The sequence below is a fragment of the Paenibacillus filicis genome, from assembly GCF_038070315.1.
GTDB classification, from domain to species: domain Bacteria; phylum Bacillota; class Bacilli; order Paenibacillales; family NBRC-103111; genus Paenibacillus_G; species Paenibacillus_G filicis.
The window spans coordinates 1-82,891 of the sequence record NZ_JBBPCC010000028.1; the positions used below are offsets into that span (position 1 = coordinate 1).

66 protein-coding genes and 3 riboswitches are annotated in these 82,891 nt (G+C 56.1%); of the genes, 21 read left to right on the forward strand and 45 right to left on the reverse strand.

What is annotated here, in order from left to right:
- Window positions 1–366 precede the first annotated feature (366 nt).
- A complete protein-coding gene (locus WMW72_RS30655) occupies window positions 367–2,202 on the forward strand; it encodes a helix-turn-helix domain-containing protein (protein ID WP_341419399.1) in 1,836 nt (611 codons plus the stop codon).
- Window positions 2,203–2,294: 92 nt separating this feature from the next.
- On the forward strand, window positions 2,295–3,302 hold the full coding sequence (locus tag WMW72_RS30660) for an ABC transporter substrate-binding protein (RefSeq protein WP_341419400.1): 1,008 nt from the start codon (window positions 2,295–2,297) through the stop codon (window positions 3,300–3,302).
- 118 nt (window positions 3,303–3,420) lie between these two features.
- On the opposite strand, the gene WMW72_RS30665 is transcribed toward WMW72_RS30660, so the two are convergent.
- The 4 genes from WMW72_RS30665 to WMW72_RS30680 all read right to left on the reverse strand — a co-directional run bounded on the left by WMW72_RS30665 (window position 3,421) and on the right by WMW72_RS30680 (window position 6,261).
- Window positions 3,421–4,494 carry a nitric oxide synthase oxygenase gene (locus WMW72_RS30665; protein ID WP_341419401.1) on the reverse strand — a complete coding sequence of 358 codons (1,074 nt, stop codon included), beginning with the start codon at window positions 4,492–4,494 and terminating at the stop codon, window positions 3,421–3,423.
- 142 nt (window positions 4,495–4,636) lie between these two features.
- The gene (locus WMW72_RS30670) at window positions 4,637–5,092 is read right to left on the reverse strand and encodes a GNAT family N-acetyltransferase (protein ID WP_423227624.1); all 456 of its coding nucleotides are present in this window, start codon (window positions 5,090–5,092) and stop codon (window positions 4,637–4,639) included.
- 7 nt (window positions 5,093–5,099) lie between these two features.
- On the reverse strand, window positions 5,100–5,792 hold the full coding sequence (locus tag WMW72_RS30675; RefSeq protein WP_341419402.1) for a metal-dependent hydrolase: 693 nt from the start codon (window positions 5,790–5,792) through the stop codon (window positions 5,100–5,102).
- 106 nt (window positions 5,793–5,898) lie between these two features.
- A complete protein-coding gene (locus WMW72_RS30680; protein ID WP_341419403.1) occupies window positions 5,899–6,261 on the reverse strand; it encodes a response regulator in 363 nt (120 codons plus the stop codon).
- Window positions 6,262–6,826: 565 nt separating this feature from the next.
- Between WMW72_RS30680 and WMW72_RS30685 the strand changes: the two genes are divergently transcribed.
- From WMW72_RS30685 to WMW72_RS30695, 3 genes are all read left to right on the forward strand, one after another.
- Entirely contained in the window at window positions 6,827–7,180 is a 354-nt protein-coding gene (locus WMW72_RS30685; protein WP_341419404.1) for a BlaI/MecI/CopY family transcriptional regulator, read from the forward strand.
- Window positions 7,181–7,188: 8 nt separating this feature from the next.
- Window positions 7,189–8,814, forward strand: a complete 1,626-nt coding sequence (locus WMW72_RS30690; RefSeq protein ID WP_341419405.1) for a M56 family metallopeptidase — start codon at window positions 7,189–7,191, stop codon at window positions 8,812–8,814.
- 433 nt (window positions 8,815–9,247) lie between these two features.
- Window positions 9,248–9,781 (forward strand): cupin domain-containing protein, encoded by a 534-nt coding sequence (locus WMW72_RS30695; protein WP_341419406.1) that lies wholly within the window; start codon window positions 9,248–9,250, stop codon window positions 9,779–9,781.
- A 186-nt stretch (window positions 9,782–9,967) separates the two neighbouring features.
- On the opposite strand, the gene WMW72_RS30700 is transcribed toward WMW72_RS30695, so the two are convergent.
- From WMW72_RS30700 to WMW72_RS30710, 3 genes are all read right to left on the reverse strand, one after another.
- Window positions 9,968–11,296 carry a family 43 glycosylhydrolase gene (locus WMW72_RS30700; protein ID WP_341419407.1) on the reverse strand — a complete coding sequence of 443 codons (1,329 nt, stop codon included), beginning with the start codon at window positions 11,294–11,296 and terminating at the stop codon, window positions 9,968–9,970.
- Window positions 11,297–11,434: 138 nt separating this feature from the next.
- Window positions 11,435–12,274, reverse strand: a complete 840-nt coding sequence (locus WMW72_RS30705) for a helix-turn-helix transcriptional regulator (RefSeq protein WP_341419408.1) — start codon at window positions 12,272–12,274, stop codon at window positions 11,435–11,437.
- A 207-nt stretch (window positions 12,275–12,481) separates the two neighbouring features.
- On the reverse strand, window positions 12,482–13,363 hold the full coding sequence (locus WMW72_RS30710; RefSeq protein ID WP_341419409.1) for an SDR family oxidoreductase: 882 nt from the start codon (window positions 13,361–13,363) through the stop codon (window positions 12,482–12,484).
- Window positions 13,364–13,684: 321 nt separating this feature from the next.
- Between WMW72_RS30710 and WMW72_RS30715 the strand changes: the two genes are divergently transcribed.
- Both WMW72_RS30715 and WMW72_RS30720 read left to right on the forward strand, forming a co-directional pair.
- Window positions 13,685–15,007 carry an MFS transporter gene (locus WMW72_RS30715; protein ID WP_341419465.1) on the forward strand — a complete coding sequence of 441 codons (1,323 nt, stop codon included), beginning with the start codon at window positions 13,685–13,687 and terminating at the stop codon, window positions 15,005–15,007.
- 170 nt (window positions 15,008–15,177) lie between these two features.
- Window positions 15,178–16,185, forward strand: a complete 1,008-nt coding sequence (locus tag WMW72_RS30720; protein ID WP_341419410.1) for an acrylyl-CoA reductase family protein — start codon at window positions 15,178–15,180, stop codon at window positions 16,183–16,185.
- 214 nt (window positions 16,186–16,399) lie between these two features.
- Here the strand turns inward: WMW72_RS30720 and WMW72_RS30725 are convergent, their stop codons facing one another.
- Together WMW72_RS30725 and WMW72_RS30730 are read right to left on the reverse strand one after the other, a co-directional pair.
- Window positions 16,400–16,567 (reverse strand): hypothetical protein, encoded by a 168-nt coding sequence (locus tag WMW72_RS30725; RefSeq protein ID WP_341419411.1) that lies wholly within the window; start codon window positions 16,565–16,567, stop codon window positions 16,400–16,402.
- Window positions 16,568–16,677: 110 nt separating this feature from the next.
- Window positions 16,678–16,760, reverse strand: a riboswitch (cyclic di-GMP riboswitch).
- A 53-nt stretch (window positions 16,761–16,813) separates the two neighbouring features.
- Window positions 16,814–17,461 carry a sensor domain-containing protein gene (locus WMW72_RS30730; RefSeq protein ID WP_341419412.1) on the reverse strand — a complete coding sequence of 216 codons (648 nt, stop codon included), beginning with the start codon at window positions 17,459–17,461 and terminating at the stop codon, window positions 16,814–16,816.
- 206 nt (window positions 17,462–17,667) lie between these two features.
- Between WMW72_RS30730 and WMW72_RS30735 the strand changes: the two genes are divergently transcribed.
- Window positions 17,668–17,922, forward strand: a complete 255-nt coding sequence (locus WMW72_RS30735) for a DUF1450 domain-containing protein (RefSeq protein ID WP_341419413.1) — start codon at window positions 17,668–17,670, stop codon at window positions 17,920–17,922.
- 290 nt (window positions 17,923–18,212) lie between these two features.
- Here the strand turns inward: WMW72_RS30735 and WMW72_RS30740 are convergent, their stop codons facing one another.
- Window positions 18,213–19,013 (reverse strand): RDD family protein, encoded by an 801-nt coding sequence (locus WMW72_RS30740; protein WP_341419414.1) that lies wholly within the window; start codon window positions 19,011–19,013, stop codon window positions 18,213–18,215.
- Between the two features lie 75 nt (window positions 19,014–19,088).
- Here WMW72_RS30740 and WMW72_RS30745 point away from each other — a divergent pair, with 75 nt between their 5' ends.
- Entirely contained in the window at window positions 19,089–20,111 is a 1,023-nt protein-coding gene (locus WMW72_RS30745) for a stage II sporulation protein M (protein WP_341419415.1), read from the forward strand.
- Here WMW72_RS30745 and WMW72_RS30750 read toward each other — a convergent pair.
- The 24 genes from WMW72_RS30750 to WMW72_RS30865 all read right to left on the reverse strand — a co-directional run bounded on the left by WMW72_RS30750 (window position 20,071) and on the right by WMW72_RS30865 (window position 57,862).
- On the reverse strand, window positions 20,071–21,453 hold the full coding sequence (locus tag WMW72_RS30750) for a DUF58 domain-containing protein (RefSeq protein ID WP_341419416.1): 1,383 nt from the start codon (window positions 21,451–21,453) through the stop codon (window positions 20,071–20,073). The two genes, WMW72_RS30745 and WMW72_RS30750, sit on opposite strands and share 41 nt — an antisense overlap.
- Window positions 21,404–22,330: an AAA family ATPase gene (locus WMW72_RS30755; RefSeq protein ID WP_341419417.1), complete on the reverse strand. Its 927-nt coding sequence runs from the start codon at window positions 22,328–22,330 to the stop codon at window positions 21,404–21,406. The genes WMW72_RS30750 and WMW72_RS30755 overlap by 50 nt, the downstream gene beginning before the upstream one ends.
- A 5-nt stretch (window positions 22,331–22,335) precedes the next feature.
- Window positions 22,336–23,463 (reverse strand): DUF4350 domain-containing protein, encoded by a 1,128-nt coding sequence (locus WMW72_RS30760; RefSeq protein ID WP_341419418.1) that lies wholly within the window; start codon window positions 23,461–23,463, stop codon window positions 22,336–22,338.
- Window positions 23,447–24,085: a DUF4129 domain-containing protein gene (locus tag WMW72_RS30765; RefSeq protein ID WP_341419419.1), complete on the reverse strand. Its 639-nt coding sequence runs from the start codon at window positions 24,083–24,085 to the stop codon at window positions 23,447–23,449. The genes WMW72_RS30760 and WMW72_RS30765 overlap by 17 nt, the downstream gene beginning before the upstream one ends.
- Window positions 24,078–25,232, reverse strand: a complete 1,155-nt coding sequence (locus WMW72_RS30770) for a hypothetical protein (RefSeq protein ID WP_341419420.1) — start codon at window positions 25,230–25,232, stop codon at window positions 24,078–24,080. Before WMW72_RS30770 ends, WMW72_RS30765 begins: the two co-directional genes overlap by 8 nt.
- A gap of 101 nt (window positions 25,233–25,333) precedes the next feature.
- Entirely contained in the window at window positions 25,334–26,038 is a 705-nt protein-coding gene (locus WMW72_RS30775) for a SanA/YdcF family protein (protein WP_341419421.1), read from the reverse strand.
- A gap of 261 nt (window positions 26,039–26,299) precedes the next feature.
- Entirely contained in the window at window positions 26,300–33,142 is a 6,843-nt protein-coding gene (locus tag WMW72_RS30780) for a discoidin domain-containing protein (protein WP_341419422.1), read from the reverse strand.
- 126 nt (window positions 33,143–33,268) lie between these two features.
- Window positions 33,269–34,147: a carbohydrate ABC transporter permease gene (locus WMW72_RS30785; RefSeq protein ID WP_341419423.1), complete on the reverse strand. Its 879-nt coding sequence runs from the start codon at window positions 34,145–34,147 to the stop codon at window positions 33,269–33,271.
- A gap of 15 nt (window positions 34,148–34,162) precedes the next feature.
- The gene (locus WMW72_RS30790) at window positions 34,163–35,086 is read right to left on the reverse strand and encodes an ABC transporter permease (RefSeq protein ID WP_423227625.1); all 924 of its coding nucleotides are present in this window, start codon (window positions 35,084–35,086) and stop codon (window positions 34,163–34,165) included.
- A gap of 230 nt (window positions 35,087–35,316) precedes the next feature.
- Window positions 35,317–36,975: an extracellular solute-binding protein gene (locus tag WMW72_RS30795; protein WP_341419425.1), complete on the reverse strand. Its 1,659-nt coding sequence runs from the start codon at window positions 36,973–36,975 to the stop codon at window positions 35,317–35,319.
- A 170-nt stretch (window positions 36,976–37,145) separates the two neighbouring features.
- Window positions 37,146–39,383 carry a helix-turn-helix domain-containing protein gene (locus WMW72_RS30800; RefSeq protein ID WP_341419426.1) on the reverse strand — a complete coding sequence of 746 codons (2,238 nt, stop codon included), beginning with the start codon at window positions 39,381–39,383 and terminating at the stop codon, window positions 37,146–37,148.
- 234 nt (window positions 39,384–39,617) lie between these two features.
- Window positions 39,618–40,988, reverse strand: coding sequence for an ABC transporter substrate-binding protein (locus WMW72_RS30805; RefSeq protein ID WP_341419427.1), 1,371 nt, complete (start codon window positions 40,986–40,988; stop codon window positions 39,618–39,620).
- 35 nt (window positions 40,989–41,023) lie between these two features.
- Window positions 41,024–42,817 (reverse strand): histidine kinase, encoded by a 1,794-nt coding sequence (locus tag WMW72_RS30810; protein ID WP_341419428.1) that lies wholly within the window; start codon window positions 42,815–42,817, stop codon window positions 41,024–41,026.
- 163 nt (window positions 42,818–42,980) lie between these two features.
- Entirely contained in the window at window positions 42,981–43,988 is a 1,008-nt protein-coding gene (locus tag WMW72_RS30815) for a glycoside hydrolase family 130 protein (protein WP_341419429.1), read from the reverse strand.
- A 42-nt stretch (window positions 43,989–44,030) separates the two neighbouring features.
- Window positions 44,031–44,861: a carbohydrate ABC transporter permease gene (locus WMW72_RS30820; protein ID WP_341419466.1), complete on the reverse strand. Its 831-nt coding sequence runs from the start codon at window positions 44,859–44,861 to the stop codon at window positions 44,031–44,033.
- Window positions 44,862–44,916: 55 nt separating this feature from the next.
- Window positions 44,917–45,819 carry a carbohydrate ABC transporter permease gene (locus tag WMW72_RS30825; RefSeq protein WP_341419430.1) on the reverse strand — a complete coding sequence of 301 codons (903 nt, stop codon included), beginning with the start codon at window positions 45,817–45,819 and terminating at the stop codon, window positions 44,917–44,919.
- 84 nt (window positions 45,820–45,903) lie between these two features.
- The gene (locus WMW72_RS30830) at window positions 45,904–47,289 is read right to left on the reverse strand and encodes an ABC transporter substrate-binding protein (protein ID WP_341419431.1); all 1,386 of its coding nucleotides are present in this window, start codon (window positions 47,287–47,289) and stop codon (window positions 45,904–45,906) included.
- Window positions 47,290–47,472: 183 nt separating this feature from the next.
- Window positions 47,473–49,101, reverse strand: a complete 1,629-nt coding sequence (locus tag WMW72_RS30835; protein ID WP_341419432.1) for a response regulator transcription factor — start codon at window positions 49,099–49,101, stop codon at window positions 47,473–47,475.
- A 285-nt stretch (window positions 49,102–49,386) separates the two neighbouring features.
- A complete protein-coding gene (gene metE, locus WMW72_RS30840) occupies window positions 49,387–51,690 on the reverse strand; it encodes a 5-methyltetrahydropteroyltriglutamate--homocysteine S-methyltransferase (protein ID WP_341419433.1) in 2,304 nt (767 codons plus the stop codon).
- 203 nt (window positions 51,691–51,893) lie between these two features.
- Window positions 51,894–52,103, reverse strand: a riboswitch (cobalamin riboswitch).
- 84 nt (window positions 52,104–52,187) lie between these two features.
- Window positions 52,188–52,601 (reverse strand): GNAT family N-acetyltransferase, encoded by a 414-nt coding sequence (locus tag WMW72_RS30845; RefSeq protein WP_423227626.1) that lies wholly within the window; start codon window positions 52,599–52,601, stop codon window positions 52,188–52,190.
- 42 nt (window positions 52,602–52,643) lie between these two features.
- Window positions 52,644–54,434 carry an ABC transporter ATP-binding protein gene (locus WMW72_RS30850; RefSeq protein ID WP_341419435.1) on the reverse strand — a complete coding sequence of 597 codons (1,791 nt, stop codon included), beginning with the start codon at window positions 54,432–54,434 and terminating at the stop codon, window positions 52,644–52,646.
- Window positions 54,421–56,172, reverse strand: a complete 1,752-nt coding sequence (locus tag WMW72_RS30855) for an ABC transporter ATP-binding protein (protein WP_341419436.1) — start codon at window positions 56,170–56,172, stop codon at window positions 54,421–54,423. The genes WMW72_RS30850 and WMW72_RS30855 overlap by 14 nt, the downstream gene beginning before the upstream one ends.
- Window positions 56,173–56,340: 168 nt before the next feature.
- The gene (locus WMW72_RS30860) at window positions 56,341–56,874 is read right to left on the reverse strand and encodes a DUF6886 family protein (RefSeq protein WP_341419437.1); all 534 of its coding nucleotides are present in this window, start codon (window positions 56,872–56,874) and stop codon (window positions 56,341–56,343) included.
- Between the two features lie 127 nt (window positions 56,875–57,001).
- Complete coding sequence (locus WMW72_RS30865; RefSeq protein ID WP_341419438.1) at window positions 57,002–57,862, reverse strand: class I SAM-dependent methyltransferase; 861 nt, start codon at window positions 57,860–57,862, stop codon at window positions 57,002–57,004.
- A 301-nt stretch (window positions 57,863–58,163) separates the two neighbouring features.
- Between WMW72_RS30865 and WMW72_RS30870 the strand changes: the two genes are divergently transcribed.
- The 3 genes from WMW72_RS30870 to WMW72_RS30880 are packed head-to-tail and all read left to right on the forward strand — an operon-like array spanning window position 58,164 to window position 60,780.
- Complete coding sequence (locus WMW72_RS30870) at window positions 58,164–58,940, forward strand: ABC transporter permease (RefSeq protein ID WP_341419439.1); 777 nt, start codon at window positions 58,164–58,166, stop codon at window positions 58,938–58,940.
- Window positions 58,937–59,761, forward strand: a complete 825-nt coding sequence (locus tag WMW72_RS30875) for an ABC transporter permease (protein WP_341419440.1) — start codon at window positions 58,937–58,939, stop codon at window positions 59,759–59,761. Before WMW72_RS30870 ends, WMW72_RS30875 begins: the two co-directional genes overlap by 4 nt.
- 38 nt (window positions 59,762–59,799) lie before the next feature.
- On the forward strand, window positions 59,800–60,780 hold the full coding sequence (locus tag WMW72_RS30880) for an ABC transporter ATP-binding protein (protein WP_341419467.1): 981 nt from the start codon (window positions 59,800–59,802) through the stop codon (window positions 60,778–60,780).
- Between the two features lie 127 nt (window positions 60,781–60,907).
- Here the strand turns inward: WMW72_RS30880 and WMW72_RS30885 are convergent, their stop codons facing one another.
- Entirely contained in the window at window positions 60,908–61,066 is a 159-nt protein-coding gene (locus tag WMW72_RS30885; protein WP_341419441.1) for a hypothetical protein, read from the reverse strand.
- 15 nt (window positions 61,067–61,081) lie between these two features.
- Complete coding sequence (locus tag WMW72_RS30890; RefSeq protein ID WP_341419442.1) at window positions 61,082–62,023, reverse strand: phosphotransferase family protein; 942 nt, start codon at window positions 62,021–62,023, stop codon at window positions 61,082–61,084.
- 191 nt (window positions 62,024–62,214) lie between these two features.
- Here WMW72_RS30890 and WMW72_RS30895 point away from each other — a divergent pair, with 191 nt between their 5' ends.
- Both WMW72_RS30895 and WMW72_RS30900 read left to right on the forward strand, forming a co-directional pair.
- Entirely contained in the window at window positions 62,215–67,347 is a 5,133-nt protein-coding gene (locus WMW72_RS30895) for an AAA family ATPase (RefSeq protein WP_341419443.1), read from the forward strand.
- Window positions 67,331–68,008, forward strand: coding sequence for a response regulator (locus tag WMW72_RS30900; protein ID WP_341419444.1), 678 nt, complete (start codon window positions 67,331–67,333; stop codon window positions 68,006–68,008). Before WMW72_RS30895 ends, WMW72_RS30900 begins: the two co-directional genes overlap by 17 nt.
- A gap of 240 nt (window positions 68,009–68,248) precedes the next feature.
- Here the strand turns inward: WMW72_RS30900 and WMW72_RS30905 are convergent, their stop codons facing one another.
- From WMW72_RS30905 to WMW72_RS30945, 9 genes are all read right to left on the reverse strand, one after another.
- Window positions 68,249–69,451, reverse strand: a complete 1,203-nt coding sequence (locus WMW72_RS30905) for an anhydro-N-acetylmuramic acid kinase (RefSeq protein ID WP_341419445.1) — start codon at window positions 69,449–69,451, stop codon at window positions 68,249–68,251.
- Window positions 69,448–70,128: a hypothetical protein gene (locus tag WMW72_RS30910; protein WP_341419446.1), complete on the reverse strand. Its 681-nt coding sequence runs from the start codon at window positions 70,126–70,128 to the stop codon at window positions 69,448–69,450. Before WMW72_RS30910 ends, WMW72_RS30905 begins: the two co-directional genes overlap by 4 nt.
- Before the next feature lie 21 nt (window positions 70,129–70,149).
- Window positions 70,150–71,322, reverse strand: coding sequence for an exo-beta-N-acetylmuramidase NamZ family protein (locus tag WMW72_RS30915; RefSeq protein WP_341419447.1), 1,173 nt, complete (start codon window positions 71,320–71,322; stop codon window positions 70,150–70,152).
- The gene (locus tag WMW72_RS30920; RefSeq protein ID WP_341419448.1) at window positions 71,319–72,008 is read right to left on the reverse strand and encodes a hypothetical protein; all 690 of its coding nucleotides are present in this window, start codon (window positions 72,006–72,008) and stop codon (window positions 71,319–71,321) included. Before WMW72_RS30920 ends, WMW72_RS30915 begins: the two co-directional genes overlap by 4 nt.
- 27 nt (window positions 72,009–72,035) lie before the next feature.
- Window positions 72,036–73,145: an ABC transporter ATP-binding protein gene (locus tag WMW72_RS30925; protein WP_341419449.1), complete on the reverse strand. Its 1,110-nt coding sequence runs from the start codon at window positions 73,143–73,145 to the stop codon at window positions 72,036–72,038.
- Window positions 73,146–73,156: 11 nt separating this feature from the next.
- On the reverse strand, window positions 73,157–73,924 hold the full coding sequence (locus tag WMW72_RS30930) for a carbohydrate ABC transporter permease (protein ID WP_423227627.1): 768 nt from the start codon (window positions 73,922–73,924) through the stop codon (window positions 73,157–73,159).
- 79 nt (window positions 73,925–74,003) lie between these two features.
- Complete coding sequence (locus WMW72_RS30935; RefSeq protein ID WP_341419451.1) at window positions 74,004–74,936, reverse strand: carbohydrate ABC transporter permease; 933 nt, start codon at window positions 74,934–74,936, stop codon at window positions 74,004–74,006.
- Window positions 74,937–75,169: 233 nt separating this feature from the next.
- Window positions 75,170–76,546, reverse strand: coding sequence for an ABC transporter substrate-binding protein (locus tag WMW72_RS30940; protein ID WP_341419452.1), 1,377 nt, complete (start codon window positions 76,544–76,546; stop codon window positions 75,170–75,172).
- Between the two features lie 47 nt (window positions 76,547–76,593).
- Window positions 76,594–77,448 (reverse strand): MurR/RpiR family transcriptional regulator, encoded by an 855-nt coding sequence (locus WMW72_RS30945; protein ID WP_341419453.1) that lies wholly within the window; start codon window positions 77,446–77,448, stop codon window positions 76,594–76,596.
- A 172-nt stretch (window positions 77,449–77,620) separates the two neighbouring features.
- Here WMW72_RS30945 and WMW72_RS30950 point away from each other — a divergent pair, with 172 nt between their 5' ends.
- From WMW72_RS30950 to queF, 7 genes are all read left to right on the forward strand, one after another.
- Window positions 77,621–78,595 carry a BadF/BadG/BcrA/BcrD ATPase family protein gene (locus tag WMW72_RS30950; protein WP_341419454.1) on the forward strand — a complete coding sequence of 325 codons (975 nt, stop codon included), beginning with the start codon at window positions 77,621–77,623 and terminating at the stop codon, window positions 78,593–78,595.
- A 13-nt stretch (window positions 78,596–78,608) separates the two neighbouring features.
- Window positions 78,609–79,553: an N-acetylmuramic acid 6-phosphate etherase gene (murQ, locus tag WMW72_RS30955; RefSeq protein ID WP_341419455.1), complete on the forward strand. Its 945-nt coding sequence runs from the start codon at window positions 78,609–78,611 to the stop codon at window positions 79,551–79,553.
- A gap of 218 nt (window positions 79,554–79,771) precedes the next feature.
- A complete protein-coding gene (locus WMW72_RS30960; RefSeq protein ID WP_341419456.1) occupies window positions 79,772–79,987 on the forward strand; it encodes a YrzA family protein in 216 nt (71 codons plus the stop codon).
- 127 nt (window positions 79,988–80,114) lie between these two features.
- A riboswitch (PreQ1 riboswitch) is annotated at window positions 80,115–80,158 on the forward strand.
- 127 nt (window positions 80,159–80,285) lie between these two features.
- Window positions 80,286–80,972, forward strand: a complete 687-nt coding sequence (gene queC / locus WMW72_RS30965) for a 7-cyano-7-deazaguanine synthase QueC (protein ID WP_341419458.1) — start codon at window positions 80,286–80,288, stop codon at window positions 80,970–80,972.
- Complete coding sequence (locus WMW72_RS30970) at window positions 80,969–81,412, forward strand: 6-pyruvoyl trahydropterin synthase family protein (RefSeq protein ID WP_341419459.1); 444 nt, start codon at window positions 80,969–80,971, stop codon at window positions 81,410–81,412. Before queC ends, WMW72_RS30970 begins: the two co-directional genes overlap by 4 nt.
- The gene (gene queE / locus WMW72_RS30975; RefSeq protein WP_341419460.1) at window positions 81,405–82,157 is read left to right on the forward strand and encodes a 7-carboxy-7-deazaguanine synthase QueE; all 753 of its coding nucleotides are present in this window, start codon (window positions 81,405–81,407) and stop codon (window positions 82,155–82,157) included. Before WMW72_RS30970 ends, queE begins: the two co-directional genes overlap by 8 nt.
- Window positions 82,158–82,242: 85 nt before the next feature.
- Window positions 82,243–82,740, forward strand: a complete 498-nt coding sequence (queF, locus tag WMW72_RS30980; RefSeq protein WP_341419462.1) for a preQ(1) synthase — start codon at window positions 82,243–82,245, stop codon at window positions 82,738–82,740.
- Window positions 82,741–82,891 lie beyond the last annotated feature (151 nt).

An 82,891-nucleotide genomic window follows, 5' to 3' on the forward strand; every position in this document is an offset into this window, starting at 1 on the left:
GGCTAAAACACTACATAATATGAATCGAATCTTGTAATATTAGGTTGAATTAACTATAATAACGAGGAAAGATTTGCAATAATCAAAGAATTCTACAGAAAATGTCGAACAACGTAAATTGTACGAACTATACGTTTTTAGTGGTTTTTCTACTAGTATCATTCCTCAAGCCCGCATAATCATTCTTCCGAGACCTGCTTGTCAGCCCGATATTCCTGCCTCGCTGCAGAACCGGTCTGCTGGCGGGTTTCCGTCTCTTACAAATTCGTCTTATCCGGGACAAACACGATTCCTCCCCTTATAATAGAACGATAGAGCGCACTTGGAAAGTCCCAAAAATAGTCCCCAACTCACAAGGAGCCTGCTATGTTTCTGAAAAAAAGTACGGTTCGAAAAAATGGTAAAGTATATAGCTACTACAAGCTTGTCTCCTCCTACAAGGACAGCGAAGGAAGAAGCAAGCACAAGCTGATCAAGCATCTGGGTATTTTGACCGACGAGGAAGCAGACCGAATGAGAAGTGAGCTCAGAGAGCAAAGCAGAAGAAAAGCGCAGTCCCTGCCTACAGGCGAAGAGGTTATCGCTTATGCCTTCCAGTCATCTGTCTTCATGCTCAGAGAAATTCAGCTTCTGACTTATGCCCCTTACACCCAGAAGGAGTGGAATGTTGCCGAGGGTGATATGCTGCTGGTCGTCCGTGAAGGACAAGGCGAGATGTATGCGAATGGTCATAAATATGAGCTTGGCTCAGACAGCGTCATGTTTTGTCCGGCCGCCTCCGGGATGTTTCTGTTCAACCCTCATCCTCAGAAGCTGGTGATCGACCGGATTGTATTTGAGATCATCGGACCCGACGAGCCTGCTGGACACGGAAGCTACCGCAAGCGTAAGCTGATGTCCGGACGATTCGGCCAAATCCGCCTTCATGCGCCTTACCATATTCTTCAGCTTACCCGAGAATTGATCGATATAGCCGCCACAGAGGCAGAAGGCCCCACGGCTCCGTTCAGGGCACAACTGCTTTTCTATGAGCTGCTGCATGCGGTTTTTCATACTCATCCCGAGCAGCACCGGGAGACAGGCTCCCCCGTCGAACGCGCATCAGCCTACATGCGTGCGCATGTGGGAGATGAGCTGTCCCGCGATCGAATTGCCCGGCTGAGCGGAGTCAGTCCCGAGCATTTGTCCAGGCTATTCAAGAAGGAGAAGGGCGTCAGCTTCAGCGAGTATTTATCCCGGCTTCGGATCAAGAAAGCGCGTGAGCTGCTCCAGCTCTCTTCTTCAAGTGTAGGTGAAGTTGCCCGGGAAGTCGGCATCCCGAGCGAGTACTATTTCAGCCGCAAATTCAAGCAGCTCGTCGGGGTCTCCCCCTCCGTCTATGTGCAGCAGCCCAAGCGTTATATGACGCTCATGCCTGCGCTGACTTCTTTCCTGCTGACGATGGGGATCGTGCCCACACTAGGAGCTATAGAGCCGTGGATGCAGGAACGGTATGCCCGCCACCTGAGTCTCTCCGGTTTTCGGCGTGTCGAAGGATGGAATCCGACAAGCACGGAGAACCTTTCATACGGGACGATGGATGCTGTGGATCTGATTCTCTGTTATACAGAAACGGAAGGAAGCGGCGCGTTGGAGGAGACAACTCCGGTCCTTCGGCTGGATCTGGAGACACTAGGCTGGCGGGAACAGTTTTCTCTGCTCGCTGATTTGCTCGGCAGGCAGACCGAAGCCGAAGCATGGCTAAGAGAACACGCCCGTCGTATAGCCGCGGCCAAGACCCAGCTGGCAGGCATCCTGGCCAGGGGAGACACCGTTGCGATCTTCAAGATCGTGTCGGAGAAAATCTATGTTTATGGCGATAAGCGCGGCATGAGTGGCCCTCTGGTGTATCAAGATCTGCAGTTGAGGCCCCCCGAAGCCGTCAAGCGGGAGATCATCGACCAAGGCAAGCTGAATCTGGAGGTCCCGGTATCCCGGATCGCCGATTATGCCGCCGACTACATCGTTGTAGTTCATTATCCGACGCATTGGCAGGATCAGACGAGTCAGGTCTTGCATTCAGAGGAGTGGAGAACCCTGCCTGCGGTCAGACAAAACCAGGTGTTTCATGCGGATGTCAATCTATTTTACAACTATGATCCGTTATCTCAAGCGCTACAACTGGAAGCCTTGATCGAATGGTTCTCATCACATTCGCGCTGAAGGAAAGTCATGATTGTGTATGGACGGTTGCGTGCGGGGTTGTTACGATGCTGATTGAGAATGATTATTAATTTCGACCTGGAGGAACAGCTATGCATCGCACACAACTAGTTCTGAAACCACTCCTGCCTCTTCTACTGGCAGCCGCCTTAACGGCCTGCGGAGGATCGTCTGGAACAACCACAACACCCGGAACCGGAGAGGCTCAGGCTACACCTCCCGCAGCAGCGTCTGCCGACAGCAAGAAGCCTTCTACACGTATCGTAAAAACCGATAAGGGCGACATTGAAATTCCGGCCAATCCCAAAAAGGTCGTGGCCCCCTACTATCACGGAACCCTGCTGGCACTGGGCATTCAGCCGATAGCTGCCAACAAGGAATGGTGGATGGGCAGTCCGTTTCTGGCCGAGCAGGAAAAGACGATTCAGGATATCGGCGCTCCCACCTCACTGGAGAAGGTAACGTCGCTGGAGCCGGATCTGATCGTGATCAATGACTTTGATGTGAAGACTTATGATCAGCTCAGTAAAATCGCACCGACCCTTCATGTGCCCTATACCGCCTATCACAATCCGAAGGAGGAAGTGAAGCTGTTCGGCGAGCTGCTCGATCGAGGCAAGGAAGCGGAGCAATGGCTGAAGCAGTATGAGGAAAAGGCTGCCGCCGGCCGGGCCAAAATCAAGTCGTTCGTCGGGGCGGACGAGACGGCGGTCATCGTGAACGTACGCGGCAAGAAGGTCTCCATTCTCGGAGACAACTACGGCCGAGGCGGCTTCCCGATTTATGACGCGCTGAAGCTGAAGGCTCCGGACATCGTCAAGAAGGAAGTCATCGACAGCGGAGCGCAGATCAAGGAGATCTCCCTGGAGCTGCTGCCGCAGTACGCCAGCGCGGATCATATCTTCATCTGCTTCAATGCCGGGTCTACGGAGGAGGACATCAACAACGTCTTGAACAACTCCGTCTGGAACAGCCTACCTGCTGTGAAAAACAATAAGGTACACAAGCTCGATTACAACACCTTCCTGCACTATGATCCGATCTCGATCACCGGACAGATCGATCTGATCGCCACCATGCTGGCTGAGAAGAAATCCTAGTCGAGCGTCCTGGTCGCGCCTAGTGTGCCGGGCCCAAACACCAAAAACCCTGACGAACGTATGTCGTCAGGGTTTTTGGTGCGAGTGGCGGCTGTCTCATCAGCCGTCATGCCGCTCATCAGGCATAGAAGAAGTTCGGAGTCACCGTCCGGTTGTCATAGTGACGATGGAACACATGGGTCGTCGCCGGTGATAACGGCGGGATCAGCCAGCTCCAGTCCCCGGTGACTGCCCTCCCCTGCTTCTCTTCGTTGTCCTCGAAGCGCTTGAACTGCAGGGCGGCGGTATGATGGTCAACGATCGCTACCCCGCTCTGCTTAAAGGCGTGCAGCACCGCGACATTCAGCTCCACCAGCGCCTTATCGCGCCATAGCGACGAGTGTCGGGAGGTATCCAGCCCCAGGATCTCGGCCATCGCGGGCAGCAGATTGTAGCGGTCCGTATCCGCAAGATTGCGCGCACCGATCTCAGTCCCCATGTACCAGCCGTTGAACGGAGCGGCCGGATACGACAGCCCTCCGATCTCGAGACGCATGTCCGAGACGAACGGTACCGCGTACCACTTGATGGCCAGCTCTGCCACTTGCGGGTAATCGGGATGCTCGATCGGCACCTCCAGCACCAGCTCAGGCGGAATATCGTACAGCTTAGGGGTCTCTCCCTGCATACGGATCACCAGCGGCAGCACGTCGAAGGGCTTGCCCGCTCCCTGCCAGCCTAGCGACTGGCAGAAGGCCGTGAACTCGGCTGAGATCGGGTCGCCGATGACGCCCTCCTCGGTCTGGTAACCGGCGTACCGGACCAGCTGGCGGTTCCAGATCCGCGCATCGGCACGTGAAGCGTCCGACGCCCGGAATACCGTGATGGCCGGCCGCACCCGGCCGCCGTTGGTCGCAAAGGAGATGTGGCGGAATATTGCTTCCGCCATCTCATCCTCTGTAGCCGCCGCCCGGGCGTCGAACACCTCGAGCGTCTCCCAGAACAGCCGGCCGATGCAGCGGTTGCTGTTGCGCCAAGCCATCTTGGCGCCGTGCGCCAGCTCCTCGGCGGTATGCTCGTACGTTCCCGCATCATCGATCGCCTGCCGGATTTCTTCGAGGCGGGCCGCCTTGTCTTCCTCAGATTTATCCAATTCGGCGTAGCACGTCTCGATGAAGTGCTGCGCCTGCTGCCATAGCTCTTGTCGTTCCAACTCCGGTTGCTCCTCGCTGTATGAAGTCCTCTCTTCAGTGTAAACCATAGCGAGCCAGGTTCCAAACGAACAAGCTGTGACAAATCCGAAGCGGGGGCGGTGACCGGCCCGGAGCCGCATGCATACACCTCTGGAGTTAGCTTTAGATCAGCGTTTTCTTCATCCGTACATGCCAGATGCCCGCATCGAGGAAGGGCTCTTCCGATATGGTGACATAGCCGAGCTTGGCGTAAAACGGCTCCGCTTGGGTCTGGGCGTCCAGAATCACCGCCCCGATCCCGCGCTGGCGGATATCAGCCTCCATCGCCTCGATGATCGTCCGGCCCAGACCGAGCCCGCGGTGGGAAGCCAGCACGGCGATCCGCTGCAGCTTGGCCGTCTCCTCGTCATACATCCGGTAGCGTGCAGCCGCCACCGCCCGGCCGTCATCCACCAGCAGATAGTGCCGGCAAGCGTCCCAGGAGGCATCGAATTCATCCAGCTCCAGATCCGCAGGCACCTGCTGCTCCTTGACGAATACTTCCATTCTAATCTGTAATCCCTGCTTCAACTGCTCGTCCGATGTGACGGCAATCGCTTCGATGGTCAATGCAATCATGCCCCTTCTACTCGATGATGTGACGATCTCCCGGCTTCAGGGCAATCCCCTTAATTCCCTTGCTCTCCAGCTTCGCTGCAAACGCGTCCACGTCCTGGCGGATCGGCGGGAACGTGTCGAAGTGCAGCGGCACCACCGACTTGGCCCGCAGCCACTCGGCAGCCAGCACCGCATCGTCCGGCCCCATCGTGAACAGGTCGCCGATCGGCAGAAACGCTACATCGATGTCAAACAGCTCGCCGAACATCTTCAGATCGGAGAACAATCCCGTATCTCCGCTATGGTATAAGGTCAGGCCATTCCAGCGGATCAGGAAGCCCGCGGGCATGCCTCCGTAGATGATCTGCCCCTGCTCGGACAGCACGATGCCGGAGCTGTGAAACGCCTGGGTCATCTGCACCTCAGCGAAGCCCAGGTTCACTTTGCCCCCGATATTCATCGGCTGCGTCTTAGCCCCTTGAAATTCCATATACGCCGCCAGTTCGAACGTGGCGACGATCGTGGCGTCGTTGGCCTTGGCTACCGGATAAGCATCCAGGATATGGTCTTGGTGCGCATGGGTCAGCAGCACATAGTCGACCTTGATATCGTCCGGCGTCGTCTTGGCAAGCGGATTGCCCGAAATAAAAGGATCGATGACCAGAGAGTTTCCCCCGGCCGACAGCTGGATGCAGGAGTGACCGTGATAAATGATTTCCACTACGAAATGCCCCGCTTTCCCAAGTTAAGTTAGGCCGCTGCGCGTCTGCGGCGTGCCCAAGCTTATTGTATCAAAAGTACCGGGCGGCTTCCAAATCCTCCCCGCTTCACCCGGCGAAGGCTTTCTTCAACGCTTCCCGGACTCGGTCCTTGCTGAACGGCTTGACGATAAAATCACTTGCCCCCATGCTGACCGCCTTGATCAGCAGCGCCTGCTGACCCATCGCGGACACCATGATGACCTTGGCGTCCGGATTCAACTGGATAATTTCCTTGAGCGCCGTGATCCCGTCCATCTCGGGCATCGTGATATCGAGCGTCACGACATCGGGCTGCTCGTCCTCATACTTTGTTAGCGCTTCCAACCCATTGCTTGCTTCCACCACCGTATCATAACCTAATTCATGGATGACATTTTTCAGCAGCAAGCGCATAAAGAGCGAATCGTCGACGATCAATATTTTGCCCACGTCGAAACAGCCTCCTCTTCGCGAAATCTTCGAATCAAGGTATGCTCAAGTGTCGAATAATCAATTTTGTATCCTGTATTATAACACCCCTCCCAGAAATTACAAGTCCGAAAAGCCGCAAAAAACTTGAAGGAACAAGCCGGCTAGGAAAAGAACGATCCCCGCCACCACGTATTTCGTAATCGGTTCATGGTAGAAAAGCAGCGGTCAAAGCACGGAAATAACACCTGACAGTTCCCCATGATGGCAACCGCCGTAAGCGGAACCGTCTTCAAGCCAGTGACAAACCATAGGAAGCTTAATCCGGTGATGACGCCAACCAATATTTAGGGTTTCGTTCAACTGGAGAAAGAAGAACGCATAATAGCATTTAAACGTTGAATACATCGCATTGTAGGCAAAGTGCCTCTTGCAATGTATTTTTTCACTTGAAATCAAAGGTTCGAATTTGTCAGGATATACGTTCGGCGAGTGTAATGTACTTGACAAAGTCATTCTACTTCAATAGAATGAAAACACAATATTCTACTGCAGTAGAACGATAGTGAGGTGCTTATCTATGAGTATGAAGCTCTTTGACAGTGAGCTGAACATTATGGAGATTTTGTGGCGAGAAGGTGATACAACTGCCAAGAGGATTGCAGAAATAACGAAGGAAACAATAGGCTGGAGCAAGACAACAACCTACACCATCATCAAGAAGTGCCTCGATAAGGGAGCGATTGAGCGGCAAGAGCCAAATTTCGTTTGCCGTGCGGTGGTATCGCAAGAGCAGGTTCAACAGTATGAAACAACAGAACTTATCAATAAAATGTATAATGGGGCTCCCGACAGGCTAATTGCTTCTCTTCTTGGGCAGAAACGGCTGACGTCTGAGGAAATTAGCCGCCTGAAGCAGCTCATTGAGAGATTAGAATGAGGTGGGGCATGTCATTGCTTGAGATGAGCGTACCGGCCTCCCTCTTCATTCTTGTGGTTGTATGCGTTCGTGCAATGCTCCTGCATAAGGTCCCGAAAATGACCTTTATCATTCTTTGGGGCGTTGCATTATGGCTACTGCTGGTTCCTGTTTCCGTTCAATCACCATTTAGTATTTTTACGGCGGTTAACGACCTGGACAGGATGTTTACAGTACAAGAGAGCATATCCTTAGCGCAAAGTCTACCCACTTCAAATGGCGGAACGTTTAAGGTGCCACTCCTAACTGATCGTATAACCACACCCGCCTTACCACTGGAGCTGATGGCATCGATATCATCTTTTGTAGTGGTGTGGTTTATTGGTTTTACGTTATGCACTTTGTCTTTTGTCATCCCGCATGTAAGGTATCGTAAAGATTATAGAATGTCGATGCCGATTGAAAATGATTTTATCCAAAAATGGCATAAGTTTAATCCATTATGGCGAAAGGTGCAAATCCGAAAGTCAGATAAAATTTTGACTCCCCTTACCTATGGTATTTTCCGGTCTGTGATACTCTTGCCAAAACATATCGATTATACCGATGAAAAACAACTGGGGCTTATCCTTACCCACGAGTATATTCATATCAAACGATTTGACACGCTAAAAAAATGGTTGCTTGCTGCTAGCCTATGTGTCCATTGGTTCAACCCTTTCGTGTGGATGATGTATATCCTTGCCAATCGTGACATCGAGCTAGCCTGTGATGAAGCAGTCATATGGGCATCTGGGGAAAGCATGAAGCCTGCTTATGCCATGGCGCTTATCCAATTGGAAGAAAAGAAAAGCGGGCTGACCTCGATAGTTAGTCATTTTTCCAAAAACGCCATTGAAGAAAGGATTATATCCATTATGAAAATCAAGAAATTCTCTATAGTGGCGAAGCTGCTTGCTATTGTAATTGTGTCTGGGGCGGTTACGATCTTTGCGACTTCTGCTCTAGACAAAACGGAAGCGGCTCTGGGTGCTGCTAAGGCTTTGACCGAGATATATCAAGGGGATGCTACAAATGCACTTATGCCGATTGATTTAACATTCACCCAAGCGGATGTGCCGCAATTAATGGACCAGCTTAACACTTCAAAGGTGAAGGCCGTTTATGTAGACAATGAGATGGCTCTGCGGGTAACGAAGGATAACGCCATTCTGATTAGCAAGGATCATGGGGCAACGTGGAAGAAAGTTGGCGCTGACAATGTCGATGCAGCAGATTTCGCCGGCTGGCTGCTGAGAAACGACCCTAATCCGGGCTACTCCATGAAACAGCTGCAAAGTCGATTGGCAAACGGAGCGGAAGTCATGCATGTTGCTTTTGAAAATGGCAAGGAGATATACGCGGTTGTAGACAAAAGCGGCGTACAGCTAGAGCTTGTTCAACCTGAAAAACTAGCATCTATCCTCATTGACGGAGAAAGAATGATGATTACTTCCAAGGGCTATCCTTTCCGTATATCCGAAGAAATGTTGAAGTCGTTTTTTGATAGGTTAGTTTCCAGCAGTGTACTGACAATTGCGCAAGCAGAACAAAATTATATGAATAAAGTGCAATATTTTAAAGAAAGAGATACGATCTTTACGCTAACGGACTAAAGGGATGATCGACTTGAGTCCTAAGCCTCCGGAGGCCCCTGCTCGACAATTCGTCCCTCGTCCATGAAGATCACGCGATGGGCCACCTCTCCCTTGTCAACCGATACATCGACGCCGTGAAGCACCTTGTTTGTTCGAAAGACTTATCGATACCTGTCAACGCAATCAGATCATAGATAAATACACACTTTAATCATAGGATTAGTTAATTTTAAACCGTGCACTTAGCTTAGCATCCACATTTTGATCGTCAATACGCCGCCTGATAGAGAAATTAGCAAGTTTTACAAGAGAGTTTTATCAATCTGATCCGATCAAGGCCAGCACGTTAAAAATCCGTTTCCTGTTCCATGGCGGACCCCTGGGTCGCCAAATAAACGAAACAGTGCTATTATGATTAAATTCAAATCATTATAGAAAAGGAAATGATGACATGCCGGCAACTAGTCCCGAATACTGGATTTCTAAACTGAACTTACTCCCTCATCCCGAGGGCGGATATTATAGAAGGACCTATCAGGGAGCGGAAAAGATTTCGGATCGGGAATTATCCGTTCAGTTCAATGGTCAGCGTTTGCTTTACACCAGCATCTATTTTCTATTGCGCTCTCAGGACATATCGCATTTTCACCGGTTAAAATCGGATGAATTATGGTACTATCATGCAGGAAGCCCTTTAACTATCCATGTTATTCACGAAGACGGTACCTATGAGGAAGTCAAACTAGGGAGTAATTTGGAAAACAACGAAACTCTTCAATATGTGGTTCCGAAGAATTCCATCTTCGGCTCTTCGGTTATGAATCCAGACACTTTCTCATTGGTTGGATGTATGGTCGCACCCGGATTTGATTTTCAGGATTTCGAATTATTTACACAGAACGAATTACTAGCCCAATATCCCGAGCATCATGAGGTCATTAAGAAAATAGCCTATGAGCAAATTCCTGTAGAGGTAACGGTTTAGCAGAACCAGCTTTCACGTATAAAGCAGCATTTATTTAGCATATGTTTACAAATAAAAAGACTAAACAAGTCTATTCTTGTTTAGTCTTTTGTCCGTATATTACGGTTCACCTAGCTGTCGGGAGCTCTCCCGCAGTAGGCCTCTTTCCAGCGATTTCCCCAAGGTGCAAGCCGAGAACCGCCCACGTTAATCCTGGAACGGAACCGCCAGAAGCTCTCCCACGGTCACCTCTCCATGTCCCCCGGTCAGCTGGATCGTGTTGCCGTTGCCGGGCTTCAGGTTCACGGTGAAGTGGGCGAAGCCGCTGTAGGACGCGCCGCCGCCTAGTCCGACGGCGTTGATCAGGGAGAGGTCTTCGCCGTTAACCGTCAGATGAAGCTTGGCGAGCTTCTGCTCCGTTGTATACGAGAGATACAGAGCAGTCCGGCCGCCTTCGGCGCCATCAATTCCGGTGAAGCTGCAGAAGGCGCCCGGTATGTCCAGGTTCCGCACTACCTTGCCTCCCGCTGCATCCAGCGATACTTCTGCCCCGCCTCCCGCCTCGTCGGCATGGTAGCGGGCCTGAACCGGATGCGCCTTCACCGCAGGTGCAGGGCCTACAGGAGCAAGTCCCTGCGCCGTCTGAGTCACCGTCTGGATCCTGCCGTCCTCGCAGAAATGCAGCTCGTCGACACATATGCTCCGCAGATTCCCCTCTCCCGAGATCTGCTGGTTATGATAGAACAAGTACCAGTTGCCCTTGTACTCCGCCACCGAGCCATGACTGGTCGAGCACCCCGTCGGTTCCAGGAAGACGCCCCGGTACGTCCACGGACCGAGCGGATGATGGCTGGTCGCATAGCGCATCTGATTGTTCTCATGCAGATTGTCCGCATAAGTCAGATAATAGATGCCGTTTCTCTTGAACACCCAAGTCGCCTCATGGAAGTCCTGTAGCGTGTCCATGTCTTGCATGCCGCCCTGGATGGACATCATGTCCTCATTCAATTCCCCGCCCATACATCTGCCGCCACCGCCATAGTACATATAAGCCCGTCCATCGTCGTCCACGAACACGCACGGGTCAATCATCGCAAAGTCGCCGAGACCGGGGATGTATCCTTGGTCGACAAAGCCCTTCGCAGGATGACGACTAGTGGCAACTCCAATTTTCCAAGAATTGTTCCAGTCCGATTCGCTCGGGTGCGGATAATAAAAGTAGTACGTGCCGTTTTTATAGGCACAATCCGGGGCCCACATGAATCCCCCCTCCGGTCTGCCCCAAGAGACATCCTCGGAGCGCAGAATCTCGCCTTCGTCCAGCCAATTAACCATATCCTCCGACGAATAGACATGGTAGCGATCCATGAGATCGCAGCCTCGTGCCGGGTCCATATCATGGGAGGCATAAATATAAATTTTGCCGTCCTCCCACACGTGAGCCGAAGGGTCGGCCGTAAAGATCGTGGATACGATCGGATTTGTGCCGGTCGTGTTCAAGGCTTGAGCCGGAATAGCAAAGGTCGTGTTCATCATCGAAATCCTCCCGCAGCATGAAGAATGCAGCCGAGCCCGGCGCCTGCCGTAGGCAGCTATCCGGCCGGTAATCGTCGGCCTAGCTTCAGTATAAGGAGGATCCCCGCCTGCCTCTTGTCAGCGTACACCGTGATTCTGTCATAATTTGCTCCGATAAGCGGACGGCGTCGAGCCTGTCGTCTTTTTGAAAACCCGGTTGAAGGTTTCAATGCTGTTGAAGCCGCTGCGGTACGCAATATCCGTGATCGGCTGCTCCACATCCTGGAGAAGCTGGCAAGCAACGCGTATGCGATAGTGGTTGACATAGTCGCCAAAGGAATGGCCTGTCGCTTCTTTGAAAAAACGGGAAAAGTGGTGCACGCTGTACCCATTGTACTCCGCAGCCTGACTGACGGTGATCCCTTGATCGTAGTTCCGCTCAATGTAAGAGATGGCCTGCTCCAGCCTGCTTAGCTTCTCGTACCTGCGGGAACGTTCGTCGTGCAAGCGCTCCACCAGCTCCATGCCGCGAATCAGCTCGGTGATGATCGTATACGCCGACGCCTTGAGCGCCGCTTGATGCCCTGGAAGAGCTTCCGTGATCTCGCGGTGCATCTTCCGCATCTCCAGCTCAAGACCTGCATGCAGCCGATGGCCCGGACGTACCAAGGGACTTGCAAACCGGCGGGAGAAATAGGCCTCCCCACAGGAATCGAACATCGACTCATCCAGCTGAACAATCAGCTTATGGCAGCCCTGGGGACTGGCGAAATACCGGTGCACGTCACAGGAACCGATAACGAGCAGATCGCCTTCGCTCAGTTCAAATATAGCGCTTTCAAGCTCAATCTGCATGCGGCCTTCCAGGATATATACGAGCTCCAGCTCTTTGTGCCAATGCAAGGAGGTGCCGAGCTCCACCGGACTTAGAATCACGGTCAACGGGCTGCCGGTCCGGCTCGTAATCAGCTCATGCCAAGGATGGTTTCGGTATGCCATCGGGTGTTCCGCCTGTTCTTTGGTCTCTGTTTCTTTATAAGTGTAGGACATTCCGCCCCCGGCAACAAGTACCGGGGCAACCCTATATGCACCGCTTCATGCACCGAACCTGCTTCAGACGCCTTGTACGCCAAAAACGGCGGCATGAGCCGCCGTTCATATCGGGCTAACAGCATTCGGGCCGCCGCCTCAGCCTGGATGTACCGGCTAGACAGAGCCGCCCTCCACATGCTCCTTGAAATACCTCCCCCAATGGGGCCGGCTGCCGTCGCTATCGATGAACTCATACTCTTCGGACAGCTGCCACGAGCTCCAGATGCCTCCGCTCTTCTCCATGATTTTCGGATCAGCCGCCAGGCAGGCGATCGCTCGTCCGACGTAGGTCGGGGTCTCCGAAGCGATGAAGTGCGGGTCCTGGGCGGTAGCATCCCGCCAGTTCTCCTCCGTGACGCCGAAGTAATCCAGCATCGCCTCGGACCGCAGAAAGCCTGGTGTTACTGCCAGCGCCGCCACCCCATGAGGGCGCAGCTCCGCTGCCATCGCCTGGGCCAGATGGATAGCCGAGACTTTGGCCAGGCTGTAGTACAGATTCCCGCGGAAGTTATAGTCCGTACCATCCGTAATCTCGATGATTAGCCCCCGTCCCCTTGCGACGAGCAGCGGGGCGCCGTAGTAGCTCGTGATCATATGAGACGCCACAGCTCGCTCCTGCAAGCGAAGACCGTCAGTCAAGCTGTGCTCCCAGAAGGTCTGTCCCCATCCCGTCAGGGAGTCTCCGCCCCATACGTCATTCACGAGAATATCGAGCCGTCCTTTCTGCTCCGACTTTACGCGTTCGAACAGTTCCCGAACCTGCTCCTCCACGGTATGGTCAACCCGTACAGCAATCCCCAAGCCTCCAGCCGCCGTCACCAGCTCCGCCGTCTCCTCGATCGTCTCCGACCGCCCGAGATCCGACGGCTCTCCCTTCACGCTTCGGCCCGTTACATAGACGGTTGCACCGGCTTCACCCAGACATACCGCAATGGCCCGTCCAGCTCCTCTTGTCCCGCCCGCTACGACTGCTACCTGTCCTGTCAGTTTCTTCATAGCACTCTTCCGCCTCTCTTCTTCATCAGGGAGTATCCCCCTGTTCCTTCCTTAGGATACCACCTGATGAGGACAGAATATGTCATAGTTACTTGGAGTTCCCCTTGAGCGAGCCTTGATACAAGTCTTTACCTCTGTTCTTCCAGACTCGTCCATTAAAAATTAGGAGCAATTATCTTCCGATTGTCCTCACCGGAACTTCGCCTGCAGCCTGTAAATTTTATATGAAGCGCAAGGAATTTGACTGCCCGGCACGAATACAAGTGTATAACAGACCGTCTGGTTTTTGGGTCCAGAAGGGAAGGAGGCTCCACGATGTCCATGATGCCGGAATCTGCGAAGCGTTCCGATGTACCCCGCAGCGGCTGGCAGCTGTACTTGTCCCTGCCGGTACTCGTCTGGGCGCTGTATGATTTTGCGAATACGATATTCACCTCGAACATCATCACGATCTTTTTCCCGTTTTATTTGCAGGAAACGCTCGGGGGCAGTGAGAAGCTGGACCAGGTGGCCAGCACCTTCATCACGTATACCAATGCGCTTGCCAGCTTGTTCCTGGTGCTGCTGACTCCGCTGTACGGCGTTCTGATCGACCGGACCGGCCGCAAGAAGCCATTCCTGCTGCCGCTCACGCTGCTCTGCATCGGAAGCACACTGCTGATGGGCGCTGCCTCATACTGGCAGACCGGGCTTACCGTGGCGGGGATTCCTCTACCGCTGGCGATGGTGCTTATTTTGTTTATGTTTTCCAAATTTTTCTATAACTCCAGCCTTGTTTTCTATGATGCGATGATCTCGGACCTCGGCAGCGAGAAGGAACTGCCGCTCATCTCGGGCTATGGCGTTGCGATCGGTTACTTCGGGACGCTGGTCGGCCTCGCCGTTTACCCGTTTATCGGGGATTCGGGCTTCCACCGCTCGTTCATTCCGAGCGCACTGATGTTTCTGATCTTTTCGCTGCCCCTGTTCCTGCTGTATAAGGAAGGACCGGGCAAGCAGGCACCGGCTGGGCCGAAGCCGTCCTTCTTCTCCGGCTACCGGGAGATTTGGCAGACATTCAAGGAAGCACGCTCCTACCGGGCGGTGTTTCTGTTTATGATCGCTTACTTTTTCTTCAATGACGCCGTAGCGACGGCAATCGCCGTCATGGGCGTCTACGCCAAGACCGTTATCGGCTTCTCGACCGGACAATTTATCCTCCTGTATCTGGTATCGACGGTTTCCAGCATCATCGGATCGTTTCTCTTCGGCTATGTGACCCGTTCTGTCGGGTCCAAGCAGGCCGTCGGCGCCGTGGCCGTCATCATGATAGTCTCCATCGCCTTAGCATCGCTGACAGCCAATCAGGGCTTATTCTGGACAGCCGGCAGCCTGTATGGCATCTCGATGGGAGCGATGTGGGTTACCTCTCGCACAATGATCGTCGAGCTAACACCCGAAGCCAAACGAGGACAGTTCTTCGGCTTATTCGCCTTCTCGGGCAAGGTGTCCTCCATCGTCGGGCCATTTCTATACGGTACGATCACCCTGACGATGGCCGATTATGGGAACCTCGCCAGTCGTCTCGCGCTGGGTTCGCTGATCGTCCTCGTCCTGATCGGATTGGCCGTACACCTCCGCGTCCCCTACACGCACAAGAAATAAAGTCTGGCATCATGCAGCCATCGGACTCCGGGTCCGGTGGCTTTCGTGTGTTCAGCCCCCCGATCTGTGCCAGACAGCAGATTGCCGTTCCGGAAGGCGTCTGCTTGTTTTTAGCGATGCCAAGAGTTAGCATGGAAGGAGGAACAGTAGTTTGAAGGGAGAGGACTAGCATGGAATCATTTCAAGCCTTCGTATTGGAGAAATCAGGGGACGCCGCCGCCGGCTCCGTCCGGCAGGTGAGCCCCGCGCAGCTTCCACAGGGCGAGGTGACCATTCGAGTTCATTACTCAAGTGTCAATTATAAGGACGGGCTAGCTGCACTGCCCAACAGCCCGATTGTCAAGTCCTATCCTTTCGTTCCCGGCATCGATCTGGCAGGTGTGATCGAACATTCGGACGCCGAAGCCTTCTCGCCGGGAGACCGGGTGCTTGTCACCGGCTACGGACTAGGGGTCGAGCATGACGGCGGCTACAGCCAGTATGCCCGCGTCCCGGCCAATTGGGTCGTTCCTTTGCCAGAAGGACTGTCTATGGCTGAGGCGATGGCGCTTGGAACGGCGGGCTTCACTGCCGCCTTGTCCTTGTATGAGCTGGAGAGAAACGGACTTCAGCCGGGCGAAGACACGGCTCCGGTTCTCGTGACGGGAGCCACCGGAGGCGTCGGCAGCGTGGCTGTCTCTCTGCTGGCCGCACGCGGGTACCGCGTCACGGCGAGCACGGGCAAGGCAGCCGAGCACGCGTATTTGCAGCAGCTTGGGGCGACGTCCATAATCGGGCGCGAGGAGCTGCGGCCCGCAGACGCGAAGCCGCTGCGCAAGGAGAACTGGGCCGCTGCGGTCGATCCGGTGGGCGGCGAAGCGCTTCCGTTCATATTGGGCTCGATCCGGTACGGAGGCGCCGCCGCCGTCAGCGGCCTAACTGGCGGTGCGGCTTTCCCGGCGACCGTATACCCGTTCATCCTGAGGGGCGTGAAGCTGCTGGGTATCGATTCGGTCTACTGTCCCATGGCAGTAAGGCAAGAGGTATGGAACAAGCTCGGCAGCAGCTGGAAGCCCCTCTCCTACCTGTCGGCCGGATACCGGACGATCGGGCTTGATGAGCTGCCGCAGGCGCTAGAGGATATTATGGCCGGACGATTGATCGGGCGGGTAATCGTTCGACTCAGCGCAGACGTATAGGTGGAGACGGGTCGGGCCCGTCCATCGCGAGGGCTTCCGCCGGAGCCATTCGGCATGGCAGTCCTATGGACTAGGCCTGCCCAAGACTCAGCAACGGCAAAAAAGATCCGGTCAAATGACCGGATCTTTGGGTGATATGTACGTCAAAACTGCTGAGTTGTGCAGACGCTGCTCAGATCAGCCTCCTGTAACGCTTCAGGTGTCATCCTCGGTATTAATTGACCGCAGATTTCATGGACTTCTCATACTCCATCAGCGTTTCGAAGGCTTCTTTCATAGCCATTAGCTCTTCTCTGGAAGCTTGTCGCATCTCTTGAATCAGATGCCCCGCGACCTTCTCACCCAGCAGTTCGTTCAATTCCCATGTTTCCTTCTCGCTCATTACACTCAACCTCCGCTAAATTTTTGCTCAAAGCTCGCAGCGCAAGGGAGCATCAGAAAGCTTCCCCTGCACAGCCAAAAGGGAAGCGTAGTGACCTAGGTCTTCGTTCCTTCGGCAGCTGGCTGACATAGTATACACGTTAGTCCCTGTAGCTTTGCGTCCCTGACTTTCGTCAGATTTGCCATTATCATGTCGGATCTTGTATCCGATGGAACTAGTATACCACGAATATAGTCCCAGATCGAGTTATTTTCCCCAGGCGCCTACGAACCAGATCGAGGCCCGGAACATCCGGTTGACGACATAAATCCCGAGCAAAAACCATACGAAGCCGATGCCCGCTACGACGTAAGAGCGCTGCTGGGGAGTTGCCATCGGCAGCAGCATATCCATCACCATATCCCCGGAGAACAGATCGTAGCCGTACCACTGCGCAGCAGCCATGTACACCAGCGGAGCGAATAGAAGAATGATCCCGACTACCGGAAAAGTGACGGCCAGCACGAATTGGATAATGCTCAGCGGAAGCTTGATAATCCAATACAGGACCGGCAAATACGATTCGAGGGAAAGCAGCACGGCCTTCATGCGGCCCATACCGTCTTGCTGGCCTTGCGCTGTTTCCCCCGACGGGTCGAATTCTCCAGGCTGATCCGGGCGGCCCAACGCCCGGGCATCCAAATCCTGCAGACGCCTGCAGCCGATCAGGGCAAAATACAGAATGGGAATTCCGATCCCAATTGGAGTGAGGGCCACCCCCAGCGTGAAGAAGACTATCGTAAAGGCAAAGCCCAGAATGCCCAAGGGCAAAGTCATGACGAGAAAATATTGCATTTTGATTAAAAACGATTGATTCCAGCCGATAGCGGCCGGTTGAGGTGCTGCATTCATCATAACATAACCCTTCCCTTTTTCCTGACTTATCATAGCTTCATTATAAGCAGGGATCCAAGATGTTCCTACCAACCTGCGAACGGGTTAGAACTGGACCAAGGTCGGGTTGTGACCGCGCATCTTCATTGACATACTGCCTGTACAGGGCCTATAATGATCGAGAATGATTATCATTGGCATGCAGACATGCTCAAGGAGACGGCCGGATGAAAATCAAGTACTGCTGTAAAAACTTCAAAAACAAAAACGGCTCCAAGTCCGTATTTAAATCGATGAAGGATGAGTTTCCCGATATCGAGCATAAGAAGAAAGACTGTCTCGGGTGCTGTAAGCTCTGCTCGAGGCAATGCGTAGCCAAAGTCGGCAAGTCCGGCGTTATCTGTGCTGAGTCCCCGGATCAGTTGTATCTACAGTTGAAGCAGCTGCTCGGAACTTCGGAAGTAGAGACTGCGGCCGTATAAGTCCTGTCAGGAGCTGCATATTTTCCTTAAAAAACTTTCTTCTGCCTCCAAGTTCTCAATCCAAGAATAACGTGAGCCCATGCAAAACACCTCCAGGAGTGAATACGAACCTCGTAAGATGTTCGTAGCTTCCTGGAGGTGTTTTTTCCTATCCCTTCTCACACTCCGCCAGAATGTCGACATAATGACTGCCATGTCCGTTACATCCAACATATGCGTAGTTTCGGACAATCGGGGCCCACTGCCGTTTGCTTCTCAAATGGCCCCCCCTGCATACTATGCGATAACCCCTACAGCGTCCATTCCTCTGATAATTGCTCGTACAGCACGATCAGATAGGCCGTCGCACTGCTGCCATAGAAACCGGGTCCGCTACCCAATTTGTCCGTGAAGCGCTGGGCGATCTTCCAGGCAAGCTCTTCCCGTTTCATCCAGTCTAGCGTCGGCAGCCGTTCTATAAACGAAGAAAGCAGCAGCCAGTCCTCGCGTTCGATCTTCCTCCTGTCGGCTTCGGACAGCTCCAATGCCGGACGCGATTCATTCCATTTGCTCAGCCACTTCCCGGTCCGGCGACGCAGAGCGAGCTGGTCAGCCCGGGTATCGCGGATAACAAGCGTGCCTGCGGCCAGATCGCCCAGCCGCTTATCCCTCGGATGCAGAAACATCCACACTGCGCCCAGGAAATAGAAGGACGGTAGGAAATCGATGAGTCTGAAAAAATTCCGGATTAGCGATGACAGAAAGGTAAGCGGCTGGCCGTTTTCCTGGACGACCCTCAGACCCATCCATTTCTTGCCGAACGATTGACCGGACATATAATACTCCGTCAGGACAAAGTAACATCCGATTAATATAAAATTAAACAAAATCAAAAAGGCCGGAATATAGTCCTTCCCGAAACCGGAAATGCCATCCCCTGTCAACATGATGCCGAGCCCAACCAGCAGGTAGACAACGGTACTCACAGCCCCCAGCAGCAAAACATCCACCAACTGAGCGGCCGTTCGGCTGCCCAAGCCCGCAGTCCGGAGTTGAAGGCGTACATGCTCGGGCGTAATAATATCCGTCTCCCGGTTAAAAACCTCGTTCATAGCAGCCTCACCTTCTCCTGCTTCCAATTTCTGTGGTAATATGAGATAGAGTCGGAAGGAGGATTTCATCATTTCATGGACATACAACGTTTCATCCGAGATCATCGGCCGGTCTGGTCTGAGCTCGAACGGCTGCTTGAGCGGTTCGACCGCCGCAAGCGTGAAGTACAGGCAGAGGAGATCGACCGGCTGACCTCCCTATACAAGCAGGCCTCCTCCCATCTGGCCTACGCGCAGACGTATTACGCAGGAGACGAAGTGGAGACATTCCTGAATCAGCTCGTTACCCGCGCTCATCATACGCTGTATGCTGAGCAGTGGAAATCCGGAACCCGTATCGGTGAATTCTTCAAGCGCCACTTTATCGGATATATGCTGGAGCGCAGATGGTTTATTCTGCTGGCCACGCTGCTGTTCCTCATCGGAGGCGTGTCCGGCTTCGCTGCCGTCTGGCAGGACCCGCTGAACCTGTATGCCGTCCTTCCTGCTTCCATAGCCGATAATGTCGACCCCCAGCGGGTAGGCGAGAATCACGATTCGGTACAGCATGCCATCATGTCGTCCACCATCATGACCAATAACATCCGCGTGGCGGTTCTCGCATTCGTCAGCGGTATCACCTTCGGCATCCTGACGGTGTATTTGATGGCTTACAATGGCTTGATTATCGGAGCGTTAGCCGCCTTGTTCTGGCAGTCTGGACGAAGCTACAGCTTCTGGGCCTACATTCTGCCCCACGGGATCATCGAGCTGACGGCGATCTTCATCGCAGGCGGGGCCGGACTGTATATGGGCTACCGGATGATCGTACCCGGCATTTACACGCGCAAGTATATGTTCCTGCGCTCTGTGAAGGAGTCGGCATTGCTGCTGATCGGCACGATTCCGTTATTCGTGATCGCAGGCATCATCGAGGGATACATCACCCCGTCCGGCCTTTCACTCGAAGTCAAATACGGATTCGCCGGCCTCACCCTGCTGGCGCTGGCGGTCTATGTGATGTATGGCGTTGTCTCCGGACGAAAGCGGCGCCTCCAGGAGCATGAGCGCACACCGGCTACAGCAGATCATCGGCTTTCACATCCAAGTACCGGTTAACCGCCGTCCAGGCCAGCTCCCCGACAGGAACATCGACGACATCGATGCCGCTGGCGGCCATTCGGGCCGCAAAGGCTCGCCGGTCCATCGTAAACTTATGCGCGAGGCTCTTGATATAGGCTTCGCGCCTGGTGGCTGTGGCCGTGTGGGCCCAGCCGTGCAGGACGTCGTCGCGCATGCCGAGCAGCAGCATATGATGCTGTCTGCGTACCCGGAGCAGTAACGGCAGCAGCTGATCCTCAAACATATCCTTGTCGAGATCGGAGAACAGCACCGTCAATCCCCGCTTCTTCTGAACCCGCAGCAGATGCTGCAGCGCCATGGAATAGCTCGCCTCGACGAACTCGGACCTCAGGTCGAATACCGCTTCTGTGATCATCTGAAGATGAGCGAGTCCCGCACCGGGCGGCACATACACCTTCACCTTGCTGGAGAATGCCAGCACGGCCACTTTATCCCCCTGCTTCAGCGCTACCGCTGCCAGAGCCAGTGCGGCCTCGAGCGAAGCATCCAGCTTGGTACGCCCTTCGAGCTCTACCCCCATCATCCGTCCGCAATCCAGCAAAATCGTGACGACCTTGCCCCGTTCCGGTCGGAATACGTTCGTCATGAGCGAGCGCGAGCGGGCCGATGCCCGCCAATTGATCAAGCGCGGATCGTCATCGGGCACGTATTCGCGAATCGCATGAAACTCCGAACCGGACCGCTCCCGCTTGTAGACTCGGCGTCCCTCCAGCATCAGGTCCCGCTGGGCGGACGCCAGAATCCCGCGCACCGCCGACAGATCCGGGTAGATGCTGATGCTTTGCCCCGTTCGGATGGTCATCTGCTTGGACCAGAGCCCCAGCCTGCCGCTGTACCGCAGCCTGATCCGGTCGAAAGCATGAATGCCCCGTTCCAGACCAGCCGCCGTATACCGAAGGCTCGCTTCCCTTCCTTGCCCTATCGTTTTCATGCCCGCTGCACCGGTCACCTGGAAAACCTGCGGCACCTCGTCAACCGCTTCAAGCTTCATCCCCTCAAGGCGGGAAGCTGGCGCGTCCACAGTCAGCATCACTTCGAATGGCATCCCGATATCCGCCTGCCTCGGCAGACTTCGGATCACCTTGAGCGCCTTCCGTCTGGGCAGCAGCGACAGATCGAGCACAGAAGCTCCCAGCAGCAGCGCGTTCACAACAGCGAACGCCGCAGGGCCGAAGCCTGCTGCATACCCTGCTCCCACCACAAGAGCGCTGCCTGCCGCCACCAAGGCTAGCCGGGGTGTAGGCACCACCAGCCGCTCCTCCAGCTTCTCAGCGAGGAACCGGAATCTGGGCCAGCGTTTCCTGGATGAAGTGGTCACTTGTTTCCCCCTCCAATTCGACCTGGGGCGTCAGCAGCAGCCGATGGCGCAAGGTCGGAACCGCCACCGTCTTGATATCATCCGGCGTAACAAAGTTCCGGCCGTCAAGCAGCGCCCATGCCTTGCTCGCCATCATCAGCGCGATACCCGCACGCGGACTGGCCCCCAGCAGAACCCGCTTATCTTCGCGCGTCTGGCGCACCAGCGTCGTGATATAAGCGAGCAGCGTATCCTGCACGACAACTTCGCCAAGGTGCGCCCTAAGCTCCCTGAGGCGGTCAAGCGTCAGAACCGGAGCTGTAGCCGACGTTTGACTAGCACCTGCAAAGGAAGGCGTATGCTCCCGCAAAATGCTCAGCTCCGCTTCCGGCGACGGGTACGAGACGATGAGCTTGAATAGAAAACGGTCGAGCTGAGCCTCAGGCAGCGGGTAGGTGCCCTCGTACTCCACCGGATTTTGCGTAGCAACGACGAAGAACGGATCGGGCAACGGATGCGTCTTGCCCTGGATCGTCACCTGCCGTTCCTCCATAGCCTCCAGCAGCGCCGCTTGCGTCTTGGGCGGAGTCCGGTTAATTTCGTCGGCGAGCAAGATGTGAGTGAAGACCGGACCGCGTATGGTTTCGAATTCATTGCTTTTCATATTCAGCACGACGCTGCCGGTAATATCGCTAGGCATCATGTCCGGTGTAAACTGAACCCGGCTGAATATCCCATCGACCGATTCGGCGAGTGTGCGGACCATCTTTGTTTTCCCCAGACCCGGTACCCCTTCCAGCAGCACATGGCCCCCGGTCAAAAATGCCGTCAACAGCAAGCGAATGTTCTTCTGCTGTCCGATTACGATTCGATCCATCTGCTGCAGCAGTTCCTGCAATCGGATCACTTCCTCTCCAGTTTGCTAATCAGCTCGTCAGCCGCACGGCTGTCGCGTTCCAGCTGTTTGGTTCCATATAAGGCTGCTTCACGGGCTCGTTGAAACCTAACTAGCAGCTCACCCAGCCTATCTACATCCGGCTTGTCCCAGTGCTGCCGTGCCGTCGCTAGCAGCTGGCTGTCGGTCGCATCGATACGGACGCCCCACCCGGCTCGGGCCAGACTGCGTATGTAGGCCTCCTGATGCGCGAGCGCTTCGCGTGCCAGTCCTCTGCGCTCATACCAGCCTGCTGCGGCAATCAGTGTCTCGTCTCCCCGCCGGACTGTCCACGCCCGTGGCGTATACGCCGGACCGAAGCGAACAGCTTTCATCCAGAGCCAGAGCAGCGCCCCGACGGTCAACTGGGCTAGGATGGCCAGCAGCCATCCGGGATAGACGGCCAGAAAGCCCGGTGTCTCCTGCATACCGTGGTGGTAATCGTCGAACCAGACCGCCTTGCGGCCGCGAGGCAGATAGGGCCAGAGCAGCTCGAAATTCGAGTGGGTCAGGATGGCGTCATTGCGCGTCCACTCCGGAACGAGCAGCAGCGTTACCGTCCCCTCTCCCCACGCCAGACGTGCCGCTATGACGCCATGCTCATCCTGCAGCAAGGGCTCGACTTCATCCGTTTCCCCGATACGGCGGCCTGAAGCGATGCTTGCGGTCCAACCTGCCTCTGCTGGCCTCAATCGGTCCTGTACAGAAACAACAGCGGTGTCAATCTGCGGCAGCGTCTTAAACTCGAACGGCTCCCCATCAGGAGGCGAGGCATGAAACAGCAGCAGGTCATTGCCCCTCTCCACCCAGTCCAGCGCATCCTCCAGCTCGCGTGCCGTCAGATTGTTCGGCTGGATCGATACCATCGTGTGCCCTTCGGCTTGGGGAAGCGACTTCCAAGGCTTGCGCCATGGCTTGACCGGTTCCCCGCTCTCTTTCAATAAATCAAACAAACCCTTCGTCCCATCCTGGGCAGGGGAGACGGATACATAACCAGCGTACTTCGGCAAGTCGGGCTTCACCAGCACATAACCGACGATCAGAAAGGCCAGCACGCTGAGCAGCAGCGCGATCCGCTGCTTATTGCGCTTCAGCATAGCGCCCCCCTCCTTCCTGTGCCGCTTCCGCCATGTCCCGCAGGCGGACATAGTCGGAAGAAGACACCTCGCCGCCCCCGTACACGACATGCTCGAAGAGCGCCGCGACGTCGGCGAACGAAGCGGCCAAACCCGGCTTGGAATCCAGCAGCTCTTCGATATATTCACGATTCGTTTTCCACTTCTCAGCCCGGACCCAGCCCTGCTCATCAAGCTGCAGCAGCAGGCCCAAGAACATCCTGCGGACCGCTTCCGCGTAATCTCCTGCGGCTGCTAGCCGCTCGGCCTCCTCCCGGTAGACCGCAGAGGATCTGTCCAGGTCGGCAGCGCTGCCGAATACGCTGCGCATGCGGCTTCGCCGGAGCAGGATAGCGCTGCGGATCAGCCAGAGAATAGCCGCTCCGAGCAGAACCAGTACAATACCAAGCACCGTATAAGCAAGTAATTTGGACGTTCCCGGCGGCAGACCTACATCCGGGAACAACCCAAACAGCTTCTCCCACATCCGCTCCAGCCAGCCCAGCAGCGGACTGGGACGCTCGCGCAAGTAACCGGCAAATTCATCCCGCGACAAAATCTCACTTAGCTTATCTTTATCGGCTTGCAGCTCCGAGTTAGTCATCGTTCGAAGTTGATCCCCCCGGCTTCGGCGGTCCGGACCGATCTGCGGATGCTTCACTTACGCCGCCAAAACCTGAACTTGAGCTTGGGGTCGGTCCTGAGCCATAGCCAGAGTCAAGCCCGTTACCTGCTCCAAGTCCTGTCGTTCCATACGAGAGATCGACTCTCGGCTGTCCCCCCGGTGCCGATGCTTGAAGGTAATTCTCCAGATCCGAGCCTTCGTTGCGGACGCGAAGATCGAAGTAAATCACTGCATAGGGAATGGTGAACAGCGGGGCGATCAGCAGAACCAGCAGCACATTGATTAGCTGGCCGATCAGTGACATTTTGAATACCCCGATCATCAGCGCGTAAGAACCCAGTGCGAAGATGGAATAAAGAACGGAGAGCAGGAGCAATACAGCGAAAATGCGCCAGAAGCTTCCCTTGGTCAAGCGCCAGCTCCGCCCGATCGCCCCTTCTCCGTCTTCCAACGCCACAATCGGCAGGAAGAATCCGAAGCGGATCATGAAAAAGCTCAGCCCCGCCCATATGCCCAGTGCAACTAGTATGTATACGACAACGCCAACAATAATAAGTACGATACTGCCCCCCAACGAACCGCTGCCTATACTAGGAAGACCGGCCGCCAAGCCTGCCGTCAACGCAACCACGATGACGATCACAATCACGAGCGCAATCCATATGCCGATCGATATGCCTGTGATGATAAGGCCATAAAGAAGCGAGTTGCCGATCACTCGGCCATAACGGCCAAATGATTGCCGCAGCACTTCGGAGAAGCGAACCTCTTGACCCTGCAGCGCCGTTTGGACCAGATGAAGCTGCGAGGACATCAGCACAGGCAGCAGCAGCACCGCATATAAAGGCATCAAGAGAAAAGAAAAAAATAGAAGACCCGGATTCAAAGCTTCTGCTTCTAAATTGCTTCTGCTGATAAACAGATCCAGCGAATCCGCGATCGAATCCCCGGCCTGCGGGAGCAGCGGAACGGATGACAAATTATAGAGCAGCAGATTTTGCAGCAAATAAAAAGGTCCCACAAACAACAGCATCAGCAAGAATGCCGTGGCGAAGTGATTCCGGTACAATTGAAAGCTCCGGTCTAAAATGGCGCCGACTCCCATCGGCCTGTTCAAGTACTCCATGCACACATCCTCCAATCACTTAGTCGGAATTATTATACATGAATGGATGATTGAAGGCACCAAAAAAAACCAATTTATCTGGATTTTATATCTATGAAACCTTATTTATCGTTGGTCAGTCTTCCATCGGAGCTAAGCGGGATCTGTTCTCCAAGCTGTGCTGACTTTGGCTTTAGCACATGCACATTGATGTAATCCTTCACGCGGGCGAGCACTTCCCTCGCCTCGTACTTGCGGATATCCCGGTAAGCCTGCTTGTCGGAGGCTGCTCCGACCGCCTCAAGTCCCATAGCTCTGGCCACATAAATGGCCCTCTTCAGATGATAGTCCTGGGTCACAATAATCAGGTTGGAAGCCTGGAATACAGCCTGGGCCCGGTACATGCTGTCATAGGTATTAAACCCCGCATGATCCATGAAGATATGCTTGTCCGGCACGCCCTTTTTCATTAAATAGTTTTTCATGGCATTGACTTCATCATATTCATCGCTCGCATGATCTCCGCTGACAATGATGCGCCTTGCTTTCCCGGACGCGTAGAGATCGTAGGCGGTGTCCAGCCGGTCCCGGAGAATGTCAGATACCTTCCCGTTCGAATACACAGAGGCCCCAAGCACGATAAGCGCTTCAGATGGCGGAAGTTCGTTTTTTTGTAGGATATAGTTTTGTCCTGTACACAGTACATACTCGTTGATGAGCAGCAGGGTCGTACAGGCGATGAAGGCTGCCGTGGCCAGGCAACGGATGAGCTTGCCGGCATTCCGCCGCCGTTTGGGTTTTATGGCCTTCGTTGTAAGTAGCTTCATGTCTGTCTCCTTTGCATGCTTGACGGCCAGGGAATACGCGGATCGTCTTCCCGCCTTTTTCCATTATACCTTAAAAGGGACTATAGTCTCACCCTCAACCGTGCAAACCGTGCAAAAGAAACGGCCCGCCATGCAAATAGAGGTCCCCGCGAATGCGGAGACCTCTGCCCGTATCATCTGTATACGTTACTTCCACAGCAATTATGGAAGCACGCTTCCTGCACCGGACCCGTTCTTAGCGGGGCGTTGAATCTTCAATCCTCAATCTGGCGCATACTCCAGTACGTTCAGCTCATGAATCGACCAGAAATTGCCGACGGCTCCTGTCTGCACAATCTTCACATAACGGGCCGACTGCGAGGGGAAGCGGATGACCAAGCGGGCTGAACCTGCACCCGCTGCGACCGCAGTTCCCCAACTGACCCCATCCGCAGAGACATACACCTCATAGCTACGCGGATAGTCGTACGCGCTTCCCGTCGCATCCAGTTCCAGAGCATTGAATGGCTTGGATGCCCCCATATCAACCTGATACCACTGTCCGTTCGTCTGATGAGCTCCGGTATCCCAACGGGTGGAGGCGATGCCGTCCAGCGCATTCATAGCCTTGCCGGGCTGATGGGATGCCGTGGCTGTCCAGCCGGTCCGGTCCAGCTTGTAGGGGGTTCCCCCAGGCAGGGCATAAGTCGCCACCGTCACAGGCAGCGATTGCGGTGATTCGATCCCTGCCGCCGTTCTGGCCGTAACGGTATACGTGTAAGCCGTAGCCGGGGACAGCCCCGATACCGTATACGTCGTACCCGTCACCGTCTGGCTGTTCACTTTCTGCTGTCCCTGATAGATCTCGTAGCCCGCAATGGCTGCCTGGCCCTCCGGGACGGTCCAGCCGAGACGGACGGACGAAGCCGTTCTCTCCAGTACAGTCAGACCGGCCGGGGCTGCCGGAGGCTGAGGATCGACGACAGGCGAGCTGCCCCGGGCGACGGTATAGACCGGATCACCGGCCGGGCCGTCTCCGGCTCCATTGAAGGCTGTAGTCCGGTACGTATAGAACACGCCGGGACTGAGCCCTTCATCGGTGTAGGCCGTCCCTGTGACGGATGCGGCGACGGTGTGCCAGACGGCGCTTCCCCCGCTGCGCCGTTCTACCCGGTATCCGGTGGCCAGCGGTTCGGATACCCACGATAAGGCTGCCGACGATGTCGTAATCCGTGTTATGCTTGTATGCTTGACGGAGCCGGGTGGCGGTGATGCCAGCGCGGTCAGCTTATCTACCGCTGCCGTCAGACCGGGCAGATCGGCGGCAATGATATTCAGCGCCTGGTATTCCCCAGCGAACGGTGAATTTGCCAGACTGACGGCCGCATGACCCTGCTGCACGCCTGTTCCCTGCTCAGGGAGCAGATAGCCCCGGGCCTGGTCGAGCAGCAGCACGTTGGTCGATGAAGTGCCCAGCAGCACGAGATCGGAATCGATCGTGCTCCACTGGGGATACTTGTTAATCGATTGGTAGGTTTGCAAGCTTTTCACGACGCCACCTGGCTCTGCCAGACCCAGGGAGACCTGCCGGCCCTGCTGGGTGTAGTGCTGCACAAGCCGGTTGGCCTGGGCTAAGATGGCCGGATCGGCCTGCTGCGCCGCCGTCAGCGCGACGGTCAGCGAAGCCTCCTGACGCGACGCGAATGCACGGATGGCATCCTCCCTGTCCAGCTTGACGGAGGAGGCCGCAGGCGCAGGGCCAGCCGGCTGGACGGTCACTTGTGCCGTCGTCTCCAGTCCGCTCAGCAGCTCCTTCGCTTTTACCGTATACACGCCTGGAGCGTCGGATGCGTGCAGCGGTAACCGGGCGGTTAATCCAGTTGCCGTATACACGGTGGCTGTATCTCCGCTGGAGACATGCGTAACCGTCAGCTCTACGGGGATGCCCGCCATAGCCTCGGGATTGCGGATAGTCGTGAACGCTTCGTAATATCCCGAACCGGACGAGGTAACCGTGACCTCCGGTGCCTTCACCTCGGCCGGAGGAAGTGCATACCACTGGAAGCCGTGTGTCTGCAGATTGACCTGTGCAGCCTCAGCAGGCGTAAGCTTGCGGCTTGCCCGGACATCGTAGATCGGCCGGGATGTATTCCACTGCAGCGCCGCCGTCTGGCCGATCAAATGCTGGCTTTGGCCTGAAGCTGTGTCATGCTGCTCATTGAGCACCGTCACATACTCTGTATCTCCTGCCCGGGTCGGAACGGCCCAGACGGTACTGCTGTCCGAGGAAGCAGCAGGCTTCGGCACACTCGCCATCGCTGTCCGCAATTTGGCAATATTCGCCGCATTGCGGGCCAGGAGCAGGCTGGTCTGGTCCGTGTTGCTCTGGATCACGTAGGATGCGACCTGCATCCCCGTCCCCGTCGCATTCACTGGGGAGACCGACTCGTCGTCCTTCAGGATCAGGCCTCCTTGATTAACGAAACTCTGCAGCTCGGGGACGAGACCGTCATACCAGTGCCAGCTTGCATCGAACTCATTCAAGCCGACCAGCAAGATCGTCTTGATCGACGAAGGAAGTCCGCGCTTCAGCTCCTCCGGCGTGATGATTTTGGACGGCCAGCCGGCCGCATGCGTCAGGAACAACGCCTCCGTCACCTTTCCCTCATGAGAGCCCTGGAGCAACTGCGCTTCGGTCGGGTTTTCTCCGCCGACGACGCCTCGGAGAAGCGCCTGATCGTTCACATACAGGATGCCGATAGGCGGCGTCGGCTCGGTCAGTGCGTACGCCCCGCCGTACTTGTGAATCCAGTCGTACAGCTCCTTCTGCTCCGCGATCATCTGCGGCCGGGCCAGCGGACCGCGATCGTTCGGCAGCACGTTGGTGCCGATCGCCTGGACTCCCCGCGTTAGCGTCATCGCGTACGTCTTCTCCCGGTCAGCCTTGCCGTAGAAGAGGGAGAAGTCGTCCTGCAGCGCCCAGGTCGGTTTATTCGGCGCATAGCTGCGCAGCTTATCCACCAGGGACACTTGATGAAGCGGCTTGGAGGAATTCAGCTCATTCCAATCGTATGCGCTCTGCACGGGCAAACGCTCATGCATCTCCTTGCCGGGGATCGTGGCCCATAGCCAGCCCCCGCGCCCGCCTACACCTGGAGAGCTGCCATAGGAGCCGGTCGTCGTCGTATAGGACGGATTGACCTCGGCTGCAGCTTGGGCGAAATAACCGTATTCCTTGAAGGTATCGTTATAACGTGCGATGTAATCCAGGAACGGCTTGGTGCTGCCTGCCCAATACTCATGGGTTTTGAGCGAGTACTGCCCCTGCAGACTCGGAGCGATCGGCGTCGTGAGCGGTTGGCCCGCTGCCGTCTGGAACGGCGCAAAGGCCCGGCCCCAAGGTCGGTTCGGATGCGGCGGTGCCCAGTCCCAATACTGGGCGTATGCAGCATTGTCCGCGCCTAGGCTGATCCCGGCCAGATTAGGATAACGGCTAAGCCGCTGCAGGCCGAGCTGCAGCTCCCGATACAGCGGAGCGTGATAATCCGAGATGTAGGAGCTGTAGAACGGCAGGTTCTGGCTGACGGCATCCACCACATCCCAGTCCGTACGCGGGATAAGCCCTAGCTGGACGCCCCGGCGTGCCAACGCCTGGGCCATATTCTCGTGACTCTTGGCGCTGGAAGCCTCAGAGAACGTGCCGAATTCGTAGACTCGGTCGTAGCCGGTACCGCTCACATACGCGGCATAATCCTCGACCGTCCCTAGGTCCTGATAAGACTGGGCAATCTCCTTGTGCTCCGAGTGGTAGAAGCCGCCGGAGCTCATGCCATGGGACAAATAGACGAAGTTGATCGTCTCCGGAGACCGGGGCACCTCGGTGCCGAGATGCCGGGCAATCGCGCCGGATTCCGGCTGGTACTGCGGCTGCGACGGCTTCGTCCCAGCCAGCGCCTGTACATCGGCATCCCATGCGGCCTGATGAGGGAAGACTTCCGGCCCGTCGACGCTGGTGAGGGTAATAGACGGACCTGAACCCGGCACCGACCGGTTAATCTTGAGCGGGACATCCTTCGGATTCCCTGGAACAACCGGAGCGAGCCCAGCATCGAATTGTACCGGCCCCCGTCCGTCTACCCACAGCTCATACGGCTTGCCTGGTTCATTTTGCGGCAGCTGCAGGGTCAGGGAATTCAGCGTCTGTGTGCCGCTGTTGTAGATTTCCTTGCCGTCGTTTTTCAGGATAACGGATTTCACCGCGCCTGGCGCAGACCCGGAGATTTTGACCGGGAAGGTCCACAGCTCGTAATCCCAGATCCATGAGCGCGCTGACGGATCCGACGCATAGAGATTGGTTTGTCCCCAGCGCCAAGCAACTCCCCGGAACCAGTGATTGCCTGGCGACAGCACATTATCATAGGGGCGCTGCACGATAGACATATTTGCAGGCTGCTGCTGGAGCAGAATTTCCGTCCTATACTCCGCACCCGCTGCGAACGGCTGTACCGTACGGACAGATGAAGCCTGATTATTCTGCGGAATATCCAAGGTGATCTGCGGCCAATCGACCGCGTCCGGTCCTTCCTTCCGCACCGCGTTCTGGTGAATCTTGGCGCTTCCCTTCGTGAACAGCCCCGTCGGGGTGTCGAAGCGTACGAGCCGCAGCGCTACGTACTTGGTCGGGGCGGTAAAGTCACTATCTAGCGCTGGACGCGTGACGATCGTATTGTTCATATCCGCCTGCACCTGGGTCTGGGTCAGCGGGGCTGCATACATCCGGAGCGAATCAATCGCTCCCCGGTAGCCGTGTTTTACCATCATGCGGTTGACGCTGTCGTAATGCCACTCGGTTCCGAGCAGCACCGGCAGCTCGTTGGGCAGCAGATCGGTAAACACGCTGCTTGCCGGCACCTGGCCGACCAGCTTGCCGTTGACGTATAGCCAGACGCCCTCGTACTTCTCAAACACCGCAGCGACATGCGACCATTGTCCGGCTGCCAGCTCGGAGGCCGTGAATGACCAGTTGTACCATTTCTCTCCGTAGTCGGAGCCGAAGTACAGCTTGTTGCCCTGGAGACCGAGATAGAAGGTCGTCCCCTTCCAGTTCGCATCCCGCTTGGAGGCGATCGGCTGGAAGCCGTTCAGATCATCCGGCTTGACCCAGGCGGAGATCGTGAAGGCCGACGAAACCTTGTTCAGCAGTCCCGGCTTCGTAATCTTCGCCTGCTCGCTTCCGTTCAGGACGAGCGCCTGTCCCGCTCCCGGACGGCCCGGGGCATAGGCTGCCGGCGCACTCAGGGAGCCTGCAAGCTCGGGTAGAGCCGGATTGCTCGTATTCCAAATCGCAGCCGGATCGGAAGGCTGCGGCTCCATCTCATACTTCGCGATCAACGGCAGCTCCATGACCGGCAGCGTCGTTACCGCTAAGACGGCGGGCGCGGATTCGTTGCCGTACAGATCCCGGGCCTTGACCTCCAAGGAATAGGCCGTGCCCGGTGTCAAACCTGTGAAGCGGTACGTCCGCACGGCAGCCGAGGTGGAGCCGGTCTTGACCGAGTTCAGGTACAGATTGTAGCCCGCAACCCCGACATCGTCGGTCGAGGCATCCCAGATAACATCGAATTGGGTATCGAGCACCTTCTTCGCCGTCAGGTTCCCCGGAATCGTCGGCGGATTGTCGTCGCGATCCGCCAGCCCGTACAGGTTCAATTCATGAACCGACCAGTAGCTGCCGGTCGCTTTTGTCAGGGTCAGTCGAAGGAAGCGCGCCGTCTGTACCGGGAAGCTCGCACTGACGATCGCCGAATTACCGGTAAACGTCCCGATCGGAGCGCTCCAGTTGTTCCCGTCCTCAGAGACCGTCACCTGGAATTCACGGGGATAATCGCCGTTCGATCCGGTAGCATTCAGCACCAGCTTGCTGTACGACTTGCCTCCCGGCCCGGTATCGATCTGCAGCCACATGCCCGCAGACTGGGCGGCTCCGCTCGTCCACCTCGTCGAAGCATTACCGTCGATAGCTAGTGCTGTACTGCTTTCGCCATGCGAAGCGCTGAGCGTCCACAAAGCCCTCTCCAGCATAGACTGCGTCGTGAAGCTGACCGAAGAACTGAATGCCGACCGATGACCGGCCATATCCACGGCACGTACTTGGTAGGTATAGGCGGTACGGGGAGTAAGCCCCTTCAGCGCCAGACCCGGTTGCCGGGTAAATCCCGCATACTCGGTCCCCGCATAGACCTCATAGCCAAGTACGGCCACATTGTCCGTGCTGGAACTCCAGGCTAGCGAGGCTTCCGTATCCGTCACCGAGACGGCTTCCGGGCCCGCGGGTGTTGTAGGCGCTTCCAAATCTGCCGATGGAGAACCGAACAGCTTCAGGTTCTGAATCGACCAGTAATTGCCTGCGCTCTTGGTTAACGTGATTCTCAGGTAACGGGCCGTTTGCTCGGAAAACTCCACCTGAGTCAGCGCACTGCCGTTGCCGGATGCAATCGGGCTGCTCCAGGTGAGGCCATCCTCGGATACAGATACCGAATACCCCCGCGGATAATCTCCGCTATAGCTGGTCGAGTCCAGAATCAGCTTATGATAAGCTTTGGCCCCCGGCCCGGTATCGACCTGGAACCACATGCCGGATGCCTGAGCTGCTCCGCTGCTCCAACGCGAAGAGGACAGCGCATCAATGGCCAGACGGGGCGCTCCCCCTCCATTATTATGGGAAGCACTGACTGTCCAAAGCGCGCGGTCCAGCTCATCCAGATTGACAATAAGCGGGGTGCTGGCGGCTGACACCTGGCCTGCAGCATCCCTCGCCTTCACCGTAAAAGCATAATCGGTGCCAACGCTCAAGCCCTCCGCCTTATACAGCGGAGCACCGTCCACGCTCCCGAGCAGCGCTCCGTCCCGGTATACCTCGTAGCCAGTCACACCTGTATCAGCCGCCGGGACCGACCAGGTCAGGTTCACCGAGCTATCGGTACGCCAGACAGACTCGACATTGGCCGGAATACCCGGCCCCTGAGTGTCGGCACCCAGCACCGGGACCGCCTGGAGCAGCAGCAGACTAGCAATCAGAGTACCCGCCAGCAACCTTGCCGCTATGCGATTCACGCGTTTCCACATTCCTTCCTCTCTCCTCTCATAGCTTTCCTTGAACAGTTCATGCCGCTTACAGCCTCCGCTCGGAAGCCAGACGGCACCACCTCCTTCTTGGTCCCTGATATTCTCTTGTGGCCAGGGACATGCTAATTACCCCTTCACAGCTCCGATCAGCACGCCTTTTACAAAATACTTCTGCAGGAACGGGTACACCACCAGCAAGGGGATCAGCATGACCATAATCCCGGCGGACCGGATCGACTCCGGCGTCAGCATCTGATCGGCTTCCTGGGGCTGCACGTTGTTCAGGTTTTGCAGCAGGGACTGGTTCGCCACCATATTCTGCACGAGTACAGCGAGGTTGAACTTGGACGAATCATGGATGTTGATCAGCACGCTCTGGAAAGAGTTCCAGTAGCCGACGCCGTAGAATAGCGTCAGCGTCGCCAGCACCGGCATGGAGAGCGGCAGCACAATCTGCCAGAGCAGCCTCCACTCGCTGCAGCCGTCGATCTGGGCGGCTTCATTCATTTCCTCCGGAATCTGCTCGAAGAAGGACTTCAGCACGAGCATGTTGTACGCGCTGACCAGCCCCGGCAGCCAAAGCGCCCAGTACGTATCGACGATGCCCAGCGCCCGGTTGACGAGAAATGCCGGGATCGCCTGGATGCCGAATAGCATCGTGAATACGATCGCCAGTGTGAAAAACTTCCGGGCATAGAAATGTCCCTTGGACAACGGATACGCCGCCAGAATCGTAAACAGCATGCTGAATACCACCCCGAAGCCGGTGATGATCAGGCTGTTGCGGAACGTACGCATAATAGGCGTTCCGTCGATCAGCATTTTGTAAGACTCCAGGGAGAAGCCTACAGGCCAGAGGCCGACCCTCCCCGCTGCGACAGCCTCATATTCACTCAGCGAGATCGCCGCCAGATTGAGCAGAGGGACCAGGCAGCTCATCCCCGCGAGAAACAGTAGTACATGATTGACGGAATAAAACCATTTTTCACCACGTGAAAGTCTCATAACCTTCCCCCTCCCCTACCATAAAGCCTGGTCGAACAGCTTCGCCAGACGATTCGCTCCGATGACCAGCACGAGACCGATCACAGCCTCGAACAACCCCATCGCCGTCGTCATGCTGTACATGCCGCCTTGAATCCCGACCGTGTATATATAGGTGCTGATGACGCTGGACACATCGGACACGACCGCATTCTGCAGGTTGTAGACCTGATCAAACCCGACCTCCATCACATTGCCCATCGCGATGATGAGCATCAGGGTCATGACAGGCATGATCCCGGGCAGCGTCACGTAGCCGATCTGCTTGATCTTGCTCGCTCCGTCGATGCTCGCCGCCTCGTACAGCGACGGGTCGATGGAGCTGATGGCCGCCAGGTAGATAATCGCGGAGAATCCGGCTTCCTTCCAGATGCCCGAGCCGAAGAATATTGCCAGCCAGGAATTGGTCTGGTACAGGAAATTGACCGGTTCACCCCCGAAGTAAGTGATGATCGTATTCACGACGCCTGCCTGTGAGCCGAACATCGTAACCGCGATGCCGCCGACGATGACCCAGGAGAAGAAGTGTGGCAAGTACAGCAAGGTTTGCACGGAGCGCTTGAACCACGCCTTGCGCACCTCGTTCAGCATCACTGCGATCAGAATCGGGAACGGGAAGCCGATCACGATCTTGAGCAGGCTCAGCACCAAGGTATTGCGGATGATGGCCATGGACTGCGGGTTGGAGAACATCATCCGGAAATAGTCCAAGCCCGCCCAAGGACTCCCCCAGATCCCCTGGATCAGGTTGTAATGCTTGAACGCAATGATGTTGCCCAGCATAGGCACATAACGAAACATGATGAAAAACACGATCACCGGTGTAAACATCAGCAGTAGCGGCATATTGCGCCGGAACCGGCTGTAGCTTCGTGTCCGCCGGGCAGTGGCCTCTGCCATTTGTCCCGTCGGCTGGCCAGCCATCGCGCCGTCGCTTCCCATAATCCTTTCCTGCGTTTTCATGATGGGTTTCCTCCTATTCGTTTCCGTTTCCGGTCTTTGTCTGGGGGCCATACCGGGCGTTTCTTGCGCTTCCTGCTTCAGAAGCCCTTGCCCGAGTTCCGGCAGAGATGAGTACGGACGGCAACGGGTCCGCTCGGCAGCCGACCGGACCCGTTCCTTCCCGATTCTTACTTATTGGCGTACAGCTTGATGGCATCATCGCCGAATTGGTACAGGTCCTTCAACAGGAAGGCATTCGCCTTATTGGTTTCATACCACTTGCTGTAGAACTCGTCGACGCGCAATCCACCGGACTTCTCCCAGATGTTCTTGGCGTCCTTCTCCGCCTGATCGGCAGTATAGCTGCTGCCGCTGACGACAGCCTTCATCCACGTATCCTTGATCTGCTGCTCGGTATTTTTGACGATCAGCGCCAGATCCTGCGGCAGCACCGGCAAATATTCCGGCTTAAGCGTCGGGATCGAACGATCCTTGCTGACATAAGCCTGGTTGGCCTGGATCGCCAGCTCACGCAGCGTTTTTTGTGTCTCCGTATCCTGAGCGCGCTGCTCGACAAACGCACACTTGCCCAGCAGCAGCACCGAGGACATCATGCGGAGGTCGGAGATGTAGGAGATTTCCTTCTTGTTCTTCTCGGCATCCAGCGGCTTCGAGCAGCCCACTTCGTTCTTGCTCCAGTGAACGCCCTCTTCGCCGCTCTCCAGCGTACGTGCTGTCTCCGGCTTGATCATGAAGTCGATATACTGCATGACTGCCTTCGGGTCCTTGGCTCCCGCATTGATCGCGCCTACCATCTGAATCGGGCTTCCGATGGCCGGACTGAACTGGCCGAACTCGGATTTGGGCAAGGTCAGAATCGCCAGCTTCGCCCCGGGATTATTTTTCTTGAGTGCATCGTAATCCTTATCGGGGATCTCCTGATGCAGGTACATGCCCAGCTTCCCGGACAGGAAATCCTGCTTGGCCTTCTCTCCATTTTTGTCCGGGAGGAAGTCCTTATCGACCACGCCTGCATCGAACAGCTGCTTCTGGAAGGCGACCGCTGCCTTCAGGCGGTCCCATTCATGAATAAATTTGTCGCCCTCGAAGCGCCACTGCACCTCGCCGAAGCCGAACATATGCTGGATGATGGCTACCCCGTTGCCGCTCAAGTTCAGGCCGAACGTATCCGCCTTGCCATTGCCGTCCGGGTCCTGAGTAGCAAACGCTTTCGCTACTTGTAAAAACTCGTCCGTCGTTTTCGGCATCTGGAGATTCAGCTTCTGCAGCCAGTCCTCGCGGATATAAATCCGGTGTGCGGCCACCAGCGGGTTGACCTTGCCGATCTCGTACAGCTTGCCGTCATCCTTGGTGCCGAGCTTCTTCAATTGCGGGAACTGCTTCATCAGGTCCTTATAATTGGTGCTGTACTTCTCGATGACGTCATCGAGCGGCATCAGCAGCTTCTGCGCATACCACTGGTTCCGGTAGCCGGTATCGTATTCGAGGATCAGGTCAGGCGCACTGTTAGTTGCGAACAGCGCATTGAACTTTTGCAGCGATTCCCACCGGGGCACCGTTACATACTTTACATCGGCTGGGCCATTCTTGTTGACCCACTCCGTCCAGCGGTTCTTGTCCCAATTTCCTTCCTCCGGGGGAATATTGTTGCGCTCGTACATCGATACGGTGATGCTTCCCCGCTTATCGGCAGCCGGAGCTTTCTCGCCCTCTTTGGAAGCTGGCGCCGAAGCTTGCCCTCCGCTGCACCCTGCGACGATCACGCTTGTCAGCGCCATCGTTGTCATACCCGTTCTAACGATACGGCTTTGTCTCTTGTTCTTCATTGGTTTAAGCTCCCCTCGATTATGTGAGTACCATGCGGCTCGTTGTCCTGATTGCACTATACCTCGGCCTCGTAATTTTCAGCAATGTACATGATTCATAGGGCTAACCGATTAGCCAAAATGGCCGAATTAACCGAAATTCAACGATGAACCGAATAGCAAAAAGCCCGTCACGACGGGCTTTTTTCATAGTTCTTACGATAATCGCCCGGCGTGGTGCCCATGACTTTCTTAAAGGCTCGGATATAGGAAATATCATGAAGGTAACCGACCTCGGCAGCGATCTGCTTGAGCGATAGCGATGTCTCCTCCAGCAGACGGCGGCTCTGCGCAATCCGGACGCCGACCAGATAATCGACCAGCTTCTCGCCGAATGTTTCCTTGAACAGCCGGCTAATGTATTTGCCGTTCAGGCCGAACTTCTCGCAGAGCTGATTCAAGGATAGGTCAGGGTTCGCATATTCTCGGTCGATATAGCTCTTGACCTCGCCGATTAGCTTGTAGTGGCTGCGGCTCTCCTGCTGCGTACGCAGCTTGCCACTGAGCTCGTCGAGGATGGCGGCGAACCGTGCCTCCATCTCTCCGCTCCAGTCGAACGTATCCCGCAGCTCGCTCAGCTTCCCGACGGTGTCACTCCTCCATACCTCCTGGATGTCGGCCGGCAGCTCGACCATCTCCCGGTACAAATGATCGATGAACGCGTTGAGCACCTGCACCAGCTCCTCCCTCGGCAGGCGCTGGGCCCGCACCTCGCTGAACACCGTCTGGAACATCTCCCGCCAATCCTCGTCTCCGGTACGGAATGCCCGAGCGAACTGCCGGATCATGGGCAGAAAGCGGTAGGTCTTCCCGTCGTTGAACAGCGCGTCCCGGTAAGAAATCACACGGCTAAGCCCCAGACTGGCTTTGTAGCCGAGCGCCTGCTGCGACTGGGTATACGACTCCGGGATCTGCAGCGTATCGGCTACGGCAGCGCCAAGGCCGACCGTCACCGTAAACTCCAGATTGGCCTTTACCCAGGCCTGCACTTCCGCCGCCACCTGGTGTACGAGATCCTCCGCTTCCATCTCTTCACGGAAGCAGGAGTACAAGGCTGTCAGTTGATGCTGAGCCGTCCATTCCGTCCACACCGTCACCCGATGCGTCTCGGCCAGTTCCCTGACAACGCTGTTCAGCACGAATTTAAGCAGATACATGTCCCGCTGCGAATAATTGGACTGCACCGAGGGATACTTATCGATCTCATAGGTCGCGACAACCAGTGTGCGGAATTCCCCTGGCACACCAAATCTTTCTGTCTCTCTGCGCCACTGCTCGCTGTCAACCGTTCGGCTGCCCTCCAGCAGCTCCACGAAAAAATGCCGGCGGCGGTACACCGAGTCCTCCTCGTGCATTTTCTGATACGTATTGGACTGGTCGATCAGACTGTCCAGTGCCTGCTCGATAAATTTGAACTCATCCTGTCCCTTGCGGGACAGCTTGGAGCTGCGGCTAGCCGAATAGAGCTGAATTCGATCCATAATTTCTTCAAGCGGCTTGTAGTTTCGGCGGGTGACGTACGTCATCCAGACGGTTCCTACGATCACGACCACGAGACTGGCCGCAATCCATATGTAAGAGAACAAAGACACGTAACGCAGCACGTTATCGTCATGGACACCGCCCGTATACGACCAGCCTGTGTAGTCGGAGCTGATCCGGGATAGGGTCGTGCCCGGCAGCTTGCCGCCTGTACCCTCCGGTCCTGCGATGATGGAGCCGCCTGCATCGCGGATTTCCACGAAGCTGCCGGCGCCCGTCAGCTCGGCAAGCCGCTTGCTGATTTTGGCTAGGCTGATGTTGACGACGACCAGCCCTTGTCCGCCCTGCAGCAGCGGATATTTCCGTACCATGGATACGACAGAGGCGGGAAACCGCTCCTGATCCTGGAACTCCATATAGGTGCGCGGATCGGAGAGCTCATAGAGGTTCCCGCGTTCTGCCCGGCTGGATGCAAACTCCCGGTCACCGAACTGACTCAGTGAAATAAAGGTATTGGAGCTAAGCACCATGCGGTCTGCATAACGGTACAGGTAGATGGAGTCGATCAGACTGTCCCCTCCTCCGATCTGATGAATCCGCTTAGATATTTCATAATTGTCAAAGTAAGAAATGGCACCCTCGCCCTGAAAAAAACCGCGCAGCTTCTCATCGGTCTCCAGCTCCTTGATGAGCGCATTATCCGTTTCCTTGAGTGAATAGTCGATCAGCTGAATGAGATGGCGTACAAGCTGTTGATTGCCGTTAGCGGTTTCCCGTTGGGACATCTGGCTCAGCAGCAGGAACGTGACCAGAATGAGAATGGAGGTGAGGCTGAAGAAAATGGGGAAATACGAGAACAGCAGACGGTAAAACCAGGTCTTTTTCATGGTGTCCTCCTTCATGACGGGGAGCGTCTACTTCCAGACTAAGGGGAAATTGCCAATCATGCAAGCAACTCCTATGGCACGAATATTATCACGTGTTATCATGCGCTGTAAAGGATAGCCGGAAAGAAAATCCTCCGGCCTATTCCTGGACGCTCGAAAGTTCAGACGACCCTGTCCCTACCTCCCTTTCACGAACCTCCTTTATTCCTGCACGGACAGCTACCTCCCCCTGGGCTAAGGTCCGTAGTTCCCCGCTAACTTGATCGGATCAAAGTCCGGTATAGGCTGAATCTGGACTCCCCCTTCCGTTCTCGCCTGTTCGAGTCCCTCATTGTACCTGCGGTTCAAATCCTCGATCACCTGACTAAGATCCCCGCCCTCGGCCATGTATAAATAAAATGCATCCTGAAACCGCTGTCCCTTCACGGTAACCGTCGGAGCCACGGGCCAGACGCCATCATACGCATTGGGCAGGAAGCCCTCCGCGCCCTTCAGCTGAGGACTGGAGGCTTGCGCAATAACCGAAGGAACCATGGAGATGCCATAACCCTGCTCATGATAGCCCAGCAGCAAGCTCTCCTGGTACATAAAGCTCAGGAACTTCCAGGCCTGCTCCTTATGCTTGGAGCTGCTCGCTATCGCGAGCCATTGCCCTCCCAAGAAGCCGGAAGCTCCCCGGACTTGTCCGTCGATGGTAGGGACAGGCGCAGCCGCCCAATCCAGGCTGGTCGGAAACTGCGTCCGGTACACGCCCGGCTCAGCCGAGTACGACATGTACATCCCGATCTTCCCGGCCGCGAACTGCGCCCGCAGCGGGTCCATATCCAGCGATTCCACGCCTGGCAGCATGCTGCCCTGATCCTTGATCCGCTTGAAGGCCTCGACGATTTGGCGGTACCCGCCGAAGTCGAAGCGTCCGCTGCGGAAATCAAAGCCGAAGCCACCGTAGCCGCTCATTTCGGCAATCGCCCGTGCCGAGCGGTCGAAGGCGCTTTGTGGCGATTTGAAATTCAGCGCGAACCCGTAGGCCCCTTCCGCCTTCCCTGCGACCGTCAGCTTCCGGGCCGTATCCACCAATTCCTCCAGTGTGGCTGGAGGTCCGGCGATGCCTGCCTTGGCAAACAGCTCCTTGTTATAGATCAGCCGCATGGTCGCCCCGAAGTTGGGCAGACTGTACCGCTGCCCGCCAAAGCGGTTGTAGCCGTCTATAGCCGGAAACCTCGTCTTCATTTCTTCGGACATATAAGCGTCAAGCGGGGCCAGATAGCCTTTTTTGTAATAAAGCTGGATCGAATTCTCCTTCACCCGCAGCACATCGGGCGCCTGACCGGAAGCGAAGCCAATATCGACAGCCTGCGTGTAATCCGATCCGCGGGTTATATAATTGACCTCAATCCGATCGGGATTTGTTTCATTGAACCGCTCGATCAGCGGCTTGATATACTCGGTATCGTGAGTATCCCCGGACCAATACACCAGCTTCGTCTTGGCAGGAGCAGGTTCCCGGACTGGCTCAGGAGGAGACTTGTAGAGAAGACCGCCCTCGCAGGCCGTCAAGCTCAGAATCGCAGATATTAGCAGCAGCCGGATCATATGCTTCCTCATGAAGAGCTTTCCTCCCTGTTCATCCATCGCTGTCACTATGCATCCTTCGTCTGGATCGGAATCCGGATATCAGCCCGCGTGCCCGGGCCCTGCTGCCTGCTGAGGAGCAAGGTCGCTTTATCTCCGAAATACAGCTGCAGCCTGCGGGAAATATTCATGAGGGCAAAGCCTTTATTTCGGCCTGGATGCCGGGAATCCCCCTTCTCCCCCGGGAGACCGGAGCCGTTATCCGTGACGGTGATGTGGATGAACCGGTCGTCTTCCGTCACCGTGATACGGATGCGGCCACCAGCCTTCATATCCTTGAATCCGTGCAGGATACTGTTCTCCACCAGGGGCTGCAGGATGATCTTGGGCACCATCCTCTCCAGCGCTGTCCCTTCCTCTACGTCGATCTCTGCCTCGAATAAATCCTCATAGCTTTTTTGCTGCAGCTTCATGTACTGCTTCGCGTGGTTCAGCTCATCCGCCAGCGGGATCAGCTCCCGTCCTCCGCTGAGTCCGACCATGAATAGCTCGGATAAGGCGAGGATCATCTCGCTGACATCCTCATTCTCACCAAGCACAGCCTTGCAATGGATCGTATTGAGGGTATTATACAGAAAATGCGGCGCGATCTGCGCACTGAGCGCCTTCATCTCGGCCTTGCGCTTCTCCATCTCGCCTTCCGTCACGTCCTGAATCAGCCGGTTGATCTCATCGAGCATATGGTTGAAGCGGAAGCCCATCTGGGAAACTTCATCCTGCTGGAGACTGTGATACCTGACCGTCAGATTATTGTCCTCTACGCGTTTCATCACATTTTGCAGCCGCTGGAGAGGTGTGAGCAGAAACCGGGTCAGCCAGTTGGAGATCAACAGGGAAATCCCAATAAAGCAGGCAATGGCCAGCAGCGTCAGCCGCTGAATCCCGCTCATCTCGCGCAGCAGCTCTTCCTTGGACTGCAGACCGAACAGAAACCAGTCGTCCACGCCCTCCAGCTGCTTGTAATTGACGAGATATTCCTGAACGTTGTAGGTATGGAAGAAAGAGCCCGAATCCGGGTCGGTCATCCCCTGGATCACATCCGCTCCAACAGGAACACCGCCCTGATGGGAATCAGAGCTTGCCATCACAGGCTGCCCGGACTTGTCCAGCAGGGCGAACGAATAGCCGGCCTGCGATAGATTAGCGTTAAGCACCTGGATGAGCTCTTTCTCCTTCACATTGACGACCACGTAAACCTCCAGTGTCTGGAAGGGATCGGTATCGATCACTCCCTTGAGTACGAGGGACAGCACCCGCTGCCCGCCCGTAAAGAGCGTGTCGGAGTGACCCTTGACCCAGAAGCCCCTTCCCGTCTTGCGTATCTCCTGATACATGTCCGTTTTGTAGAAGGCACCCGGTTGAATCCGATAATCATTGGTCGGGTAAAATTCGCCGATCGGGGTGACGATCAGAATACTTTGGATCAAGTCGTCATTGAATTTGACCTGGGAGAAGACCGGCAGCAAAGCGGATAAATCATTGTAATATTTGCTCGAATCATTATTCTGCACATGCTTCATCATCTGTACGAAAGCATCGCTGAACATGAGCGCACGGATGTTTGTGCCTATATTTTTGAGCTTATCGGCAACGACCTGCTCGGCTTTATTCACCGCATCCTGGCTGGAGCTAAACGCGTTGGCCTGGACGACCTTAGCTGCAATCGAATAAGAAATGTATCCGGTTACACTTATAGCCAACGTAATGACGGCGATAAATGAGAACCAGATCCGCTGGTGCAGCGTGCGCTTGCGCATAAAAGCCAGGAAGCCCCTCTTGATCTCCGCCCTCTTGAATTTCATTGCCCCACACTTCCTCTGATAGTCCGGCTTGCTGGCACATGGTGTCCTAGAATATCTTTTATTGTATGCTTGACAGCCCCTTCCCTACAAGAGCCAGTCCCTGCCAGCCGCTACACGCCAAAAGACCGCACCCGCTCAAAGCGGGCCACGGCCAACATGCAGGCTAAGCTTCCTGCGGTTCCAGGCAAGCCTGAACCAGATCATCCACATGAGCGGTGGCGAGGCATTCCACCGTATCCGCCGCTCCGTAATAGATTTTGACTTCCCCTGAATCCTCCAGGATCATCCCGCCGGGGAAAATGACGTCGTTGCGGAACCCTCCGTCCGTCTCATACGAAGCTTCCGGAGCGAGCAGCGGCGTGCGGGACATGCCGACGATCCGGCTAGGATTATCCAGATCGAGCAGCATGATCCCTGCCGTATAGCGCTTCTTCCAGGAAGGCTCCCAGCCGTTCTTGCCGCGCTCCGGATCCAGATCTACGGCATGGAAGGTCGTCAGCCAGCCCTTGTCCGTCTTCACCGGAGGTGCTGCAGGACCGATCTTGTCATTGGCAAACGGAACCTGCTCGACAGCCAGCAGCAGCTCGGAGTCCCCCCAGTAGCGAAGATCCGGCGAACGGGAAATCCACATGTCGAAGCGATCGATCCCCCCGCGGCTGTATACGGTGAATGGACGCTCCAGACGAACGTACTGCCCGCCGACCCGCTCAGGGAAGAGCACCATATTGCGCAGGTCCGGCGTGGACAGGCTGAGGATCTCAAAGTTCTCGAAATCGTCGGTAACAGCAACGCCTCCGCGGATGCCGTGCTTGGTATCCACCGCGAAGCACATATAGCAGCGGCCGTCCAGCACTGTCAGCCGCGGGTCGTACGCACGGATGATCTCGCCGTCATGCAGCCGGAAGCAGGGCCTAGGCTGTACGTTCCAGTGAATGCCGTCATCGCTGTAAGCCAGGCCCAGGTCGGTCGTCTCGTGAGGCTCGATCGTCTGCTCGGCCAGTGAGCCATAATCGTTGCGGAACACCATCACATACTTGCCTTGAAATTTGGTCACGCCTGCGTTGAAGACAAGTGCGGTCGGATACGGCACATGAGAGGCCGCAAGTACCGGATTGCCAGGGTGGCGTGTGACGAGAGGGTAAGACTTAAGTGGTCCGATCTTGGTAATCATCAGATGACTCTCCTTCGTTTTTATAAAGTAATAGGCAGCCGGCTAGCCTTTGATGGAGCCGGCTGTCATTTGCATGAAAGATTTATTGGCCAATACATACACGACCAGCAGCGGCAGAATCGACAGCGATGCGCCGGCCATCATGTAGTGAGTCTGCACCGCAGCCGAAGCGCCGTAACGCAGCATCGCAAGGCCGACCGGCAGCGTCTGCAGATCGGGCTGCGTCAGCGTGAAGACGAACGGCAGCAGGTATTCATTCCACGCCCCGCGGAAGGTGAAGAGTGCCGATACGCCAAGTCCCGGTCCGAGCAGGGGCAGGATGATCCTCGCGTAGGTGCGCGGCATGGAGCAGCCATCGATAAAGGCTGCCTCGTCGAGCTCCTTGGGGATTGCGTTCATGAAGCTGTACAAGATAAAGAAAATATAGGCATGCTGGCTGATCAGAATAATAATGACGCCCCATAGCGATTTGTTCAGATGCAGAAGCATCATCAGATCGAACTGCGGCCGCAGCACCACTGCCCCGATCGTGATGAACATCGTGGCCGCCTGCAGACCGACGTAGAGCCCTTTTCCCCGGAAGGAGAAGCGATCCACTACATAAGCCGACATCGAGGCGACGATCAGCGTGCCGACCGTCGTTACACTGGCGACAAACAGGCTATTCCAGGTGAACTTGGAGAACTTGGCCTGCTTCCACGCCTCCACGTAGTTATCGAAATGCCATTGCCCCGGAAAAAAAGTGGCGCCGGACGTGATTTCCGCATTGGACTTGAAGGAACCGAGCAGCGCAATCAGCACGGGAAATAGGGTGATTCCGGCTATAAGGATCAGGAATGCCCAGAACAGGACTTTGCCTCCCCATCTGCTCAGCGACGGACGGTGACGTTTGGTGAGATTGGACTGTGCTTGCAAATTACGCCCCCCCTTAATAGACCTTGTTCAGCTTGCGGGACGCCAGGCGGTAGGCGATCGTAATGCCACCGACGATGAGCGCCGTAACGAAACCGGCTGCGCTTCCGTAGCCGATCAGCTGATCGGGAACCGAGGTGCCAGACATCATGGTAGGAAACATCTGCTTATACACATAGAGGAACATGACTTCTGTCTTGCCTATGGGTCCGCCCTCCGTTAAGACGAGAATGCTTTCGTATCCCTTGAGTGCATTGATAATCGCCAGCATGATAACCATTTGCAGCACTGGCCCCAGCATCGGGATCGTGATCAGACGGAACTGCTGCACCTTCCCGGCCCCATCGAGGGACGCGCTCTCGTATATATCTTGTGGAATGTTCTGAAGACCTGCGATGAAGAGCAGCATATAGTTGCCGATCGCTCCCCAGACGGCGATCAGAATCGTCGTCAGCATCGCATGATCCGCTCCGAGCCAATCGATGCCGGTGGGAAGGATGTGGTACTTCACCAGAAATTGATTCAAGATCCCGTTGTACGAGTTAAAAATGGTCACAAACACAACCGCAATAACAGCCGAGCTGATAATCGTAGGCATAAAAATAACGGCCCTGAGTAAATTCCGTCCGCGAAACGAACGGTTCAGCAGCACCGCCAGCAGCAGAGACAGCGGAATCGTCAGTACAAGCTTACCACCCGCGTAGATAAACGTATTGACCACACTGTTCCAGAACGTAGAGTCCTGCATGAGCTGTGTCAGATTATCCAATCCGACGAAGCGTGCCGTCCCATATCCTTTGTAATCATAAAACATGTAGCGGACCGCCCAGCCAATCGGGTAAATGCCGAAGACCAGGGTCAACAGCAGGCTGGGAATCAGAAAGCTGTAGGCCAGTATCCGGTTGCGCTTGTTGTTCATAGGCTTCTCGCCGCTCCTCTCCGTACGCTTGAAGCATCCTGCGGGAGGAGAGTATCCGCCCTCTTCTCCCGCCTGCTTCTATCTCTATTTCTTAGCAAATTGGCCGCCAAGCTTGGACGGATCGAAGCTCGGGTTTGGCTTGATCGTGATATCCCCGCTCGAGATTCCCTTGTCCAGCGCGTCGTTATAGCGTTTGTTCAAATCTCCGATTATCGCGTTCAAGTCGCCTCCCTGCATGATGTACTTCAGGAAGCTTTCCTCGAACTTGGCCCCTTGGACGGAAACAGTCGGACTTACCGGCCATACGCCATCATTCGCATTAGGCAGGAAGCCTTCGATGCCGCCGATATTCGGAGCCTTCGCCTTGGCGATCACATCCGGAACCATGGAGATCCCGTAGCCCTGCTCATGGTAGCCCTGCAGCACGGATTGCTCGTACATGTCATTCAGGAATTTCCAGGCTTCGTCCTTATACTTGGACTTCTCGCTAATACCCAGCCACTGCCCGCCGACAAATCCGGACGCGCCCTTCACCGTGCCGTCGATCGTCGGTGCCGGAGCCGCGGCCCACTTGATTTTCGCCGGGAATTGGCTCTTGTACACGCCTGGCTCGGACGAGTAGGAAAGATACATGCCGATCTTGCCTTCGGCAAACTGGGCGCGCAGCGGATCGATATCCAGCTGCTCAAACCCAGGCAGCAGGCTGCCGTTATCCCTCATCTGCTTCATCGCTTCCGTGAAGTCCTTGAAGGCGTTGAAATCGAAACGGCCTGTCTTGAAGTCGAAGCCGAAGCCGCCGTACCCGCTGAGCTCGGCGATCACGCGGCCGGACCGGCCGAAGGCGCTCGCCGGACTTTTAAAGTTCAGCGCAAAGCCGTACGCGCCGTTCGTCTTGCCGACTTCCGTAATCTTCTTGGCCGCATCAACCATTTCCACCAAGGTCTTGGGCGGGCTCTTGATACCGGCTTTCTCGAACAGCTCCACGTTATACACGAGCCGCATCGTGCTGCCATAGTTCGGCAAGCTGTACAATTTCCCGTCAAAGCGGTTCTGATCGTCAATCGCCGGGAACTTTTTCTTCTGATCGTCGGTCAAGTATTTGTCGATCGGGGCCAGATAGCCTTTCTTGTGATACAGGTTGATCGCAGCATCCTTCACCCGCAGAATATCGGGCGCTTGACCGGAGGTAAAAGCCAGATCGACAGCCTGATTGAAATCATCTGTGCGCACGACGTATTCGATCTCGATGCTGTCCTTGTTCTTAGCATTGAAATCCTCGATCAGAGGCTTGATGTACTCGCTGTCGTGACGGTCATTCGTCCAGTAGGAGAGCTTCACTTTCTTGCCTGCGGGAGCTTCTCCGCCTGCCTTATTGCCTGTCGTACTGCCTGCTTCCTCTCCCGCTCCGCAAGCGGCCAGACTGACGGCCATCAACGCGGACATGACCGTTAGCGCACTTTTCTTGATCATCTTTGGTGTTCCTCCCTTTTCATCTCTGTAAAAGTATGATCTTCTTTCCCGGTGATAAGCCCATTATAGGTCAAGCCTTTTCCGCGCATAATGAGCCAAATTCAAGCTTATGGGCAACATTTTCATGATAGTGACCCGCCCCCTTTGTACATGAAAGCTTCCCCTGACAAAAAAAGCCCGCTCTCAGGGAGCGGGCTTGCCGGTATACGATTCTTTGAACTCTGTCGGCGTCTGGCCGGTCTGTTTCTTGAACAATTCGCTGAAGTAACGTCTGTGCTCGTAGCCGAGCGCGGCCGCAATTTCCTGCACCTGATAATCGTCCAGCAGCATTTTCTTGGCCTTTTCGATCTTCTCCTGGGTTACAAACTGCAGGAACGATACCCCGGCCACCTTCTTGAACAAGCTGGAGTAATAGCCCCAGCTCAGATTTACCTTCTTGGCGCAATGCTCTAGGGACAGCTCCTGGTCGAGATGCTCCCGGATATAGGCCATTGAACGGTGAATAATATGCTTCGACTCACTGGTCCGCTCCTGCTGGATCAAGGCGCAGCCTTCCTGGCACAGCCTCAGCAGCATAGCTTTGTAGGCAGCGATGGACGGCGACTCCGCCTGTCTGGCGAGCGGGGCTGACTTCGCTTCCAGCTCAGCTACCTGCTCATAAGCAAATTTCTCGAGAAGCACCCGCCGGGTCTTGGCGGCCAGCTCATTGCAGAGCTGCTCGGCGTAATGCGGATCAGGCAATGGATCGGTCCCCGTCAGATCGGCAAATATATCCTCCAGCAGTTCGATGCTTTTCGCTTCATTTCCTGACCGCAGAGCGAACAGAAACTCCTGCTCCTTGGCCGGAATATTAGCAAGGCTGACCGATCGTTCCGTCTTCATCGGCTCGTAGCGGTAAGCTCCATTGCCCCCTGTGAAGAAATGATAGGACAGGGACTTGAGCGCCTGCTCGTAGGCCGTAGGCCACTCATGGATGTGGCGGACGGTTGCACCGACACCGACAGAGATCGTGAAACGCGTGTATCGCGCGATATTGGCGCAGCAGCGGTCGGCCAGCTCCAGAGAATGCGTCGAGCCGGTGGCGTTGGCAATACACACGAACCGGTTGAACGATTCGCGGAACACCAGACCTTTCGTATATCCGGCTACCGTTTCCTCGATAATATTTTGCAGAGAGAACCGGATCAGCTCAATTTCCTCAACGGGAAAGCTCTGATACTGCTCGGTGAATTTATCGATCTCCAGCAGGAAAATATTGAAGCCTTGCCGATCCAGCGGAACCTGCAGAAACTCCCACCGCTGCATGGCCGCTTCATCCCCTGAGGCATGATGGAGCAGCAAGGTCAAGTATTCCTGTCTCAGCGCCGGCAGGCTTTCCTTCATCCTCCGTTCCATCTCGATCAGCTTGTATTGCTCGCGACGCTCCACCTGCCAGGCTTCCTTGGCCTTCAGCACGATCTGAATCAGCTCCGGGATGGAAACCGGTTTTTTCAAAAAATCAAAAGCCCCCAAGCGCAGCGCTTGCTGGGCGTATTCAAAATCGCTGTAGGCGCTAAGGATGATCACCTTCACGGTCGGGTCCTGCTCCAGTGTCAGCCGCGTCAGCTCCAAACCGTCCAGCTTGGGCATACGGATATCGGTGAGCACCAGATCCGGCTTGGCCCTCTGGATCAGCTCGTAGCCTTCCTCTCCGTCGGAAGCGCTGCCGACCAGCTCCACACCGTACTCCGACCAATTGATCCGGGTTGTAATCATGTCCACCACGCTGCGGATATCGTCGATGACACACATGCGGACTATGGAATTATTCATGGGCTGCGCTCCTCCCTGATGTCGTAATGCTTGTCGGTTCTTGTGCAGTCAGCTCCTGCGCACTCGCTATTCTGCGTGTATCTTTCATCATAAACGGTCGCACCTCCGAATGTAAGGTGGTAAATTCATGATAGAGGGCAGCTTTTTAAAGCGAATAGTCAAGCTTTCTACGGTCCGTCTGCGCCCGATCGTGATAAAAACCATGACTTGTTCCGTCCATGATGAAAAACCCGGTTGCAACGCATCGTTCGCGTTGCAGCCGGGTTTTCACAGGTTTACTGGTTCTTACTTTGCAGGAGCCGTTTGAAGCCGCTCGCGGGCAGCGAGTGCAGCCTCCACCATGTTGCGCAGCGACTGCTCGGTCTCGGACCAGCCGCGCGTCTTGAGTCCGCAGTCCGGATTGATCCAGAAAAGACGGGCATCCAGCGCATGCAGCGCACGGTCGATCATATCCGTCATCTCACCCACGCCAGGGACCCGCGGGCTGTGAATGTCGTAGACGCCCAGGCCGATGCCGTGGTCATAGCCCTGCAGCTCAAAGTGGGAGATCAGCTCGCCGTGGCTGCGCGACGTTTCGATCGAGATGACGTCGGCATCCATATCGCGGATCGATTCGATCATGTCGTGGAACTCGCAATAGCACATATGCGTGTGGATCTGCGTCGTGTCGCGAACCGTAGAGGTCGCGATGCGAAAGGAGCGGACAGCCCAGTTCAGGTACGCCTCATGATCGCGTCCCTTCAGCGGCAAGCCTTCGCGGACAGCAGGCTCATCCACCTGGATCATCTCGATGCCTGCGCTCTCCAGTGCCTCCACCTCATGCCGCAGCGCCAGCGCGATCTGATTGGTCACCTGCTCGCGGCTCATATCGTCGCGGACGAAGGACCAGTTCAAGATCGTAACCGGACCCGTCAGCATGCCCTTCACCGGACGGGAAGACAGCGACTGTGCATACGCGCTTTCCTTGACTGTCATCGGATCCACGAAAGCCACATCCGCATAGATCACTGGAGGCTTCACGCAGCGGGAACCGTAGGACTGCACCCAGCCGTTCGCCGTGAAGAAAAATCCGGCCAGCTTCTCACCGAAAAACTCAACCATATCCGTACGCTCGAACTCGCCGTGTACGAGCACATCGATGCCGATCTCCTCTTGCAGACGGATGCAGCTCTCGATCTCTTTGTTGACAAACGCCTCATAGGCGGCATCGTCCAGCGAGCCTTTGCGCCACTGCTGGCGGGCCTGGCGCACCTCCTTCGTCTGTGGGAAGCTGCCGATCGTCGTCGTCGGCAAGAGTGGCAGCTGCCACTTCTGCTGCTGCACCTCGAAGCGCTCAGCGAATGGCAGATTGCGCGTATCCCCGACCTGGTCGATGCCTGCGAGGCGCTCCGCTACATCCGTACGGTTACGTTCAGGCAACAGGCGGAAGCTCTCCAGTGCTTCACGGGAAGCCGCCAGCTCCGATGCAACCGCATCCTGACCTTCGCGGATCGCGCGTGCCAGCAGGGCCAGTTCGTCCAGCTTCTGGTCAGCGAACGCCAGTGCGTTCTTGATCTCAGGCCCCAGCTTATCCTCGCGGTCCACGGTGACCGGGACGTGCAGCAGGCTGGAGGAAGGCTGCAGAATCAGCTGCCCGGCAGGAACGTAGGCGGACAAACGGCCGGCCAGCTCCAGCTTGGCATCCAGATCCGAGCGCCATACATTGCGTCCGTCAATGATTCCCGCAGCAAGTAGCTTATCCTGCGGCCAGCCATGACGCTCCAAAGCCTCCAGGTGCTGCCCGCGGTCATGCACGAAATCCAGGCCGATGGCATCGACCGGCAGAGCTGCGACACGCTCGAAGTGCTCGACCGCTTCGAAATACGTTTGCACCAGAATGCGCAGACCCGGCACCTGGCGGCGCAGCTCGGCGTAGATCCGCTCAACCAGCGCAAGCTGCTCGGGCGTCGTGTCTTGTACGAGCGCAGGCTCGTCGATCTGCACCCACTGCACGCCCTCTTGCTTCAATTCCTGCAGCACTTGCCCGTAGACCGGCAGGAACTGCTCGACCTTCTCGGCGAAAGCCGACGATGCGAAGCCCTTGGACAGCTTGAGGAACGTATACAGGCCGACGATCACCGGACGGCCTTCGATCCCTGCGCGCTCCTTGGCGGAGCGGTACGCGGCCAGCGGTTTATTCTCAGCTAGGTAAGGCTGGCTGTCGCCGATCTCTGGCACGATATAGTGATAGTTCGTATTGAACCACTTGGTCATCTCACTGGCAACGGCATTGGAGCTTCCCCGCGCCATCGCGAAGTACGTAGCAAGCGATACGGCTCCGCCTTCATGACCGTAACGGGCAGGTACGATCCCGAACATGACCGCCGTATCCAGGATATGATCATAATACGTAAAGTCATTGACCGGGACAAACTCCAAGCCCTTGGCCTGCTGGCGGCGCAATTGCTCAAGACGCAGCTCCTCCATCGTATCCGTTAACGTCTTCTCGTCCGTCTTTCCAGCCCAGAACGACTCCAGCGCCTTCTTCCACTCGCGCTGCTCCCCAATTCTCGGATATCCCAAGCTGCCTGTTTGTACGTGATTACTCATGATTCTGAATTCCTCCCCGTATGTTTGCATCTCCAAATCCGTATTGCAGCCTGACGAAGGCCAGGCTAGCTAGGTCCGTCCATTGACTTTTTCTTTACAGAACACCAAAAAGGCGCCTCTCCCCTAAAAAATTCAAGGGGAAAGACGCCATCGTTATTACTCGTGGATTGTCGTCTAACACCTCCCTATCTCCCGTAGGTAATGCAGTGTCGTCGAAACAGGCAGGTCTCCTGGCTATCAGCGTCAACATCGTCAGCAGTCTTCCCGGCTGCTCTGGCAACCAGTGACATGTATGCTGCGACTCTTCTGTTACAGTGGCGGGACCGCGTCGGCTTTACACCGAACTTCCCTATTAAGCTTATCCGGATGTTGAGAATCAACCTCCGGGAAGCACCTGTTTCCCTTTATTCAATTGGGTCGTACTACAAGGATACAACGATCATCATAACCGAGCATATTCAATTGCGCAAGCCTAAATCCGAACTTTTCCGATAAAGTTACAAATCCTGTGCCATTCTCACCATATCGAATAATTGCATGCCATTCTCGTAGATCGGCTCCCGGTAGTGACGGATGAAAAAGTCCCGGTCGATGCCCGTCATCCGAAAACCACACTTCTGATAGAGCGCCAGCTGCGCAACGCCGGTGCTGCCGGTTCCTACCTCCATGGTCTTGTAGCCGAGCTCTCTGGCTTGCCGGACCGCATGAAGCACCAGCGCCTTGCCGATGCCTTGGCCATGCAGCGGCTCTGCCACCGCGACATTCACCAGCTCGACCGTATCCGGACGGGTCGGCAGCAGCACGTACACGCCTACCGCTTCGCCTTCCCGTTCCATTACATAGCAGTCTCCCCGGGCGACATACGCCCTAACTAGCTCCTCGGAAGGGTCCGCCAGCAGCAGCAGCTCCATCGGCGGATGTTCTCCCGGATTCAACACTCTGATCGTCACGTCTTAACTGACTCCCTTCATATGGCCTTGCGAATGCTTGTATAGCTGCTCATAGTAGCCATGCAGCTCCAATAGCTCCCCGTGATCCCCCTGCTCGACGATCTCCCCGCCGCGCATGACGAGAATCCGGTCGGCCTGCATAATCGTGGATAACCGGTGGGCGATGACGAGTGTCGTGCGGCCCTTGGAGACAACGGCCAGCGCCGACTGGATCAGCTGCTCCGTATAAGAATCCAGATTAGCGGTCGCTTCGTCGAGAATCAGCACCTTCGGCTTGAAGACAATGATCCTCGCGAAGGAGATCAGCTGCCGCTCACCAGCCGACAGCCCGCTTCCGCGCTCAGACAGCCGGGTATCGTAGCCGTGCTTCATCTTGGCGATGACTGCATCAGCGCCAACGAATTGACAGGCCCGAATCACATCCTCCCGCGAGACCGATTCGTCGAACAACCGGACATTATCGATGATCGTGCCCGAGTACAAATACGGCTCCTGCTGCACGAGGCCGACGAGCCGGTGAAGCGTCGCTTGCGGGATATCGCGGATATCCGTGCCATCGATCTTGATGCTGCCCTGCTGTACATCATAGAACCGACACAGCAGGCCGATCAGCGAGCTCTTGCCCGCTCCGGTCGTGCCGACGATGCCGATCAAGGAGCCCGGAGCGATGTGCAGGTCGATGTCCCGAATGACCGGCTGCCCTTCCACATAAGAGAAGGTCACGCGGTTGAAATCGATTTTGCCCCGAACCGTCTCCGGCGCTATCGCCTTCGGAACGGCAGCATCGGTCACCTCAGGCTTGATCGAGAAGATGCCCCAGATGCGGCTGACCGAGACCGTCGTCGACTGCAGCGTGTTCCACTGCTGGGTAATCGTATTGATCGGCTGAAAAAACAGACGAATGTACGTGATGAATGCATACAGCACGCCGAATTCAATATGCTTGTCGAACACCGCGATGCCCCCAAGCCAGGTGACGAATGCCACCGACAGGTTACCGAGGATATCAAAGGACCGGTTAAATAGCACATTGGTGCGTATTTCTCTGAGATTGGAACGGTAATAGGTCTGATTTTTGTCAGTAAACTGGTTCTGCTGCTCCTTCTCTTGATGGAAAGCCTGGATCAGGTTCATCCCCGCCAGATTCTCTGCAACGAACGCGACCAGCCGGGACAGATTGGTCCGGGCGAGCTGGTACGTCTTACGCATGTAGGAGCGGAAGGAGACCGCGATCAGCGCGATGATTGGCAGCAGAATCAGACAGTACAGCGTAAGCTGCACATCGAGCTGAAACATCAGCACGATGATGAACACGAGCGTCAGGCCATCCCGGACCAAACTCAGCAGCACTTGATTGAAAAACTGGTTGACTGTCTCCGTGTCACTGGATACATGTGTGATCAGACTGCCGCTCGGCACCCGGTCGAAATAAGACATGGAGAGCTTCGAGATATGCTCGAACAGCTCTTTGCGGATGCGAGCGACGATGCTCTGTCCGGCAAATTGCAGCAGATTGTTCTGCAGGTACGTGAATAGCAGCCCCGTCAAGGACAGCCCCAAATAGATGGCGCTGATGATCACCAACGTGCCATAGTTCGTATCCCCTATCATCAGATGATCGTCGATGGCGATTTTGACCAGATAAGGCTGGAACAAATCAGCCGCAATCGCCAGCAGCGCACAGGCCACCATCAATATAAAAGTCAGCCGATGCGGCTTGGCATAAGAAAAAAGCACCCGGAAGGCCGAGCTGTACTTGGCCGGTCCTTCCGACGCAGACTTATCCTTCGGCATACTGATTTCCCTCCTCCTGGATCGCGTGGAGCATCGCGTAGATGCCCGGCTGGGCCGCAAGCTGCGCATGAGTTCCCCGCTGTATGATCCTGCCTTCATCCATCACAACGATGATATCGGCATGCTTCAGCGCACTGATCCTGTGCGCGATCAGAATCGTCGTCCGCCCCGCCCGTTCCTTGCGGATGGTCTCGATAATGGCCTTCTCCGTCACGGCGTCGACGGCGCTCACGCTGTCGTCCAGCAGCAGAATCGGCGAGTTTTTGATCATACCGCGGGCCAGACTCGTACGCTGGCGCTGACCGCCGGATAACGTCACGCCCCGTTCCCCGAGCTTGGTTTCGAACTTATCTGGAAAATCAAGAATATTGCTGTAGATCTGCGCCTGCTTGGCTGCACGCTCAACCTGGTCAAGCCCGGAGTCCCGCCGGTAGAAGGCAATATTGTCACGGATCGTCGTGCTGAACAGGAAGCCCTCCTGCGGCACGTACGCAATCTGCCCGCGCAGGCTCTCCAGCGTCAGCTCACGGATGTCCACGCCGCCGATCCTGATCGTCTTCTCCGGCGGATCGTAGACGCGAAGCAGCAGCTTGGCAAGCGTTGTTTTACCGCTGCCGGTTTTGCCGATAATGCCGATGGTTTGCCCCGGCTCGACGGTCAGATGGATATCCCGGAGCGAAGGCTTCTCCGCCTCCGGATACGTGAAGGTCAGCCCGCTGATCCGGATGGCGGAGCGGTCCAGATCGACCGAACGCGCCTCCTCCAGCTCGCGGATATCCGGACGGCGGGACAACAGATCATTGAGCCGCTCCAGCGAAGCCCGCGAGCGCTGCATCGTGTTGATCACATTGCCGATCTGCTGCAGTGGGTTCACCATCATACGGATGTACAGCGTCAGCGCGACGAAGTTGCCGAGCGTAATATGCCCGGCAATCGTCAGATAGCCGCCAAAAGCGAGCGTGACGACAAGGGAAAGCGCACCCAAGAACGGAATCAGGGCCTGAAATAGCGAGGACACACGCACCAGGCTGAGCTGATTGTCGCGGATGCGGTCTACCGTCTCCCCGAAGCGCCGGACCATAATGGGCTCGACAGCGAATTTTTTGGTCACGCGAATACCGCCGAACTGCTCTTCGGCCGACTCCGTCATCTTGCTCAGCGACTCCTGAACGGTCAGCGAGCGCTTCCGGATGACCGGACCGAAGCGGACGACGAGAAACGGGATGACCAGCAGCGGCGCGACGCATACGGCGATCAGATAAACGGGAATGGAGCTTGCTGCCATCATGATGACCGCCGCAACCAATAGGATGATAGCATTGGTCATCTGGTTGATGCCCATCGAGATCGATTCGCGAATAGCCGTGACGTCGTTCATCACATAACTGAGCATTTTGCCGACTCCGTGCTTGGAGTAGAAACTTTCGCTCAAGCGGGTAAAATGCTCGAACAGCTTCCGGCGCGTCACAAATTCGAAATACCGGCCGGCGCGCATCACCACATATTGCCCAATCCCGGCCAGCAATCCGAACAGCACGCCGACCGCGAGCAGCTTAAGGCTGTATGAGGCGATCAGGGGAGGGGTCAGCTCCCCCCGCTGCAGATGATCCGTGAAATCCCCGAGCAGCCTCGGATAGTACGACTGAATAATATTGGCGGCGGCAATCAGCACGACCGCAAGCCCGTAGTGAGGCCACTTGGATTTGAGATAATCCAGTAACAAACGCCCAGAGTTCATGTAAGCCGATCACTTCCTAGTATCGTAGTTGGCATTGCAACTATTGGGGTAAACCGGGCCGCCAACAGCCGCAATACACACGTTCATCAGTTGCTCCTACCTTTATTTTAACACAATCATGTCGATTGCTAAACGGTTTTATACGGGGTGAACGCTTAATTTAAGCGGTCACAGCTTGATCGCGTTCCGCATGCGGATCATGGAAAACTCCGTAAGCGCCCTGGATTCGAGCACCGCCTGATGGATCGGATATAGATTCGGGGTAAAGCGCAGCTCAGCCCCGGACGCGAGGATGCATCCGATCAGGCCTGGCATCGGTTCCACCGTGACAGGGTGAACCGTCTCCGCTGAGGTATAGTAGCCGGCGCCAAGATCCTTGACGGCAAAACCTTCCTTGCCGAACGTATAGCGGTATAGGCGGACATCCCGAATTCGCTCATACCAGCCTCGCTCCACCCAGATGATTTTGGACGCAGCCGTATGCCTGAATAATTCCACCCCGGGGTCTCCCGCATCGTCTTCCCCTAATTCTGTCGGCCTGACCACGATAATTCTTGGACACTCCCGTGGAAAATAATAGCTGACCGCGTGCTCCTCATCGATCGCCCAGACGACGGGCTTATCTGCCGGGTCCGATGCGGGAAGGGGAATAAATACGTCAATATGCGGATTTTCACTGAAATGATAGAGCAGGGAGCTCACCCTTCCTTTCTCCGAGTCACGACCGGATACCCAGTTTACACCAAATCAGGAATTTCGGCTACCCCTAATTTCCATCCTTCACGACAGACAAACAGGACCTGTCAGAGCAGTCTGTCAGCTCATCCGATCATAGCCCGATTCTTCGCTCCGGCCTCCACGACAGTAAGGCAGCCTTGAATCGGTGGGTAAACGTGAACTTCCCCTCCTGCTCGGTCATATACCGCCGCACGATAGCTTCCGCCGCCTTCCGATCATACGTCTCATCGAGAATCGGACTGAGGCTAGACTTCATCAGCGCTTCCTCCGAATCATACTCATATGTGCGCTCGAGCTCCACCATCCGGCAATCCGCATCGATGCCCAGCTCATACAGCATGGCCAGCAGATGAATATAATCCCGGCGTTGGAACTTGATCCGGCAGCCAAGCCGCTCACGGATTTCCGTGTGGTACGGCCTCTCGGTTCCGACCGTCAGCCCGAGTACCACAAGCCGCCTGGCACTGTCGTTGATACGGATCAGCGCCTCGTCAATGTCAGCCATCCGGTAGAAGCAGTTGACCCCGAACACAACATCGAACGGGCCTTGGAGTTCATACTCCTCCCACTTCGCATGGATATAGTCCATGTTGGCGATGCTCTGCCGGCCCGCCTCCCCGGCCAGATAATCCAGCACGCTGCATGATCTGTCAACGCACGTGAGGCTCTTCACAGCAGATGCCGCAGCAAACGTATAATTGCCCCAGCCCGGACCGATCTCCAGTACCTCGTCCTCCGGCTTCAGCAGAGCGAGCAGCGCCTCGCGAACCGGACGGGCATATTCATCCGGAGCGATCGTCCGTCCTTCTCCTCGCCGTTCGACATATCCCCGCCAGAATGCTTCCTCCTGCCGGTCATCCGTCATCCGCTCCGGCAGCTTGCCGTTCCAATCTCTCATGCCTTCAAACCATAGCTCCTTGGCGTTCAACTTCATTCTGGCAGCCTGTCTCATACTGATCCCCCTTTGATTCACAAGAAACCCGATCCAGCCGAAGCCTTCGTTTGGAAGTGCCTCTGGCTCATCCTTGTAACCGGTTCTCGTCCTATGCCCCTCGCTCGTTCTAGCTTACAGGATGGGATAACCTCATTCAAATCCATGCGCGGAACATCGCCTGATTACTGGAAAAAAACCAGAAAAAAATAGATTGCAACCGTTTCCTCGTTTTGTTATGATGGTGAACGTCTCTCTCGCGTTTCGCCTTGACTGAAGTTGACGGATTAGCCCCGTCGAACAAACTTATCGGAGGTGTCACATGCTTTACTATGTTTTGGCCGCCAAGGGCTACGCCCGTAATTTGCAGTACCGGGGAGCGCATATGGTCCATAATGTAGCGAGCGCTATGTTCGGCTACATGTATGCCTGCATCTGGATCGGAATCGGAGAGAACCGCTCTCTCGGCGATTACGGCGTGCACGGCATGATCAGTTATATCGCGTTCACCCAAGCCTCGCTCTGGGTCACCGGATTTATTACGAATGGTCTCGGAATCCCGCAATCCGTCCGCACCGGACACATCTCCTTGGACCTTATGCGTCCCGTTCATCTGTTTACCCATCTGATGAGCCGAGAATGGGGACAGGTCGCCTACCAGTTCGTCTACAAGTCCATCCCGATCTACGCCTTGTATGTCTTGATCTTCTCGATTCAGCTCCCTGGGAGTGTCTCCCAAATCGCCTTAACCGTCCTTGGTCTTACCTGCTCCGCTTACTTATCCATCTGCATCAATTACCTGATCGGCGCAACCGCGCTATGGACCACGGAATCGAATTGGCTGTTCTGGAGCAATCACGCCTTGACCATGCTGCTTGCGGGCTTCTTTATTCCGGTGGAATGGCTGCCCGGCTGGCTGCAGACCCTCAGTTGGCTTTCCCCTTATCCTTACCTGCTCTACGTTCCGACACGCATCTACTTGGGATTTGACAGCGGCTCGTTGCTTGTCGGCTCCTTCATGTGGTGCGGCTTCCTGACGGCAGCGTGCCTGAGCATTTCCCTGCTGCTGAGACGCAAGGTGGAGGTGCAGGGGGGATGATGCAAACAAATCATATGTTCTCAGCGGGAAAGGCATCCATGAGGCTGTATGTTCTCCTTATCCGTGCGAGCATCCGCAGCCGCATGCAGTACAAGTTTAACTTTGTGCTGTCCAGCATGCTCGTAGCCCTTATCCAAGTCTCGGAGTTTCTGATGCTTGCGATCATTATGAATAAATTCGGCGCCATGCGCGGCTGGAGCCTTTACGAGGTTGGCTATCTATACGCGGTGATGACCCTTGCCAAGGCCCTATACCGAACCTTCGCCAATGAAGTCCATAACCTGGAGAAATATTTGGTGGGCGGTGAGCTGGACCAGCTGCTGACCCGGCCTGTGCCGATTCTCTTCGCGCTGTTTACGCAGAACTTCAGGCTGCTCCCCGGCGAGTTCATCCAGGGCAGCTTCGTGGTGGGCTGGGCTCTGCATGGCATGGTACGCAGCGGGCAGATCGGCTGGATCGCTATTCCCTATACGCTGCTCGCCATTCTCACCGGCGCGGTCATCCTGTTCTCCATCGGACTAGCTACCGCAACCCTAGGCTTCTGGATGACGCGCATCACGGAGCTCCAGAACTTTACCGAGGATGCGGCGCGTACGGCTGCACAATATCCGCTAGTGCTCTACCCCGGCTGGATGAAATCTATGCTGCTATTCGTCATCCCCGTAGGCTTCGTCAGCTACGTCCCCTCGCTGTTCATCCTTCGAGGCGAATACGGAGGCTGGCTGCTGGCCGTGACCGGAGCGGCTGCTCTCCTATGTCTCGGTGCAAGTCTGCAGTTCTGGCGGTACGGATTGACCAAATATCAAAGCACAGGCAGTTAGAGAGGAGCACTGGAATAAATATGAATACGATACAACCCATGATTCAAGTGAGCCAGCTCCGCAAGTCGTTTATGACCCCAGTCGTGCGGGAAGGCAGATTCTCAGGCATACGCACGCTCTTCTCGCGGGATTACCGGATTAAGGAAGCCGTTCGCGATATTAGCTTTACGATCGGGAAAGGCGAATTTGTCGGCTACATCGGACCGAACGGGGCAGGCAAATCCACGACGATCAAGATGCTGTCCGGCATTCTGCATCCGAGCTCAGGAACAGTTTACATAAACGGAGACAATCCGCATCGCAACCGCCGCAAGGTCGCACGCCGGATCGGAGTCGTGTTCGGCCAGCGCAGCCAGCTCTGGTGGGACTTGCCGGTGAAGGATTCCTTCGACATCCTGGCCGAAATGTACAAGGTAGCTCCTGCAGACAAACGGCGAAGACTCTGGGAGCTTGCAGAGCTGCTTAGCCTGGAGGAATTCTGGCAGACGCCGGTCCGCAAGCTGTCGCTCGGCCAGCGGATGCGCGCCGATCTAGCGGCTGCCATGCTGCACGATCCGGACCTGCTGTTCCTCGATGAGCCGACCATTGGTCTGGATGTCACGGCCAAGCGCAATATCCGGCAGTTTCTGAAGACGCTGAACCTGGAGTTCGGCAAGACCGTCCTGCTGACCACGCATGATATGGACGATATCGAGGAGCTGTGCAGCCGGGTGATGGTCATCAATCATGGTGCTCTGGCCTACGATGGCACAATTGACGAGCTGCGCGGGCTGATTGGCCTGCCTACGGTCATCCGCGTAACGTTCCGCGGGACATTCTCCGTACCGGAGGAGGCATCCGCCGGATTATCCTCCCGCTTCCGGGTAACCGAGAAGACCCGGCATGGCGTTGTCATCGAGGGCAATCGCCAGGAAGCTACCGCGATGGACATGCTCCGCGAGCTGAGCCAATGGGGCGACATCGACGATATTCATATGGAGGAGCCGGAATTCGAGGATGTGATTCATCGCATTTATTAAGATTCCACTGCGTTTCTTCTATAAAATAGAACACAGCCTGCCACTTGCCATTCAAAAGGGCAGCCGCTCCGTCATCGTGCATGACGAATCGGCTGCCCTTTTACTCATGGAAGAAGAAACCGCCTATTTATTTCTTTACAAAAAAACCAATGACAATCACTATGGCACCAATCATAGCCAGGAATACCTCAGTCCCATAAATCATATTCGTTTCAGTACCCTGAATAAAAAGTGCAGCTAGAATGAAACCAACACCTAGTATCATCAGTTTTATGCTTTTCATCATTAACCATCCCCTATGCTAATCGGTAGAATGCCCGGCACGCTCCAGCAAGCTCATCGCATAGGCATCCAGTCTTGTCCGGATCAGCTCGTCCGTCAGACCGGGGAAGCCAAGCTGAGTCCAGCCCTCATACACCGTCGGAGGCCCGAACAGCATATCCGTCACCGAGACCAGATCCCAGTAAGGATCGTAGAGGAACGCCTCGCCGGCATAAGCCAGATATGCGGACAGAAATGCATCGGCAGCCTTCACACCGAATAGCTGTGCCAAGTTCACCCGGCAGTGGCCTACATCCACGCCAGCGGGTCCCCGGCACGCGTTCACCCAGTCCACGATGCCGCTGACTTGCGATCCCTCCCACAATACATTGGTCGGATGAAAGTCCCGATGAATCAGGCAGGGCTTGAAGTCAGGCTTTGGGCCCCGCACTGCCTTGAGAACGGCATGCCAGACATCGGGCCGGGAGGACCACCGCGGGAACTCCATACGCTCCACATCCTGATACGAGAAGTATGTCCAAGGAAAACCTGCTGCCTCTACCCGGTGAATCCGGGCGAGCGACTCCGCAAGTCCCCCTATCCAAAGCTCCATGCTTTCGGGCTGCAGCAAGACCGATCCCGCCAGCTTCGTCATCAATACGGCCGGCATACCCGATCGGACTCCCGTCTCGTCCCAAGCAATAATCTCAGGCGTCGGTACCACTGCTTCGCCAGCGAGCCGCAGGCTGTAAGCCTCGTGCCGGGCCAGATCGGGTTCCTCGCGCAGCCAGTCTTCATGATCGAATTGGCGCAACACCCATTCCACTTCCGTCGCGTCTTGCTTAAGCGTGATGCCATGAACCGCGGAGGATATTCCTCCATACAGCCTGCGGACATCTTGCACTTTGGCCTGTGGGCCTGCGGCTTCCAAAACCCAGGCTATAGCCCTGTCCGAAAGCTCAGCCCCCGTCCTCAACGGCATGCCATCCGCTCCTTCCATCTTTTCCTCGTAAGCAGTCAACCCATAAATTGTAATATAAAATAATTGAAATCAACAAGCGTCTTCCACAACTCTGAAAAATGAATTATACTTGCTCCTGAATCCATGTAGTTCTTTATGCCCATAAATTCCTATCTCATGTATATTTAACCTTTAACTGGAGGCTCGCATCTATGCTGGAACTGTCCGGCTATCAGACGGTAGAACAATTGGTGGAAAACACAGAGATGGTCGGTTACCGGCTTGTCCACGTTCATTCCCCCCTCAGTGTGATTGGGGTCGCTCCAGTGGACGAGCAGCCTCATGCTGCAGTTCTAGAAGCTTACCGGCGGGAATACGAGCTGCTCCGCATATTGGATGGGCGCGGCGCCGTCAAGCCGATTGGGCTGGAGTACACCCGCAGTCGTCCTGTTCTCCTCACGGAGGACTTTGGCGGTGTCCCCCTCTCCCGGCTGCTGCATCCGGGCCAAGGCCGTCGACAAGTCCGGCCCATCTTCGAATTCGGCATGGTCCAGCTGCTAACCGTTGCCGTTAGTCTGGCGAACTGCCTCAAGCAGCTTCATCGCCAGCAAGTGATCCATAACGCCATTCACCCTGAGCATATCCTGGTTAACCCGAACACGCTGGAGGTAAGGCTGAGCGGGCTTGGACACGCTACGTTCATGTCGGACCCTTCTGCGCAGCCTGCAGTGGACGGTTGGGCAACTTCTATGCTGCCTTACATCTCCCCTGAGCAGACCGGACGGTTGAACCGTCAGCCCGATTACCGCACGGACTTTTATTCGCTCGGCGTCACCCTGTATGAGTGGTTTTCCGGGCATCTGCCGTTTGAAGCGAAGGACATGCTCGAGCTTGTCCATGCCCAGCTCGCGGGCAAGCCGGTTCCGCTTTGCACGCTTGAACCGATCATCCCGGAGCCACTCTCCAATCTCGTAGACAAGTGCCTGCAGAAAGCTCCCGAGGACCGGTTCCGCAGCGCTCATGGCCTGGAAACCGACCTGCAGACCTGCCTGACTCAACTGCAGCAAACGGGTACGATCGCCCCGATGGCCTTAGCCGGCTCCGATGTGCCGGAGCAATGGCAGATGCCTCCCACTATGTACGGCCGTAGCGCGGAGCAAGCCGTCCTTCTGCAGCTGAAGGCACATATAACTGCCGGCGAATCTGAGTTGCTGCTAGTGCACGGACCTACCGGCGTCGGCAAAACCACCTTCGTCCGCGAAACGCTTCGTGGACAGATCGGGCATGGCCTATTCATCTCCGGAAAGTTCGACCCCGATCCTTCCGACACGCCTTATGCAGCCTGGAATCAGGCCATTCAGGAGCTCGTTCGTCAGCTATTGACCGGGACGGAAAGGCAAATCGAGGTATGGCGGCTAAGAATCCGGCAGACCCTTGGCGATTATGGCCAATTGCTGACTCGTCTTGTACCGCAGCTGGAACTGCTTATTGGGCCGCAGCCCGACATTCAGCCTTTGCCCCCCATGGAAGCTCGGGGCCGGTTCCACCATGTCCTGGGCTCCTTCATTCAGCTGTTCGCAGATGCCGAGCATCCGCTGATTGTATTTCTGGACGACCTGCAATGGGCAGATGAAGCCTCGCTGCAGTTTATGACTCATCTGCTGCTGAGCAGGCGTTCTCTCCACCTGCTGCTCATCGGGGCTTATCGGGAAGATGAGCTGCCGAGCCATCCCACCTTACGGCAAATGGAAGCTCTCTGGGAGTTAAGACATAAGAGGCTTGAGCGGCTTCCGATCCGTCCGCTGGAAGCAGAAGCTGTGATGGAGCTGCTGGCCGATACGATGCCTTCTGCGGCGGGAAATTTACACGAGCTGACTACCGTTGTGATGCAGAAGACGGCTGGGCATCCCTTGTTCATCAGGCCCTTCCTGCAGAACGCGTACGACCGCAAGTGGATCTTCTTCCATGAATCCACCCATAGCTGGCAATGGAACTTGAAGCGGCTGGAGGCGATGGAAGCTCCTGAGCGCGCTATTGGCCACTGGGTCGGGAGCCTGGACGATCTGCCGGCCGAGACGGTACGGCTGCTAATTTGGGCCGCCTTTCTCGGGCGCGAATTTGACCTTGAAGCACTCACACAGGTCGGCGGGCTTTCGCTTCAGGAAGCGGCGGCGGCCTTGGAACCGGCGGAACGGGGCGGATTGCTGCAGAGAGCGGAACTGCCATCTGAGACCGGCAGATTCAATTTCCAGCATGACCGGATCCGTCAGGACTGCATCAAGCTCATTCCCCAGAACGAACAGGCTCCCTACCATTATGAGGTAGGTCTCTTGATGAAAAACCGTCTAGCCTCTGCCCCCGAGACGGATACCGGACTGCATGAAACGGTCTATCACCTGAATACAGCCCTTTCCTGCATTCGGACGGCTGTAGAGAAGCAGGAGCTGGCTGAGCTGAATGCCAGGGCCGGCTTCAAGGCCAAGCAGTCGACCGCTTACGAAACCGCTATGCGCTACTACCGCCAGGCTACGGAACTGCTGGGCGAAAGCGGGTGGGAGGAGAACTTCGAGCTGATGTTTCATTGCTCCAAGGAGCAGTCCGAATGCGAGTTTCTATGCGGCTACTTGGAGACCGCGGAAAGCTTGTTCCGCCAACTGCTGGCACGGGCTCCTTCCTGGAAAGAGCAAGTGGATATTCATGTCACCATGATTCAGATGGAAAACAACAGTAGCCATTACAAGAAGGTCATCGAATTAGACAAGCAAGCGCTGCTGCTGCTCGGATTCCAGCTGCCTGCTCAGCCGAGCGCTCTGGATCTGCTGCGCATGTGGGCCAAAATCAAGTGGCGGATGCACGGTCGCAGCATCGAGTCTCTTCGTTCGCTGCCTCCGATGACGGATCCGCGGATTAAGGCAGCCTTGGTCATTCTCACCTATTCCGGCCATGCCAAGTTCATGGAGCAGAGAAACTACTGGACCTTCTCCGTTCTGACTATGATCGAGCTGACGCTGAGATACGGACAAACCGCAGAGTCCGCGATTGCCTACGTCGGGATGACGTTGATTCAATCCCTGGTCTGGAACAACTACCGGGAAGGCTACGAGTGGGGCAAGCTGGCCTCTACTATATCCGACAGCCATACCGAGCTTCGGAGCCTTGTCTCCGTCGCCTTCTCCCTCTCTTATGATAGCTGGAGGCGGTACGAGCCGGACTTGCTGGCTGAATTTTCCCTCAATGCGGAACGGGCCCGGCTGGAATCGGCCAGTCTATGGCATGTCAAGGAAAGCGCTCTGTTGAACTGCTCGCTGATGTTTCTGTTCGGAAAGCCGCTGGATGATGTATACCGGCAGCTCATCCGCAATGCGCCGGAGTTCTCGCGCAGTCCCAGCAGCAACCATTGGAACAGCATGGTGATCATGTCCAAGCTGATCGTCCGGTTGACTGGAGAAGCTCATCCGCATGATCCCTTCCTCGGTTCGGAACTGCCCATAGAAGCCGGGCTGCAGAACGACACTGAAGAGCATGACAACTTCGGATTGCAGGCACTCAGCTGTATGTATCATTATATCACCAACTATCTGTTCGGAGATATCAGGAGTGCCTATGCCTATGTGACGAAAGCTCGTGAGCTATTCCGGAGTATGAATATATCTGAATCGATATTTGAATACTCGTCGCTCGGCATGTATCATGTGTTGATTCTGTCCGTGATGTACCCTGAGGCCACTGTGCAGGAGCAGCGATCCTATCTGCGCCTCATGCGCAAGAACCGTGATTACGTGAAGAAGTATGCGGCCAAGTGCCCCGAGAATTACCAGCACAAATACCGGCTGATGGCCGCTGAGATCGCACGCATTACGCACAAGGACGAGGAGGCCGGCAGACTGTTCGAGCTCGCTTGCCTCGATGCCGAACAATTTGGCTTCACTCACGATACCGGCATCATCGCCGAATGTGCGGCCAAGTTCTACTTGAGCCGTGGCAAGCAGCAGCTCGCCAAAGCTTATATGACCAAGGCTTATGAGGCCTACGTCGCCTGGGGAGCCAAGGCCAAGGTGGCCGATCTCGCCGTGAAATACCGGCATCTGCTTCCTGTCGAACCGGCTTCCGCTGCCGGAGGCGTTGACGATCTTGCGATTATGAAGACCGTTCAGGCCATTTCTGGAGAAGTGATTATGAGCCGGCTGCTGGACATGCTGATGCGCATTCTGCTGCAAAATGCAGGCGCGGAGAACGGCGCCCTGATCTTCGAGCATGACGGACATCTGGTGATGGAAGCCTATGGAACCATCGAGGATATCCACCTGCATCCCATCCCTCTGGACCAGACGGATCTGATTTCCTCTGCTATCGTGGGCTACGTGGCCCGGACGCACGAAGAGGTCGTACTGGAGCATGCGTCGGCGCAAAGTATTTTCTCGCAAAGCCCTTATGTCCGTGACAAGCAGCTGAAGTCTGTACTATGTCTGCCGATCCTCAAGAACGGGGAGCTGGTCTGCATCCTGTATCTGGAGAACAACCTGTCCACCGGGGTATTTACCTCAGGAAGACTGGGCGTACTCAAGCTGCTCTGCTCCCAATGTGCCATCTCTATCGACAATGCCAAGCTGTACCGGAATATCGAACAGCTCAAGGACAGCCTGGAGGAACAGGTCGTGGAACGGACACGGACACTGGAGCAATCGATGCGCGAAACGGCAGCAGCCTTGGCAGAAGTATCCATTCAATCCGAACGGAACCGGATTGCGGCCGAGGTGCATGATATCGTCGGTCATACTTTGACCTCTACCATTCTGCAGATTGAAGCGAGCAAGCGGCAGTTTCACAAGGATCAGGAGGGCGCCTTCAATAGGCTGCAGGGAGCACAGGATCTGATCCGCCACGGGCTCAATGAAATCCGCCGCTCCGTGCATATGCTCAAAAGCTATTCCGACGTGGACTTTACGGACGCACTGCTCAAGCTGATCGGTCAAACCGAGCAGAATACGGGCGTCCAGGTGAAAGCCGAGCTTGCCGGGCTGCCCGGACTACTCGGCACCCATCGTCATGCCATCTATCATGCGCTGCAGGAAGGCCTGACCAACGGCATTCGCCATGGCGGAGCTACCGAATTCACCTGCTCCCTGACATACGACGGCAAATTTCTGCTGTTCAGACTGGATAACAACGGAAGAGGCTTGCAATCCGTGACACCAGGCTTCGGGCTCACGGCCATGAGAGAACGCATCGAGGCGCTTGACGGTACGCTCACGGTTTATTCACCAGAAGAGAACGGCTTCAGCCTGCGCATTGCTATTCCTCACTCGACACCACTGGAGGCACGTATACATGAAGAAGACAAGTAAGCCGTCGATTCGAATTTTGATTGTGGATGATCAGTTTCTGACGCGGGAGGGGCTCAAGACCATCCTGGATCTGGAGGACGACCTGGAGGTTGTCGGCATGGCCAAAAACGGCGCCGATGCCTGCGAGGAAGCACGGGCGCTGCGGCCGGACATTGTGCTGATGGATATACGGATGCCGGTGATGGACGGGATCGAGAGCATCAAAAGGATTAAATCCGAATTTCCGGAAATGATCATCCTGATCCTGACGACCTTCGTCGAAGAGGACTATATTATCGAAGGACTTTCCAGCGGAGCGAGCGGATATATTCTCAAGGACATGGAAGGCGACCGGATGGTCAATTCCATCCGGGACGCTGCTGCGGGTCAGTTTGTTCTTCAGGGCGTGATCGCTGTCAAGCTGGCTACCCGCCTGGCGCAGCTCAAGCAGGAGAATGGGGTTTTCTCTGCTCGCAGAGCGAGCTTATCTCTTACCGAAAGAGAGGCAGAGGTAGCACGTTTGATGATTCAGGGACTGTCCAATCGGGAGATTGGCGAGACTTTGGTGATTTCCGACGGCACCGTGCGCAACTATATCAGCACGCTTTACAGCAAGCTGGAGGTCAATAACCGCGCCGAAGCGATCGTCCATTTACTGAAAGAAACCAACATGCCAATGTAATATGACAATAATCATGACAGCTGACACTAGTTACATAGTCCCATACCCTCTATAATAAATAGGAGGAGGGGACTATTTTATGAACAGATACTATTTCCGTGAGCGATGGACTCCACTTAAGCTGATCGGAATTCGCATATTTGAAGACGATGAAGGAAAACTATGGTACAAGATGGGAAACCGCTCCCGCAAGCGGTTTCGGAGATAGCGGTCTGCTGCCCGCAAGCTAGCCCTGCCGCCTCACGGCAGAGCTAGCTTGCCCATGACAGTCTCACGGGCAGCGCCCGTTGCCGACGGCAGGTTGTTCGGCTCACCATTCAGCAAATTATTCCCGAAGATTGCGAAGCAGATCGCTTCCTTGGCATCATCCGATACGCCGAGCGAAGCGGCCGTTCGTACCTGCTGGCCAGGCAGCAGATCGCTCAGCATGCGCAGCAGGGTACGGTTATGAGCTCCGCCGCCGCTGATGACGATCTCGTCAATACTGCACCCCGGAAGTACGTAATCCCGGTAGCTCTGCGCAATACTGCGGGCCGTGAATGCCGTGAACGTAGCTATCATATCCTCATCTCGTAAGCCCGCTCCGCGCATTCTAGACATCCACTCTGTGGCGTAAGACTTCCCGAACATCTCCCGGCCCGTCGTCTTGACAGGCTTCAGCTTGAAGTAAGGATGTCTCATCATCTCACCAAGAATACCCTGATCCGGCTGTCCGGCAGCTCCCCAAGCACCGTCCGCGTCGTAAGACAGGCGTCCGCCCGACAGCTCCAGCACCGCCTGATCAATCAGCATATTTCCCGGACCTGTATCGAAGGCCGTTACCTCATGCGGCTGTGCCCCGGCAGGAAGCACGGCGCAATTGCCGATACCGCCGATGTTTTGTACAATCCGCCCCATCCGGTCGTCCCGGAACAGAATCAAGTCGCCGTAAGGCGTCAGCGGCGCTCCTTGTCCTCCGACCGCCATATCGGCCGTACGGAAGTCCCCGGCGACCGGACAGCCGGTTAGCTTGGCGATGACGGACAGATCGCCGATCTGCAGCGTAGACCGCACGCCAAACGGGTCCGTCTCCGGATCGACACTTATAGGGATATGCCAGATCGTTTGCCCGTGCGAGCTGATCAGATCGACCTGATCCACCCTCAGCCCAGCGGCTGTCGCTGCGTCCTGAGCAGCCTCGGCAAAACGCTCGGCGATATAGAAATTCATCGCACATACGTCCGGCGTGGAGGACTGGTCCGTGCTGCAGATCCGCTTGAGCTGCTCCCTTAGCTCCTCCCCGTAGGGAACGCTATGAAAATGCAGTAGTTCGGCCCGGGAAGACAGACCGCTTCCGGCGATTCTCACTACTGCAGCATCGATCCCGTCCAGCGACGTACCTGACATCAGTCCAATCACGATGCGTTCCGGCTTCTCCAGCACGCTGCGCAGCCACTTGATCATCTCAGATCTCCTCCTGTATCTGCCTGGAATGGTTCGCTTTCGCTGAACCCGCCTGTTAGACACTGCCCGAGCAAGACGCGGGCGGCGCTCTGCACCGCAAGCGGCCGGCTGTCATGGACGCTCACGAACGCGCCTACGTCAGGGACAGCGAGCGGATCATTCAGATTGCCCATCGTCACGACAATCGGGTCTTTCCCTGCGGCCTGGAACGCCTCAATCAGCTCGACCTGGTCCGCCTCCAGACAGGCATTGCAGGTGGATAGAACGATATGATCGGCATACATATTCGCACGAACGAGCTCGGCCTTGAGCTCTGCGGCCCGTCCGAATGGTATAAGCCATTCCGTCTCATCCGCTCCCAGCTCGCGCAGCGCCCGTCCAAGACTGGGCAGGCCTTCGGGTGCCAGCTCTTCATGATCAGGCGGCACGTACCCTTCAGGCTCCATAGAGAGCACATGTACCTTGCTGTGTACCGATAGCGGCAGCAGCCCGCGGTCATTCTTCATCAAACCCGTGCAGCACTCGCTCAGGAGCCGGGTATGAACCTCCGGAGACTCCTTAACCTCCCTCCAGCCTGTCTTTTCTTCCAGGTTCATGCTGCCTGACAGGGCAGCGGGGCTGGAAGCTTCTACGGCTCCCAGCCCCTTATCGAGGATCTGTCGATCCGTCGTCATCATTCATTCCTCCATTCATCCTTCTTACTTATAGATTAGGCAGGCATCACGCTCACGACCCCACTCCGCCGCTTCCCGCCCATACCGCTCCGTAATCCGTTCGAATCCATCCTTCTCCCCAAGCCGATCCGGCACCAGAGAATCCCCAGTCAGCAGCTCGATGAACCGGCGTCCTCCTTCGCGTACGGGCGGCAGAAATTCAAAGCATTCGGGATACAGCTGATGAACGGAGCGAACGAGCGCCAAGCCCGTTTTGACGGCCTCGAACCGAGGCGGATCGGTGACAAACAGTTGAACGCCCCCGCACAACTGCCCCTGATGCTTGGAGAAGGTCGGCGAGAAGTAAAGTGGGTGTGCATGCACCCCGGCGAGCCCGTAGGACGCGAACTGCCTTGCAAGACGCTCTCCATCGATCCAAGGTGCGCCGATGAGCTCGAACGGCCTCGTCGTCCCCCGGCCTTCGGACACATTCGTTCCTTCGAACAGGCAGGTCCCGGCATATACCCGTACCGTATCGATCGTCGGCACATTCGGTGAGGGCAAGATCCAGGGCAATCCGGTATCCCGATAGGTCATCCCGCGCGTCCAGCCCTGCATCGGCACCACGGTCAGTTCGCAGGGCCGGGCCATCCTTCCTTGATACCAGCGGGCGTACTCGCCGATGGTCATCCCGGTGGCATAAGGCGTGCCGGCCACCGCGCCCACCATCGATTCGTAGCCCGGCTGCAGCAAGCCGCCCTCCGCCTGTATGCCTCCGAGCGGATGCGGTCTGTCAAGGACATACAGCGGCTTGCCCGTCTCGGAGCAAGCTTCCATCATGTACACGAGCGTCGACAGATACGTGTAGAATCGGACCCCGGTATCCTGAATATCGAACAATACCGTGTCTACCTCTTCCAGCATTGCCGCATCCGGCTTCTTTCTCGTCCCATATAAGCTGTATACCGGTATGTTCAGTAGCGGGTGCCGCTCATCCTCGAACCGTACCCCCGCCTGATGTTCTCCGCGCAGTCCATGCTCGCATGCAAACAGCGCAGAAAGCCGTACCGATGGCAGTCCCGCGCACTGCTCTACCGTCGTGCGGAAGCTGTTCCCCACGCCCGTCGGATTGGTCAGCAGACCGATCCGGAGACCGCGCAGCCGATCCGCCAGCACATCCAGACGATCCGCGCCTACCGCTACCCGTGTCCTTGTCATCCGGTTACGCCTCCTATCGCTTCGCCGTCCTGAGACGGCTCTGAGCCTTCCGCAGCGTTCAGCACATTGCGGACCACTAGGTTGACATAGATCGCTGCGATCCCAGCATACAGCACGGCAAAGCCAACGACCGTTGCCGCCAGCACAACCGTCACGCAGACGAGCTGGAAGAAGGCCCCGATCGTATAGCCCGGGCGCAGCACCGTCAGCTTGACGCTGCGTCCGACTGCACGGAAGAAAGGCTCCTGGCGCTGGACGATCAGCGGTAACGTGTACAACTGGGAGATAAATACCATGACAACAAAGTACGTCTGAAAAATCGCGAGAGCCCAGTTCCACATCCCATCCCGCTGGCCGTAATACCACCAGGTGGACACGAGAATCAATATAAAGACGGAGCACATCAGCCCGAACAAGACCGCCGGTGCGAAATAACGAACCGCCCCGGCCAGCATCGTCTTCAGCCCCGCCCGCTCCCCGGCCAGCAGCCGATGCATCGCATGGAAGATTCCTGCGACGAGCGGAGCGTACAGCAGCGGAACCAGCACAAGGGCCAGCCCCGCGGGCACAAACAAAACCAGGGGTACGAGCACAAGCGAAGACACCGCACTGAACAGGAATACCTTGATCATCTCCCGGTAGACCGAGCCGCCGGCTTGCACCATGATGCCGCCAAGACTTTTCATCCGCGCTTCCCCTCCTCGGGTGATTAATTAGAACAAGATGCGTTCCTCGCTCGCCGGATCGAAGAAATGCGCCTTACTCAGATCCAGCACAAAGGTCTTCAATTGTCCAATCGTCGCAGACGTCTCCGGGTGCACCTTGGCCGTTACCGTTCGCTCGCCTACTCGGAAGTATACCAGATTTTCGGATCCAAGGTTCTCGATCACTTGGACAGCCGCCGCAAGCTTGTGATCATGCGGGACATGGAGCGCGAAGTCTTCACCGAAAATATGCTCGGGACGAATCCCCAGAACGACCGGCTTGCCTTCATAAGCTCGGAGCCCTTGGACGACATGGGCCGGCAGGTCAAACGACCGTCCCCCGCCCACAACCGCCTTCCCGCCCTCAATCACCGCATCGATGAAGTTCATCGCCGGCGAGCCGATAAATCCGGCAACGAACATATTGCTCGGATTGTTGTACAGCTCCGTAGGCGGGGCAATCTGCTGAATGACGCCCTTATTCATCACGACGATCCGCTCGCCCAGCGTCATCGCCTCGACCTGATCATGCGTGACATAGACGATCGTGGCCCCCAGCCGCTTGTGCAGCTCGGAGAGCTCCACCCGCATCTGGATACGCAGCTTGGCATCGAGGTTGGACAGCGGCTCGTCGAACAGGAACACCTGCGGATCGCGCACAATCGCGCGTCCTACCGCCACGCGTTGGCGTTGGCCGCCGGACAGCTCGCGCGGCTTGCGCTCCAGCATATCGTCCAGCCCCAGGATAGCGGACGCCGCCCCTACCTTCTGCTCGATCTCGGCGGTTGGCCTCTTCAGATTTTTCAGCCCGAAGGACAAATTTTCCCGGATGGTCATATGCGGATACAGCGCGTAGTCCTGGAAAACCATCGCGATATCGCGGTCTTTGGGATGCAGATGATTGACGATGCGATCGCCGATCATAATGTCTCCGCTCGTCTGCTTCTCGAGCCCTGCAATCATCCGCAAGGACGTTGTTTTGCCGCAGCCGGACGGTCCGACGAACACGACGAATTCCTTATCCTCGATCGTAAAGCTCGAACCGGCTACCGCCGTGAAGTTGCCCCTCTTCTCATCTTCGTACTCCTTGCGGATATTGTCAAACACAACGCGAGCCATATGATCTCCTCCTAGCCCTTAACGGCTCCAATGGTGATACCTTGCAGGAAGTATTTTTGCAAGGAGAAAAACAGCACGATCATCGGCAGGGCCCCGATCGTCGCTCCGGCCATGATGGCCCCAAAGTCCGTCGACTCGGCGAATTTGAAGCTCGCCAGGCCGACCTGAATCGTCCGCATCTCATTGCTTCGCGTTACGAGCAGCGGCCAGAAGAAGTCATTCCAATGAGCCACGAACGTGAAAATCGCAAGCACCGCGAGGCCCGGCTTAGCCATCGGCAATATGACTTTATAGAAGATTCCGAACTCGCTGCAGGCATCGATCCGCGCCGCATGAATCAGCGAGGTCGGCAGCGTGGACATGTACTGCTTCATCAGAAAAATATTGCCGACCCCTACCAGTGAAGGTAAAATAATCGCCGTGTACGTATCCCCGAGGTTAAACGTATTGATAACCAGAATATACAGCGGGATCAGCGTAACCTGAGCGGGAATCATCATTGTGGACAGCAGCACCCAGAAGATGGATTTGCTGCCCGGAAACTTCAGCTTGGCGAACGCATAGCCGGCCAGCGAAGCGAAGAATACGTTCGTTACCGTCAATACCGCGGAGACGAACAGCGAATTGAATAGCCAGCGCCAGGCCATCGTCTTGCCGAAGAAGCGTTCATACGGCGCGACCGACCAGATTTCGGGAACCATCTGCGGCTGAAAGCTGGCCGAGGCAGCGGAATCCTGGAAGGACCCGATAAACATCCAATATAACGGGATGACCGTCATAAAGGTCCAGAACGACAGCACGATAACCGCCAGAGCGATGAGGAAGGTTTTTCCTGATTGAGTCATCTGTCATCGCCCCCTAGTACTCGATATCCGTCGAGAAGTATTTGAACTGCACGATAGAGATGATAATAATCATCGCCGCCAGCACGAAGGACTGCGCTGAAGCGAGTCCAAACTCATAGTAGACAAAGGCCGTATCATAGATCAGATAAGCGATCGTAGTCGTCGCAAAGTTGGGGCCGCCCTGTGTCATCAGATAGACGCTGATGAACACCTGGAAAGACATAATGACACCAGTGACGAGCAGATACAGCGTCGTCGGCTTCAGCAGCGGCCAGGTGATCTTGGTGAACTGGGTCCAGCCGCTGGCATGGTCGATATCTGCTGCCTCATACAGCGATTTCGGTACCCCTCCCATGGCTGCCAGGTACAAAATGATGCCGCTTCCGTGTGAGCTCAGATACGTCATCAGCATCAGGGAGAACAACGCCGTGCTCGACTGCCCGAGCCAGATGACCGGCTCCAGTCCCATCAGACCGAGCACTTTATTGAACAGCCCTCCGGAGGTCGGATCGAACATCGCCAGCCATACGAGCGAGAGCGTGACCCCCGAAGCGACCGAAGGCAGATAAAGCGCAGCCTTGAAGAAGGTTTGCCACTTGGTTTTCATCTGGAAGATCAGATAGGCGAGTCCGAAGGTAATGATAATATTGACCGGGACGGTACCAATCGTAAAGTAGAATGTGTTCCTCATCGCCTTCCAGAACACGTCGTCCTGCATCAGCCGGGAATAGTTCCCAGTGCCGATCCACTTGGAGCTGAGTACCCCGTATTCCTGGAAGCTCATGATGAAGGCGGAGATAACGGGATACAGTGTAAATACCAGGAACAGCAGCACAGGTACCGCTATGAACAGGTAAGCCCAGCCGTAATCCCGCCAGAACCCGCTGCGCGGGGCACGGGCGCTTCCACCCGGCCGATTGACCGCAGTAGCCGTAGTTTGTTGCATGAGTGTCTCCTTTCCTGAAGGCCGGCGCATTCGTATCGTGGTGACGGAGCTGACGGAAAAAAAGAAAGTACAACCGGGAGGCCGGCCCTGCACGGGCTGTCCGCCGCCACGCTGCCGCGACGGACGGCTTCCCCTTTGTACTCTCTATGGATACGTCCGCATCCTGTTTCCTTTATTCTTGCTTGCTAAGGTGCCCAAGCTGGGCTAGCTAGGCTAGGCTTGGATCGGCCTGATTATTGCCCAAACATCTGCTTCCCTTTGTTCTTGAACTCCTCGGCCGCTTGCTCGGCGGTTTTCTCGCCGGCCAGCACCGCCTGGAAGTTCGGCTTCACAACTTGCTCGTTGAACTGCTTCATCTTGGCCGCTTTATCCACATCCAGGCTCAGCTCTACCGGCATCGCGATGTTTTTGGCCATAGCCTGAGCTGCGTCGATATTCACCTTGCTTGCTTTCCCCTTGCCCTCGAATTCCTTGGCCTGCGACTGGCGCACGAACGGCAGAGACAGCTCGTTGGCCGAGTTACCGGCCTTGGCTCCGCTCAGTGCTTCCATCACGAGGAAGGTGTTCTTCGCGTGCTGCTCACCCTTGTCGGATTTCTGCTTGAAGGCAACATAGCCTTCTCCGCCCATCGTCGTCTTGGCCGGCTGCTTGTCATGATGCGGCACCGGCAGGAGGATGAATTCGATCTTCTCGCCCTTCACTTTGCCCGAATCGATATCCTTGTTGCGGTTCTGAATCATCACGTCATAGTAAGGAATCGCCTTGCTGATAATCCCCGCCTGACCGGCATAGAACATCTCCGTCCGCTTCGCCGGAGCGAGCGCTGCGCTCTCCTTGGGCATGATGCCTTCCTTGACCATGCCTTGCATGAATTTCAGCGTATCGACGATCCGGTCATCATTCCACTGGAATTTCCCGTCCTTATCCAGTACATCCGGCATACCGGCATTACGACTTAGCATCTGGATGAAATCCAGGCTCGTGCCGTCCGTAATTAACCCATACTGCGGTGTACCGTCTGCCAGCTTCTTGGTCATTTTTTTGGCTGCTTCCTGGAACTCGGACCAGGTCCAGCCGCTGGCCTGGATTTTCTTCCAGTCGATACCCGCTTCCTCCAAAATCCGTTTATTGCCGCCCCATGCCCATTGGAATTGGTACAGCGGCAGACCGTACTGCTTGCCCTGAATTTGTCCGAGCTCCAGGGCGCCCGGCACGTAGTCGCCCTTGATCTCAGGCGTAATATACTTGTCAAGCTGCAGAGCCAAGCCCGTATTCACGTATTGACCGCTCACGGAGTGGAAGTACAGGTCGGGCGGATCGCCGGCATTCAAGGCTACGTCGAACTTCTTAGGACCTTCCGCCCAGGAGAGCATCTCGTATTCGACCTTGATGTGCGGATTCGCCTTATTGAAATCGGCAATCAGCAGCTTCAGATCATCCTCGTAAGTGCCGTGTACCGGATACGTCCATACTTTGACCGTGTCAGGCTTCTTGTCGTCGCCTGCGGGAGCGGCCTTGCCGGGATCGGCAGGCTTGGAGCCGCCGTTCGTACAAGCGCTGAGAGCAAGTGCGCTGATAACCATCATAGACAACCATTTGGTACGATTCATTCGAAATCCCCCTAAGTTATGTTAAGATGATAGGCAGAAACCGTAAGCTACTTGTCCAACTCCCGGATCGCCGCCCGGCTCCGTTCGAGATACTCGACGGATTGCTCGTAATTCCGGCTGGCAACCCCCAGGTACAGGATGTCAACCACGTTAAGCTGCGTAATGCGCGAGGCCGTGGCTCCGCTGCGGATCTCGTTCTCCGTAGAGGAGATGCACAGCGGAATGTGCGAATAGGCATGAAGAGAAGTATGGCCGTACTTCGTAATACTGATGGTCGTCGCGCCCCGCTGCGCCGCTTCCTTCAGCACGGCAATCACCTCGCGGGTTTCTCCCGAATACGAGATGGCCACCGCGACGTCACGGCTTGTCATCGTCACCGCCGTCGTGAGCTGCATATGCGAATCGGGGAAGGTGAAGGACATGCGGTTGATGCGCATAAACTTCTGCTGGGCATCCTGCGCGATAAGGCCCGAGGCCCCCAGTCCGAAGAAAAAGATGCGTTCGGCCCTGTTCAGCGCCTCTACTGCGCGTTCGACCGACGCTACATCCAAAATTTTCACCGTATCGCGGATCGATTGGATGTTGTTGGCCGATACGTTCTGAATTAAGGTTTCGATCGAATCATGCCGGCTGATCTCCTGATATCCTTGCTGGCCCGGAACTTGGGCCGACTCCTGCAGGTCTCCTGCAAGCTTGATCTTCAGATCCGGAAACCCCTTCAATCCCAGTGATTTGCATAACCGGACGATCGCCGCCTGACTGGAACCGCTATATTCCGCTAGCTGAGCCACCGATAATTCGATGACAGCCTTAGGCTCGCTCAGGATGTACTCCGCCACTTTTCTCTCGGATGGCGTGAGTTCATTCAGCGCTTCCCTTAACCGGACAAGTCCTCCGTTCAAATCCCTTACCCCCTCTTTATGAATTCGCTTCCATATGAGACTCATTATAAGTCGAATGAAACATAATTTCAACATATAATTTATACATAAAATTTTATTTTACATCTTGCATTGTTTTCGTTTATACTCGTATCATCATCCACACGTTACATCAGATGGCAGGAAGGTGAAGATGGTGAAGCTATTCCTAGGTGTCGACGGCGGCGGCACCAAAACAGACGTCTACGTCGCAGATAGCGCTGGGAACGAACTGGGCCGCTGCTTTGGCGGCTCCACCAACCCCCACGCCATCGGCTTCGAAACTGCCGCATCGCGGATCGGTGCTCTTCTCCTGGAAGCGCTCGCGCTTACGGGCGCAGGTTCATCTACAGGCCCGGCCGGGACAGAGCCAGTCGGCGTATGCCTGGCGTTGTCCGGCATCGATCTGCCGGCAGAGCGAGAGAACATGTCACGTGCCGTGAGCGGCTTATTACGGGCCTCAGGCATTCCCGCCAGGATGCTCGTAACCAATGATGCCGAGAGCGCGCTGATGGCTGCGCTAGGCCGTGAAGAAGGCATGCTGGCGATTGCGGGCACAGGCTCCATCGTCTTCGGGCGAACACCGGACGGAACGCGTTACCGCGTCGGCGGCTGGGGGCATCTGCTTGGCGACGGAGGCAGCGGCTACCGGCTGGGCCTCGACGCGCTGCAGGCCGTGATGCGCAGCCATGACGGCGTTGACCCGCCGACAGCAATGACCCGGCGCCTGCTGGACAGCCGGGGCTGGCATGAAATCTCCGAGCTTAAGACGTATATATACGGACCAGAGATTACGAAGCAGCATGTTGCCGAGTTCGCGCGCTGCGCCATCGAGACCGCCCGCGACGGCGATCCCTCCGCTATGCGGATTATTACACGTCATGCTGCCGAGCTGGCTGCCCAAGCGCTAACGCTAGCCGGCAAAGACCCTTGGTTTGCCGAGGGCCACTTGGGACTGAGCGGTTCGATCTTTACGCACAGCGAGCTGTACGAAGCGGAATTCCGCCAGCGGATAGCGGATGCTCTGCCTGCTCTCAAGCTACTGAAGATGCTCAAGCCCCCCAGCTACGGAGCAGCCCGGTTGGCAGCTGTCAGGCTCGCGCAGGCCGAGCCACCATCACACTTATAAAGGAGCTTACTCCATGCAGATACATCCGTTAAGTGCATTGACGACGGAGCAGGTCAATCCGCGGACGCGGCATATTGATGAGCTGCCTACCGAGCAAATTTTATCGCTGATCAATAATGAGGATCGCCAGATTGCCGATGTGCTCCAAGGTCTGATTCCGGAGCTGGCCAAGGCCGTCGATCTGATCGTCGAAGCCTTCCGCCAGGGCGGCCGTCTCTTCTACGTCGGCGCAGGATCCAGCGGACGCATAGGCATTCTCGACGCGTCGGAATGCCCACCGACCTACGGCACGCCTCCCGAGATGGTGCAGGGCTTGATTGCGGGCGGATTTCAAGCCGTCAAGGACCCTGTCGAGGGAGCCGAAGATAGCGAGGAACTGGGCGTGGCGGATATGGATGCCCATCAGATCGGACCGCGTGACGTAATCGTCGGCATCGCCGCCAGCGGCCGTACCCCTTATGTGCTGGGCGCCATGACACGCGCCCGCTCCCTCGGCGCGCGTGTCATCGGCGTATGCAATAACGCGGGCACGCCGATGGGACCGCTTGCCGATGTGTCGCTGGAGGCAGTCGTCGGTCCGGAGGTCGTGTTAGGCTCTACCCGAATGAAGGCGGGTACGGCGCAGAAACTCATCCTGAATATGCTGACCACCAGCTCCATGATCCGGATGGGCAAGGTGTACGGCAATCTGATGGTCGATGTGCAGCCCTCCAATGTCAAGCTCGTTCACCGGGCAAAGCGGATTATCCGTCTCGCAACCGATGCCAGCGACGAGCAGATCGAGCAGGCCTACGACGAGTCCGGAGGCCACGTGAAAAGCGCCATCGTCATGCTGCTTGCCGGTGTCAGCGCCGGGGAAGCTCGCGAGGCGCTGGGTGCAACAGGCGGCTTCGTTCGCAAAGCGCTGGAAAAGCTGCTGCCACGGAACGAAGCTTTGGAAGGCAAGACCGGCCTATAATGGGCATGCCCTGGTAGAATAGGAACAGATGCGGTCCCTGCGGGCCGCATCTGTTTTTGTATGGACTGACGAGATGGTCGTCCTTCCTTCATCAGCATCGGGGCTGTCTGTAGTCCTGCACAGCTTCCACTGTCGCCTAATGCCTCACATTCCGTTATAATAAGCAGGATTCAGTACATGAACTTTATACGATGAGCTAATTAAAGGAGACGAGCCCAGTGGAATTCAGGTTGGATATGATAGAGGATAAAGTAGAGTTTTTCGAAGCCTATGATTTGAGAACGCTGGAGCGCAAGGTGGATGAGCAGATTATGAACAACAAGGCGCTGCTGCTTCAGGTCGGTTCCGTCCAACATCACGCCGCGTTTGACCCCAATGCGGGTAAAATGCTATACAGCGCCGTCGTTCACTTCAAGGTCAAGTCCCGGTCGTAATCTCAGTCGGTGCCGCCCGCAACTGGCCGGGTACGCGAAGCCCAGTGCCTTGCTATTCCCAATTGTCCGCTTCTGTGCTATAGTACGGGAGAAAACTAAAGAAGAATTCTGGTATCGGCTTGTCCGGCCGGGAGAGGTTCGCGAACTCCCTCTATAAAAAACTAAGTCAAAGCGATGGCCCTGTTCAGGTATCGTCGTTTTTGCGTTCGGCGCGAAGCGGGTCTCCCGTTTCGCGCCGATTCTTTAGTCCTAAGGGAAGCACTGCCGAATCTCTTTCTTCTCCAACTCAGAGAGGAAGATGATGAAAATGAATGAATCCAAAGCCGTCGTCGTGTTCAGCGGCGGACAAGACAGTACGACCTGCCTATTCTGGGCACTCGAGCAGTACGATGCCGTGGAGGCCATTACGTTCGATTACGGCCAGCGTCACCGGCTCGAGATCGAGGTCGCATCCTCCATCGCACGCGAGCTGAAGGTGCCGCATCATGTGCTGGACATGTCCCTGCTCGGACAATTGACGCCCAATGCGCTGACGCGGAGCGATATCCCCATCGAGCAGCAGGAAGGCTCGCTGCCCAGTACCTTCGTCGACGGGCGCAATCTGCTATTCCTGTCCTTTGCCGCCGTGGCGGCCAAGCAGTTGGGAGCCCGGCATATCGTAACCGGTGTGTGCGAAACCGACTTCAGCGGGTACCCGGACTGCCGGGATGTTTTCATCAAGTCGCTGAATGTCACGCTGAACCTGTCCATGGACTATCCGTTTGTGCTGGAGACGCCTCTGATGTGGCTGAATAAAGCGCAAACCTGGGAGCTGGCGGACCGTCTCGGCGCCTTTGACTTCGTCCGAGAGAGGACCCTCACCTGTTACAATGGCATCGTAGCCGAAGGCTGCGGGGAATGTCCGGCTTGCAAGCTGCGGCGCCGCGGGCTCGAGGAATACTTGGCTGCCTATTCGCTGCCCGTACTGAAGGGGGCGGGGCAATGATCCAGCAGATCTACCCCACTGTCTCTCATCCCTATAGCTATGAATTAAATAAGGACCTGCAGTTCGCGGCGGCTCACCGCATCCCCGCCGACCAGGCCGGCAAATGCCGGGAGCTGCACGGCCATACGTACTTTGCCAACATCACGGTAGCCGGCGACGAGCTCGATGAGTCCGGGTTCCTGGTTAATTTCGCCCTACTTAAGCAGCTCATCCACGGGCGGTTCGACCATACGGTACTCAATGACGATACGGAAAGCTTCAGCGACCTGGAGGCCGATCGCTTCCCGACGACCGAGGTCGTCGCCCGCACGATCTACGAGCTTGTACAGCACCACCTAGACCAGACCGCCAATCGGCCGCGCTGCGTGCAGGTGTTCCTGCGCGAGACGCCGACCAGCTATTGCCTGTACCGGCCGAAGCCGGAGAACGCCCATGCTTGAGCTGCAGACACAGACAAGCACCCCCCGCCGCATCCCCGTGCTTGAGATCTTCGGGCCGACGGTTCAGGGTGAAGGCATGGTCATCGGGCGGAAAACGATGTTCGTCCGAACGGCCGGCTGCGACTATAGCTGCGCCTGGTGCGACTCTGCCTTTACCTGGGATGGCACCGGCAAGAAGGATATCCGTATGCTGACCCCCGAGGAGATTTGTGCGGAGCTTTACTCCATCGGGGGCGATGCTTTCGCTCATGTTACCCTCTCCGGAGGCAACCCTGCTCTGCTCCCGCAGCTTGGCTCGCTCATCGAACTGCTGCATCGGGATGGCCTGCAGGTTGCGCTGGAGACACAGGGCAGCCGCTGGCAGGACTGGTTCCTGCAGATTGACGACCTAACGCTGTCGCCCAAGCCCCCGAGCTCCGGGATGTTAACCGATTGGCTGGTCCTGGACGGCATTGTCTCGCAGCTGACCGAGCCGGGGCGCTCCTTCAGCCTCAAGGTCGTCGTGTTCGACGAGGCTGATCTGGAGTTCGCTGCGCAGGTTCATGAGCGTTATCCGCTCGTGCCGTTCTACGCTCAGGCCGGCAATGACCGGCTGCACGAGACGGAGCCAGCCCGGCTGCTCCCGTATTTGCTGGAGCGGTACCAGTGGCTGATCGACCGGGTCATGACGCATCGCGGTCTCAGGCAGGTCCATGTGCTGCCTCAGCTCCACACCTGGGTATGGGGCAATAAGAAGGGCGTTTAGCTCGTCTTCAGCTTCGTTGAGAGCCGTTCGTTCCCAGCGTCGCGCATGACCGGTAAGCTTATACACGACAAGGAGAGACAACCCTATGGCAGGAAGAACCGAACAAGAACTACAGGGCATCACCCAGCTCGGCAATCAGGGAACGGATTACCGGTTCCATTACGCTCCAGAAGTGCTGGAGGCGTTCGATAATAAGCATCCGGGACGCGATTATTTCGTCAAATTCAATTGCCCGGAATTCACCAGCCTGTGCCCGATGACCGGCCAGCCGGATTTTGCGACGCTGTACATCTCCTATATCCCCGACCTTCGGATGGTCGAAAGCAAGTCGCTTAAGCTGTATTTGTTCAGCTTCCGCAATCACGGGGATTTCCACGAGGATTGCATGAACATCATCATGAACGATCTCATTGCCCTGATGCAGCCCCGGTATATCGAGGTGTGGGGCAAGTTTACGCCGCGGGGCGGCATCTCCATCGATCCTTACTGCAACTGGGGAGCTCCCGGCACGAAATACGAGCAGATGGCCGAATACCGGCTCATGAATCATGATCTGTATCCGGAGAAGGTCGATAACCGCTAAACGAAAAAGCCTCCGGCTCCCACTTGATGTGCACCCCTTAGAATAGACATTGGAAAAACCCCTGGGTTTAGCCGATGAAATTCTAGGGGGTGCATTTTTTATGGCGATCAAGGGACAAACGTTTAAGCATTATCCAGAATCGGTGAAGGCC

Excerpts from the sequence above, each read along its gene's own strand:
- WMW72_RS30655 (WP_341419399.1), top strand. The coding sequence starts at position 367 with ATGTTTCTGAAAAAAAGTACGGTTCGAAAAAATGGTAAAGTATATAGC.
- WMW72_RS30660 (WP_341419400.1), top strand. The coding sequence starts at position 2,295 with ATGCATCGCACACAACTAGTTCTGAAACCACTCCTGCCTCTTCTACTG.
- WMW72_RS30670 (WP_423227624.1), bottom strand. The coding sequence starts at position 5,092 with ATGATTGCATTGACCATCGAAGCGATTGCCGTCACATCGGACGAGCAG.
- WMW72_RS30685 (WP_341419404.1), top strand. The coding sequence starts at position 6,827 with ATGAAGCTCTTTGACAGTGAGCTGAACATTATGGAGATTTTGTGGCGA.
- WMW72_RS30690 (WP_341419405.1), top strand. The coding sequence starts at position 7,189 with ATGTCATTGCTTGAGATGAGCGTACCGGCCTCCCTCTTCATTCTTGTG.
- WMW72_RS30695 (WP_341419406.1), top strand. The coding sequence starts at position 9,248 with ATGCCGGCAACTAGTCCCGAATACTGGATTTCTAAACTGAACTTACTC.
- WMW72_RS30700 (WP_341419407.1), bottom strand. The coding sequence starts at position 11,296 with ATGATGAACACGACCTTTGCTATTCCGGCTCAAGCCTTGAACACGACC.
- WMW72_RS30705 (WP_341419408.1), bottom strand. The coding sequence starts at position 12,274 with ATGGCATACCGAAACCATCCTTGGCATGAGCTGATTACGAGCCGGACC.
- WMW72_RS30710 (WP_341419409.1), bottom strand. The coding sequence starts at position 13,363 with ATGAAGAAACTGACAGGACAGGTAGCAGTCGTAGCGGGCGGGACAAGA.
- WMW72_RS30715 (WP_341419465.1), top strand. The coding sequence starts at position 13,685 with ATGATGCCGGAATCTGCGAAGCGTTCCGATGTACCCCGCAGCGGCTGG.
- WMW72_RS30720 (WP_341419410.1), top strand. The coding sequence starts at position 15,178 with ATGGAATCATTTCAAGCCTTCGTATTGGAGAAATCAGGGGACGCCGCC.
- WMW72_RS30725 (WP_341419411.1), bottom strand. The coding sequence starts at position 16,567 with ATGAGCGAGAAGGAAACATGGGAATTGAACGAACTGCTGGGTGAGAAG.
- WMW72_RS30730 (WP_341419412.1), bottom strand. The coding sequence starts at position 17,461 with ATGATGAATGCAGCACCTCAACCGGCCGCTATCGGCTGGAATCAATCG.
- WMW72_RS30735 (WP_341419413.1), top strand. The coding sequence starts at position 17,668 with ATGAAAATCAAGTACTGCTGTAAAAACTTCAAAAACAAAAACGGCTCC.
- WMW72_RS30740 (WP_341419414.1), bottom strand. The coding sequence starts at position 19,013 with ATGAACGAGGTTTTTAACCGGGAGACGGATATTATTACGCCCGAGCAT.
- WMW72_RS30745 (WP_341419415.1), top strand. The coding sequence starts at position 19,089 with ATGGACATACAACGTTTCATCCGAGATCATCGGCCGGTCTGGTCTGAG.
- WMW72_RS30760 (WP_341419418.1), bottom strand. The coding sequence starts at position 23,463 with ATGCTGAAGCGCAATAAGCAGCGGATCGCGCTGCTGCTCAGCGTGCTG.
- WMW72_RS30765 (WP_341419419.1), bottom strand. The coding sequence starts at position 24,085 with ATGACTAACTCGGAGCTGCAAGCCGATAAAGATAAGCTAAGTGAGATT.
- WMW72_RS30770 (WP_341419420.1), bottom strand. The coding sequence starts at position 25,232 with ATGGAGTACTTGAACAGGCCGATGGGAGTCGGCGCCATTTTAGACCGG.
- WMW72_RS30775 (WP_341419421.1), bottom strand. The coding sequence starts at position 26,038 with ATGAAGCTACTTACAACGAAGGCCATAAAACCCAAACGGCGGCGGAAT.
- WMW72_RS30780 (WP_341419422.1), bottom strand. The coding sequence starts at position 33,142 with ATGTGGAAACGCGTGAATCGCATAGCGGCAAGGTTGCTGGCGGGTACT.
- WMW72_RS30785 (WP_341419423.1), bottom strand. The coding sequence starts at position 34,147 with ATGAGACTTTCACGTGGTGAAAAATGGTTTTATTCCGTCAATCATGTA.
- WMW72_RS30790 (WP_423227625.1), bottom strand. The coding sequence starts at position 35,086 with ATGGCAGAGGCCACTGCCCGGCGGACACGAAGCTACAGCCGGTTCCGG.
- WMW72_RS30795 (WP_341419425.1), bottom strand. The coding sequence starts at position 36,975 with ATGAAGAACAAGAGACAAAGCCGTATCGTTAGAACGGGTATGACAACG.
- WMW72_RS30800 (WP_341419426.1), bottom strand. The coding sequence starts at position 39,383 with ATGAAAAAGACCTGGTTTTACCGTCTGCTGTTCTCGTATTTCCCCATT.
- WMW72_RS30805 (WP_341419427.1), bottom strand. The coding sequence starts at position 40,988 with ATGAGGAAGCATATGATCCGGCTGCTGCTAATATCTGCGATTCTGAGC.
- WMW72_RS30810 (WP_341419428.1), bottom strand. The coding sequence starts at position 42,817 with ATGAAATTCAAGAGGGCGGAGATCAAGAGGGGCTTCCTGGCTTTTATG.
- WMW72_RS30815 (WP_341419429.1), bottom strand. The coding sequence starts at position 43,988 with ATGATTACCAAGATCGGACCACTTAAGTCTTACCCTCTCGTCACACGC.
- WMW72_RS30825 (WP_341419430.1), bottom strand. The coding sequence starts at position 45,819 with ATGAACAACAAGCGCAACCGGATACTGGCCTACAGCTTTCTGATTCCC.
- WMW72_RS30830 (WP_341419431.1), bottom strand. The coding sequence starts at position 47,289 with ATGATCAAGAAAAGTGCGCTAACGGTCATGTCCGCGTTGATGGCCGTC.
- WMW72_RS30835 (WP_341419432.1), bottom strand. The coding sequence starts at position 49,101 with ATGAATAATTCCATAGTCCGCATGTGTGTCATCGACGATATCCGCAGC.
- metE (WP_341419433.1), bottom strand. The coding sequence starts at position 51,690 with ATGAGTAATCACGTACAAACAGGCAGCTTGGGATATCCGAGAATTGGG.
- WMW72_RS30845 (WP_423227626.1), bottom strand. The coding sequence starts at position 52,601 with ATGGAGCTGCTGCTGCTGGCGGACCCTTCCGAGGAGCTAGTTAGGGCG.
- WMW72_RS30850 (WP_341419435.1), bottom strand. The coding sequence starts at position 54,434 with ATGCCGAAGGATAAGTCTGCGTCGGAAGGACCGGCCAAGTACAGCTCG.
- WMW72_RS30855 (WP_341419436.1), bottom strand. The coding sequence starts at position 56,172 with ATGAACTCTGGGCGTTTGTTACTGGATTATCTCAAATCCAAGTGGCCT.
- WMW72_RS30865 (WP_341419438.1), bottom strand. The coding sequence starts at position 57,862 with ATGAGACAGGCTGCCAGAATGAAGTTGAACGCCAAGGAGCTATGGTTT.
- WMW72_RS30870 (WP_341419439.1), top strand. The coding sequence starts at position 58,164 with ATGCTTTACTATGTTTTGGCCGCCAAGGGCTACGCCCGTAATTTGCAG.
- WMW72_RS30875 (WP_341419440.1), top strand. The coding sequence starts at position 58,937 with ATGATGCAAACAAATCATATGTTCTCAGCGGGAAAGGCATCCATGAGG.
- WMW72_RS30880 (WP_341419467.1), top strand. The coding sequence starts at position 59,800 with ATGATTCAAGTGAGCCAGCTCCGCAAGTCGTTTATGACCCCAGTCGTG.
- WMW72_RS30885 (WP_341419441.1), bottom strand. The coding sequence starts at position 61,066 with ATGATGAAAAGCATAAAACTGATGATACTAGGTGTTGGTTTCATTCTA.
- WMW72_RS30890 (WP_341419442.1), bottom strand. The coding sequence starts at position 62,023 with ATGCCGTTGAGGACGGGGGCTGAGCTTTCGGACAGGGCTATAGCCTGG.
- WMW72_RS30895 (WP_341419443.1), top strand. The coding sequence starts at position 62,215 with ATGCTGGAACTGTCCGGCTATCAGACGGTAGAACAATTGGTGGAAAAC.
- WMW72_RS30900 (WP_341419444.1), top strand. The coding sequence starts at position 67,331 with ATGAAGAAGACAAGTAAGCCGTCGATTCGAATTTTGATTGTGGATGAT.
- WMW72_RS30905 (WP_341419445.1), bottom strand. The coding sequence starts at position 69,451 with ATGATCAAGTGGCTGCGCAGCGTGCTGGAGAAGCCGGAACGCATCGTG.
- WMW72_RS30910 (WP_341419446.1), bottom strand. The coding sequence starts at position 70,128 with ATGATGACGACGGATCGACAGATCCTCGATAAGGGGCTGGGAGCCGTA.
- WMW72_RS30915 (WP_341419447.1), bottom strand. The coding sequence starts at position 71,322 with ATGACAAGGACACGGGTAGCGGTAGGCGCGGATCGTCTGGATGTGCTG.
- WMW72_RS30920 (WP_341419448.1), bottom strand. The coding sequence starts at position 72,008 with ATGAAAAGTCTTGGCGGCATCATGGTGCAAGCCGGCGGCTCGGTCTAC.
- WMW72_RS30925 (WP_341419449.1), bottom strand. The coding sequence starts at position 73,145 with ATGGCTCGCGTTGTGTTTGACAATATCCGCAAGGAGTACGAAGATGAG.
- WMW72_RS30930 (WP_423227627.1), bottom strand. The coding sequence starts at position 73,924 with ATGACGGTCATCCCGTTATATTGGATGTTTATCGGGTCCTTCCAGGAT.
- WMW72_RS30935 (WP_341419451.1), bottom strand. The coding sequence starts at position 74,936 with ATGCAACAAACTACGGCTACTGCGGTCAATCGGCCGGGTGGAAGCGCC.
- WMW72_RS30940 (WP_341419452.1), bottom strand. The coding sequence starts at position 76,546 with ATGAATCGTACCAAATGGTTGTCTATGATGGTTATCAGCGCACTTGCT.
- WMW72_RS30950 (WP_341419454.1), top strand. The coding sequence starts at position 77,621 with ATGGTGAAGCTATTCCTAGGTGTCGACGGCGGCGGCACCAAAACAGAC.
- murQ (WP_341419455.1), top strand. The coding sequence starts at position 78,609 with ATGCAGATACATCCGTTAAGTGCATTGACGACGGAGCAGGTCAATCCG.
- queC (WP_341419458.1), top strand. The coding sequence starts at position 80,286 with ATGATGAAAATGAATGAATCCAAAGCCGTCGTCGTGTTCAGCGGCGGA.
- WMW72_RS30970 (WP_341419459.1), top strand. The coding sequence starts at position 80,969 with ATGATCCAGCAGATCTACCCCACTGTCTCTCATCCCTATAGCTATGAA.
- queE (WP_341419460.1), top strand. The coding sequence starts at position 81,405 with ATGCTTGAGCTGCAGACACAGACAAGCACCCCCCGCCGCATCCCCGTG.
- queF (WP_341419462.1), top strand. The coding sequence starts at position 82,243 with ATGGCAGGAAGAACCGAACAAGAACTACAGGGCATCACCCAGCTCGGC.